The organism is Novipirellula galeiformis (genome assembly GCF_007860095.1).
Classification (GTDB): Bacteria; Planctomycetota; Planctomycetia; order Pirellulales; family Pirellulaceae; genus Novipirellula; species Novipirellula galeiformis.
On record NZ_SJPT01000008.1, the window covers coordinates 282,475 to 377,705 of the forward strand.

Annotated in this window: 65 protein-coding genes (1 of these 65 running past the window's edge); 27 read left to right on the top strand and 38 right to left on the bottom strand. The window is 55.7% G+C overall.

Features of this window, described 5'->3' with window-relative positions:
- The 4 genes from Pla52o_RS20770 to Pla52o_RS20785 all read left to right on the top strand — a co-directional run.
- Positions 1-379 carry the 3' portion of a DUF4332 domain-containing protein gene (locus Pla52o_RS20770; RefSeq protein ID WP_146596541.1) on the top strand. 1,205 nt of this gene lie to the left of the window's left edge, so only the last 379 of its 1,584 coding nucleotides appear in the window; its start codon lies off the left edge, out of view; the stop codon is at positions 377-379.
- 169 nt (positions 380-548) lie between these two features.
- Entirely contained in the window at positions 549-1,793 is a 1,245-nt protein-coding gene (locus Pla52o_RS20775; RefSeq protein WP_146596542.1) for a Glu/Leu/Phe/Val family dehydrogenase, read from the top strand.
- Between the two features lie 209 nt (positions 1,794-2,002).
- The gene (gene hisA / locus Pla52o_RS20780) at positions 2,003-2,731 is read left to right on the top strand and encodes a 1-(5-phosphoribosyl)-5-[(5-phosphoribosylamino)methylideneamino]imidazole-4-carboxamide isomerase (RefSeq protein WP_146596543.1); all 729 of its coding nucleotides are present in this window, start codon (positions 2,003-2,005) and stop codon (positions 2,729-2,731) included.
- Between the two features lie 38 nt (positions 2,732-2,769).
- On the top strand, positions 2,770-4,791 hold the full coding sequence (locus Pla52o_RS20785; RefSeq protein ID WP_146596544.1) for a prolyl oligopeptidase family serine peptidase: 2,022 nt from the start codon (positions 2,770-2,772) through the stop codon (positions 4,789-4,791).
- Positions 4,792-5,100: 309 nt separating this feature from the next.
- Here the strand turns inward: Pla52o_RS20785 and Pla52o_RS20790 are convergent, their stop codons facing one another.
- Complete coding sequence (locus tag Pla52o_RS20790; RefSeq protein WP_146596545.1) at positions 5,101-6,246, bottom strand: helix-turn-helix domain-containing protein; 1,146 nt, start codon at positions 6,244-6,246, stop codon at positions 5,101-5,103.
- A 319-nt stretch (positions 6,247-6,565) separates the two neighbouring features.
- Here Pla52o_RS20790 and Pla52o_RS20795 point away from each other — a divergent pair, with 319 nt between their 5' ends.
- Complete coding sequence (locus tag Pla52o_RS20795; protein ID WP_146596546.1) at positions 6,566-10,393, top strand: hypothetical protein; 3,828 nt, start codon at positions 6,566-6,568, stop codon at positions 10,391-10,393.
- Positions 10,394-10,449: 56 nt separating this feature from the next.
- On the opposite strand, the gene Pla52o_RS20800 is transcribed toward Pla52o_RS20795, so the two are convergent.
- The gene (locus tag Pla52o_RS20800; protein ID WP_146596547.1) at positions 10,450-11,562 is read right to left on the bottom strand and encodes an HD domain-containing protein; all 1,113 of its coding nucleotides are present in this window, start codon (positions 11,560-11,562) and stop codon (positions 10,450-10,452) included.
- Between the two features lie 326 nt (positions 11,563-11,888).
- Between Pla52o_RS20800 and Pla52o_RS20805 the strand changes: the two genes are divergently transcribed.
- From Pla52o_RS20805 to Pla52o_RS20815, 3 genes are all read left to right on the top strand, one after another.
- A complete protein-coding gene (locus tag Pla52o_RS20805) occupies positions 11,889-13,304 on the top strand; it encodes an autotransporter outer membrane beta-barrel domain-containing protein (protein WP_146596548.1) in 1,416 nt (471 codons plus the stop codon).
- A gap of 234 nt (positions 13,305-13,538) precedes the next feature.
- Positions 13,539-13,835 carry a hypothetical protein gene (locus tag Pla52o_RS20810; RefSeq protein ID WP_146596549.1) on the top strand — a complete coding sequence of 99 codons (297 nt, stop codon included), beginning with the start codon at positions 13,539-13,541 and terminating at the stop codon, positions 13,833-13,835.
- Positions 13,836-14,355: 520 nt separating this feature from the next.
- Positions 14,356-15,840: a tetratricopeptide repeat protein gene (locus tag Pla52o_RS20815; RefSeq protein WP_146596550.1), complete on the top strand. Its 1,485-nt coding sequence runs from the start codon at positions 14,356-14,358 to the stop codon at positions 15,838-15,840.
- A gap of 642 nt (positions 15,841-16,482) precedes the next feature.
- Here the strand turns inward: Pla52o_RS20815 and Pla52o_RS20820 are convergent.
- The 4 genes from Pla52o_RS20820 to treZ form a co-directional block, all read right to left on the bottom strand.
- Positions 16,483-17,901 carry a sensor histidine kinase gene (locus tag Pla52o_RS20820; RefSeq protein ID WP_146596551.1) on the bottom strand — a complete coding sequence of 473 codons (1,419 nt, stop codon included), beginning with the start codon at positions 17,899-17,901 and terminating at the stop codon, positions 16,483-16,485.
- 134 nt (positions 17,902-18,035) lie between these two features.
- Positions 18,036-18,716 (bottom strand): response regulator transcription factor, encoded by a 681-nt coding sequence (locus Pla52o_RS20825; RefSeq protein WP_146596552.1) that lies wholly within the window; start codon positions 18,714-18,716, stop codon positions 18,036-18,038.
- Positions 18,717-19,045: 329 nt separating this feature from the next.
- On the bottom strand, positions 19,046-19,264 hold the full coding sequence (locus Pla52o_RS20830; protein WP_146596553.1) for a hypothetical protein: 219 nt from the start codon (positions 19,262-19,264) through the stop codon (positions 19,046-19,048).
- 345 nt (positions 19,265-19,609) lie between these two features.
- On the bottom strand, positions 19,610-21,454 hold the full coding sequence (gene treZ / locus Pla52o_RS20835) for a malto-oligosyltrehalose trehalohydrolase (protein WP_197169399.1): 1,845 nt from the start codon (positions 21,452-21,454) through the stop codon (positions 19,610-19,612).
- Between the two features lie 83 nt (positions 21,455-21,537).
- On the opposite strand from treZ, the gene Pla52o_RS20840 reads away from it, so the two are divergent.
- Both Pla52o_RS20840 and Pla52o_RS20845 read left to right on the top strand, forming a co-directional pair.
- Positions 21,538-22,788: an endonuclease/exonuclease/phosphatase family protein gene (locus Pla52o_RS20840; RefSeq protein ID WP_231612520.1), complete on the top strand. Its 1,251-nt coding sequence runs from the start codon at positions 21,538-21,540 to the stop codon at positions 22,786-22,788.
- Entirely contained in the window at positions 22,785-23,927 is a 1,143-nt protein-coding gene (locus tag Pla52o_RS20845) for a glycosyltransferase (protein WP_146596555.1), read from the top strand. Before Pla52o_RS20840 ends, Pla52o_RS20845 begins: the two co-directional genes overlap by 4 nt.
- 7 nt (positions 23,928-23,934) lie before the next feature.
- Here Pla52o_RS20845 and Pla52o_RS20850 read toward each other — a convergent pair whose 3' ends face one another.
- Both Pla52o_RS20850 and Pla52o_RS20855 read right to left on the bottom strand, forming a co-directional pair.
- Positions 23,935-24,378, bottom strand: a complete 444-nt coding sequence (locus tag Pla52o_RS20850) for a PH domain-containing protein (protein ID WP_231612521.1) — start codon at positions 24,376-24,378, stop codon at positions 23,935-23,937.
- Positions 24,375-25,133 carry a TVP38/TMEM64 family protein gene (locus tag Pla52o_RS20855; RefSeq protein WP_146596556.1) on the bottom strand — a complete coding sequence of 253 codons (759 nt, stop codon included), beginning with the start codon at positions 25,131-25,133 and terminating at the stop codon, positions 24,375-24,377. The genes Pla52o_RS20850 and Pla52o_RS20855 overlap by 4 nt, the downstream gene beginning before the upstream one ends.
- Positions 25,134-25,259: 126 nt before the next feature.
- Here Pla52o_RS20855 and Pla52o_RS27090 point away from each other — a divergent pair, with 126 nt between their 5' ends.
- The 3 genes from Pla52o_RS27090 to Pla52o_RS20865 all read left to right on the top strand — a co-directional run bounded on the left by Pla52o_RS27090 (position 25,260) and on the right by Pla52o_RS20865 (position 28,736).
- Entirely contained in the window at positions 25,260-25,976 is a 717-nt protein-coding gene (locus Pla52o_RS27090; RefSeq protein ID WP_197169400.1) for a hypothetical protein, read from the top strand.
- A complete protein-coding gene (locus Pla52o_RS20860) occupies positions 25,921-27,315 on the top strand; it encodes a sporulation protein (protein WP_197169401.1) in 1,395 nt (464 codons plus the stop codon). The genes Pla52o_RS27090 and Pla52o_RS20860 overlap by 56 nt, the downstream gene beginning before the upstream one ends.
- 212 nt (positions 27,316-27,527) lie before the next feature.
- A complete protein-coding gene (locus Pla52o_RS20865) occupies positions 27,528-28,736 on the top strand; it encodes a vWA domain-containing protein (RefSeq protein WP_146596558.1) in 1,209 nt (402 codons plus the stop codon).
- Between the two features lie 261 nt (positions 28,737-28,997).
- On the opposite strand, the gene Pla52o_RS20870 is transcribed toward Pla52o_RS20865, so the two are convergent.
- The 4 genes from Pla52o_RS20870 to Pla52o_RS20885 form a co-directional block, all read right to left on the bottom strand.
- Positions 28,998-30,338, bottom strand: coding sequence for a hypothetical protein (locus Pla52o_RS20870; RefSeq protein ID WP_146596559.1), 1,341 nt, complete (start codon positions 30,336-30,338; stop codon positions 28,998-29,000).
- Positions 30,339-30,353: 15 nt separating this feature from the next.
- On the bottom strand, positions 30,354-30,770 hold the full coding sequence (locus Pla52o_RS20875; RefSeq protein WP_146596560.1) for a hypothetical protein: 417 nt from the start codon (positions 30,768-30,770) through the stop codon (positions 30,354-30,356).
- Positions 30,767-31,819 (bottom strand): DUF1559 family PulG-like putative transporter, encoded by a 1,053-nt coding sequence (locus tag Pla52o_RS20880; RefSeq protein WP_146596561.1) that lies wholly within the window; start codon positions 31,817-31,819, stop codon positions 30,767-30,769. Before Pla52o_RS20880 ends, Pla52o_RS20875 begins: the two co-directional genes overlap by 4 nt.
- Positions 31,820-33,221: 1,402 nt before the next feature.
- Positions 33,222-35,156 (bottom strand): OPT family oligopeptide transporter, encoded by a 1,935-nt coding sequence (locus Pla52o_RS20885; protein WP_146596562.1) that lies wholly within the window; start codon positions 35,154-35,156, stop codon positions 33,222-33,224.
- 588 nt (positions 35,157-35,744) lie between these two features.
- Here Pla52o_RS20885 and Pla52o_RS20890 point away from each other — a divergent pair.
- The 6 genes from Pla52o_RS20890 to aat all read left to right on the top strand — a co-directional run bounded on the left by Pla52o_RS20890 (position 35,745) and on the right by aat (position 45,284).
- A complete protein-coding gene (locus Pla52o_RS20890) occupies positions 35,745-37,319 on the top strand; it encodes a sulfatase-like hydrolase/transferase (RefSeq protein WP_231612522.1) in 1,575 nt (524 codons plus the stop codon).
- 215 nt (positions 37,320-37,534) lie between these two features.
- Positions 37,535-38,623 (top strand): lactonase family protein, encoded by a 1,089-nt coding sequence (locus tag Pla52o_RS20895; RefSeq protein WP_231612523.1) that lies wholly within the window; start codon positions 37,535-37,537, stop codon positions 38,621-38,623.
- Between the two features lie 231 nt (positions 38,624-38,854).
- Entirely contained in the window at positions 38,855-40,135 is a 1,281-nt protein-coding gene (locus Pla52o_RS20900; RefSeq protein WP_146596564.1) for a hypothetical protein, read from the top strand.
- Positions 40,136-40,145: 10 nt separating this feature from the next.
- The gene (locus tag Pla52o_RS20905; RefSeq protein ID WP_197169402.1) at positions 40,146-42,728 is read left to right on the top strand and encodes a DUF4838 domain-containing protein; all 2,583 of its coding nucleotides are present in this window, start codon (positions 40,146-40,148) and stop codon (positions 42,726-42,728) included.
- Positions 42,729-42,814: 86 nt separating this feature from the next.
- Complete coding sequence (locus Pla52o_RS20910; RefSeq protein WP_146596566.1) at positions 42,815-43,828, top strand: GxxExxY protein; 1,014 nt, start codon at positions 42,815-42,817, stop codon at positions 43,826-43,828.
- A 796-nt stretch (positions 43,829-44,624) separates the two neighbouring features.
- Positions 44,625-45,284, top strand: coding sequence for a leucyl/phenylalanyl-tRNA--protein transferase (gene aat, locus Pla52o_RS20915; protein ID WP_146596567.1), 660 nt, complete (start codon positions 44,625-44,627; stop codon positions 45,282-45,284).
- 22 nt (positions 45,285-45,306) lie between these two features.
- On the opposite strand, the gene Pla52o_RS20920 is transcribed toward aat, so the two are convergent.
- From Pla52o_RS20920 to Pla52o_RS20930, 3 genes are all read right to left on the bottom strand, one after another.
- Complete coding sequence (locus tag Pla52o_RS20920) at positions 45,307-46,704, bottom strand: DUF1501 domain-containing protein (RefSeq protein WP_231612524.1); 1,398 nt, start codon at positions 46,702-46,704, stop codon at positions 45,307-45,309.
- A gap of 135 nt (positions 46,705-46,839) precedes the next feature.
- A complete protein-coding gene (locus Pla52o_RS20925; protein ID WP_146596568.1) occupies positions 46,840-49,941 on the bottom strand; it encodes a PSD1 and planctomycete cytochrome C domain-containing protein in 3,102 nt (1,033 codons plus the stop codon).
- A 296-nt stretch (positions 49,942-50,237) separates the two neighbouring features.
- Positions 50,238-52,028 (bottom strand): PLP-dependent transferase, encoded by a 1,791-nt coding sequence (locus Pla52o_RS20930; RefSeq protein WP_197169403.1) that lies wholly within the window; start codon positions 52,026-52,028, stop codon positions 50,238-50,240.
- A 229-nt stretch (positions 52,029-52,257) separates the two neighbouring features.
- Here Pla52o_RS20930 and Pla52o_RS20935 point away from each other — a divergent pair, with 229 nt between their 5' ends.
- Positions 52,258-54,084: a 5'-nucleotidase C-terminal domain-containing protein gene (locus Pla52o_RS20935; protein WP_146596569.1), complete on the top strand. Its 1,827-nt coding sequence runs from the start codon at positions 52,258-52,260 to the stop codon at positions 54,082-54,084.
- Between the two features lie 254 nt (positions 54,085-54,338).
- Here Pla52o_RS20935 and Pla52o_RS20940 read toward each other — a convergent pair whose 3' ends face one another.
- From Pla52o_RS20940 to Pla52o_RS20950, 3 genes are all read right to left on the bottom strand, one after another.
- On the bottom strand, positions 54,339-55,385 hold the full coding sequence (locus Pla52o_RS20940; RefSeq protein WP_231612525.1) for a DUF1559 domain-containing protein: 1,047 nt from the start codon (positions 55,383-55,385) through the stop codon (positions 54,339-54,341).
- Positions 55,386-56,443: 1,058 nt separating this feature from the next.
- A complete protein-coding gene (locus Pla52o_RS20945; RefSeq protein ID WP_146596570.1) occupies positions 56,444-56,899 on the bottom strand; it encodes a carboxypeptidase-like regulatory domain-containing protein in 456 nt (151 codons plus the stop codon).
- Between the two features lie 119 nt (positions 56,900-57,018).
- Positions 57,019-58,068, bottom strand: a complete 1,050-nt coding sequence (locus Pla52o_RS20950; protein ID WP_146596571.1) for a DUF1559 domain-containing protein — start codon at positions 58,066-58,068, stop codon at positions 57,019-57,021.
- A gap of 653 nt (positions 58,069-58,721) precedes the next feature.
- Here Pla52o_RS20950 and Pla52o_RS20955 point away from each other — a divergent pair.
- Positions 58,722-58,901, top strand: a complete 180-nt coding sequence (locus tag Pla52o_RS20955) for a hypothetical protein (protein WP_146596572.1) — start codon at positions 58,722-58,724, stop codon at positions 58,899-58,901.
- A gap of 91 nt (positions 58,902-58,992) precedes the next feature.
- Here the strand turns inward: Pla52o_RS20955 and Pla52o_RS20960 are convergent, their stop codons facing one another.
- From Pla52o_RS20960 to Pla52o_RS21035, 16 genes are all read right to left on the bottom strand, one after another.
- Positions 58,993-59,811, bottom strand: coding sequence for a 3-keto-disaccharide hydrolase (locus tag Pla52o_RS20960; RefSeq protein WP_197169404.1), 819 nt, complete (start codon positions 59,809-59,811; stop codon positions 58,993-58,995).
- Between the two features lie 390 nt (positions 59,812-60,201).
- A complete protein-coding gene (locus Pla52o_RS20965; protein ID WP_231612526.1) occupies positions 60,202-61,617 on the bottom strand; it encodes a hypothetical protein in 1,416 nt (471 codons plus the stop codon).
- 364 nt (positions 61,618-61,981) lie between these two features.
- Complete coding sequence (locus Pla52o_RS20970; protein WP_146596570.1) at positions 61,982-62,437, bottom strand: carboxypeptidase-like regulatory domain-containing protein; 456 nt, start codon at positions 62,435-62,437, stop codon at positions 61,982-61,984.
- Positions 62,438-62,557: 120 nt separating this feature from the next.
- On the bottom strand, positions 62,558-63,592 hold the full coding sequence (locus tag Pla52o_RS20975) for a DUF1559 domain-containing protein (protein WP_146596575.1): 1,035 nt from the start codon (positions 63,590-63,592) through the stop codon (positions 62,558-62,560).
- Between the two features lie 613 nt (positions 63,593-64,205).
- The gene (locus Pla52o_RS20980; RefSeq protein WP_231612527.1) at positions 64,206-65,261 is read right to left on the bottom strand and encodes a DUF1559 domain-containing protein; all 1,056 of its coding nucleotides are present in this window, start codon (positions 65,259-65,261) and stop codon (positions 64,206-64,208) included.
- 694 nt (positions 65,262-65,955) lie between these two features.
- Positions 65,956-67,008 (bottom strand): DUF1559 domain-containing protein, encoded by a 1,053-nt coding sequence (locus tag Pla52o_RS20985; RefSeq protein WP_146596576.1) that lies wholly within the window; start codon positions 67,006-67,008, stop codon positions 65,956-65,958.
- A gap of 714 nt (positions 67,009-67,722) precedes the next feature.
- A complete protein-coding gene (locus Pla52o_RS20990) occupies positions 67,723-68,175 on the bottom strand; it encodes a DUF4198 domain-containing protein (RefSeq protein WP_146596577.1) in 453 nt (150 codons plus the stop codon).
- 76 nt (positions 68,176-68,251) lie between these two features.
- Positions 68,252-69,235, bottom strand: coding sequence for a DUF1559 domain-containing protein (locus Pla52o_RS20995; protein ID WP_146596578.1), 984 nt, complete (start codon positions 69,233-69,235; stop codon positions 68,252-68,254).
- Between the two features lie 887 nt (positions 69,236-70,122).
- The gene (locus tag Pla52o_RS21000; RefSeq protein ID WP_146596579.1) at positions 70,123-70,575 is read right to left on the bottom strand and encodes a hypothetical protein; all 453 of its coding nucleotides are present in this window, start codon (positions 70,573-70,575) and stop codon (positions 70,123-70,125) included.
- Positions 70,576-70,735: 160 nt separating this feature from the next.
- Positions 70,736-71,722, bottom strand: coding sequence for a DUF1559 domain-containing protein (locus Pla52o_RS21005; protein WP_146596580.1), 987 nt, complete (start codon positions 71,720-71,722; stop codon positions 70,736-70,738).
- A 700-nt stretch (positions 71,723-72,422) separates the two neighbouring features.
- On the bottom strand, positions 72,423-72,875 hold the full coding sequence (locus Pla52o_RS21010; RefSeq protein WP_146596581.1) for a DUF4198 domain-containing protein: 453 nt from the start codon (positions 72,873-72,875) through the stop codon (positions 72,423-72,425).
- Between the two features lie 76 nt (positions 72,876-72,951).
- Positions 72,952-73,941 (bottom strand): DUF1559 domain-containing protein, encoded by a 990-nt coding sequence (locus tag Pla52o_RS21015; RefSeq protein WP_197169410.1) that lies wholly within the window; start codon positions 73,939-73,941, stop codon positions 72,952-72,954.
- A gap of 548 nt (positions 73,942-74,489) precedes the next feature.
- Positions 74,490-74,942: a hypothetical protein gene (locus tag Pla52o_RS21020; RefSeq protein ID WP_146596583.1), complete on the bottom strand. Its 453-nt coding sequence runs from the start codon at positions 74,940-74,942 to the stop codon at positions 74,490-74,492.
- A 74-nt stretch (positions 74,943-75,016) separates the two neighbouring features.
- Positions 75,017-76,000: a DUF1559 domain-containing protein gene (locus Pla52o_RS21025; RefSeq protein WP_146596584.1), complete on the bottom strand. Its 984-nt coding sequence runs from the start codon at positions 75,998-76,000 to the stop codon at positions 75,017-75,019.
- Positions 76,001-76,521: 521 nt separating this feature from the next.
- Positions 76,522-77,745, bottom strand: coding sequence for an outer membrane protein assembly factor BamB family protein (locus Pla52o_RS21030; RefSeq protein ID WP_146596585.1), 1,224 nt, complete (start codon positions 77,743-77,745; stop codon positions 76,522-76,524).
- Between the two features lie 33 nt (positions 77,746-77,778).
- Positions 77,779-78,933 (bottom strand): DNA alkylation repair protein, encoded by a 1,155-nt coding sequence (locus tag Pla52o_RS21035; RefSeq protein ID WP_146596586.1) that lies wholly within the window; start codon positions 78,931-78,933, stop codon positions 77,779-77,781.
- A gap of 492 nt (positions 78,934-79,425) precedes the next feature.
- Here Pla52o_RS21035 and Pla52o_RS21040 point away from each other — a divergent pair, with 492 nt between their 5' ends.
- Complete coding sequence (locus tag Pla52o_RS21040; protein ID WP_146596587.1) at positions 79,426-80,226, top strand: phosphoribosylformylglycinamidine synthase subunit PurQ; 801 nt, start codon at positions 79,426-79,428, stop codon at positions 80,224-80,226.
- A gap of 71 nt (positions 80,227-80,297) precedes the next feature.
- On the opposite strand, the gene Pla52o_RS21045 is transcribed toward Pla52o_RS21040, so the two are convergent.
- A complete protein-coding gene (locus tag Pla52o_RS21045) occupies positions 80,298-80,732 on the bottom strand; it encodes a thiol-disulfide oxidoreductase DCC family protein (protein WP_146596588.1) in 435 nt (144 codons plus the stop codon).
- A 106-nt stretch (positions 80,733-80,838) separates the two neighbouring features.
- Here Pla52o_RS21045 and Pla52o_RS21050 point away from each other — a divergent pair, with 106 nt between their 5' ends.
- Positions 80,839-82,491 carry a hypothetical protein gene (locus Pla52o_RS21050; protein WP_146596589.1) on the top strand — a complete coding sequence of 551 codons (1,653 nt, stop codon included), beginning with the start codon at positions 80,839-80,841 and terminating at the stop codon, positions 82,489-82,491.
- Positions 82,492-82,913: 422 nt separating this feature from the next.
- On the opposite strand, the gene Pla52o_RS21055 is transcribed toward Pla52o_RS21050, so the two are convergent.
- A complete protein-coding gene (locus tag Pla52o_RS21055; RefSeq protein WP_146596590.1) occupies positions 82,914-85,712 on the bottom strand; it encodes a 2-oxoglutarate dehydrogenase E1 component in 2,799 nt (932 codons plus the stop codon).
- 359 nt (positions 85,713-86,071) lie between these two features.
- Here Pla52o_RS21055 and Pla52o_RS21060 point away from each other — a divergent pair, with 359 nt between their 5' ends.
- The 3 genes from Pla52o_RS21060 to dusB all read left to right on the top strand — a co-directional run bounded on the left by Pla52o_RS21060 (position 86,072) and on the right by dusB (position 90,527).
- The gene (locus Pla52o_RS21060) at positions 86,072-87,856 is read left to right on the top strand and encodes an ABC-F family ATP-binding cassette domain-containing protein (protein WP_146596591.1); all 1,785 of its coding nucleotides are present in this window, start codon (positions 86,072-86,074) and stop codon (positions 87,854-87,856) included.
- A gap of 407 nt (positions 87,857-88,263) precedes the next feature.
- Positions 88,264-89,310 carry a transporter gene (locus Pla52o_RS21065; RefSeq protein WP_231612528.1) on the top strand — a complete coding sequence of 349 codons (1,047 nt, stop codon included), beginning with the start codon at positions 88,264-88,266 and terminating at the stop codon, positions 89,308-89,310.
- 203 nt (positions 89,311-89,513) lie between these two features.
- Entirely contained in the window at positions 89,514-90,527 is a 1,014-nt protein-coding gene (gene dusB / locus Pla52o_RS21070; RefSeq protein WP_146596592.1) for a tRNA dihydrouridine synthase DusB, read from the top strand.
- A 161-nt stretch (positions 90,528-90,688) separates the two neighbouring features.
- On the opposite strand, the gene Pla52o_RS21075 is transcribed toward dusB, so the two are convergent.
- The gene (locus Pla52o_RS21075; protein ID WP_146596593.1) at positions 90,689-91,969 is read right to left on the bottom strand and encodes an alkaline phosphatase family protein; all 1,281 of its coding nucleotides are present in this window, start codon (positions 91,967-91,969) and stop codon (positions 90,689-90,691) included.
- Positions 91,970-91,991: 22 nt separating this feature from the next.
- The gene (locus Pla52o_RS21080) at positions 91,992-93,701 is read right to left on the bottom strand and encodes an alanine/glycine:cation symporter family protein (RefSeq protein ID WP_231612529.1); all 1,710 of its coding nucleotides are present in this window, start codon (positions 93,699-93,701) and stop codon (positions 91,992-91,994) included.
- A gap of 405 nt (positions 93,702-94,106) precedes the next feature.
- Between Pla52o_RS21080 and Pla52o_RS21085 the strand changes: the two genes are divergently transcribed.
- A complete protein-coding gene (locus Pla52o_RS21085) occupies positions 94,107-95,081 on the top strand; it encodes a glycosyltransferase family 2 protein (protein ID WP_146596594.1) in 975 nt (324 codons plus the stop codon).
- Positions 95,082-95,231: the final 150 nt, after the last annotated feature.

Below are 95,231 nucleotides of genomic sequence, written 5' to 3' on the forward strand. Positions count from 1 at the left end.
GCCGCAGGACGTGGCCGCTCGTTGGGGCTCCGATTCGATCTCAAGCGAAACCGTTGCCTTGTGGCAGACTCAAGCAACGCTGATGTGCGAAGTGCCTGGGTTGCGTCACTGCGACGCACAATTGTTAGCCGGAATTGGCTGCAGCGGGGCGGATGATTTGGCGGCGTTTGTCTCGGATCAAAATGGTTGGGATGAAAATCGTTTGCACGCGTTCTACGTCGCGCTTTTGCAATACGCGGAAAGTTCGGCCGGGCGTCGTTATTTGTGCGACGATCCGGTTCCGTCACCCGCCGCCTTGTTAGGCTGGGTGCAACGAGTCAGGGAACAACGGGCGTTGTCTCCGCGGGGGCGTCAGAGGCCACATCGGGCTGCGGCGTAAGGGGGGACACGGTTTCGCTCGTCCCCCACGGGAGGAGTCAGCCTCCGACGGGGTGGGGCTCCCCATCACGAAGTGCTTCGAACGTGGTATCCTGAGCGGCGGATGGAATTGTTGATCATTCATTTAGCGATTAGAGGTGCATCCTCTAACACGCGAAGGAGACAGGCGGATGCGAGCGTTCGAGGCGACGCAAATCTTTTTTAATGCTGCTGCGGATCATCTCAGTATCGAACCGTCGTTGCGTGAGACGTTGTTGATGCCCAGCCGCGAGGTCCAGGTTCAAGTGACGATTGAACGCGACGATGGTAGTTTGGGGAACTACGTCGGCTTTCGCGTCCAACACAACAACAGCCGGGGGCCGATGAAGGGCGGTTTGCGTTACCATCCGCAGGTCGATCTAGACGAGGTGCGGGCGTTGGCCAGTTTGATGACCTGGAAAACAGCGGTCGTCGATTTGCCCTACGGGGGCGCCAAAGGTGGCATCGGGGTCGACCCTTCGAAAATGTCCAAGCGTGAAATCGAGCGACTCACGCGCGCCTTTGTGGACCAGATCCATGACATCGTCGGACCGGATACCGATATCCCGGCACCCGACATGGGGACCGATCACCAAGTCATGTCATGGTTTCGTAACCAGTGGGAAAAGTACCACGGTTTCAACCCTGCCGTGATTACGGGAAAGCCGGTCGAAGAGTACGGCGCCCGTGGACGTGAAGAGGCAACCGGACGTGGGGTCGGAGCGTTAACGGTCAAGTTGACCAAGCGACTCGGGCTCAAACCGGAAGCGGCGAAAACCGCTATTCAAGGCTTCGGAAACGTCGGCACCCATGCAGCTAAATTTTTGCAGGAGGCTCAGTTTCCGATCATCGCGGTGAGCGATTTGACCGGCACCTATTACGATCCCAATGGATTGAATATTTCGGAAGTGCTGCGGCACAAGTTGAATCATCCCAAGGGGCTGCTCGAAGGCTATCCTCACTGCGATTGTTTGCCGGTGGATGCGCTGATGAGTTTGCCCGACGTGAAAGTCTTGATCCCCGCGGCGCTGGGCGGTGTGATCACCGCAAAGAACGTGGACGGCATTCAGGCTTCGATCATTGTCGAAGCGGCCAATGGGCCGATCGATCCCGAGGCTGATGCGGTGTTACAAAAGAAAGGCGTGACCATCCTGCCTGACATTTTGGCGAACGCAGGGGGAGTGACGGTCAGTTATTTCGAATGGGTCCAGAACCGCCAACACTACCGTTGGACGCTCGATCGTGTCCGCCAGGAACTCGATCACACCATGAGCGAAGCGTTCGAACACGTCTGGCAAACCGCACAGCAGAACAACGTCTCGTTGCGCATCGCGGCTTATATGATCGGGATCAAGCGTGTCCGCCGAGCGGCCGAGTTGGCCGGGCTGGCCTCGTAGCCTCAACGCGATCGAGCCGCTCCTAGCGGCTCGGAACCCCACTCAAACTTTGCAACTCGCTCCCGCCACACCAAGGCGAACCGGTCGATCGAATCATCCGGCCGACTCGCGTGCTTAAGTGGCGACGGGCCAAACGCTCCCTGCAAAATTAGCTTTCAAAACGCTTCGAGCGTGACTGATCATTTTTTTTTACTCATAAGGATTTAACGTTGGAAATTTGGCCTGCCATTGATCTCCGCCACGGCAAACCCGTTCGGCTCAAACAGGGTGATTACGATCGCCAAACCGTCTTCGGTGACGACCCCGTCGAGTTCGCAAAACGATGGCAAGATGCCGGGGCGAAACGATTGCACTTGGTGGACCTCGATGCCGCCCGGGGCGACGACCCCCAACCCAACCGCGAAGCGGCGAAGCGGATCGTTCAAGCCACCGGATTGCCGTGTCAGCTCGGGGGCGGCGTTCGTGATGAAGCGACCATTGAACTGTTGCTCTCCGTTGGGCTCGCTCGTTTGGTGGTCGGCTCTCAAGCTTTGAAGCAGCCCGAGTGGTTCGCCTCGATGTGCGATCGCTATCCCGGCAAATTGGCCGCGGGAATCGATGCCCGCGATGGCATGGTCGCGACCGATGGTTGGTTGGAAACCAGCACGACCCCCGCGATCGAGTTGGCCCAAGATCTGCGTGAGCGAACGAGCAATATTGCCGCGATCATTTACACGGACATCGCCCGTGATGGGATGATGAGTGGCCCGAACTTTGCGGGGCTTGCCGAAATGGCCTCGGCGACCGACATCCCGCTTGTCGCGAGCGGAGGCGTGACGACGCTCGAGGATGTACGTCAGCTTGTCGAGATGAAGATGCCCGCAGCGATCATCGGGCGGTCCTTGTACGACGGAGCCATGAAGTTAGAAGACGTGGTGGAAATCGCCAGCGATCATTAGCAACGATATGAGTTAGCAACGATAGGTAGGTGCGTCGGATGAGCCGTCTTGGTTTGAAGCTGCTGGTTCCCGTTTTTGTGTTGTTCTTCATCAGCCAGTGGCAGGCTGTGGCAGACGCACAAGGCTACAAGCAATTGCCTCCGGCTGGGATTGAAATCAATCCTGCTGTCAAACGCGAATTGGCGGCTCGAGTCGCTCAGTTAGAAAAGGAAGTCGAGGTATTCGCTGCGACCTCGACCGAGTCGTCGCGTTGGGTTCCCGATATTCTGGTGCTCACCCGCGCGGTGCGTCTGGCGATCAATCAAGATCGTTTTTACCGCAAATCCGAAACCGCCGACGCCGCCAAACTACTGGACGAAGCGAGTCGCCGGTTGACTGCCGTGAAAGCAGGAACTCAAGGCTTGCTGCTCTTGGGGTTGGCGGCAGAAAGCGTCGACAAGCCGCAATTGTTGGTCGGCGGATTTGTTTCCGAAATCGATGACTCCGTCCAACCTTATGGCTTGGTGATCCCTGCGGGGTTCCAGCTGAGGATGACCACGCCGTACCGCGTGGATGTGTGGTTACACGGTCGCGGCGATGCCAAGACGGAGATTGCGTTTTTGACCGAGCGAATGAGCAAGCTGGGCACCTACGCGCCTGACGATACGATCGTGCTGCACCCCTTCGGTCGGCATTGCAATGCGTTCAAGTTCGCCGGGGAAACGGACGTCTATGAAGCGATTAGCCACACCCAGCGGATTGTCCCCGTGGACCCCCAACGGATCGCCATTCGTGGCTTCTCGATGGGCGGTGCGGGGGCTTGGCACTTGGCCGTTCACGATCCGACTCGCTGGTTTGCCGCTAATCCGGGCGCGGGGTTTGTCGATTCGATCGTCTATCAAGGTTGGGACAAAAAGCCACCTTTTGAATTTGATCCCACGCGTCAAAAGCTGTTGCGTTGGTACGACGTCTTACCTTGGGTCACCAACTTGCAAAACACCCACACGATCGCGTACAGCGGGGAAGTCGATAAGCAAAGACAGGCCGCCGATCGTGTTGTCGCTGCGGCTCAGGAGGCTGGGTTTGAATTCCCTTACGTGATCGGTGCCAAGATGGGGCACAAGGTGGATGACAACTCGATCGTCGAAATCGATCGGCAACTAGCCGGCATTGCATCGGAACCCAAATCAGCGCCCCGTAAACAGATCGATTTTGTCACCTACACCACCAAGTATTCCACCGCGGATTGGTTGCGGGTCACCGGGTTGGTTGAGCATTGGACCGCGGGCCGAGTGAAAGCCCGAATCGTCGCCCAGGATCGCTTGGTGGTACACACCGAGGGAGTGACGCATTTAGAATTCGATTTTCGCCAATCGGCGTGGCCCACTGGATCACGTGATGTCGATTTGATCATCGATGGAGGGCGATTTTTGGTGCCGGACCTTAGTGATTCACCGGGGTGGCAATGCCAATTGGTGCGGACCCATGGCGAGTGGAACATCGATATTGCCGATCCCAAGCGGCTGAGGAAACGTCCTGGCATGCAAGGCCCGATCGATGATGCGTTCTGTGATCGATTTCTGTTTGTGTTGCCGACTCGCCCAGCGACGCACGGGGAAGTGCAACGTTGGGTCAATCGCGAGCAACTTTACGCTCAACGGCGATGGCGTGAATTGATGCGTGGCGACGTTCGCGTGGTCAAGGATGTCGATCTCAGCGAAGAGCAAATCAAGAATAACCATCTGATCTGCTTCGGCGATTTCGCGAGCAATCGGTACCTGCGTGAAATCCGAAGCGAGTTGCCGATCGAGTGGACCAAGGAAACATTGAAGGTTGGGGATCAGGTGTTTGATCCGGCGACCCACGCGGTCGCGTTCTGTTATCCCAATCCCAAAAACGCTGGCAAGTATGTGGTGGTCAATAGCGGGATGACGTTCCGAGAATTTTCCAACGTCAGCAATTCGCGTCAAATCGCGATGCTTCCCGATTGGGCGGTCATCGACGTGCAAGCCGAAGATGACAGTATCTTCCCAGGCAAAATCGCTGCCGAAGGATTCTTCGACGAGGCCTGGGGGCTCTAACTCTTGATCCAACACATCTCATGACGAATGGTTTTCGATCCTATCCCGATGGGGGTGGAGGAGATTCGAGCAATTTTAAAATTGACGTGGGATCCAAGCCGTAGCTGCGTTCGCAAGATCGTGGTCCACCGTCTGGCGACACGAGCTACATCAAAATTGATGTGGGATGATTGGCCGGTGGGAACCGGCCCTACGATTAAAATCCCTCTCGGGATTGAGCTAAAAAAATTGGATGCCAGAGTCGAAGTCTCTGCGCACAAAAAAAGCGACGCGATCGTGACATCGCGTCGCTTTGATTGCATTCGTGTTCTATCGCTTGGACAGACGTCGCTCGAGCGCTTTTCGCGACAGCGGCATGATCTGAGCCGCACCGCCTGGGTTGTACAGCAAATCGTCGCGGCTGGGTTTCGTATCGGTGTTCTCGTACTGAACCAAGTAGGCACCGACTTGCATCCCGCCGTGCTCGTAAACCGGTGGCCAAAATTCTTCGCCACGAATTGCCAAGGTCTTGGCAAGCAAGCGAGTCGCTCGGCCGGAGAATCCGCTTAATACCATGTCCAAGCGTCCCAGGGCTTCGCGGAAGATGTAGAACACCAATGCCGAGTCTTTGCCTTTGCCGCCCGCATAGGCCCACGTGCCATCGTCTTTTTCGTAGTAGAAGCCTGGTTCCGGAGCATCTTCGTTCTTGCTCAAGCGTACGCCCGCCGATGCAGCACCCGGCTTCGGATCGCTGTCGCGGTAGCGAAGAAAGAAGGGGCATGAGCGAGCCGAGACATCGTCGACATCGTCTTCGGTGACAAACGGAGTGCAGCCGAAGGCGTCCGAAAACATCAGTTCGACCACCGGGTTGCTCTTCACGCTGCCGATACATACCAGTCCCCGGTCGCCGGTAGCTTCGACGAAGCCTTCGAAGACTTCGGTTGCCCGTTCACGAGCGTCCTCGAGGGTGACTTGGCCGGGGCTCCAAACCAAGGTTTGTTGTAATCGATCCGGCATCGGCACTTCAGCCGGCTTGCCGTCTTCGCCTTCGACGTTCGTTTTATGCTTGGCGGCACCACCAAGGGTGGACACTCCATTGAGTAGTTCGCCGAACAAGACCGAATCGCTTGCCACCACGGTCGCATTCTCAGGAGAGTCGTCGCCATCGTTTTGGCGAACGCCAATCACGATCTCAATGTCGCCCCGGCGAGCGAGCAGCTCCCAAAAGTTCTCAGCGTTGATTTGGAACAAGGCGCCCGGCAATTGGTCGGCCGTGGCGTAACCATGGTCAATCAAGTAGTCGCATAACCGAGAAAGCGCGTCCAGCGGAATGTATTTTGCTTCGTTCTTTAACAGCGAAGCTACTTGATGTCGATCGAGTCCTGTGTGTTCAACAATGGACTTGATCGTTCCTGGGCGCTTGCGTCGGTCGGGGGTGTGTCCAAGTAATTCCGCAAGTCGGAATGCATATCTCATTAGGGAACGTCGAAAATGAGGAGTGAAGTGGAGGAGTGTCGATCGTCGATTCAGGTCTATAGTGTAGCAAGAATCGGCGTTAATCTCGCCTAGGGGTTACGGCGCGAATTTGCATCCTTGTCGAGGGAGCTGTCGAATGGAGTGGTTAGCGCGGTTGTGCCAACCGGGGCGGATTAGCCGGCGGGGGGGCTCTTGATCTAAAATAGAGAAATGACCGTGTCGTGGGCGCGTTCGCGTATCGAGCACGCGAATTCCATGCCCGCTGAGCTATACTGAAACAAAGCTAATATCCTCGTTCGAACGAGTCTCATCGAATTCAATGTCGCTCTCTACCACTGCATCACCGACGCCTCCGCCATCCACCCCACGCGAGCCAAATGCGTTTGATAGTGTGGCGGCGTTGGTCGAATCACGCATCGGCGAAGCGCAGAAGGCGTTGTGGTGGGCCGAGCTGATTCGCAGCCTGTTGCGGATCTTAATCGGAGCCGTCGTCGCGGTTCTCGTCTGGGTGGTTGTCGACCAGTGGCTCTACTCGCCAGGGCGGGGCGCCCGCATCGTCGGCTTTATCGCATTGCTATCATGGGTGGTTTCCCAGACGTTGCTTCGGGTGGTGCCCGTGCTGCGAGGAGCGATTCGTCCCGAGTACGCCGCTTACTCGCTGGAGCGTGACGTTCCGGAAATGCGGCAAGAGTTGACCAGCTACGTTACGCTGCGCGACCAGAAAGATGCTCCTGGGTTGCGAGGGAAGGTCATCCGTTCGATCGGGGCTCATGCGGCCAGCCGGTTGCGCACTCATGACGCGTTGCCGATCGAAGCAACCGGAATGATTCGTTGGTGGCTCGTCACCGCGGGGTTAATGGCAATCTTTTTCCTCTACGCTGCATTGTCGCCCAAGGACAGTTTCCAATCGGCAAGTCGATTGGTGATGCCGATCGCGTCGATCGATCCTGCGAAACGGGTGATGATTCGCGACGTGCTGCCGGGCAATGTCGAAACGCTCGCCGGACGAACCCTCGAGATCTCTGCGGTCGTCGAGGGGCTGCGTCAAGACGAGCCTGTGATTTGTCGTTGGCAGGCTCAGGATCGTGAAGTCGAGACCCCGTTGCAACGCGATGCGAGTTCAGGACGTTACCTTGGTGAGATCACGCTCGAACACGCTTCCTCGGGTCAGGTGCCTTACCAAATCGAAGCGGGCGATAATCTTGCAGGCCCGTTCTACTTGACCGTTCAAGACGTTCCGGTCGTTGCCGTTCAATCGATTCGTTATGTGCCGCCGTCCTACACTCAAAAGCAACCTCACACCAGCAGTAGTGCGGCGATCACGGCGCTTGACGGAACGCAGGTCACCGTTTCGGCGCGAACGAACCGTCCGATTGAAAAAGCAACGATCCAGTTCAACCCCAAGCCGCTCGGCGATACGGTGCATGCGACCGCAGGCAGTATGGAGATGCAAGTGGATGAGTCGGGGACGTTGATCACGTTTTCGTTTCCCGTTCGTTATGCGCGTGAGCGATCGTCGGCCGTGCAATTGGAAAGTTATCGCATCAAGGTTTGGGACAAGAGCGGCCAGACCAATCCAGCGCCGATCGTTTATCCGATTCGCGTGATCGCGGATCTGTCGCCCGAAGTCACGATCGTGATGCCGCAGCAATCGCCCAAAAGTATTCCGATTGATGCTCAGCAAATCATCGAAATTCATGCGGCCGATGCGGATTATGGACTGCAGCGAATCGAGCTAGAGATCCGTCGCGGGATTGAGGTGCTTGAGCGTGCCACGTTGTGGAAGGACGATGTCGGTCGGAAGGGGAACCAGATTGCCGAGTATCGTTTTCGACCTCACGAACACTTCCTGCGAGTCGGCGACGCGGTCCAAGTCACCGCGATCGCAACCGATAATCGCGGTGACGTAATGGATCCGTTAGTGGAACCCAATGTGGCTAAAACGGATCCTGTCGAACTTCGCATCACGATGAGCGAACCGGTGCCGAAAGAGCCAGTCGCCGGAGAGGGGCTGTCGGCTCCCGATAAAAAGCCGGCGGCAAGTCCCGATGCGGGGGAATCCGCGGGCCAAGGAGAGCAGGGCGGTGCAAGCGGTGGCGCATCTCAATCAGGTGGGAAATCGAAATCGGGAGAACAATCCGGCGGTTCGTCTGGCGGAACCGGGGGCGAGTCGGGCGAGCAACAGGACTCTGACCCCGAAAACCAGTCCGGTTCCTCGGGGGGATCCGGCACGCAGCCTCCATCCGATGCAGAGGATTCGCAAGGAGAGGGAGACAACAAGGATGCTTCCGGCGGTGGAGCCTCGTCGGGGGCCAGCCAAGATAGCGGCGAAAGCCGAGACGATTCCGGTGGCGAGATGAAGGACTCCCAACCGGGAGATTCCCAGCCCTCGGACTCGAAGTCAGGGAATTCCCAGCCCGGTGATTCTAAACAGGGGGATTCACCTCAAGGTGATTCGAAGCCAAACGACGCGAAGTCGGGCGATGCGAAGTCGAGTGATGCGAAGTCGAGTGATGCGAAGTCGGGTGATGCGAAGTCGGGTGAAGACGGGGCGGGAGGCAATTCTGCCGGAGCAGGCCAAGACGGAGGAGATCCGTCTGGAGGAGCCAAGCCGAAGGGGCGAGAAAACTCAAATTCCAAGCAAACGGATTCGGCAACCGGTTCGAAGCAGGGAGAGTCAGGCCCGAACGAAACAGGCCAGGGCGAAACAGGCCAGGGCGGGGCAGAGCAGGGGATGTCGGATCCGTCCCAGTCGACAGACGGAAGTCAGCAGGGATCCGAGCAAGGCCAGGGATCCGAGCAAAACCAAAGTGGATCGGCCGAACGCGAGCCCCCCAAGCATGATGGCGAAGCATTCGAGCGTATTCGTGACTACCTCGATCAGAAGAAACAGCAGCAATCAGGCCAGGGCTCACAAGGTGATTCCGCTGCGAAGCCGGATTCAAACTCCGATGCCGGAAGCGAACGCCAATCGAGCGCGGACGCCAACGATCCAAATCAAATGAATGAATCGGGATCGGGAGAGGACTCCACCGCGGACGCAACCAATTCCGCGAAACAATCTACGGGCCAGGACGCTCAGAATAACAAGCCCGCCGGCGCTGAATCCGGTGCAGGCAAATCAGGCGAGGAACAGCCCCAAACTCCCCCCAGCTCAAAGCCAGCGGATTCAAAGCAGGGAGATACAGAGAAGTCTGGCGATGGATCCGGTGAGAAATCGGGCGAGGGTGCGGCTAAAGATGGAGCGGCCAAAGACGAGACGTCTCCGCAGGGCGATGCGAAGGCCAATGAGCAAGGTTCGCAAAACGATGCCGAAAATGGTTCCAGTAGCGATTCGATGAATCCGCAAGATGGCGGCGAACAGGGTGCAGGCAAACAAGGTGCAGGCAAACAAGGTGCAGGCAACGAGGGGGCTGCAAACTCCAGCGATACGTCCGATGCGAGTGCGTCACCCCAGGGCAACAAGGACGCCAATCAAGCAGCACCCGACGCTTCGGAATCCCAAGACCAAGCTAATCAAGACCAAGCTAATCAAGACCAAGCTAATCAAGACCAAGCTAATCAAGGCGAAGCGAAATCCAGAGACGAAGCCAAGTCCAAAGGTAGCGATCCACAGAGCGGCCAACCGCGTGATTCGGCGTCCGAGCCGACGCCCTCCTCCGAGTCCGGAGAGCCACGTCGTCAGGCGCCGGATGGCTCGGGAGCGGGGAGTAATGGCTCGGGCTCGGGAGCGGATTCGGGTAATGCTGTCGATTCCTTGCCACCCACATCCGATCCCGTCGATCTCGATTACGCTAAAAAGTCGACCGACATGGTGCTGGACTATCTCAATGAAACGCGTGACAAGCCGGACCAAGATTTGCTTGAAAAACTAAACTGGACCGATGCGGATTTACAGCGTTTTGCGGAGCGATGGAAACAGGTTCGCGAGCTCGATCAAACCGGCGCGTCCGATCCCTCCAAACAGCAGGAGCTTCGCGAAGCACTCGAAAGTTTGGGGATGCGTCCACCGACCCAGGCGACAAGCCAACGCCGCGAACAAGCCGATGCGTTGCGAGGACTGCGTGACGCTGGGAATCGCACGCCGCCACCGGCCGCTTACCAAGATGCCTTTGACTCCTTCCGCCGAGCCATCGGCGGAAAGTAGTGGATCATTGCTAATGAGTCCTGAGTCCTGAGTCCGTAGGGCCGGTGGAACCGGCCTCACTCAAACATCTCGTCAAGCTGTTCGATGTAGTCCAATGCCGCTTCGGGAGTTTCCACTTCCATTCCCGGAACGCGTCCGGCGCGATCGCATTCCCCTAACAGACATAAGTCATCAAACCACGGGTGGGCAGCAAGCCGTTTGCGACGTCGCGCTCCAATCGTACGTTCATGGATTTTGTGAGCTTCCATGTGGTGCCTGATCAACCATGCGGTGCGCTCCGAAATGAACCCCTCGAGAGCTTCTAGGCTGCTGCAGACGTGGTTCTGCGGATCGATTGCTTTGCCGATGTCATGTAACAACGCCGCCAACAAAAACTCTTCATCATACGGCATCAAGTCTTTCGCTAATGCAAAGACTTGCATGCTGTGAAACAACGCATCCCCTTCCGGATGGTAATGCGGACTTTGCCGCACGTTTTCCAATGGAATCAACAGCGACAAGAAAACGTTTGCACGATCCGGACACAGATCCATTGCGGATAATTGCTCGACTTGAGCGTTTGCATCGACGTCGTGCTCCATTGCGATCATACGTTCCAATTCTGCAATCCCGACGCGTTCGATCGCTTTGCCGGTAATCGAACTGCGAAATCGAAATCCGAGTAATGAAGGGTGATAGACCGTTAGTTCGATCGGAAACGTGTCGCGCACATGTAAGTGGGTAAACACACGTTGCTCGCCATGTTTTTCGACCCGTTTACGCTGCATGTGATAGAAAACGCCCAGTTCATCGAGCGCGATTGCAATCGATTGAGGCGACGCGGCAAACACATGGATATCAATGTCCGAGCCTTCGCGAATGCTGCCGGTCAGCACGCTGCCGATCAATTTGGGGTGAAACGGCGTCAGTTTTCGCAGCCACCATGCGGCCCGCAATCGCATCTCCAGCAGCCGTTTGGAATAGCCCTGGTCGCCTTCGCTGATTCGGGCCAGCAATTGCACTTGTTCGCGAATTTCGGCGTTGGTGGGCAAGTCGGCTGGTTTGATCCAGCCTCGATAGATTCGGCGAGCGGCTTTTTGTTTGGCAGTGAAGTACTCGCTACATTCACGCGAGTACATCAAGCGTGCCGCTTCCCAAGCAATCTGGCGGCGAAGTTTTGGCGATGACATTCAAAAGGTTTGGCGATGCAAACCGAGAAAGATCGAGCAACGAAGGGTCAGGTCACCTCTTCAGTCTTCGTCGTTTGGCCCCGAATGTCAAACGTTTTTCTGCAGGGCCCACCGCCCCAGGCGGTCCGTACTCCATTCTTCCCGTGCATCCACACGACATTTGTCATCTTTTTTTATGTTCGATAGGGGGGGGGGCATTAGTAATGGCGTCGCGATGATTGTAGCGATTAAAGGTTGCAAACCCGTGCGGCTGTATTATTTGGCACATTTGGCACGATAGATGTAGAGTCCATTCGTCCACCTTTCGAGACCTCGGGTAACTTTGCATGTTCCGATTTTTGACCACGATGACGCTGATCGTCTGTGTGACAACAGCACAAGCGGCATCCCCCATCCTTATTAACTCGTCTAATACGACGCTGACGCAAGCTGACGGAGGTAATGGTTATGCAACCGTTACGGTGGGGGCTGGCGAGTCGATCTCGGCGATCAATGTGAGTACCAACAGTAGCTATTTTCATATGGGGATGAGTGGAGGCGGTGAAAATTGGCACCGAGATTGGAACAACGAGATTGGCAATCTGCTGGATTTTGGAACCGCATCCACAGCTGACCCTGGCTCCTACATCTTCGACTGGGATTTGTATTCTGGTGAATTCACCATCAACTTCATCTTTGAGCTGCCCTCGTTTGAAGCGGGCCAATTGCTCGGCAGCACCTCGCAGGCTCAGTTCCAGAACCAAAACTATCAGTTCCAATCGCTGAGCCGTCAAATCACCGGCATGGCAGGTAGCTTCGCTGGCGGTGCAGGCTCGATGGACCATGTCACGCTCACTGCTCCGCCACGTACCTCTAGCGGTGATTACGCACCGGTTAGTCTGGTCAGTTACGAGGAACCGGCCGTCCAGCAGATCAGCTACCGAAGTGCGCCGCTGACGCGAGGCGGTTGGGGTGGTTGGATGCAAGGCTACGGGATCGGCGGCAGCGCCGATGGCCATCTCGGAGTGGCGGGATTCGACTACGGTGCCGCAGGCACGCAACTGGGGCTCTTCCGCCACGTTGATGCTCATACGATGGTGGGCTTCTATGGCACGTACGGCTATCAAAACGTCAGCACGGACAACGGTTCCGAAGCGGACGTCAACAGCGGGATGATTGGCACATTCTTGCACCGCAACGATCACGATGGCAACTACTACACGTTGGCCGGCAACGCGGCGTACGACGACTACGACACATCCCGCATCGGTGGCATCACCGGCAACTTTGACGGCGTGCAAACTGGCACCTACCTGGAACGCGGTTGGAATCGCACCCTCGGTGGCGTGAAGGTTCAACCCAATGTTGCCCTGCAATACGTGTGGGTCCACCAAGACGACCATGTGGAGTCCGGTGGAGCATCGATCGACGATGTCGATGCCCATTCGCTCCGCAGCATGGTTGGCTCGAACTTTTATGGCAACCGTCACCTGAACGGCTATTACGGTTGGCGTTGGACACCCAATGCCCGGGCTTCGTGGATGCATGAGTATCTGGATCCATCGACCAGCGTCACCGGCACCCAGAGCGGATCGAGTTTTGCAACCAACGGCTTGGACCTGGGCCGCGACTGGGCATTGGTAGGCATCGGGTTGCAAGGCAATCGCAACGCGGCGCTAACGCTATACGGCAACTATGATCTGCAGGTCAACGACCGTAGCCAATTCCACACCGGCAGCGCCGGCGTGGTTTGGACGCGATAAGAGAGCGTCATTCGGGCCAGCAAATACAATGAAAAACCGAACGCCACGCCGACATCGTCGAATCGTTAGAGAAACGTTGTTCAAGCTGGCGCAGAATCGAGATCAAACTGGCTGGATCAGTCACGAAGTGACGACAGGCAATAGCCACGGACGCGAGTCCGTGGTTGACGGCCGACCCGGATTGGGACAGTCGCAACGCGACGACATGTGTCATTACCGAACGATTGCATTGCCTTGAACAGACAGAAAACATTCAGGCTGCACCTAGCGTCAAATTTGCTGGCGGGCACCAATCACCGGTCATTTTTTAATCTTCCATTTTTTAACCTCGCTTACCTGCCAATCGGCATCGGCACGATGCAAGCGACTGGCACGGCCGAGATCATTCTCGATCGTGAGCCAATGCAATACGACCTAGCGCGGAGTAACAGGAGGTTAAAAGATGGGGTGGTAAAAAAATCCGAGCGGCAAGCTTACCTCGTTGAATCCTTTGAGGAAACTTTGTTCAAGCTGGGGCAAGTACGAGATTGATCCGTCTGACGCGTTCGCCGAAGGATTTCGACCACTTACCACATTGTCTCTTTGGTGAGTTCTCACGCTAGCGATTTCAGTTGAAACCCGAGGTTGCCCCAGTCGCGAAGCGTCTCCAAAGTAAGTGCGATGTCCCCAGACGTTTTTTCTCCCTAGCGATTTGCTCTGTCTCCCGGTATTAGTCCCCAGGCATTAGGCATTAGGCATTAGGCATTAGGCATTAGGCATTTCCGTCCCCAGGCATTTCTGTGGGGGACGCCGGTAACTTCGGATTACAATTGCATGTGGCATCCCGTTTGTCTTTTTGGCATAGCAGCCGTAGAAGAGTTCGGTACTGAATCCGTGGATTGCAGATGGAGTGGTTCCAGCCATCGTCAGACCGAGTTGATTGGTCCTGTGCGGGGAAAAAATTGCATCTTTGGGTTGCCAAGTTAAAGAAATTGCAAAGGCCTGCGACTGGGGCTTTGTCTGTCGAAAGAGATCTCTGGAAAGTACACCTCGCTGAGCGAAAGATAAAATTATGACGAACCGTATGCAGTGTTGCCGGGTTTTCGGGTTGGTCGTTTTTATCGCGTGCGGGTTAGGGCTGCCTGCAGACACGTTGCAAAATTGCTGGGGGCAAGACGTACCCGAGGATGTCGCGACAGATGCTCAAGGACAGCAAACGGAGCCGACCAAGGCCCTATTGATTGAAACCTTGAACAAGGTCTTGAGCCTGCTGGAAAAGGAAGATTACGTTTCCGCATCGGCGCATTTTGTACTGCCACCGAATTTTCGCCCCGAGATGTTGGATGGATTTATCAAACGAAGCGAAATTTCGCGGGCGGGGATTGAGGTGTTAGCACAGGACGGGGTGTTTGGTAACGCCGAACAGACCTTCGGCGCCGAACGAGCGGCCAGCCATGCAGAACGTGCCAAAGTCGATCGCGAGCAGTGCTATGGTTTCTATCACACTACCGAAGATGCGACCGGCGAGGTGATGGCGTTTTGGGACGGTTCAGGATTCCGAATTGTGCGGCTAGATGACGTTGGGAAACTGTCCGCAACCAGCGGCGGCGCGGATCCTGAACCTGCTAGTCCCAGCACGAAAGCGTTGCCCAATATGGCTGCCAACCTAGCCACAAAGGATGCCGCCGCGGTACCCGTCGGGGATCTGGCAGCCATCGCGCAGCGGTTGCCGGAATTGGAGTCGGCCACGACCGAGAACCCGCTGGACGTCGCTGCTCGAGCGAACTACGCAATGGCGCTTTATCAAATCGGAAACTTCCCGCAAGCCTGGACTCAGTTGCGGGTTGCGGCAAAGCTTGATCCGAAGCATGCAGGAGTCGCTAAAGGGTTGGCGGCTCTGTTCAGCAAATTTGAATCGATGGCTGTTTTTACGGTGGGTGTCCAACCCGAAACCGTCACCGGGTTGTTGGGCGAGCCCGACCAGGTTGTCGATTTAGGGAACGATCGCGAACGTTATGTGTATGCGTTCTACGCGGTCGATTTCCGCGATGGACGCGTTCATGAAGTGATCGATTTGCGCAATGCAACCGAAGCGATGTTTCGCCCCACAGAAATCGTCTCGGTTGATTTGGATGGTCGTGGATGGATTTGTGGCATTCGCAATAAAGCCGATGGGCAAGTCACGGCTCGGTATTACTTGCCTGGAGAAATGATTTCCAACTGGACGGAACAGGTCGAAGTCCAACGGATTTTGGGGGCGGCCAGCATCGGAACGATCAAAGAGATTGCGGCAAAATTCATCGCCCAGGTCAAAGCGATCCAACCGAAAATGGAGTACCAGATCTTAGACGTCCAGGACGACTCCGTGATCGTTGCTCTCGAACTACCGGGCAGCCCTTCGTTTGCCAAACGTCATCAATTGGTCCGGCTGTTCAAGGCCAACGACGACGTGCACCGTCTGGCTTACTCGCTGAAGGTCGACCAGCCATCCGATGAAACCAAAAAGAAATGGTTTGCGATCATGAAGTCGGCATCGCTGGAAGCGGTAACGAAATAGACGATCGATTTTCAATCGAGTGGATTACATCACTGTACCTGAGTCCCAGAGAGACATCGCACTTCCCCGACGCACCAGGGTTTACCGCGATAGGACTGTGTTTGAAAACGAGGCGAACATTGGACGGTGGCCAAGCTCCATCGACTAGAGCTCGCGGCGACATCGAGAAACATGTGACATCGAGGGACATCGCATTTTTCTGGCGTGTCCTGGACGGGCAGAAAATTTCAAGGCTGCCCGACACCAATCCCGACACCAATCCCGCACCAATCCCGCACCAATCCCGGTCATTTTCTAATCTTCCATTCTTTAACCTTGCTTACCCGCTAATCGGCATCGGCACGATGCAAGCGACTGGCACGGTCGAGATCATTTTCGATCGTGAGCCAACGCAATACGATCTTGCGCGGAGTAAAAGGAGGTTAAAAGATGGGAGGATTAAAAAATCCGAGCAGCAGACTTACATTGTCGAATCCTTTGTAGCGATAGATTCTGGCTCCAGGCATTCCCGCTGGATGAAAAGGAGATCCGCGTTGCATGACGGCTATTGGAGGCTAGCGGAAGTCGTAGAGGATTTCGAGTTCCGCAGCGAGGGCACGAAACGCTGGATCCGTTCTGCTACGTCCGCAAACGAGAGTGGATCTACGCCTGCGGCAGTCGCAACGTAAAGGTGCTGCCCTTGCCCAACTTGCTTTCACACTCGAGCGATCCGCCCAGCGATTTTGCGATGCGGCTGGCAATCGCAAGTCCCAACCCGTTTCCAGTAATCCCCGCACCTCGGGCTTCGGCCGTTCGAAAGAAGGGATCAAAGATTGAAGCAAGATCACCTTGGGCGATGCCGGTTCCTGAATCCGAAACGCGAATCACAACTTGACCCTGCTCGCAGCTAGCCGCCACGGTAACACGCGTTCCCGACTGACTGTACTTCAACGCGTTGGAAACCAAATTGTCCAAAACACGCGACAACAACGACGCCGGAGCAGCGATTTGCGTGTCGTCATCGAGTTGGTTATCCAGCTCCAAATCGGCTTGACGAGGAACGTGCGGTCGCGAGTCCCAGTGCGAATCGAGCCACTCGGAAATGACCCATGATTCGCTTCGCGGCAGCACCCCATCCTCGTCGCTGCGGGCGAGAAACAACAACGACTCGACGATCTCTTGTAGCGAGATCGTTTGCTTTCGCAGCAACTGCAGGTTCGACGTGTATTCCGCTTCGGTTCGCGTTCGTCGCAAGGTGATATCAATGTGTCCAAGCAACACGGTCAGCGGCGTTCGCAGTTCGTGCGCCGCATCGCCCGCAAATCGTCGCTGCTGCTCAAACGCGATTTGTTGCCTATCGAGCAGTCGATTGAATACGGTTCCCAGGTTGGACAATTCGTCTTTCGACGGATGGACGGGAAGCCGTGTTTGAAAATCGGCACCAGCGATTTTTTGTGCTTCGCCTGACATCTTGGTTAGCGGTCGCAATGCCTGAGCTACAATCCAGCGTCCCAGTGCTGCGATGGTGAGCCACGCGGCGAGCGGAACGAGAACCACTAACCAGCCCAGACGGGCAACCGTTTGGTCACGCTGCATTGTGGGCCGACCGACCATCATCAACAGTTCATCAAATTCATCCAGTTGGCGATCGACACGCTGGGGGTTGGGAGCAATCAGACGCTGATAAAATAAGGTTTGGTGCGATGGGGGATCGTTCAACGTGAACGTCTTCTGTGGCTCGGGAGCTGAGCTCGCGATCTTCATTGCCCGAGCCGTAAACGGATCGTCGGCGTTGGTCGATTTTTCGACAACGAAGTTTCCATCGCCAATCACGATCCAGCGCAACGGGTCGGACGGTTCGCTGGAACCGAGTGCGATCGAATGCTCGAGCGGTTGCCATTTCACCTCGGTCTCTTCGACCTCGGCGGCTGCAACGAGCGAATCCAGCGAGGCACGCAACTGATGTTCAAACTGATAGTCAATGTGATTTCGGGCTAGCGAGTAGAACACCAACGAATAGATGCCCAGCGCGATTGCTAGAGTCGCCAGGAAGAAGGCGGAAACGCGTGTGGTCAATTTCATTTCGTGTCGCCTTGAGACGGCTGCGCCGCGATCTGAGATAGGCTTTTAGCGTGTCGTTTCGAGATAATGGTTGGTCGAAAGCCTATCGCAACTCAACTTCCGCTTCGGCCATCAAAACGCATCCACGGCTCGCGTCACAGATTGCCTGACTCCAAGATATACCCTTGTCCTCGGCGTGTTTGAATGACACGCGGTCCCCACTTTTCCAGCTTGCGACGCAAATCCTTGACATGCACTTCAAGCGTATTGGAAAGCCCATCAAAGCTTTCGTCCCAAACGGTCTCGTAGATTCGCGTTCGCGAGAGGACACGCCCGGGATGCCGCAGGAACATGGTCAACAAAGACAACTCTTTGGCCGTCAAGTCGAGTGGCACGTTTCGGCGAGTGGCCTTTTGCAGTGCCAAGTCGATGCTGATGTCCTGGTAATCTAAATGCAGTGAGTCGGATTGGTTGGGGCGCCGGAGCAATGCGCGCACGCGGGCCAGCAATTCCTCGAACGCGAATGGTTTGGTCAGATAATCGTCCGCTCCGGCGTCCAGCCCAGTTACTCGTTCGTTGACGCCATCGCGTGCGGTCAGAAACAGTACGGGGGTGGTCCGGTTTTTTTGCCGGAATCGTTGCAGAATTTGAATGCCGTCCTCACCTGGAAGCCACCAATCCAACAAAACCAAATCCCAGGTTTCGGACTGCAATCGCAGCCAAGCGTGCCGCCCATCCGCAACGTGCTCAGCGACGTAGCCCTCCTCCGTTAGGCCGCGAACCAAAAAATCCGCGATCCCAGGTTCGTCTTCAATCACTAATATGCGAATGCTCATTGTTCGGTTTTACCTATCCTCGATGTTTCGGCAACGGCATCATCCTCTTTGACCCCTTGGATGGGAAGCGGTTCCTTGGGCACCCGTCGAAGCCTGACATCAGCAATGATCGCTTATAGCGATAAGCGGCAGTTAAACCCTGGATAAAGAAAACTTTAGGTACAAGATAAAGTTGATTTTATCCACCATTCAACGTCCGTTTTCGGTGAACAGGAATGATCGGTTCGTGCTTGGTCGTTGCCAGGCAACGGCACCACCATTTCTCCCCCGGCCGACTCCGAACCGGATACCGCGTTCGAACCATGCCTTGCCGATCATCAGTCGCTCCTCTAAAGACCCATCAAGAGTCTCGCAACCATACCCTGATTCCACTTCATCTTTGTGGCGGGCGTTTCCACACGCTCGGCCGATCGAATCGTTTCGTTCGGTTGCTGCGGTTTGACCAGCCGAATGCAGTCGTGGAGTGTCATCGACATCGCGTCCTTATTTCGCGGGTCAGAGGTTTGGGCGAAGAAGTTTCGGATCGCGGTTTTGATCGAACGTTGCATGGTTTACTTCTTTCATCGGAGGGTTTGCAAAACCGCGTTGGTGCGGTTGACGCGGGCGTGGTGTCAGCGTCCGAAAGAAGTATCGTGTCGGCAGTTAAGAGCACCCTGAAGCAAAGATGAAATCGACTTCATCATACGGGAAATGTGAGGCGGCCGATGCTGCCGCGTCGCTTTACTCCATCGCATTCAATGTCTGATTGTCCACAAACGTCGGCCAAGCCGACATCGTCGAACCGTTTATCGACAAATGGTTCAAGCCGGGGCGAGATCGAGATTGAGCTGGCTGGCAAAATCGCATTGCGGTTGGTTTTCGACGTCGCTCGCATTCCTGTTTCCCTGGGCCGTCTACGATTTGCTTGAATGAAATATCTTGGCTTGGTTGGGTAACAATTGATTGACGGTGACTTGCTCGACCGAGGACTCCGGTAGCGAGTCGAGCAGCAAATTGCCTATGGGCTCGATGGTGATCGGCGCGGCACCCGTTTCGTCGGAGGTGAGTCGCGAGTAGACCGTCGCGGTCTCGCTTCCGTGCTGATAACGGATCACGTGTAAACTCGATTCACTGTCGTAATGCGTTTCAATGTTCGCATCGCTCAATAGTCCCGTCGCTCGCCACTGTTTCCTCAGTTTGATCAGCGATTGGTACCAGTGCCACATACTCAGGTTTCCGTCCTCTCGGGATTCCAGTTTCGAGGATCGGAAGGCAGCCTCTTCGGTTGGCAGCAAGCCTTCGGACCAATCGTGTTGTGGGTATTCTAGCCGTCGTCCCTCGACCACCGCTTGTTGAAGTTCCGCATCCGTAAAATCGACGAAGAACAAAAAAGGACGCGTCGAGGCAAACTCTTCGCCCATAAACAGCATCGGAATCGCGGGCGTTAGGCACAGTAGCGCCGCCGCCGACTTCTGTGCCGCAGGTGAAGTCAATTGATCCAGTCGTTTCGCTAATGGATGGTTGCCGATGAAGTCGTGGTTCTGGATTGAATAAACCAAACCATGGGTTTCGGTTCTCGTTTCCGGCGTCTTTCGGCTTCGTTCCTTTCGCATCGTTCCTTCAAACACGAATCCTTTGGACAGCGATTGAGCCAAATCGGTTCCCGAACGATAGATGCGATTGGAAAGTTGCTCGCCAGGTCGCACGACCGCAAACACGCTGTGCAAGAAATCGTCACACCATTGGGCGTCGAATCCGATTCCCCCCTCCGCATGCGGTCGGTTCATATCAGGGTCATGCACGTTGGATTCGGCGATCAACAATGCGTTTCGATTTGCTGCTTCGGACCATCGTCGCACCGCCGCGCTCATTTCGGCGACAATATGGGGATCGGTGTCATCGCGGGTGCAGTGAATCGCGTCAACACGTAGCCCGTCGATATGAAATTCGTCGAGCCAGTAGATGGCGTTGGCGATCACATAGCGGCGGACTTCGCTGCCCCATTTTGGATCATCAAAACTCGGCGCGTCGCCCCACGGCGTGCCATGTTTTGCAGAAAAGTAGGGTGCAAACTCGCCAAGATAATTGCCCTCCGGGCCAAGGTGGTTGTAGACCACATCGACGATCACCCCCAAGCCTTTGCGGTGCGCCGCGTTGACGAACTGTTTTAGTTCCGCGGGCGTTCCGTAGTTATGGTTCGGGGCGAACCAGTTTACGCCGTCGTAACCCCAGTTCCAGCGGCCCGCCGCGTCGGCCAGCGGCATCAATTCGATTGCCGTCACGCCGAGTTCAACCAATTCATCAAGTCGTTCGATCGCGGAGAGAAACGTGCCCGATGGCGTGAAGGCGCCGACATGCATTTCATAGAGGATCAAATCGTCTCGCTCGACCGATTGCCATTGCGAATCGGTCCAATCGAACGCGGAGTCGACCACTTCGCTGGGGCCGTGCACGCCAAGCGGTTGATAACGTGACACGGGATCGGGCCGCGGCGGACCGCCGTCACAGCGATAGAAATAACGCTGGGATGGGCCACAGTCGTGCACGACGCCGCGATGGTATCCGTCGGCATTTTTATGCAACGTGACGTTGCGGTCTTGCCCGACCAATTCGACTTCGACCTGGTCTCGCTCGGGGGCCCAGACGACAAAACGCGTCTGGTCTTTTCCGACCAACATCGCCCCAAGCGATTGGTGGGGGGCGACGTTTGCGGAGTTGAGAGTTGAAGAATCAAATTGCGAAGATAGCGAACGTTTCATGGTCACCATGGATCAAGCTTAAAAGAAAAACGGTTACACTGCGTACCAACTTGGATAGTCTATTCCCGCGGTGCAATCCCCTCATGTTTACAACTTCGGTTCACGGCTTGCTTTTCAGTAGCCTGCTCGTTTTGCTGGCGGTTGGTGCCCCCGGAGGTTCTGCCGCGGAGCGTAGCAGCCCTGTACCCGTCAGCCCTGTACCTGTCAGCCCTGTGCCCGCCACCCCCGTGCCCCCCACGCCTGTGAAAATCCGCATCGCGACCTTTAACGTTTCTCTGTTTGGCAAACAGGCCGGCGAGGTTTACCAGCGGTTGATTGATGGGCGAGATCAAAAGGCCATCCAACTCGCTGCGATCGTGCAAACGGTGCGCCCGGATCTGCTGTTGGTGAACGAAATTGATTACGAACCCAACGCCGCGACCGCTCGATTGCTAGCGGAAGAGTATTTTTCGATTCCCAAGTCCAACCGTAGCCCGATCGAGTATCCCTACATCTACTCAGCGGCGAGCAACACGGGAATCGATTCGGGATTGGATTTGAACGGGAACGCAGCAAACGGCGAAGCCAACGACGCTTGGGGTTACGGCGACTACCCAGGTCAGTATTCGATGGCGATTTTTAGTCGCTTTCCCATCGAGCAGGAAAACATTCGCACCTTCCAGAACTATTTGTGGTCCGAATTGCCCGAGGCGAATCAGCCTCGCGATCCGGATACACAAAAACCGTATTACGAGGATCGAGTATGGGCGAAGTTGCGGTTATCGAGCAAGAATCATCTTGATGTTCCGGTTCAAATTGGCAACACCACGATTCATCTTTTGGCTAGCCATCCGACGCCGCCGGTGTTTGATGGTGCCGAGGACCGCAATGGTTGCCGCAACCATGATGAGATCCGTTTTTGGGGCGACTATCTCGACGGTCCTGAGGCGACTTATTTGCGAGACGATGCAGGGCGCGCCGGAGGATTGGATCGAGACGCATCGTTTGTCATTCTCGGCGATTTGAACGCAGATCCTGCTGACGGCGACGCTAAAACGGACGCGATCAAGCAATTGCTCTGCCACCACCGTGTTCAAGATCCCAGACCAAGCTCAGAAGGTGCAGCAGAGGGAAACGCAAAAGGTAAGGTGAATGTTAAACACGCGGGCGACCCCGAGCTAGACACCGCTGATTTTGGCAGCAGCGGTCATTTTCGCGTCGACTATGTGTTGCCGAGCAAGCAATTAAACGTGGTTGACGCTGGCGTGTTTTGGCCGAAACGCCAGGGACCACTTCGCGACTTGATTTCGGCGAGTGACCACCGATTGGTGTGGGTGGATGTCGAGGTGCAATGATGCGAAAACGTGTACTGTTGATGATCAGCTCGATGCGTGGTGGTGGCAGCGAGCGACAAACCCTGCTGCTGCTGCGGCATTTGGATCGAGCTCGGTTCGAGCCGCATTTGTATGTGATCGAGCGAGCGGGGGACTTGATGTCGGAGATTCCCGGCGATGTGTCGGTGCACGCGTTTGCAGATGTTCAGCAGCCCAACCAACTTTATTTTCCCGGACGAATTTTGCGTCAACAGATCGCTCATCTGCGTGAACTGTTGATCGAGGAAAAGATCGCCGTGGTTTACGATCGCACGTTTGCAATGAGTTTGATCGCAGCGCCGGCGTGTCAACGGCTTGGGATCCCGCGAGTTTCAACGATTGTCAGTCCGCCTGAGCGTGCGCTGCCGTTGGTCGAGAAGCGTTTTGTTCGCTGGAAACGATGGCGATTAGCGACCGCGTATCGTCAAGCTCGAACGGTCGTCGCGGTCAGTAAGATTGCGGCTCGATCGGCCGAAACGTTTTACAAACTGTTTCCGGATTCAGTCATCGTGATTCCCAATCCGGTCGACCGCGATGATCTGCTTTTGAAGTCGGGGACGTCCATGCCGCGTGATCCCGATCACATCACGATGGTTTGCGTGGGACGCATGACGAGTGAGAAAGGGCACGCGGATTTGATTCGCGCGGTGGCGATGACCGAGTCGGATTGGCCGGCGGGGGCTCCGCCGCTGAAGTTGGTGATGGTGGGGGATGGACCACTCAGGTCGCAATTGCAGCAATTGGCATCCGAGCAAGTCAAACGCCACGTGATCGAGTTTGTTGGAGTGGAGCCGAATCCGGCAGTTCGAATCGCCTCGGCGGATGTACTGGTGTTGCCTTCGCTTTTCGAGGGGATGCCCAATGTGGTTTTAGAGGCGATGGCGTTGGGGACTGCGGTGATCGCAACGCGAGCCGGAGGCACGATCGAGTTGGTGGATCAAGAGCCGACGGTCTTGTGGGCGGATCCTGGCAAGCCGTTGTCGTTAGCCAGTGCGATTCGCGAATTTGTCAGCGATCGTGATGCGGCGATTCTGCGTGCCGAGGCGGCATTGCGTTATGTTCGTGATTTTCATGACGTGAATCAAACCACGCGGCGAATCGAAGCGTGGTTGTCGTCGTGATGCCGAATTAGTCGAGCTTCGCCATTTGCTTGAGCGTGGCAATAAAGCCATCGCGATCTTTGGGCGAGACCAGGTATTCTCGCTTTGCGGTTTCAATTCGGACGCGGCGAAGGGAGAGCGCCGGAGCACTTTTTAGGCTCGATGACGTTTCGATCTTTTGAATGTCCGCGATCGGAATTTGATAACAAAGGATGCCGCATCGCACCGAGACGGCATCCTCGAGGATCGTGTAGCGACAGGGGACGACGAAGATGCCTTGGACAACGAGGGTTACTACGCCGGCCAGAAACAACAGCGATGCATCGCCAGGCCGATCGTTTACCATCAGGTAACTGCCAATCACGACCGCCACTACGGGCGACAACATCAGCAGCATCAGTAGCCAAAGATCGAACGCAGATTCGTATCGGATCGGCGTTTTCACGGCAGAGTCGGGGGCAGCTTCGTTCATGGCAATCGAGGTTCGGTGGTGGGCTGGCTCGGCGTAGGTTGGCTCGGCGATCGTGGATGGCTCGGGGCTCGCGAATGGCTCGTTCGATTGCGTATTCGCTTCATCGCTTCGCGTGGGCCCAGGATGCTCATCGTCGCGGCCACACCAATCGAAACCAGGGTGCTCAGCCACGCTAGGTTACTTTCATAAGGGGTGCCCAGCAGTATTGCCGAAGATCCGCTGTGTACCCAGACGGCTTGAGGGAATACCGCCAGCATCGCGGCGGCGAGGTAGGGTTTGGGTTTGGCCTGAAACGCCCCCATGCTGTAGCCAATCACCATCGTTGGAATGGGGGATAGGCGAACCAGCAAGTGAACGCCGATGTTGGCATCTGCCGCCATTTCGCGAAGCGCGGTATGCCAGGAATCATGATCGTTGACTGGATCTTCCGAGGTGCGTTTGCAGAGCAAACGACGCCCGACCCAGTAATTGATCCACGCCGCAGTCGTCGCGATCACCAAGATTAAGAGCGTGCCCCAAAGCGTTCCGTACATTGCCCCGGCGGAAACGGAGATGGCGGTCTTGGGGGTCACGGTCGAGATCATCAGAATGCTAATGAGCGTGAAGACAAGCATGCCAATCGCTCCTTGGGATTGCACCCAATCGCGTGCTGTGTGGGGATCGAAATCGTTGGCGATTCGTATCACCGCGACGACCGCGAGCGATGCCGCCACGGCGAAACCGATCCCGCGTTTCTTTTTCTGGGTTTTAATCATGGAGGGTGCCAGCCTTGTGTCGCTCCCGTGCAACTTGTGAGAGGATGGGGGGCGGCTTGGCGTGTCCGAGTCGATGTCAATTTGTGAAGCAAATTCTGTACGCTCAAGGATTTTTCGGCAAGCGTGATGAACTCAACCCCTTCGGTCGATCGTCCCATTCCTCCTCTTGAGAGTCGCCATGGCCACCGGGGCGGATTGCCATGGGCGTGGTGTAATCTGTGGCGGAATCCGTTTGGCGAATTAACGCGTGAAGAGCGAGCCGAGTTGGCGGTGGTCGACGTCGCAGAGCTCGCCGCGGGAGTGCAGGGCGAGAAAGCCGCAGTACAACTGATCGGCGATTGTGGGCGCGGCAAGACGACACGGATGTTGGCGTTGTGGCGTCATTTTCCTGATGCCTCGTACGTTTATCTCGACGAAGATTTGCCTTGTGGTGCGATTGCCGAGGGAAACCCGTTATTGATTGACGAGGCGCAGCGGTTGCCGCGAAAGGTCATGCATCGGATCTTCGCGGTCGGTTTGCCCTTGGTGTTGGCGACCCATCGTGATTTGACGCGGGCGTTAAAAAAAGCAGGCTACCGTGTCACGACGTACCACTTAGGTGATACAAATGATGCACGATTGGTGCTCGAGTCTGCAAACCGTAGAATCGAAGCCTCTCGCTTGGGCCCAGGTTCGGTTCCGAATTTGTCGCTGCAAGATGCAAACGAGTTGGTATCGCGTTTTGGCAGCGATATCCGTGGGATCGAAGGTTACCTCTACGAGCAAGTTCAAAATCAGGCTTATAGCGATGGCGAAATGCGATTTGTCGATTGTGTTAGAAAAGGACGCGGACTTTATCTATGACGGCGGAGGGACGATCCGTGGAAAGGTGCGTGTCGATGTCGACCAAAACGTAAAATGCAATGGCTTGGAGGTTGAGTCCGGTTGGAAAACGCATGGGCGTGGAAACGTCGCCACCGGCAACTTCACCAGTGTGACGTTGTTCGAAGGCGAATGGGTTGGCGGGCAAGTGGTGGAATATCCGTTCGAATTACCGGTGGGCGATTGGCCGCCAAGCTATCACGGACACTACTTGAACATCGATCACTGCATTGACGCTCGTGTGAAAATTCCCTGGGGCTTCGACCCTAAGGCTTCCGTCCCCTTCTTGATGCGTCCGACCTGTGGGCCCGAAGCGGCGGTGTCCGAGAAATCAACCAAGGCAGGTGCGTTTGTCGCGACGTTTGTCGGCGTCTTTATGCTGATTTGGTGTTCGGGGTTTTTGTTTTTTATGGCCCAGAACCCCTTGTCGCTGGTCTGTGTGGGAATCTTTCCATTGCTGTTCCTCGGTGGTTATGCGGTCAAGGTTTGGTTGCCCAAGTATTTGTTGGGCGAGGTGACCTGTGAACTCTCGCAAACGGTGGTGACTCCGGGCGATTCCGTCAGCGGCGAGCTCGTCGTTCGGCCGCGTAAAAACGTGAACGTGAATGCGATCACGATCGATTTTCAAGCTCGCGAGGTTTGTGTTAGCGGCAGTGGCAGCAACAAGACGACGCACAAACACGTGTTTTTTGAGCAAGCGATCGAGCTTGAAAAGGCGACCACGTTGCAGGCGGGGCAAGAGCGACGCTTTCCAATCTCCTTCGCCTTGCCTAGCGATGCTCCCTATTCAATCGAGTTGCCAAGCAATCGATTGGTTTGGGCGACAACGATGCGAATCGACATTCCGCGTTGGCCCGACTGGACCAAAGAGATTGCCTTGCAAGTGTTGCCATCGGGAGAGCCGCTGGACCCCTCGGCTCGGCCGCAAGCGACATTGCGAGGCACCGATGCCCCATCGTCGTTGGCATCGGAGGGCGAGATCACGTTCGCCGAAACCGCAAATTATTTGTGGAGTGCGCGTGAGAATCCAGATCAATTGGAGGCGCTCGTTGACGCCGTCACGGGGCTTTCGTTTCGGCTTGAAGCATTTATCGAGCGGCGTTTGCTCTATGCTGGCACCGAAGATCCTCATTTGTTTAAGGGAGGCTATGCGGTTTGGGCGCATTTCGGCGAGCCCCCTTTGCCGCTGGTTTTGTATGTGCCACAAGAACTGGGCGACGAGTTCGAGCAACTGGGACGCGATCGCTGGATAGGCCAGGGGACCGTTGTTGGTTGGGACCGCCGCCATCAGCGGTTGCAAATCAAGTTAGAGACGCGATGACGTCCGCGCTATCAAATGGCTTGAACGACGGAGGATTTTCTCGCATTTCCGTTGCGGGATCATCACGACAAAGATCGGTAACGGGTACAATACAGGCAATCGAGTCATGCAACATCGGTGAATTTCTTGAGTGAGAGAAGCGATCGGGAACCTCTCTCGCTCGCAGATCATCTAACACGTAGATGACCCCCTTCTTTTCATGGAAAATTCCGATGCAAACTATTCTGAAGTTCGTTGTCACGCTGGCGTTGGTGATCGGTTTCGTCCCCCGTTTTCTACCGACGGTCAGTGCTCAAGACATCACGATCACGATCGAAAAAGGGGACGAAAAAACGTCGAGCTCCACCAAGAAATCGCCGTTTTCGGGGAAACGTCCCTCGGTCGATGTGGCGATCTTGCTCGACACCTCTAATTCCATGGACGGCTTGATCGACCAAGCCAAGAGCCAGCTTTGGAATATCGTGCAGGATTTTGCCAAAGCGAAGAAGAAAGGCAAAACGCCGCTGCTTCGCGTGTCGGTCTTTGAGTATGGCAATTCAGGCTTGCCCGCCAGCGAAGGCTATATCCGCCAAGTTGTGCAGCTTACCGATGATTTGGACAAGGTTTCTGAAGCTCTCTTTGCGCTTCGCACCAACGGCGGTGATGAATACTGTGGCGCGGTGATCCAAGAGGCGATCAAGCGGTTGGATTGGAGCAAGGAGCCGAACGCTTACAAAGCGATCTTCATCGCTGGCAACGAGCCCTTCACTCAAGGCTCCGTCGATTACCGCAAAGCGTGCAAAAAGGCAATCGGAGCCGGGGTCGTCGTGAACACCATTCACTGCGGTGATTATCAACAAGGGGTCGACGGAAAGTGGAAAGAGGGAGCCGAGTTGGCCGAAGGCGAATATTTGAACATCGATCAAGATGAAAAGGTGGTCCACATCAAATGCCCGCAAGATAAAATCATCATCAAACTCAATCGTGAGCTGAACCAAACCTACCTGTGGTACGGTTCCAAGGATCGTCGAATGAGCTATGCCGAAAATCAAGCGGTGCAAGATTCCAACGCCAGCGGCTTAGGCGGACTGAGCGTTCGCGCGGCGACCAAGTCGAGTTCGGTTTATCGCAATGTCGGTCGCGATCTAGTTGACACCTACGAAGAGGACAAGGACGCGGTCCTGAAGATCAAGGCTGATGAGTTGCCCGAGGCGCTGCAGAAACTCGCTCCCGCCGAACGGCTCAAACACGTCGAGTCGATGGCGCAGCGTCGTGCCGAGATCAAAGCGGAATTGGCAGCGGTTAGCAAAGAGCGGCAAGCCTATCTCGATGCCGAGCGATCTAAGATCGCCAACGAATCGGATGCGGTTACCTTGGGGGATGCGATCTCGGCTGCGGTTAAGCAGCAACTCAAAGCATCCGGCTTCCAGTTCGAGAAATAGCGGTCGCGGGCCGCTGCGTGCTTCTTTTCCATAGCGAAACTCGCCAATCGTTTCAGCCACCCCCAACCGCATGGCATCATCGTTCCCTGGCCGGCGTGTCCGGTAGGAGCGAGTTTGGGCGAGTTGAGCTTGACGAAAAAAACGTGGTGGATTGGACGAAATGGATGGTCAAAAATCCCACCGCGTGAGAGACGCCAACCGGGGGTGGTCGGACCGTTGGTTGACGACGCTGCACGCGGCGGAAAATACGGGGGGCGAGGGTCAGTCCCCGATCGCAACGAGGCGTGTCGGGGTACCGCCGACGGTGAATGTTTCCAAAACGCGTAACTCGGTTAGCGAGATCAGCGAAACGGTTCCATCAGCCGGGTTGCTGATCAGCAATTCTCGGGCGTTTGGCAGAACCACCGCCTCGTGATGGCCCGAGTGGCCTTCGATTTGGTTGCCTCCGATCGAGAGATCTGCTCGCACGGCAGCATCGGAGTGATCCCCATCGGAGTTCGGATCCAGGTCCACGATTAAAAGTGAATCATCCGAGGGCGACGTTTTGTTTTCGCGAAACATTGTGGCCATTTGCTTGCCGCCGCGAGCTCTCACCGCCAAGGGGGTCGTCAAGGATTCGCCTTCGGCTAGTTCGATCGGCAACGTTGTTACCGCGGGGGAGTCGATCGTCGCATCGATCCAGCAAAGCTGAGCATCGTCGCCTTTGCCAGCCGTAAACAGAACAAGTCGGTCGAGGTTCGCAAAGGCTCCGGTGCGAAGCGGAGTGTCGTCGGCGTCTTTGCCGAGCGAAAGGTAGTTTACTTCGACCGACTCTGGCGCAGAATCGAGATCCAAGTCCGCGTGAACCCAGCACACGCCATCGCTTGGTGCCAGGAAGATTTTGCCTGAGTTAGCCGTCGCTCCATGAAGACCACCGGTTGGGCAGTGGATGGAGTACTGTTTGCCCTGGTTTTCACCGAGCCCGACGACGTCGACGCGGCCGGCATTTTCACCGTCGCGATCGATCCAGGTAGCATAAGCGACGTGGTCTTCGATGACCGCCAGCGTGATGTGGCCGTTGCCGCCCTCGTGAAAGGACGTTGCGGATTCCGGGCTCTTCGACGTCCGTAAGCGTGACGCACTCGTGATCGTAAACCCATTGTGCTTGTCGATGGCAAATGCAAACGATTTTCCATACTTGTAAACGTGTGCCGGGTTGCCTTGATCGGTATCAATTTGGCGATGCAGAATGCTTGGCACGTGTTTGAACCGCAGATGTGAATGATCACCGTGGGATTCCTCGACCACGCCCGAATCGATCGCAACCCAGCCGCTGCCGATGGTGCCGGCTGCGTGGTCGTGGATCCCTAGCACGACGATGCCTGCATCCGTTTGCATCTGCACCAGCGTTTGCTCGGCAGTGTCGAGCGAAGGGAAACCGGGGACGGGTTCAGGTTCAAGTGACCATCCTGCTGTGGACTTTTTTAGGTCGCCGTAACGCACGGTTGCGTCGTGGTTGTCTTGCCAAAACAGTCGGGCGACGGTTCGGCCTTGCGCGTGTGCGGTTGCCGTCGCCATCATCGTGATCAAGACAGCGGCGGTCAAAGGGAATAGGGGTTTCATTGTGGGGTATCTCATTTAGTGGTGGTGAGTTGGGGTGAGCGGGCGAACGGCGCCGCGGGGAAGTTTGATTTGTTGTGGATCGTCCGTTGCAAGCGACTTTAATTTCAGTCCGCTGTCGGTTGGTTTCAGGTACTTGGCATCGAGAATCCAGCCGCCATCGCCGAGCGAGGAGAGCGAGACGAAGTATTCATCGGGTTGCGGGAGCGGCGTTTCAGCAAAGCGAGCGATTCCATCGGTCGATGAAACCGCTTCTGCCAAAATCGGACCTGTTGCCGAGCCATGCAAGCGAACATGCACGTCGGTGAGTGGATCGGAACGGTAGCTCACGGCAACGCCAAGGCCATCGGTCACCGTTGGATTGGAGTCCCATCCACCGCAACCGGTGAACGTTACTGTTGATGAAACCAATAAAATCGAGACGAGCGTTTTCACTGCGGCACCTCCGCCACTTCGCGTCCATCGCGTGAGAACAGGGCATGGTACAAGTCGCGATCGACTGAATCGGTGATGAAATGAACGCTGCCGTCCACCATCGCGTGCATGCTTCCACCGGAGTGGTAAGAGCGCGACGCAAAGAAGCCACGCCCGTGGATTCCAATGTCGGGAATGCGGTGGTTGGGGGTCATGTAGCCATTGATCACCGTTGCATACGGCACACCCCGAATCCACGATTGGCCTCGATTGCCACTGTAGGACGAAATGCGAGCGGGAAAGATGGTTTCCAAGTCCGGATTTTCGATTAGCGTTCCACCGTCAAGAAACCCGGGATTCGGTGCAGTGTTTGCGGTGGTGCCACCCCAGTTCGCGATACGACGATGCGGACCCTGCGGCGTTGGTTCACTCAAACCGCTGGTTTGGTCTCCCAGCACCGTCTCGGCCATCAGCACCGTGTTGGATGTTCCATCGAGACAGTCACGAAATCCCGCCCACGAATCAGTCCAAACCATTCCGTCGGTCCGGTAACGATCGTCATAGTGCGTGTGAGTGCCGCTACCGTAGCTGAACATATAGCTCAAGCCACCACACGTTCCGGTGCTTCCGTCGGCGAACACCGTGGCAAAGTTCGGGTCTCCGGCGTCGCTAGGACAGAGAAAGGTTGGCACGACGGTTGTGATGGCGTCGCGTTGCTCGGGATTAAAACGAGCCATCCAGGCAGGACCCACGAGCAGAGGTTCTGCAAAATTAATCAGCTCGCTCAGTCCGGCCTGTTCGACGTACGGCAGCACGCGGGCCTGCGCTGAAAAACTGCTCGAACCGGTCATTCCGGGAATGACTTTGAAGGTGCTTTCGTAGTTGTGAACTGCCAGCGCGATCTGCTTGATGTTGTTGCTGCAAGACATTCTTCGGGCGGCTTCGCGAGCGGCTTGGACGGCGGGCAGCAACAAGCCCACCAGAACGCCGATGATCGCAATGACGACAAGCAGTTCGATGAGGGTAAAGGCCTCGCGGTGCTGGCCGCGATTTGGAGGTGGATGTTTCATCTCGACTATATTTTTTTGCAAAGGATTGGTTTGGTTAAAGGTTGCGTGCAGTCGGCGCGCAATTTCAGCATGCGTCTCGCCGGGGCAAACAAAGCAGCTTGACGCTGCATCGAGCCGACGCGCGACGGTTGATTGAACAAGTGGCCAACAAGGTTTCACGCTAGGTGGCAACGCAATCTCGGATTGGCGGCACAAAGACCGCTAGGGAGATGCGCAGCGCACACCGTGGCGTGTGTTAGCTGGACCTAATGCAAGGGCAAAAGAAGTTCGCAAGCCAAATGGCTCACGCGAAGATGGGAGGGCCGCGAGGGGCGGCGACAACGAGAAACGCCGAAGCGGGGATGAAGCTGCAGTGGTTTTCCGCTGGCTCGATGTAAACGTCGCTGAGAACAGCAGCTTCGAGCTCCCATGTGAAGCCACAGGGAGTGCTCAGTGATTGACAAATCGGGCAGCGGTCGTGGTCGTGATGCTCAAGTGGCTGCGGGGCCGAAGAATCCGTCTCCGCAACCGGTTCGTCATCGTGATGATGGCAACCGTGCGAGCAGCTAACGCGGGTGGATCCTGGTTCGCTGCTGGGGGGTAAACTCACGCACTGGAGTTTGTCTTCCTCTGCCGCTCCACCGACGCAAGTTAAATCACCATGGCACGATACGTCACCATGGCACGTCGAAACATGCAGCCATGCAGGGGCATGTCCCAGAGCGACAACGCTGCACAAAACAGCGGCAACATACGGTCGGATTAGCGAAAGCACGGCGGCATTCGTGGCGAGAGTTCAGGAAGAAAAAAGTGGTCCGACCAAGGACAGTTTCGTTACGTTAGTGCGAGGCATTCGGTTCGTCAAGTCAACCAAATTGTCGGGCAGCGATCAAAGTCATGGTTCAAATCATCGGTTCACGCACGATCGTGCAATTGCACAAAAGACAGATGCCTCTTGTTTGTCCCTGATGGCTGCTGCGCTGCGCTGATGCCGCCAGGCTTGTTGAACGCCACAGGGAGATAGCATCGAACTCGCTTTAGAGCGTGCGATTGAAATCGGCGAGCAAATCTCATCGTGAGCTTGATCGTTAAATTGGAGCGAAAGAGTTGCGGAGATTAAAGTTGCGAGGGTTTCAGTGGCATGGGTCGCCGGAGCGGTTTTGATAGTCGGTTGCGGCGAACCGCGTCCCGAGGGCATGCCAGAACGGTGTCGAGCAATCGTGACGGTAACGCAATACGGCAACGCGTTTTCCGCTGCGACGGTAACCTTGTATTCGGATGATGCGTCGCAGCGGCGTGTTTAGGTGCGTGTTTAGGTGCGTGTGATGGCGGGAGGTGCCGGGCAAGTGGGCGTTGGGCAAGTCGGCGTTGCCGTAGCAGCGTGGTTTCTCGATGCGCCGTTCACACGCCCGCCACCGCTGGCTCAAGATTTGGAGGGGCGGGTCATTATCACAAACGCGGTAACGATCCCCACCGCCACCACCAACGTTGTTGTGGTGAGGATGGTTCCGGAGAGTTCGAGGTCCATTGCGGCGATCCCGAATGCGGCCAGACCGGCGAGTCCGACTGCGGTCAGCGCTTCGCCAGCGATCACGCCCGAGGAGAACAGGATGCCTCGATGCAAGACGCCGTCATGCTCGTCGCGCGCGGTGTCACGCGTGCAGAAATAGGCAATGATGCCGCCGATTAGAATCGGGGTGGCCAATCCGAACGGCAAGTACATGCCGACTGCGATCGGCATCAGGTGGGCGCGGTGGCGGGTTCGCCGCTTGAGGACTTCGTCGATGATCAAGACCACCACGCCAATCACAGCTCCGATGCCGATTAAATCCCACGGTAACTCGCCTTCGCCGGCAAAGCCTCTCGCTAAGCTGGCAAACAAACTCGCTTGCGGTGCCGATAACTTTTCGCCGCCAATCCCGCCCGGCGTGTTGTTATGCAATAGCGTCAGCACGGGCGCCATCACAAAGGATGCGACGCCAACACCGGCAATCTGCATGATTTGTTGCCGAAACGGCGACGCGCCGACGATCGAACCCGTTTTCAAGTCGTTGCAAACATCGCCGCTAGTACAGGCGACACAGCACACGACCGCGGCGATCCCCAGCGTAGCCACCATCCCTTGGGTGCCCGAATAGCTGAACAACCATAGCAAACCACCCGCGGCCAATACGGCGGTGATCGTCATGCCCGAAACCGGGCTGTTGGAATTGCCGACCAACCCGACGATGTAGCTGGCCACGGCGCTGAAGAAGAAGCCCATCGCCAACATGATTGCCGTCGAGAGTGCGGTGACACCCACATCCGCGGTGAAACGATAATTCAAAATCGCCAGCATCACGGTGCACACCACGCCTAGCGTCAGGATCAACCAGGAAGGGATGTCTCGCTCGGAGTTCTGGTGTTGTACGGCGTTGTTACGGATTCCTTGTGACAATTCTCGAACCGCGGCTAACAGCCCCGCACGTACGGCAAACAAGGATCCCATTCCACCGACGACCATGGCACCGACACCGATGTAGCGGATTTCGCTGCTCCAGATCGCCCAAGCCCCGGCGATGGGATCTTCATACTGGCTTGCGCCTCCGAGCAATGGGATGCCGATCAGCCACCCCAGTGTTCCGCCGATGAAGATCAAAATCGCGACGTGCAAACGCACGATGAAGCCGACCGCAACGAGCATGGGTGACAAGTCGCCACCAAAGTAAAAGATTCGCTCACCCGAGGTTTTAGCAACTTGCAGCGTGTCTTGGACGATGCCCATGAAACCAGCGGCGACCTTGAACACGGCACCAAGAATGCCACCGATGATCAAGCTTTGGGCTGCGTTGTTTTGGTGCTCGTCGCTTTCACCCGCTTTGAGTACTGCGGCGCAGGCGACACCTTCGGGAAAGGGGAGGTCCTCGTTGTTGACCACAAAGACGCGTCGCATCGGAATCATAAACAAGATGCCGAGCAGTCCGCCGGTCAGGGCCACCATCGAGACGGTCCAGAAATCAAAGGATTGCCAATAACCGATCAGAATCATCGCGGGCATCGTAAAGATGATGCCCGCGGCTAACGATTCACCCGCCGAAGCACAGGTTTGGACTTGGTTGGCCTCGAGTACCGTGGATCGACGAAAGAGCAGGCGAAAGAGCAGCATTGCCATCACCGCCGCAGGGATCGAAGCTGAAACGGTCATGCCCGCCTTCAGTCCGACATAAACGTTCGCTGCCCCCATCACGACCGACAGGATCAGCCCCAGCACGATCACACGCAGGGTCAATTCACCACCGCCGAACTTGTCGTTTTCTGCGTTGCCGCCATCGTGCGGCGGAGATGCCAAGTCGGAATTCGAAGGAGCGGAATCGTTCATCAATTTAATGTTCCTTTGGGAAGCCCGCGAGAGAGGCTGTGGTTTGCCCCGTGGCTTAGGGGCGGGCTCTGCTTGTCGCAGGCCGACTCCTCGAGCAGCCCTTTCGTGTTGTCTCGTCGCTAGAGAGATCGCAGGTTAACAAAAAGTAGGGGCGGCAACGATCACCCGCAGGCGTTTGGCGGGCATGAATTGAGTTTTACTGCTCGGTTGACGCAGGACGCAGGTTTTGAATTCGTTACCGTGATATTTCCTCGCGGACGCAGCGGGTTATGAAAAGCACCCCGGCGTCCCCACGCAGGAAACCGCTGAAATCGGTGTCGCGGAGAGCCATTCTGGATCTCCGCGTGGGAATAAAACGATAGCGGAACCTCGTTTTTCAATCGCTCGGTGCCCACGTCGCGGACCGAAGCAATTAAGATGGGGCACATCGACCTTATCCGCCATTCCACGTGTTACCTGCTATCCTTCGAGGTTGCCCGCGATGCATGAAACGGGTGCATCGGATGAATCGCGGCGGTTTGCGAAATTTTGGGGGGCGGCCGTATCGTGACGCGCCGAAGATGATCGTTTGAAGGGCATCGATGGAATATGATGAAGCACTTACTCACTCTATTGCTCTTGTGCGTTACGGTTTTCTTTTCGTCTGGGGTTTCTGTAGCCCAGTCGGAAGTCCCGTCGGCTGGCGATTCGCGTCCGAACGTGATGGTGTTTCTGGTCGATGACATGGGGATCATGGACACGTCGGTTCCGTTTTTGACGGACGCCGATGGGAAACTCAGACGCTATCCATTGAATGATTTCTACCGCACTCCCGCGATGGAGCGGTTGGCCAAGCAAGGGATTCGGTTCAACCAGTTTTGTGCCATGAGTGTTTGTTCGCCCACGCGAAATTCGATCATGACGGGGCAAAACGCGGCTCGGCATCGCGCGACCAATTGGATCAATCCGCAGCGCAATAATGCCGGCCCGCACGGCGCACCCGATTGGAACTGGGCAGGGTTGACAAAGGCGGATCTGACGCTGCCCGGCGTCCTCCACGCCAGTGGTTACCAGACGATCCATGTGGGCAAGGGCCACTTTGGTCCTGAGCAACATGAGGGCGCTGAGCCATTGAATGTGGGCTTTGACGTCAATATCGCTGGAGCCGCGTTTGGTGCTCCGGGAAGTTACTTTGGCGAACAGAACTATGGGCTCGGAACCAAGCGTGCCCATCATGCCGTTCCGCACTTGGAAAAATACCATGGCACTAAAACGTTTCTCAGCGAAGCGTTGACCCTCGAGGCCAAGAAACAGGTGACTGAAACGGTCGAGCGTGGGGAGCCGTTTTATCTTTACTTTTCTCATTATGCCGTTCATGCACCCTTCGAGTCGGATCCGCGTTTCGCGGCACATTACAAGGACTCGGGAAAACCAGCGAACGCACAGGCGTTTGCCACTTTGATCGAAGGCATGGACAAGTCGCTCGGCGATATGCTGGATCATTTCGATGAACTCGGCATCGCAGAGAACACGCTGGTCTTTTTCCTCGGCGACAACGGAACCGACGCGCCCCTGGGCCATCAGCACAAAGTCGCATGTGCGGCACCGCTGCGTGGGAAAAAAGGGGCGCATTACGAAGGCGGCATGCGAGTTCCCTTCATCGCCGCCTGGGCCAAGCCTGATCCGAACAACGCATTTCAACATCAGGTGCCGATTCCTGCTGGTGCGATTCAAAGTCAGATAGCGGCGGTACAGGACCTGTTTCCCACGATCGTTGAGGTTACTCAAGCGAGGGTGCCCAAGGATCATGTCGTCGATGGTCTCCGTTTGCAAACGCTGCTGAGCGGAAAGCGTGATCCCGGTCGCCCGCAAACGTTCTTGATGCACTACCCGCATGGCCCGCATCGGAGCAACTATTTCACGACTTGGCGCGATGGCGATTGGAAGGTGATCTACCACACCTTGCCTGAGGAACCGACCACGGGCGGGCACATTCAATTTGCCGGCGGGCATTACGAATTGTTTAACCTTGCCAACGATCCATTTGAATCGACCAACCTTGCCGTGACCAATCCGCTACAGTTAGTGCGGATGATGGACGGATTGATCGCGGCACTCGAAAAGCACGATGCACTTTACCCTGTCGACGAGTCGGGAAAGGAGCTGCGTCCCCGATTGCCGTAAACAATCCGCGCTCGGAAATGGAGTGAACGCGGCCACGCGTGTCCCCTGGCGAATGATGATTTGCCATGATTCTTGGACTCGTGGCCCCGTTCACTTCCAGAGTGTTGTATGTAAAACCGAGAGTCTGTCATTCCCACCTTTATCATCGTCCAAGTAACTTAGGAAACGAGATGCGTCGTTTGGTCCTTTCCCTCTTCAGTCTGCTATTTATCTCTATGACGTGCACTGCTAGCGAACCGATAATTTTTGTCTCCGCGTTCAAGCCGGGCGACGAAGGCGCTATTCATGCCTTTCGGTTTGATACTCAAACGGGCACATTAAAGCCGTTAAATCAAACCACCGGCATTGGGCATCCGTTCTTCATGGCGCTCTCGCCCAATGGGCGATTCTTGTATGCGATTGATGCCGAGCATTTCGGTGGCGAGGAGGATGAATTCATCGCGGCGTACGCCATCGCAGGCGAGACAGGAAAGCTAACGCGGTTGAACCGACAATCGACGCGTGGAACGGCGTCGTGCTATCTCGACGTGGACGCCAGCGGGAAATCGGTGGTGGTCGCGAACTATACGTCCGGCAACGTTGCTGCATTGCCGGTACGCGAGGATGGATCGCTCGAGGAAGCTGCCTCGTTTATCCAACACGAAGGATCTAGTGTCGATCCTAAGCGTCAAAAGGGACCGAACGCACACAGTATCGTGATCAGTCCCGATAACCGCTTTGCATTGGCGGCCGATTTGGGGATCGACAAGGTGTTGATTTATCGACTCGATGCGGACAACGGCAAACTGGTCGCAAGCGACGTGCAACCGTTCGCGAAATTGCCACCTGGCTCGGGACCTCGCCACTTGACCTTCGATCCGAGCGGTCAACGGGTGTATGTCATTAACGAGTTGACGAACACGGTGACCTACTTCACCTATGGCACGGAATCGGGCACGTTAACGCCTCAGCAAACGATTTCCACGTTGCCCGAGGGTTTCTCCGGTACGAGCAATTGCGCAGACTTGAAAATCACGCCGGATGGCCAGTTCTTGTACGGCACCAATCGTGGGCACGACAGTATCGCGATCTATCGCATCGGTTCGGATGGCCGGTTGAGTCTGGTCGGTATTGAACCCAGCTTGGGTGGCGGCCCACAGAATTTGTTGATCACTCCCGACGGTCGCTGGTTAATTTGTGCGAACATGGTCGGGAACAACGTGAGGGTGTTTCGAATCGATTCAAAGACCGGTGGGTTGACCGCTAGCGGAGATCCGATTTCGGTCTCCATGCCAGCCTGTGTGCGTTGGTTGTCGTCAAATTAAACAATTCAACACGTAATGAAATGTGATCGATAATCACAACCCGACGCGTAAGTTTTGAAGTTGCGTTATTGCCGTTTTCCAGCAAATCACAACCCGAAGCGTGAGCGAGGGACCGAATCAGAAACGATAGTCCCTCGCTGACGCGTTGGGTTATCTGAACCGTGAATCATACGTTTACCGAATGGCACGTCTGTGCGGGCTTAACGACCTTTAAAGATGAGTATCCAAGCAATGAAGTCTAAAACAATCGCAAACTCGCTTTCTTCTTCGACGCGGCGGCAATTTCTCGCCACCGCCACCGCCGTGACCGCTGGCGGTTTGGTTCTGCCTAGCAGCGAGTTGCACGCGGCAGCGTCCGACATTCGTTCCACGGATCACTTTTGGTATCGGCTTGCCCCGGAAGGGCCGTACATCGATTCCCAGCGTGGGAACAAGGCGTTTGGCTTCGGGCTCGGCAAGATTTATCTGTCCGAGGACAATGGAAAAACGTGGCCGCATGAGGCGGTGTTTCGCAATGCGGATAACATCACGTTCAGTTGCATTCTTAGTAGCGGAAACATCGTCTTTGCCACGCGAACGAAGCTTTATCTGAGCACCGATAATCTGAAGACACACAAGCAGATCATCGTCAAGGATCTTGATGGCAGCGATTACATTCCGCACACGCCATTGGATCCGAACGCTCCAGGATGGTATTTCCATCCGCTCGATGGCGAGCACACGTGGGACGTCGACGGGACGGAAATGTTGGTGTGGGGCAATTACTGCAACGTGCTTGGCGGCGCGGTTCCCGTCAACATTTATTACTCGACCGACCAAGGTGAAACGGTCAAAATTGCTTACGCGTTTGGAAAAAATCCAACGTTCCAACAACCGGGATCCAAGGAACAAGATCGGTTGGGCAACGCCGACAATCCGGTGGTGGCTCGGCACATTCACTCGGTTGCCTATAACCCGGTTGAGAATGCATTTTACGCCTGCACCGGTGACCACGATCGTGGCGACGTGCACGAGTGTCATTGGTTGCGTGGCACCTATGACGCGGCAAATGATTCTTGGGATTGGAAGGTTCTTGTCTCGGTCAATTCCAATTCGCGTTTCAAGTCGGGCGGCATCAACTTCGTTGATGGACGGCTTTATTGGGCCGCTGATGCGAATGGCAACAACGGTACGATGCCTCATGACCGTGGCCTTTTTCACTGTGATCCCGCCGACATTGCCAATGTGGAAAAGCACACGATGATGTTCAATCCGAAATATGAGTCGGCGAACATGATCATCGAAGACGATGTGATTTTGTCAGCACATTACGCGCCGGCTTCGCCTTATAACACCGGGTTCATCGTTTCAACGGACATGGGCAAGTCTTGGGCTCAGTACGACTTGAAGGAATTCGGGAAACGCTCGCCCACACGTTTTCATAAAAAGAACAGTGACGGATGGTTCCGAGTCGATCTGCGAAAGGTCTGGATCGAGCGTGGCGAAGTGTTATTCATCAAACCTAAACCGTAAGTGAATGTTTATGCCGAATGTGAAACGTCGTTACCGTCGCGCGGGAGTGTTGATTGCCTTCGTTGCATGGTGGATCGTCCCGCTGAGTTCGTTGCCGGCTCAGACGCCGCCGGAAGTCATCTTGGCATCGGAGGGGCAATCGCGGATGCCGGTTTTGGTCCATCGCGAAGCCGCTACGGAGGTGCGTGAGGTTGCCACGGAGCTCGCCGATTATCTCGGCCGTATTAGCGGGACGGCGTTTCCCGTTGAAGAGGCTGTCGCGGGGGCGGGAATCGCCGCCGGGAAACGAGGGGTCGTGGTCGGATTGGTCTCGAGTTTCACGGACCTTCCTTTTGCGATCGACTTTCCATCGGGCACCGCGGTGCGTGATCAAATCGTACTGCGAACGACGAACGAGGGGCTCTATGTGCTCGGCACAACCCCGGCGGCGGTCCAATCCGCCGTGTGGGACTTTCTGCATCGGCAAGGGTATCGGCTCTTTTTTCTCACCGATACTTGGGAGGTTGTGCCAAAACGTCCGCATTTGACCGCGGCAATCAATGTCGTCGAGCAGCCTGATTATGTCACGCGGGATGCACCTCGCGGTGCGCCGTGGTCGGACCGGGACTTGTGGAATCGGTGGCAGCGACGCAATCGCATGAATTCGTCCTTTGCGTTAAGCACGGGACATGCCTATGGCGGCATTGTCCGCCGCAACGCGAAAACGTTTGCGGAGCATCCTGAGTACTTTGCTTTGGTCGCCGGAGAACGCCCCCGCGGTGGGAATGCCAAATTCTGTGTTAGCAATGCCGGGCTGCGGCAAGTCGTTGTCGCGGATGCCATCAAGCAGATCAACGATCGTCCCGAGAGTGACAGTGTTTCGCTCGACCCGTCCGACGGTGGCGGTTGGTGCGAGTGTGAAGCGTGTCGCGAAATGGGCAGTGTCAGCGACCGAGCATTAACGCTTGCGAACGATGCCGCCGCCGCGATCAACGACCTCGGGCTGGGAGAAAAGTATGTGGGCATGTATGGCTACAACGAACATAGTCCGCCGCCCAGCATCAAGGTGCACCCCAACGTCGTGATCAGCGTCGCGACCGCGTTCATCCGAGGTGGACACTCGATCGAAGAGCTCGTCACGGGATGGCAAACTCAAGGTGCCGTCCTCGGGATTCGCGATTATCACGACGTCTTTGCATGGAGTCATGATCTACCTCGCAGCGCACGCGGTGGCAACCTTGACTATCTCACACGCACGATTCCTTGGTTTCATGAACACGGTGCACGGTTCATGAATTCTGAGAATATGGATAGCTGGGGTGCCAATGGCTTGGGGTACTGGATCACCCCGCAATTGCTCTGGGATGTGGACAATGCTGAGCGAGTGGATGCGATTGTCGAGGACTTTCTCGACCATGCGTTTGCCAAGGCGAAAGAGCCGATGCGTACTTTCTATGCATTGATCAACCGCGATCACGACTCGGTTCGTTCGCACGAGGACGTGGTCGCGCGGATGTATCGCGCTCTGGATCAAGCCCGGATGTTGGCGAAGGATCCGCAGGTGCACGCCCGGCTTGACGATCTGGTGCTCTACACTCGTTATCTCGATCTTTATGGCAAGTACCGAAGCGCCGAAGGCAAGGCGAGACAACAGGGGTTCGAGCGGGTGTGGCGACATGCCTATCGAATGCGCGACCGGATGATGCTCTCGACCGTCGCCCTTTGTCACCGGGATCGATTTCGTGATCGCAGCGTGCAAGTCCCCGACGAGGCAAAGTGGAGCGTGGCCGAGCCGACGAACCCCTGGAAGAGCAGCCAGCCGTTTGATGAAGCGGAGATTGCCGAATTGTTGGCTGCGGGTATCGCGGCGAACCAACCGACGGAGCTCGACTTTACGGCAAAAAAATTCAGCGGTGATCTCGTGCCCGCTACACAATTGAATCTGCCGCATGTGCCGCCGGGGCGTTACGACCAACGTGGTCGCGGTCGACAGCAAGTCTATACGTGGCTTCCCGAAAATCATCGTCAGATCGAATTGGACGTCACCGGCGGGATGATCAAGCACTACCGCGATCGCGGCAACGTCAAGTTTTCGCTTTATTCATCCAAAGAAGCGACACTCGATGCCGTCGACCAAAACGACAGCGTGCCTCCAGACGGCGAGCCGCGGCAGATCGTGCTGACCAGCCCTTTTGATGGGCTGCATCGAATCGAGTGGAGCGATGGTAGTGATATGACAAGGGTTGTTTTGCCAGCGGAATTGCCGTTGACGATTCGCTCGACGCTGGAAGATCCAATGCGGCTGGGCGGACGATGGGATCTTTATTTCTACGTCCCACGCGGCACCGCGGTGGTCGGCGGTTACAGCAACGCAACTCGAGGGAAGATGCTCGACGCAGACAGCAATGTTATCTTTGACTTCGGTACGATGGATGCGGCCGGGTACTTCAGCGTGCCGGTGCCGGAGGGACAGGACGGCAGGTTTTGGAAGTTCTCGGATTCTCGCGGCAGCCGGATGTTGATGACCGTTCCACCTTACTTGGCGACGAGCGTCGAGACGTTGTTGTTGCCACGCGAAGTGGTCGAGGCCGACAAGAGGCCGTCGCCACGTTAATGGGTTCTCTTTCTATTTTCTAACCCTCCATTTTCTAACCATCTCCGGATTCGCCCCGCGTGATCCGGCAATACGTTTTACGCTGAATGTTTGATTTTCGGATTCATTTGGAGCGAAAGCGCCGTACGGCTGGCCTGAAGATGTTTCACTGGATCAACGTCAGCGACCGTCGGGTACGACTGGAGTCGGTCGGATGGAGGTTAGAAAATAACGGGGTTAAAAAATGGGATGCCTGCGTAGACTCGATTCATGAACGGTCTGTCTGTTTTTTATTTTCTAACCCTTTATTTTTTAACCATCTCCCGATCAACCTCGTGCGATTAGGCAATGCGATGCCGGTTGAATGCCCGATCCCGATACCACGATTGACCAGCGAGCAGTTTGGCACTCTCGATTACAGAGTGATGCCCATCGCATTTGATGTCCACGATCAATTGGGTTGCCATTGGAAGGAACATGCTTATCAATCGGAAATGCATGTTAAGGTTTTGGAAAGGTTTGACAGTTCCGCATGCGAAGTCCCGCTAAGAATCTCATTCGGAAATTTTCGTAAGACTTATCGGCTTGACCTGATCGTTGATTCGATCGGACTTTATGAACTCAAGGCCGTCGCGGCCATTGAGAAAAATCACATTGGTCAGGTTCTGAATTATCTTCGTTTGCTCGATGCTACTCGGGCCAAAATTATCAATTTCCGTCCGCACCGCGTCGAGTCCAAGTTCGTCAACTGTTCGGACAGATTAGTACAGCGCCGAGCATTTGATGTTGAGTTAGGGGAGTATCGTGGTCCAAAGGTCTTGCCTGAGACATCGATTGCAATGTTCCGGGATCTCGGCACCAAGCTGTCTAATGCGCTTTACACTGAATGTTTGATTTCAAATGTTGGGCGAACCGAGCCACGGCAAATTTGGCGAGACCGAAGCATTTACCAGAATTTTGATCTGGTTGAGCAAGATGAGGCGTTCGTAGTCACGTCGCTGGAGGCAACGAACTTTGATTTCCGGATTCATTTGGAGCGAATGCGCCGTACGGCTGGCCTGAAGATGTTTCACTGGATCAACGTCAGCGACCGTCTGGTACGGCTGGAGTCGGTTGGATAGAGGTTAGAAAATAGCACGGTTAAAAAATGAGATGCCAGCGTAGACTCGATTCATGAATGGTCTGTCTGTTTTTTAATTTTCTAACCCTCCATTTTCTAACCATCTCCGGATTCGCCCCGCATGATCCGGCAATACGCTTTACGCTGAATGTTTGATTTTCGGATTCATTTGGCACGAATACGCCGTCCTGCTGGCCTTAAAATGTTTCACCGGATCAACGTCAGCAACCGTCTACTACGACTGGAGTCGGTTGGATAGAGGTTAGAAAATAGCACGGTTAAAAAATGAGATGCCAGCGTAGACTCGATTCATGAATGGTCTGTCTGTTTTTTTAATTTTCTAACCCTCCATTTTTTAACCATCTCCCCGATTCCCCCATGCAATCCGGCAATACGCTTTGTGCCGAAAGTTTGATTTTCGGATTCATTTGGAGCGAATGCGCCGTACGGCTGGCCTGAAGATGTTTCACTGGATCAACGTCAGCAACCGTCGGGTACGGCTGGAGTCGGTCGGATGGAGGTTAGAAAATAACGGGGTTAAAAAATGGGATGCCAGCGTAGACTCGATTCATGAATGGTCTATCTGTTTTTTTAATTTTCTAACCCTCCATCTTCTAACCAACTCTTCGCATTTCACCAGTCGCTTGGAATGATGACGAAACCGTTAACGCGACTGATGCGGGAACAATCGAGGTTAAAAAATCGAAGGATAAAAAACCTGGGGCCGACGTGGGCGTTGTGGAAGAACGTTGATCAGACGGTTGATCATGGGGTGTTTGCTGGGATAGCATGGGCGGATGGAAATTGCACGCCTGCGAAACGATGACCCGACCTGGTTTCCGCCCTTGGATGCTGCGATTTGCACTGACGAGATCGATGGGTTGCTGGCCGTTGGCGGCGATCTAAGTAGCGAGCGTTTGCTCGCCGCGTATCGCAACGCCATCTTTCCTTGGTATGACGAAGATGGGCCGATTTTGTGGTGGTCGCCTGATCCCCGCGCTGTCATCTTTTGCGACACGATCCACGTCTCCAAAAGCATGACGCGTCTGATCCGTCGCCGAACGTTTCACGTGACTTGGAACCAGGCGTTTGAGCAAGTCATGCGCCAGTGTGCGATGCCCCGCGATGGCAATCCCGGTACTTGGATCTTGCCCGAGATGATCGAGGCCTATCGTCAACTGCACCATCGTGGACATGCCCAGTCGTGTGAGGTGTGGAGCGGCGAAGAGCTCGTCGGAGGCATCTATGGCGTCACGATTGGCAATGTGTTTTGCGGCGAATCGATGTTCCATCGGCAACCCAATGCGTCCAAGTTGGCACTCATCTCAGTCGCGCAATGCGAACGCTTTGATGTGATCGATTGCCAATTCCCCAGCGAGCATCTGTTGTCGATGGGAGCCGAGATGATTTCTCGCGATGCGTTTGTTCGTTTGGTGAAGTCAGCGCTGGGCAAGTGAGCCGTGACTCGGATTTCACCCTTCACGCTAGAATTTCTTGAGGGACGCTGCCGTGCACGTCGGTCAAGCGAAAGTCGCGGCCTGCGTAACGGTAGGTCAGACGCTCGTGGTCGATGCCGAGCAGATGCAAGATCGTGGCGTGCAAATCATGGGTATGGACTGCTCCTTCGGCTGTCATGATGCCGTGTTCATCCGACGCCCCATGCACGAATCCTCCTTTCACCCCGCCTCCAGCCATCCAGGACGAGAAGCAATGGTTGTGGTGCTCGCGGCCAGCGTGGTCTACCTGTTTATGAAACGGAGTGCGACCAAATTCCGTTGTCCACACCACCAGCGTACGCTCCAGCATGCCTCGTTGTTTTAGATCGGCTAGTAACCCGGCAATCGGTTGATCGATCGCTTTGGCCAACCGCTCGTGGTCGCCCATGTTTCCGTGAGAATCCCAGTTGGAACTTGAGCCGACATCGATCAGCTCGAGAAAACGCACTCCGCGTTCGGCCAATCGACGCGCAACAAGGCATTGCCAACCAAACCCACTGGTGGCACCACGTTGTAAGCCATACATCTTCATCGTCGCGTCGGTTTCACCTGAAAGATCGAATGCCTCGGGAGCTTCACGCTGCATCCCAAACGCCGTTTCAAACGAGCGGATACGTGCATCGAGTGCTTGGTCGGCATCGCGTTGTTGCAGATGAGCACGATTCAATTGATCCAACATCGCGAGCTCCATTTGCTGCAGCTCGGCGGGGACTTTGGCGTGGATGTTCGGTAGCGGTTGCGCGCCGGGCATGACGTGCGTTCCCTGGTGACAGGCGGGCAGAAAATCGCTGCCCCAGGTTTGCGCACCTGCGTACGGAGCCGCCGGGGCGAGCACCATGAAGGACGGCAAGTTTTGGTTTTCCGTTCCCAAACCGTAGCTGACCCAAGCACCGGCACTCGGTCGAGCGAACTGGGCCGATCCCGTGTGAGCGGCCAACGTCGCCTTATCATGACCGTCACTTTCACAGTGCATGGCATTGAGCACGCACACGTCGTCGATTACCGAGCCCAAGTGTGGGAATAGATCGCTGACCCACGTGCCGCTCTCCCCATACTGTTTGAATCCCCATCGCGGCTTGATCAGGAACCTTTCAAATTGGCCCGATTTATTGAGCCAACGGGATGCGGTGATCGATTTGCCATGGTCGGCGGTGAGCCGAGGTTTGTGATCAAACGTGTCGACATGTGAGACACCGCCAGTCGAAAAAATGAAGATCACGCGATCCGCGGTAGCGGGGAAATGACCTGGTTTGGCAACCAGCGGATCGGTCGATGCGGCTTGAATCTCGTTCCACATTCCCGCCAATGCCAACGCACCAAAGCCACCCGAGGCGCGGTGCAAGAATTCGCGGCGGTTCGTTTGCAAAGGAATGTTCATCATTGATGCTCGGGAAAAAAGGATGTCGGTTGACGTCATTTCACGTACACGAAATCACCGGACTATCGTCGTTGATCGCTCCGCGGTCCAAACGTGAGTTCGCGGCGCGAACAACGATAATCATAAATTGGGGCCTACTCAGTCCACGTACAAGAATTCATTGCTCGATAACAACACGCGTGCGATCGCGGCCCAGGCGTCCGTTGTCGGAGTCTCCGTCGAGGTTTCCACGCTGGCAAGCTTGTGCTCGTAGGCAGAGAGGAATGTCAACGTCTGGTTCACTTCGGCGTCGGTAGCGACACGCCCCAGGATGCGTTCGTACGTCAAGCGAACACGCGACGCATCATCCTCCGACGATGCCAGTATCTGATTCGCAAACGCCTCGGATTGCTGATGCACGAAGGGAGAATTCATTAGAAACAACGACTGAGTCGGAGTGGTCGTCGGTAGCCGTTTGGGAACGCTCACGTTCGGGTCCGCCGCATCAAACATCGCTAAAAAAGGATGTCGACGGTTCCGCTGGAGCATCAGATAAATGCTGCGGTGATTGGAGTCGTAAACCGCGTGAAAGGGCCTGTGAATCGAAAAGGACCAAGTTTCGACCGCTGGAAAGGGATGCGGTGGTGGAATCGTACGATCGAGTTGACCGCTGACGGCGAGCATCGCGTCGCGAATCGATTCCGCATCGAGCGGTCGTCGCGCGTAATGCCACAGCCAACGGTTGCTTGGGTCGGCAGTCAGGTTCTTGGCGTGATGCTTGCTCGCCAGGGTGTAGGTTTGGGAGTTCATCATCATGCGATGAAGCGATTTGATTGACCAACCCGAGGCGATGAATTCCGAGGTCAACCATTCGAGCAATTCCGGGTGACTTGGTAACTCACCCCTGGCTCCAAAATCGCTTGGCGTTGAAACCAAGCCCTGACCAAAATGCCATTGCCATACTCGGTTCACAATCACGCGAGCGGTTAAGGGATTGGAGGGTCGGGTCAGCCAATCGGCTAATTCGAGTCGCCCGCTGCCCGTGGATTCGGGATCCAGCGTGTCGCCGCCGAGGACTTCCAAGAAACGCCGTGGAACTTCGTCGCCGAGTCGCTCGGGTTCACCGCGTCGTTGCAGTCGTGTGTTTGTCGGCTTGCCTTCGCTGACACCGTAGGCGACCGGGTAAGCCGGCGTCGCGAGTGTCTCGTCGCGTTGTTTCGTCAGTGCCGCTAGTTGTGCGTTCAATTCCGCTAAGCGTTGTTGCGACGCGAGCTCCGGTTCTGGGACGACGACCGGCCCGCTGCCCGGAATCCCAAACGAGATATCTTGGAGTCCAAGGTTGTCGAGGTCACGCGTCGGAGCCGGTCCTTCGACATGTCCGATCCCGTCGCAGATAAACGTGTCGGCAATGCCATCCCAATTTGGATTGAGTGGTTTGTCATTGAATTCGCTGAGGTCGTCGATCGTGCCCACAATGCCTGAGTAGGTTTGCTTGGCTTGGTCGAGCGTCACTCGCAGCGTGTACCAAGTTCCGGGTTCAAGCTTGCGAATGATTTCCCATTCTCCGCCGCTGCGAATCGCGAACTCGGTAGCAGTCACACTGCACTCGATGGCCAACGATTGGACCACTCCACGGCCGAGATAGAAACGATACGCCCCCTGCGGTGTCGATGCGGCACCGGTGCGGAAGTCGATGGTAAAGTGGATTTGCTTTCCCGGAACCGAATGCAAGGCTTGTTCAAAACTGTAGCGGATCCCGTCGTGCGGTTTGGGGGCTGCCACGCGGACACCCCGTGTTCCCGCGGGATGAATGTGGGTGTAGGGGCTCTGTGCGTCGGCGAGAACCACGTTGGGGCCACCGCTGAACCACGGCTTGGACGGTGGTTTGTCGAGCGTTTGGGCTTCCCAGCCCAGGTCGACTCCGCCAGCGAACGATTTGCCATCCAATTTCGATTGCTCTCGCGTTAGACGTGCAATGTCACCATTCAAGCGAGCCAGTTCGTCCGCTTTCACTTTGTCAAGCCGAACGGCGTCCGCAGCTGGCACCAAGGCGGGGAAGTGAGCGGGCCGCTTGTGCTCTTCGCCCCCAGGAAATGCCCACTTTGTGCTTTCAAAAATGCCATACAGTGCGTAGTAATCGGCAGCTGACACGGGATCGAATTTGTGGTCGTGACAGCGAGCACATCCCAGCGACAGCCCCAGGATCGAGCGACCCACCGAATCGATCACATCGGCGAAGTCAAGGTATTGATAAGTCGTATTGGGGGCGTAACCGTATCGTTTTCCAATGGCGAGGAAACCGGTCGCGGTCACCCGCTCGGCGTACAGATCCGCAGGGCCGTCCTGGGCTAAAATGTCGCCCGCGATCTGTTCGCGGACAAATTCGTCAAACGGCTGGTCGCGATTGAACGCATTCACAACCCAGTCGCGATACTGGCCTGCTTCGGGGACGGGATAGTCGGATCCATCACCGGCCGTGTCCGCGTAACGCGCAACGTCTAACCAGTGGCGTCCCCAACGTTCTCCGTAAGCCGGCGATTGCAGCAAACGATCCACCAGCGATGCGAACGCATTCGGCGATGAATCATTTAGAAACTCGTGAACCTCTGCTGGAGTCGGTGGCAACCCCGTCAAGTCGAACGTCGCGCGGCGGATCAAAGTGCGTTTGTCTGCCTCGCCAACCGGGGTTAACTCGTTTTGTTTCAGTTTCGCGCGAACAAAGGCGTCCACCGGATTTGCCGCCCAACGAGCGTCCTTGACTTCGGGAGGGGAGACCTTTGACAACGGTTGAAACGACCAGAACTGTTTTGCCGCTTCGAGATCCATGGGGCCCGATGCCGATGCGCTCTCCATCGCCTCGACTCGCGGGTCAATCGCACCTTGCTTGACCCAAGTGACGAGGTGGGCGATTTCATCCGGGGTCAGCTTTCCATCGGGCGGCATCTGCGCCGCGTCATCGGAGCCGTTTACAGCCTTGATCAACAAACTGCTCTCGGGATCCCCCGGCACAATCGCCGCGCCACTATCGCCTCCGTGCAACCACCCCTCGCGTGAATCGAGTCGCAATCCCGATTCCTGTTTCTTCGCTCCATGGCACTCGATGCAGTGGGTGATCAGCAGCGGACGAATCTGGGATTCAAAGAAATCGTCCGCACAACTCTCAGCGGGGGCCGCGACGCAGAGGATCGATAGGCCAAAAAGCCCGCACGCGAATCGAGAAAACATTCGGTTGCGTTGGCGGCGTCGATGGATCGATTGCATTTCTATCCACTTTCTTCGGAACGGCTAGGTGGGACTCGGGGAGGGAGCTCGATCGATGTCGCGGTGGCACTTGGCGCGCGTCCTGCCGATCGAGAGCCAAGTCAGTGCGGCGAAACCGGATGGCCAAGTACCGCGAAAGGTTTATCCTACCCCCTCTGTAACGGGAGTGTTGTATACAATGTACAGTAGGGTAGGGGGGGATTGCAACTTTTTTCCGAGAAACGAACGAACGTTCCCCGAGAAACGAACGGAAATGAAGCTGGGACGACACACCCTGCGAGCGTTGTCGCGACGGATTAACCGAGATGCTCGGCCATCGAGGCCTTGGATTCGATGTACCGGCGGTGGGTGCCCAGATAGCAATCGTGAACTAATTGGTCGATCTCCGCTGGCGATAAAAACAGGGCCGTGAATCCGGGAACGTGCGGCTCGATGGCCAACTTCGCCGCTTGGATGAAATGAGCGATCAAGTCCTTGGGATCCTCGTTGCCGATCGCCATTCGCATCGTCGTGGGGCCAATCCCGCTGGCGGCCAACGCCGCTTCGTCCAATTCCGAATGGGTCGTCAGGGCAGGGCAGCTGACGATCGTGTTGGATTGGCCCAGGCTGATCATGTGGGCAAACATCGGTTCGAGCGAATCAAAGAAACGCTGGAAAACCTCTGCCGGAACCCCCTCGACATCGATTGTAAACAGGGGAGCGGGTAGGCCGATAAAGGACAGTTTTTCTCGAAGCGGCGAATTTTCGTCGTCCGTCAACGCATTGCAGTGGACGATGATATGGGGATGGGCGTCAAAGAAACGGGCCAGAATCTCGGTGTTAATGCATTTGTTCAGCATGCGAACGCCCAGCGTTCGCATGCCTTGGATCACTTCGAAAGCGGTGTCAGCATTCAGGAACGCGCCTTTCACATAATAGACGTTCCAAAACATCGTCTCATTCCAGGCCACGCCATCTGCGGTCTCGCCTTTGGGGATGAACATGTCATGGTTGCGGCCAATCACCACACCAGCAATCGTCGAACCCGCTCCCGATAGGTCCTTGGTATAGCTGTGGATCACGAAATCGGGGCGTTCGCGGGGGTCGACGCGCTGTAAAGGTTGCATCAGAAAGGGGGTGCCGACGGTGGCGTCGAGAATCACACGTAGTCCCGCGTCATGGGCTGCGCGACAGATCGCGGGGACGTCGAGCGTGTAGCCGTGCGGATTGCAGGGGGATTCGAGGTAAACGTAAGCGTTGCGGCCCGCAGCCAGACGATCGGCATACTTGGTCTTCGTTTGCTCCCAGCACTGTTGGAAGTCATCGGCGCCGTATCCAGAGAATGTTTCCACGCCGATACTCAGATTTGATGGTTTGGCGTACCAATCGTGAATCAATTGATGGGCGCCTCCGTAGATGTTGCGGCTGCTAATCAAAATATCGTCGCGGCCTAGAACATGCGAAAGGACGCTGTCGATAGCGGCCATCCCGCTGTTGAAATTCCAGGCAAAGTATTCGGTCGCGTACGGACCGGCTTCAATGTCGACGATAAAATTGGCCAGCGACACGGAGGTCGGGTTGAGTAGGCGCGAGTAGATTTCCAACAGCAGTTCTTTGCCCTTGAAAGCGTCTTCGATCCATTCGGCACAGGCGTAGATGTAGGTCGCGGTACGCGCGATTACAGGGGTCGCCGAAAAGACGGCGGTGACGTTATCAAAAATGGCGTACGGCCCCTTGGCCGTCTGAGTCGAGTCATCGAGCTGGAGCGATTGATAGCTGCGGCGAAAGGGAGATTGCAGCGAATCGAGCAGTTTGGCCGTTTGAAAAGAGAGGAACTTCTTAGCGTTGAAATATGCGATCCGGTCCGAGCGATCGAGATTGTGAATCGACTGCTGTGTCAATCGCCACAGGGCGTCCATATCGGCGCCGGCTTCATACAAACGCCCGGCAAGGCTAGCCAGCGTACGTCCGTGCTGCGTGGCGGGGTCGATTCCGAAATGCACGAGTTGCTCGGTTACCAGTTCATCGACGGTTTCGGCGCTTGTCGTATTGCGCCGCGGAGAAAGGTTCCGCATCGCCGCTAGCGATGGGGTGTTCGTTTCGGACATCGGTATCGCCCTGACGTAACAAAGAATGGAGGTGCTCGAACCTTCGAATTGTAACACAATCGCCGATCCACAGGCTGGAAATCAGACGTGTGAATCAAGGCTTCCCATCCGCGTCACACGAAGGATTAGAATCGAGGAAGGAAAATCAACGGCGATGCACTCGGCGTCCAAACGATTGCCGAATCGTTCCGTAGCCAGTTCGATCAAGTTTTAAGGGGAAAACGACACCATGCATTTGACCGCGATGCGACTTTTAATCGTGACCATGATCGGAACGTTGCTGATCAGTGGTACCACGCTGTGTGCGGAAACGCCCGTTGCCGAAGCGCCCGTCACCAAAGCGCCCGTCACCAAAGCGCCCGTCACCAAAACGCCCGTTGCCGAAGCCCATGGCGGCGAAGCACGGACCCGCGAAGCAAAGGTGGTCGGCCCTCGTGATTTGCAATTGAGCTACGTGTCGGATGTTGACGGTACCACTCAACCCTATCGCGTGTTTCTGCCGTCATCCTACGATGGCACGACGCCGCTGCCGATGCTTGTTGCACTGCACGGAACCGGAGGTAGCCAAGACACCTACGCAACCACATACCATGACGGAATCTATGTTCGCGAAGCGGACAAGCGTGGCATCGTCCTGGTTTGTCCGCATGGCCGGGGCACAACGGAGTATCGTGGCATCGGCGAGAACGATGTGTTGACGGTGATCGAAAAGGTGTGCCAAGACTTTGCGATCGATCGAGACCGGATTGTGTGTAGCGGACAATCGATGGGGGGCACCGGCACGACGTATTTGTGTTGTCGATATCCTGACTTGTTTGCCGCGGGGATTCCGCTCGCATCGACCTATGGTCACCTGTCACTCGTCGCGAATCTGATGCATGTCCCGATGCTGTACGTGCAAGGCGAAAAGGACTGGCCTGTGTATGCGAAGAATGGGCCGATTCCGATTACTCGCCGGCTAAAAGAGTTGGGCTACAACGGGCGGTTGTGGATGGTGCCTGGTGCGAAGCACAACACGATGGACATCACGACGGCCGAGGTGCTCGATTGGGCGCTCGCACAGAAACGCGTGACGCATCCCCGCCGTGTGTTGTTTCGTGCCTACTTGCCGTTTCAAGGTCGTGCTTATTGGACCGAGATCGTCGAGATTCGTGAGCCAGGACTCTACGCTGAGATCGATGCAACGATTCAAGGCGACAACACGATTGCGGTCTCGCTAAAAAATGCAAACCGCGTGACACTGCGGCCTGATCCTGAGCTGTTGGATTTGGCAAAACCGATTCAGGTCGTTGTCGATGGCAAGTCGTCATTCACAGGGAGCTGTGCGGCCGATCAACAGATTCAACTCGCTTGGGACGGTGCACAATGGAGGGGCAGTGTTGCCGAGCGACAATTGACGCCCTACACCGCCTATCGTACGCATGTCATTGGCGTTGTCGCGGAACCTCCTTCGCAACCGTTGCGCTGGGACACCTCAGGGGCAAACCAAGTCGCGGTCCGTCAATCACGAACGTTTCCCGCGGAAACCACGATGGGAAGTTGGATGGCCGATGCGATGCGCTCGGCGACCGGTGCCGATGTCGCTGTTTACAACCGACGTTACTATCGTGGCGTGCCGTTGGAAAAGGACCAGCAACTGTTTGCGGTTGATTTGTTCAATTGGCTGCGACCCACCAACAGCAATCTGGGCACCTTTGAAGTTACCGGAAAGGACCTGCTTGAGATCATTGAAGACAACATTCGCGACGCCGAAGGCGAAGATGAATTCTTGTTACAGGTCTCCGGTTGTCGCTATGCGTTTGACCGTAATCGAGCCAAGGGAGAGCGAATCGTGTCGAGCGATATCGATTCCGAACGTCGCTACACGGTGGTGTGTGAAACGCACATGCTCGCTCGTGGCGACACCTGTTTTTTGGCCGGGCACACTGAAAAACTGCAATATACCGACACCGATATCTCGAATGTTTCAGCGGCTTGGCGCTACATTGTTGCAAAGGATGGTGTCGTCGAGGGCATGCGTGACGGCCGCGTTCGTGATCTCACGGGGAAACGCTAATCGATGCGTGCTGCGGAAGGGGGCGCGACTTGCCAACGGAAATGGCACCCGCACTGAGTCGTTTTCAAAGAATCGCAGAGCACCGCGGGGTTGCACTGTCATTATTTCAAAATGACCCAGCGTCTTCGAGATTCGTTGCTCTCATCACGATTTTGAACCGGAGCAAACAACAGCCAGAGCGAGGTGATGGCGTCGCTCCGGCTCGATTGAATGCGGTGGCTAGGATGGCGTTATCGCGTGATTGCGATCGGCAATTAGGGCAGTTCGACGGTCTCGCTGCCGTCCTTGGAACCTAACGCACCCCACACGCCGTAGGGCGACGGGCCTTGCAAAACGCTACCACTCGAAAGGTCGCCCGTGTCGATGGAATCGGTAATGAACGAGACCGATCCGTCACACTTCAATACCGTGATGCCACCGGGATGGTAGCTGCTAGCCGTCGCGTAACTGCGATGAGCAGGATCGGTAATAAGACCACAACTGGGGCCGTTGGGAGGTAAAATCGTGTTGATCGACGACCATCCGGTGAACCCCCAGGACCAAGCGATACCGGACGAGCCATACGTAGCAAGTCCGGTTTTATACAAGCCGTGGTCTCCGACGGTTGAAAGGCATGTAATTGGATTGTTCGCCGTCGGAGTAGAGCCAACCGAAGAATGGGTTTGGACCATTCCTCCTTTAACAATTCTGCCCCCCGGACCTTCGCCGATGCCGCGTTCGCCCATCGCAATCGTGTTGCTTAGGCCATCGAGGATTGCGGAAAAGTTGAACGCCTTCGATCTCGCAAAAGGACCACGAGTCGTCGCGTCGCCATAAAAGGGCGTCCAGTCGCCCGTGCTAAAGTTGTAACTAATGCGACCTCGGTCGGTGCTTTGTTTGCTGCTAGAGCGGGGGTCAGAAGGGCAGACAAAACCAGGGATTTGTGTGTACCAAGGCGCGTACCCAATACCACTTTCCGGGTATTTGTCGTAAGGATCGTAGGTGACTCCGTTGATCGTCGTGGTCGAGGTGATTTGATCATACAGCGCCTGTTGCTCGACGAATGGCAAGATCGCAATGGAACCACTGTGGTAGTTATGTCGATGGCTTCCAATGGACCAGAAGGGCAACGAGTCGTTGCTGTCGTGATAGTTGTGCAGTGCCAGCCCCAACTGTTTCATGTTGTTGCTGCACGACATTCGGCGGGCCGCTTCGCGGGCAGCCTGTACCGCCGGTAGGAGCAATCCGACCAGCACTCCGATGATGGCGATCACCACCAATAATTCAACGAGTGTAAAACCCATTTTTGACCGATGACTCATGATAACTCTCTCCAGACGGGTAGATAAGAAGACAAACGAGTGATGATGGGAGTCTGCAATTAAATAATCGCTGAGCAGTTCGTCGGAACGCTGACGAGCTGTAGGCGGTTTTTTCAGAGTGTGAGTGTTGAGAGACGTACTGCGCGGGAAGCGGTGTCGGGTGGGGGTGGCTTAGTTCCGGGCAAGGGGGTGGCGCAATATAGTGGGATTGAAATCAAGAAGCAACAAAAAGAGCTTCTGATTCACTGGGGGCTGGTGGTCGTAACCGCGAGGCTGCACGCAGGAATGCGCAGACGGGCACCATGGCTAAGCAGCGAGGCAGGAATGATCGGGTGAAATCCCATTAGCCGCTTGCGCGTTAGCCTCGGTTGAACGTGCGAACCGTGGCTAACGCCAAAACGGCTAATCTACCGAAAGACTCCTGCCGAGCTGCTTAGCGTTTAGCCAATCCAGAAGTGGGACATGCTTTGGTGCTGAGAGTCTTGTTTTCAGCACTGGTATCCCCGCTTTTCAGCCACTCTCACGTCAGCAGCGATTCAAAAAACACACTTGATTTGTGGAGGAAGCGAGATTGGTTCCCAACGCCATTCGCCAACGCGAGCATTCATCTGAAATCCGAGTTCTTAAACGCAAGGAGACCGGGGATGTTTTGCCTTGTAGGCTGTTTGCGACGTCTTGGCAATCAATGCTTGGGAAGCAAACAATTCGTCACGACGCATTTCAAAATTGCCGCATCGAATCGCAGGCTCGGTGGCCCTAGCGATGAGAATGATTAGGGATCAGGCAACGTTTTTGTATGGCAAAGCAGGCAGGTCACGGATTCAGAGTGCCAAAGATTGCATCCGAGATCGATTGCTCTCATCTCGATTTTGAACCGAGGCAAACCAGAGCCAGAGCGAGGTGACGTCGTTGCTCCGGCTCGAATGATTGCGCTGTTCAAGTCGGTGGTGAATGGCAGAAGGGACCATCGCTCGTCGAGGGAGGGTCGTTCGCAAGATTTAGCGCAAGCAAGATTTCACGCTACGTATCGTTCACATTCAAAACGCGATTGGGTTTGCTTAATCAGCTAGGTCGAACGTGAAATCGTTCTCTCCGCCCTCGGTCACGTCGGCGGTCAAGTCGGACGACTTTGCCGTTTTGTATTTGACCGGCAGCGATTCCTTGATGGAAATCGTGGGTTCCTTGCCATTCTTTTCCATGTAGGCGATCGATTCTTCGTGCGACAGGGCGCCCACGACTTCGGATTTCGAGATCAGGACTTTGTATTTCCCCGGCATTGCCCCATCGTTGGGTTGCAGTGTCGTCATCTCGAAGTGGCCGTTCTCGTCGGTAAAACCACTCGATGCACGTCCCGATCCATCGGGCGCAAATGTCACGGTCGCCCCGGCGACCGGTTGGCCTTGGTAATTCACCGTGCCTTTTGTCGGCACGACACCGTCGACGCTGGCAGGGCTGTTACAGCCAAGGAAAAAACTGGCTTGGGCAAGCACCAGCAAGCAAACTAAATTTCTCATTGAAAATCGAATCCTCAAATCACGTTTTTACACGGGGGTAAACGAGAGCCGGAGCGAGTTTGTATGATCGCTCCGGCTTTAAAAAATGGATGGTGTTATCGCGAGATTGCGATCGGCTATTAGGGCAGGCTGACGGTCTCGTTGCCGTCCTTGGAACCTAACGCACCCCAGATGCCGTAGGGCGATGGGCCTTGTGCAACGCTGCCACTCGAAAGGTCTCCGGTGTCGATCGAATCGGTAATGAACGAGACCGCTCCGTCACACTTCAGTGTCATGACTCCGCCGGGATGGTAGCTGCTAGGCGTCGCAAACATGCGGTGAGCTGTATCGCCGGTGTGGACGCAGCTGGGGCCGTTTGGAGGCAAAATCGTGTTGATCGAGGTGTAACCGGTGAACCCATACGACCAGGAGTTGCCCCCGGTGCCTCGCGCCGAGAACGTCGATTTGTACATGCCGTTGGTTCCCACGGTCGCCAGGCACGCGATCGGATTGTTTGCTGTCGGAGAGGCGCCAACCGAAGGGTGGGTTTGGATTGCTCCACCCTTGACTCTGCCTCCGAGGACAATCGCTCCATCGCCAATCGAGCGTTCGCCCATCGCGATCGTGTTGCTAAGTCCATCGAGGATTGCGGAAAAGTTGAATGCCTTCATTCGCGCAAAGGGACTGCGTGTGGACGTGTCGCTGTAGTAGGGGGTCCAATCGCCCAGGCTAAAACAGTAGTTATTACGGCCAAGGTCTCCGCTTTGGTTGTTGCTGGCTCGGGGATCCGAGGGACAGACAAAGCCAGGGATCTGAGTGTACCACGGCGTATAGCCACTACTGACTCCGTATTGGTCATAGGGCGGGTAGGTCACGCCGTTGATCGTGGTGGTCGAGGTGATTTGTTCGTACAACGCGTTCTGCTCAATAAATGGCAAGATCGCAATGAAACCACTGTAATGGGAATGCCTATGGCTTGCGTAAGACCAGAAGGGCAACGATCGGTAGGTGTCGTGGTAGTTATGTAGTGCCAACCCCAGCTGTTTCATGTTGTTGCTGCACGACATTCGCCGGGCCGCTTCACGGGCGGCTTGTACCGCCGGTAAGAGCAATCCGACCAAGACTCCGATGATGGCGATCACCACCAATAATTCAACGAGCGTAAAACCTTTTTCTGAACGACGACGCATAAAAACTTTCTCCAGAGAGGTAGCAAAAGAAACGAACAATGAGGGAAATTTGATATCGGATAATTACGGTGAAGCTCGTCAGAAAGCGGGGCAAGCAAGCGTTGAGTGAAACACTGAGCACCGCAGGGAGGACAAGGTTGGTTCGGTGTGTCTAAGTTGCAATGTTGTAGGACTGAAGTTGAGCAGCAGCGAAGGAGCTTAAGAACTCAAAGCAGCGAGCGGTGGTGGGTGTCTCGCTGCAATGGACGCCGCGGGTGGCGGTTCGCCAATCTCAAGAAAGGGGGTTTCTAGTGGCGATCAGGGCCTTGTCTTCAACAATGGAATCCAAGTATTTCGGTCATGTTCACGTCAGCAACGATTCGAAAATCAAACTCGATTCGTTGAGGAAGCAAGAACTGTTCCCAATTGCATGCGCAACGCGAGCGTTCATCCGATCGCTGATCATGTATCCTCGACCGAGGGGCGTCAAGGGCGGTTTGTATGCCACCATGGCTTATTTGCGGTGAGAAGGTTTGTGATCGATCGGCAAGGAATTCTTGCAAAATCGGACGATTCGTCACGATGCAATTTAAGATTGCCATAATGGATTGCAGGCTCGGTGCTCCCGGGCCACAACAATGCCTAGGAATCAGGCAGCTTGCTTGCGTAATAGGATGTTTCAGGAAGTCGAGTTGATGGACCAAGGGGCGCATCCGAAATCCATTGCTCGAATCGATCATTCCATGGGATCAAGCAAGAGCAAGAGCGAGGTGTCGCTCGGTTCGATTTGGATTGGCGCCTATTCCAGCACCGATGGGCTTGCCATCGGGATGGATTGGCTCATCAAGGGATGAGCTTTGAGATGGTTGTGTAGGCATAGGTCATGCCTACAGCGACTCCTGGCCGATGGGCCAGGAGTCAGCGATTGATAACGAAGCCTAGGGCTTATTTGGAAGCTGGCAATTCTTTGATTTCAATGTTGCGGTAACGCACTTCGGCGCCTTCAACTTGGAATAGGATTTTGCCTGATTTCAAAGGGATCCAATCTTCGCCGTTGCTATCCAATTCACGGATGTCGCTGCCGCGATTGTTGACCACTCCATTGACGATGTGAGTAAATTCATCGGAACCTCGGACGATGATTTCGACTGTGTTCCAGCCTTCTTTTTCCTCGGTGGTGCTTTTGACGATCCGAGTGACGCCCTTGCTTCCCTGAGTCAGGGGAACGCCTCCATCTTTCGCTTCCATGAATTGGGGGCTGGAGCCTTTGCGTTTGGGGTCGACCGTGGTGGTGACCTGGGTGCCATAGACGGTGAAAATATCGCCCGTGTCCTTTTCTTGGACCTGGCATTCTACGCCTCGTGGCCAAACCTTATTGGGGCCAACCATGTGGAAAATGACCCCCGAATCACGGACGACATTGGTTCGTGGAGCGAACTTCTTTTCTCCCCAACGGTATTCAAATCGAAGGTGGTAATGTGAGTATTCTTTTTGCGTCACAAAGTAACCAAACGGAGCCTCCGCTCCCTGTTCGGTATCCTTGTAAATATGAATCTCACCATTTTGGACCGAAACGATGTTTTGGGGGTCATCATTGAGTCGGTCTGGTCCATACCTTCCTAGAAAGGTGTCGAAGCCGTCGAGATTTTTGCCGTTGAATAGGGACGTCCACTCCGAGGACGACTTGGCCGTTTCGGCTTGAGCGACGGAAGCATTGACGACGGTCAACGCAGATAGGAAGAAACAGAGAGTTGCAATTTTCATGGAACGTGATTCCTTGGGTATCGTGAAATGCGAAGTTGTAAAGTACTGAAACGAGGAGGGAAGGCGACCGCGTAGGACGCCACAGGGTTGAGGGAGGGGATGGGGTGAGGGGGGACGATGGAGAATTGAGGGGGGACGATGGAGGCTCCGGCCCGCCACTCCACAGTCTCCGTTACGAGACGCAGAGCTGCATTGCCCACGCTCCACGGTCATTTAGGACCGTGGTGCGAACGGATGGAGGATCCGTTCGATGCCCGCCTGTGAACACACTAGCCGATGCGAGGGCAAGTATATACGTATATACGGAGCTGAGGATTACGGAGCTGAGGATTACGGAGCTGAGGATTACGGAGCTGAGGATTACGGAGCTGAGGATTACGGAGCTGAGGATTACGGAGCTGAGGATTCGGGGGTGGCCCACAGCAAGTTGAGTGATTCGATGGTTTGCTCGACCAACACTTGTCCGCCTTCGGGGCCGACCTCGTTGCTTTCCACGATCGCGCTGTAACCGCCTCCGCGTGCGGCTCGCTCGCTGGGCAGGTAAGTGCCGGAACCGGCCAATTGAATAACGAAGGTTTGCAGCGCAGGGCTCCGTGCTTTCATTTGGATTCCATAGTCGGTGTAGAGCTCGAAATCGTTTGTGGCGATGGCGATGTCGCCCAAGCGAATGGTGTGCAGTTCCATTTTGTAAGGCTTCGATTCGCCAGCCTGTTGGCGCTCAAATCGATCCACCGCTTCTTGGTGCCATAGCATGCGTCGTTTCTGTTTGGGATCGGTGGATAGATCGCTGACTTTCGCTTGCAGCGCAAAGGCTTCTTCTCGAGTGACAATGCGTTCGGGCAATTCGATCGTCTTTACTTTGTGAACCAGCGGCACATCGGCGTGCCGCTCTTGGCTGGCGCCGGCGTAGGCCTCTTCCCAGCCAGCGACAATGCGTTGGGACAGCTCTTCGAGCCGTGTCAGTCCACGCAGTTTTCGCATCCGTTCTTCCGCCGGCTTGCTGTACATCAAGTGAGGCGATTGGTCGCCTGCGGCGCCGGTCCAAGCGAGGACGTGTAGATCCTTGCCGTACTTCTCTCGCAACGCTTCACGAACCGGGTGCCAAAAGTCGGCATTGACCGCCATGCCCGACTCGACTTCTTGCGATGGACAGGCGACGTTGATCGCGGTGGCGATTAGGTTTTCTTGGTCATCCCAAAAACAAAGGACTTCAACTCCGTGGTCTTCGTAGCCTTCGATGCCGCGGAAGTTTGGATTGTTAGTGTTACCGTACATCGCCGCGGTTCCGTTGGCGTAGGTGGTACGCCGATTCTGAGCCACCACGGCGTGACCGAGTCCCCAGCCGACGTTGCCAGCGCGTCGCGTTTGCCATGCATTGACCGCGGCGTCCGCGACACGATCGGCCAAAAACTCGATGTATTCCTTCGGTTGCATAATGCCTTCGGTGGGCAATTCGTAAAGACCTTCTCGCGTGACGGGAGCGGTGTGCGTGTGGGTGGCATTCATTACCAACTTGCTGGCGTCAAAGTCGGGCAGTCGATCTTTGAGCCGTTGACGGACCTTCTCGGGAATCCCTTTGTTAATCAAGACCAAATCGCACGATACCATGATCGCTTGGTCGAGCACTTTGTCGCCCTCACGCGATTCCAGGGCGAGTGCGGTCGCCATCGCAGCGCTCTCGACCGTGCGGGCAATCCGTGTGGCAAATTGGCCTGAAATCGCAACGGGCTCATCGGGCGTGATGCTGATCGTCGCTCCGCCGATGTGCAGCTCGGATGCCGTCAGTGGACGTGCCGGCGAGGTCATAAGGACAACGGCACTAACGATGGCAAAGCAGGAGCACCATCGTGGTATACAGTGAGGCAAGGTGTTCTCTCCGAGGTAGGGAAGCGGTCCGATTCCGAACGCGTTGGATGCAGATGCAACCGCAGTCGATTAAGTGCAAGGCGGGATTCACAAGCGATGCGTTTGGACCCCTTGGTTTCTTTGAGGTCGAGACGCGTCGTGGTGAAGGGGTTAGGGACGCTCACTTGTCCAGTGAGGGGCGTGAACAGGACTTGGCAACGCTGGCGCAACGAGTGACGGTTTAACCGTAATTGATCCGGCGTTTGGAGCGCGAGCAAAAGCTCACGCTAAGTATAGTCCAAATTCAAACGGCGATTGGGTTTGCTTAATCAGCTAGGTCGAACGTGAAATCGTTCTCTCCGCCCTCGGTCACGTCGGCGGTCAAGTCGGACGACTTTGCCGTTTTGTATTTGACCGGCAGCGATTCCTTGATGGAAATCGTGGGTTCCTTGCCATTCTTTTCCATGTAGGCGATCGATTCTTCGTGCGACAGGGCGCCCACGACTTCGGATTTCGAGATCAGGACTTTGTATTTCCCCGGCATTGCCCCATCGTTGGGTTGCAGTGTCGTCATCTCGAAGTGGCCGTTCTCGTCGGTAAAACCACTCGATGCACGCCCCGATCCATCGGGCGCAAATGTCACGGTCGCTCCGGCGACCGGTTGGCCTTGGTAATTCACCGTACCTTTTGTCGGCACGACACCATCGACGCTGGCAGGGCTGTTACAGCCAAGGAAAAAGCTGGCTTGGGCAAGCACCAGCAAACAGACTAAATTTCTCATTGAAAATCAAATCCTCAAATCACGTTTTTAAACGGGGGTAAACGAGAGCCGGAGCGAGTTTGTGTGATCGCTCCGGCTTTAAAAAATGGATGGCGTTATGCTCGCGATTGCAATCGGAGATTAGGGCAGCTCGACGCTCTCGCTGCCTTCCTTGGAACCTAGGGCACCCCACACGCCGTAGGGCGACGGGCCCTGCAAAACGCTGGGACTCGAAAGGTCTCCGGTGTCGATCGAATCGGTAATGAACGAGACCGATCCGTCACACTTTAGTACCGTGATGCCGCCAGGATGGTAGCTGCTAGGCGTCGCAAGCATGCGGTGAGCTGAATCGGTGATGTGGGCACAACTGGGACCGTTTGGTGGCAAGATGGTGTTCATCGCCGTCCATCCGGTGAATCCATAGGACCAAGCGTTGCCTCCGGTGCCTCGGGCCGTGAACGTCGATTTGTACAGGCCATTGGGGCCCACTGTTGCTAGACAAGCGATTGGATTGTTCGCTGTCGGAGAGGAGGCAACCGAAGGGTGAGACACGACAAATCCACCTTTGACTTTCGATCCATCTCCGATACCGCGTTCGCCCATGGCAATCGTGTTGCTCAATCCATCGACGATCGCAGAAAAGTTGAAGGCTCTCATTCGCCCAAATGGACTGCGAGTGGCCGTGTCGCCGTAGAAGGGTGTCCAGTCGCCCAGGCTAAAGCAATAGCTGTTGCGGCCAAGGTCGGTGCTTTGTTTGCTGCTCGATCGGGGATCCGAAGGACAGACCAAACCAGGAATCTGTGCGTACCACGGTGTATAGCCACTACTGACCGGGTATCTGTCATAGGGCGGGTAGGTCGTTCCGTTGATCGTGGTGGTCGAGGTGATTTGATCATACAACGCCTGTTGCTCAACAAAAGGCAACAGCGCAATGAATCCACCGTAATGAGAGTTGTTGTGGCTTGCGTAAGCCCAGAAGGGCAACGAATCGTTGGTGTCGTGATAGTTGTGCAGCGCTAGGCCCAACTGCTTCATGTTATTGCTGCACGACATTCTGCGGGCCGCTTCACGGGCGGCTTGTACCGCTGGTAACAGCAATCCGACCAAGACTCCGATGATGGCGATCACCACCAATAATTCAACGAGCGTAAAACCCGTTCTCGAACGACGACTCATAATATCTTTCTCCAGACGAGGTAGCGAAAAGAAACGGACAATAATGGAATGCTGAGAATCGATTTAATGTGGTGAACATTGCCGGAAATTCGACAGTGTTTACCGCGATATTTTGAGAGGTAGAGAGGGGGAGTAAGAGCACAAGCAGGGATGGGATGCAAGAGCCTCTGCAGGGGTGCAAAATTGCAATGTAATGGTTCCAGTGCCAACATGCAACAAATTGTACACAATAATCATGTCGGTTTAGTGGAGGGCTGTGGTTCGCTATCGGGTATGTGGGGTAGCGAATGCTCCGTTAGTGAATCGCGGTCCTGTTCAACAGAAGGGGGGCGTGATGAGAGCGTTGTCTTCATCACTGAGATTCAAGTTCTTCCGTCGCGCTCACGTCGGCAGCGATTCGAGAACCACGCTCGATTTTTTGAGGAAGCAAGCGCGGTTCCTGAGGCCATGCGCCAGCGCGAGCACTCATCCGATCCCCATTCCTCAAATCTCGCTTTTGAAATGAGGGGAACAAGAGCCGCAGCGAGGTGGTGTGGTCACTCCGGCTGTAACGAAATTGATGGCCTGAGGTGGCGTTGTCACCCCATTGCAGTCGCGTGACCGCGATCAGCAATTACGGCAGCTCGACGGTCTCGCTGCCGTCCTTGGTGCCAAGCGCACCCCACACACCGTAGGGCGACGGGCCTTGTGCAACGCTGCCACTGGAAAGGTTGCCGGTGTCGATCGAATCGGTAATAAACGAGACCGATCCGTCACACTTCAATGCCATGACTCCGCCGGGATGGTAGCTGCTAGCCGTGGCGAACGAGCGGTTGCCCCAGTCGTTTGTGAGCCCACAACTGGGGCCGTTTGGAGGCAGGATCGTGTTGACCATGGTCTCTCCAACAAACCCATGCGACCATGCGATGCCTGCGGAGCTTTTGACCGAAAAAGTCGATTTGTACATGCCGTTTGCCCCCAGCGTTGCAAGGCAAGCAATCGGATTATTTGCATCCGGAGTGGCGCCAACCGAAGGGTGGGTTAAGGCAACTCCACCCTTGACCCTGCCTCCGCTGACCACCGTTCCGTCTCCCATGCCGCGTTCGGCCATCGCAATCGTGTTGCTCAATCCGTCGAGGATCGCGGAGAAGTTAAAGGCCTTCAGTCGCGCAAAAGGACCGCGAGTGTTACTGTCGCTCCAGAACGGTGTCCAGTCGCCTACGCTAAAGTTGTAGCTATTTCTACCTCGATCGGAGGCTTGCTTGTTGCCGGCTCTTGGGTCGGAGGGACAAACGAGTCCTGGGATCTGAGTGAAATACGGCGTATAGCCAGTCCTCGCGCTATCGGGATACAAGTCGTAGGGCTGGTAGGTTACCCCATTGATCGTGGTCGTCGTGGTGATTTGATCATACAACGCCTGTTGCTCAACAAAGGGCAAGATCGCGATGAAGCCACTGTAATGGGCATGGCCATGGCTGCCATGGGACCAGAAGGGCAACGAGTTGTTTGTGTCGTGATAATTGTGCAGCGCCAGCCCCAGTTGTTTCATGTTGTTGCTGCACGACATTCGTCGGGCCGCTTCGCGGGCAGCCTGTACCGCCGGTAAGAGCAACCCCACAAGCACTCCGATGATGGCGATCACAACTAACAATTCAACGAGGGTAAAACCCATTTTTGAACGACGACTCATGAGAACTTTCTCCGGGCTGGGTAGCAAAAGAAATGAACATATGGAAAGCGGATGGTGGATTGACGGCGGTGAAGTTCGTCGAAGCGTCGACGATGTTCCCGCGGTCTTCTGAAGGTTTGTGGGGGGTAGGTGGAGGGCGTCCAGGAGGCTGGCGGGTTAGTTCTCTCTGGGGGGGCGAGGTTGCAGTGTAGTGGCTCCGATTCCGAGATGCAACGAATTGCGATCAATAATCCTTCTGACCTAACGGAGGGTCGTGTACCGCTCTCGTTTTTCTTGGGGTGCAGGTGTTCCGCTAGCGGATCGCAAACCCGATTGAAAGAAAGGGGGGCCGGTGGTGGTGGTGATTAGAGTCCTGTCTTCATCACTGAAGTCCAGGCTTTTGGGGCACGTTCGCGCTAGCGAAGAGACGAACGCCCAGTAGAGAGACGAACGCCCAGTAGAGAGTCGGGCGCCCAGTAGAGAGTCGAAGACCCAAGGAGAGTCAAAAGCCCAGCGAGAGTCGTTGGGGAAGCAAGAGCGATTCGTCGCGGTCGGCGCTAACGCGAGCGCTTATCCGGGGTCGTTGCTCGACTCGCTGTTTTGAAGGGGGAAAAGAAAAGCCGGAGCGAGGTGTGAGGTCGCTCCGGCTTCAATGAAAATGGGGGGGCCAAGGTGGCGCTATCGCGCACCGGCAATGGGGGATCGCGATCGGCGATTACGGAAGGGTCACGACCTCGCTGCCGTCCTTGGAACCTAAAGCACCCCAAATGCCGTAGGGCGACGGGCCTTGTGCAACGCTGGGGCTTGATAGGTCTCCGGTGTCGATCGAATCGGTGATGAAAGTAACCGATCCGTCACACTTCAAAGCCATGACTCCGCCGGGATGGTAGCTGCTAGCCGTCGTAAGTATACGCATGCCAAAATCGCTTTCGCGGTTACAACTTGGGCCGTTTGGAGGCAAGATGGTGTTGATCGAGGTCACCCCGGTGCTCCCATTTCTCCAAGCGATGCCGCCTGGGCCTCGGGTCTGGAAAGTCGTTTTGTACATGCCGCTTGTGCCTACCGTTGCGAGGCAGGTAATCGGATTGTTCGCTGTGGGAGAGGAGCCAACGGACGTGTGAGATACGACAAACCTACCTTTAATCCTGCCTCCTGAGATCGTCGACGTCGAGTCTCCGATACCGCGTTCGCCCATGGCAATCGTGTTGCTCAGTCCGTCGAGGATCGCGGAAAAGTTAAAGGCCTTCCTTCTCGCAAAAGGACCGCGAGTGGATGTATCGTGGCGGTCGGGTGTCCAGTCGCCCAGGCTAAAGCAATAGCTGTTGCGGCCCTGGTCTGCGCCTTGGTTGTTGCCGCTTCCTGGATCGGAGGGACAGACATAACCAGGGATGTGCGTGTACCACGGCGTATAGTCAGAATCAAAGGTGTATATGCCATAGGGCGGGTAAGTCACCCCATTGATCGTGGTGGCCGAGGTGATCTGGTCATACAACGCCTGTTGCTCAATGAAGGGCAAGATCGCGATGAAACTGCTGTAAACGATATTGTCAGGACTTTGGTAAGACCAGAAAGGCAACGAGTTATGGGTGTCGTGATAATTATGCAGCGCTAGGCCCAACTGCTTCATGTTGTTGCTGCACGACATTCTGCGGGCCGCTTCGCGGGCGGCTTGTACCGCTGGTAACAGCAAACCGACCAGCACTCCGATGATGGCGATCACCACCAATAATTCAACGAGCGTAAAACCCGTTTTTGAACGATGACTCATGAGATCTTTCTCCTAATAAGAAACAGCAAGAAGCAAATGCCTATCGATACCGTCGAAAAATGCGAAGGCATTCAGCGTTTGATTGAGATCGCGAGCGCGGAAGAGGGCACTCGTCTTGGCGGGGCTGGTCTGGGGTGGGGTGGGGTATTAGTTCTGTGTACTTAGGGGCCAGTGTAGTAAATGTCGATTGAGGATCAAGAAGTAATAAAGTACCGCACCGTGCTCGGTGTCTAATGGTGCTTATCGTCACGCTAGCGGTGATCGGTGCTGCTGTATAGTACCGCTAAGCGGCGAGCGGAATCGCGGCGAACGGTGCGGCGAACGGTGCCACCCATAGGACGAACGAGCTAACCAACCGGCAAACGGTGCCAACTCGAGGGGCGAACGGTGCCACCCATCAAAAAAAGGGGCGAACGGTGCCACCCACCAAGGGGCTTCACCAAGGGGCTTCACCAAGGGGCTTCACCAAGGGGCTGCCTGGCGGCTAACTACTTTGGTGAGGACACGATGTTTGAGGCGTCGTTCAATTTGAGAGGAGCCCTGGCATGCTTCGCTCTGAGCGCGATGACGGAGCGATGCGTCAATCAGCCGGTAAACGCAATCAGCCGAAGAACGCTAACGTCCGGTAGTGGTTAACCGTGAGCCAGTGTTCTTCGGCTGATCAAACCGAAAATGGAGTGCTTATCCCCAAGCGGATCTGCCGAGCAGATGCGATTACTTGAGCTTCAAATCGAAGCTCAAGTTGTCGGCGCCGTCCGCGGCAATCGTAACCGTTTCGGGGGAAGTGCTTGGGTCAGTATAGCGCTGCGGGATTTGGTTGACCGCACCGGAATCGGCCGGCGTCTGGCCCTCCGGGATCGGAGAACCATCGGGCAGTGTCCACCGTTCAAACAGCGCAGTGTATTGTCCCACTGGCGCTCCGCTCTCGGTCTCAGACACCTTGAGCGTGAACTTACCCTCGGCATCGCTTTTGCCATACGGAAAGTGCTGCTTGCCCTCACCGGATTGCCGCAGCAAGGTCACGGTGATGCCCTCGGTCGGCTTACCTGCGACCGTGACGGTTCCCGAAACAGGCACCAATTCAACATCGGTACCTCTACTGCATCCCGTCAAAGCGACGGTGAACGCCGCCAGCGCGAGGGAGCTTAAACAGAAAAACTTTGACATGAAAAATCGATGGAGGGTAGTTGAGTGAGAGGGGAAATGAATCGCCAACGAGAGCGGCGGTGTTGGAAGGATGAGCTCAATACTCCGGAATGACCTGGCCATCGGAGATGTAGGTCAGCCGTTGTAGCGTGGTTAGATCGATCGAATCGGTTAGAAAGTGAACCGAACCATCGCCAAAGGTAAACTGCGCGCCTCCGGTGTGCAGGCTGCCCGACGTCATGTACGTCCCCAGTCGGTAGGGAACCAGCGGATTGGTTGAGTATCTTCGGTAATTGATCCCGTATGTGTAGGCCGGATCCACTCCGTTGCCGACCCACTTGGCATAGCCCCAGGTTGGTGCCACGCCATCCCAGACGTTTCGAATCGTCTCGGCAATCGCGATCGAATTGCTGGTGCCGTCCAAGACGTCTCGCATTCGTGACTGATCATCCATCCCGAACATGCGGCGGGTTGACTGAGTCGTGCCGCTCCAGACGTTACTGATGGAACTGAGTCTCGTCGCACTGAAATCGTAATTGGTGTAGGCACCTTGCAGCGTCGTTGCGCTCGAAATGCGGTACGCGTCGTGGGTCGAGGTGGAATTAGTGGGGTTGGGGTCTGACGGGCAGAGGAAAGCGGGCACGACGGTGCTGACGACAACGTCGTTTGCATTGCCCGCCGCACCAGGCTGAGGGCCACTAATGGTATTACCAGCACCGCCATAGGTGCAGCCGCTCGCCGCCAGACTGAAGTCAAATGCATCGTAGAGCGCAGCCTGTTCGATGAATGGCAACAGCATCGTCCAACCGCGATGATTGCGAGCTTTTAGCGGACCTGGGACAGCCGTTCCCGATGCCATCGAGCCAGAAGCGGACACTGACGGCGGAAACTTTTGGTGCGTGTCGTGGTAGTTATGTAACGCCAACCCCAGTTGTTTCATGTTGTTGCTGCATGACATTCGGCGGGCCGCTTCACGGGCGGCCTGTACCGCCGGCAAGAGCAATCCGACCAGCACTCCGATGATGGCGATCACCACCAATAATTCAACGAGTGTAAAGCCTTTTTCTGAACGACGGCGCATGAAAACTTTCTCCAGGATAGGTAGCAAAAAAATGAACAATGAGGGAAATCTAATATCGAATATCTACGGTGAAGCTCGTCACAAAGCTGAAACAGCAAGCGTTCTGAGAAACACTGAACATCGAAGGGCGAACGCGGTGCGTTCGGTCTGTCGTTGGTTGCAATTGAGTGGGGTGAAATTCGAGAAGTAGCAAGCGATCTTTTGAATCACAAGGAGCTAGCGACGGTGTGTGTCTCGCTGCAATGGAGGCGTGCGGGACGGGTTCTCGTTTATGGCTGTGGTCCAATCCCAAGGAGGGAGACTTTCAGCGGTGATGAGCACCTTGTCTTCAGCACTTAGCGTCCAAGGTTTTCTGTCACGTTCACGTCGACAGTGATTCGAGAACCAAGCTGAAGTCGTTCAGAAAGCAAGAACTGTTCCCAATCGCATGCGCAACGCGAGCACTTATCTCGAATCTCATGCTGTGTTTCGAACGCGAGCCGGTAAGGATGGGGTTTTGGCCGCTAGCGTTCGTTTGCGGTGGGTGGAGGTGCGATGGATCGGCAACGAATTTTTGCAAAATCGAGCGATTCATGACGATCCATTCCAAGGTTGCTGCAACGGATAGCAGTTGCGGTGCCCCCTAACAACGAGAATGCTTAGGAATTAGGCAGCTGACTAGCAGGGAACGACGTTTCAGAAAGTTGGTTTGATGGACCAACGAATGCAGCCGAAATCGATTGCGCGAATCCATTAATCAAGGGGACCAAGCAAACGCGAGAGCGAGGTCATGGCGTCGCTCCGGTTCGATTAAATTCGGTACCCATCTAGGGCACCGATGGCCGGTAAACACAATCAGCCGAAACAGGGGGAGCTTATCCCCAAATGGAGTTGCCGATTAGATGCGATTACTGAAGCTTCAAGTCGAAGCTCAAGTTGTCGGTGCCGCCCGCAGGAACGGTGACCGATTCGGGGGAAGTGCCGGGGTCACTGTAAGTTTGGGGGAGTTGGTTGACCGCACCAACATTCGCTGGCATCTGGCCCTCCGGGACCGGGGAGCCGTCAGGCAGCGTCCATCGTTCAAACAGCACCGCGTATTGGCCCACAGGCGCACCGCTCACCGACTGCGACACCTTGACGGTGAACTTACCCTCGGCGTCGGTTTGACCCTGCGGTATGAGTCGTTTCCCTTCACCGGAATGTCGAAATAAGGTCACGGTGATGCCCTCGGTCGGCTTGCCCGCGATGGTAACCGTTCCAGAAACAGGCACCAATCCAATCGTCTCTCCGCTGCATCCCGCAAAGGAGACGATGATGAAAGCCGTCAGTCCGAGCGAGCCAAGGCAAAAGAACTTCGACATGAAAGCCTCATGGGTTAAGGGAGGAGAAGGGGAAGGATTTCGCACACTCCAAGGTGCCGCGTTTACTGGTTCCCAGACGCGAGCCAAGGAACCAGAACGAAACGCAAATCAACCCGTGGAAGGTAACCACAGAAAACGAGCGAGATTGCCTTGAATCAGCTCAGAACTCCGGGACGACCTGGCCATCGGAGATATAGGCGAGTCGCTGTTGCGTGACGAGATCGATCGAATCGGTCAGGAAGTGAACCGAGCCGTCGCCAAAGGTAAACTGGGCTCCTGCGGGATGCAGGCTGCCCGGCGTCGACCAGTCGGCTAGCTTATAGGGAACCGGCGGGGTGGTAGACCAGAGGTTGTCATTGATGCCTTGATAGTAAGCCGCATCGACTCCCTGGCCGACCCACTTGGAATAGCCCCAGGTGGTTCCCGTGCCATTGACGACGTTTCGAATCGTCTCACAAATTGCGATCGAATTGCTGGTGCCGTCTAAGATGTCCCGCATCCGGGATTGATCCATGTGTCCGAACATGCGGCGGGTTGATTGAGCCGTGCCGCTCCAGGTGTTGGCACTGTTGTACGTTCTCTCCGCGTTGAAATCGTAATTCGTGAAGGCGCCTAGTAACGTCGTCGTTCCGGGCGAAATGGAGTAATGAACACTACTGTTGGACGAGTAGTGGGTCGGATTGGGGTCCGAAGGGCAGAGGAAAGCGGGAATGGAGGTACTCACGACAACGTCGTTGGCATTGCCAGCCTCGCCTGGCTTGGGACCACCAAGGGTGTTCGTCGAACTGACTGTGCAGCTACTCGACGCCAGACTGAAGTCAAATGCTTCGTAGAGCGCAGCCTGCTCGATGAATGGCAACAACATCTGCCAACCGCGATGATTGCGAACGTTGCCCACACCTGGCTTGGCCGATCCCGATTCAATCGGGCCACTGGCAACCACCGAGGGTGGAAACTTTTGGTGCGTGTCGTGGTAGTTATGGAGCGCCAAACCCAGCTGTTTCATGTTGTTGCTGCACGACATTCGGCGGGCTGCTTCGCGGGCGGCCTGTACCGCTGGTAACAGCAATCCGACCAAGACTCCGATGATGGCGATCACCACCAATAATTCAACGAGCGTAAAGCCCATTTTTGAACGACGACTCATGAGATCTTTCTCTGAAGTAAGAAAAATGGAAAAAAGCGAACGGGTATGAAAGCCCTCGGATAGCCGAAAGATTGGGGCCTTTGGTTGAGGTCGTGAGTGTGAAAAAAAACACTCGAGCTGGGTGGGGCTTTGGTTTAGCTCTGTAGGTGCAGGAGTGCAATGTAGTGGGGCGGGAATCAAGAAGCAACAAAAGACAGCATCATTTTCGAGACCCAATGGTGATTTGTAGCACCCTAGGGTGATCTCATGCCGCCTAAGTTCCCGTACCCTTCGGATGCAGCTCTGCAATCGAGCGTGGACGAAAAGGGGAGCGATAAGCCGGTCGGCACCCGCAGCGTGCAGGCGGTCTAGAGCATTTTGACAAACGTCGTGGGGTTGAATCTGTAGCTACGTTCGCCAGAACGTGGGCCAACGTCTAGGACGAATCGACGCATGACGCCACCCACCAAGACGTCTAGCATCTTTGGTGAGAGCGTGATCTTTGCATTGTCGATCCCATGCCAACGGAGTCCATGCATGCTTCGCCCTCAACGCATCGAAGCAGTGATGCATCAATCAGCTGGCAAAACCTAAACCGGTAAACACAATCAGCCGAAGAACGCTAACGTCCGGTAGTGGTTAACCGTGAGCCAGTGTTCTTCGGCTGATCAAACCGAAAATGGAGTGCTTATCCCCAAGCGGATCTGCCGAGCCGATGCGATTACTTGAGCTTCAAATCGAAGCTCAAGTTGTCGGCGCCGTCCGCCGCAATCGTAACCGTTTCGGGGGAAGTGCTTGGGTCAGTGTAGCGCTGTGGGATTTGGTTGACCGCACCGGAATCGGCCGGCGTCTGGCCCTCCGGGATCGGAGAACCATCGGGCAGTGTCCACCGTTCAAACAGCGCAGTGTATTGTCCTACTGGCGCTCCGCTCTCGGTCTCAGAGACCTTGAGCGTGAACTTACCCTCGGCATCGCTTTTGCCATACGGAAAGTGCTGCTTGCCCTCACCGGATTGCCGCAGCAAGGTCACGGTGATGCCCTCGGTCGGCTTACCTGCGACCGTGACGGTTCCCGAAACAGGCACCAATTCAACATCGGTACCTCCACTGCATCCCGTCAAAGCGACGGTGAACGCCGCCAGCGCGAGGGAGCCTAAACAGAAAAACTTTGACATGAAAAATCGATGGAGGGTAGTTGAGTGAGAGGGGAAATGAATCGCCAACGAGAGCGGCGGTCTTGAAAGGATGAACTTAATACTCCGGGATGACCTGGCCATCGGAGATGTAAGTCAGCCGTTGTAGCGTGGTTAGATCGATCGAATCGGTTAGAAAGTGAACCGAACCATCGCCAAAGGTAAACTGCGCGCCTCCGGTGTGCAGGCTGCCCGACGTCTCATACGACCCTAGCTTGTAGGGAAGCAGCGGATTGGTTGAGTATCTTAGGTAGTTGATCCCGTACGTGTAGCTCGGATCCACTCCGTTGCCGACCCACTTGGCATAGCCCCAGGTTTGAGGGATGCCATCCCATTGGTTTCGAATCGTTTCGGCAATCGCGATCGAATTGCTTGTGCCGTCCAAGACGTCTCGCATCTTGGATTGACTATCCATTCCAAACATGCGGCGGGTTGACTGAGCAGTGCCGCTCCACACATCGCTGGAGGCAAGTACTCTTGCACTACTGAAATCGTAATTTGTGTAGGCACCTTGCAGCGTTGTTGCGCTCGAAATGCGATACGCAGCGTGAGTCGAGGTGGTGTTAGTTGGGTTGGGGTCCGACGGGCACAGGAAAGCGGGCACGACGGTGCTGACGACAATGTGGTTAGCATTGCCAGCCGCGCCAGGCTCAGGACCACTAATGGAATTAGAATTAGCTGGAGAGCTATAGGTGCAGCCGCTCGCCGCCAGACTGAAGTCAAATGCTTCGTAAAGCGCAGCCTGTTCGATGAATGGCAACAGCATCGTCCAACCGCGATGATTGCGAGCTTTTAGCGGGCCTGGGACTGCCGTTCCCGATGCCATCGATCCAGAAGCGGACACTGACGGCGGAAACTTTTGGTGCGTATCGTGGTAGTTATGTAGCGCCAACCCCAACTGTTTCATGTTGTTGCTGCACGACATTCGGCGGGCTGCTTCACGGGCGGCCTGTACCGCCGGCAACAGCAACCCGACCAAGACTCCGATGATGGCGATCACCACCAATAATTCAACGAGCGTAAAGCCCATTTTCGAACGACGACTCATGAGATCTTTCTCTAAATGAGGTAACTGAAAGAAAGGAAATGAACACTTATGGAAACCGTCAGAAATCCGAAGGTATTTAGCGTTTGATTGAGATCGCCAGTGCGGAAGAGGGCACTGGCAGAGAAGAAGGGAGGAGGGGGGCAGTATGGCTCTGTGGCGCCAGAGAGGCGATGATAGAGAGTGGGTAGTCAAAAAGCAATAAATTTCCCTGCAAATTTTAGATTTGACTGCGGGAAACGGCACATTGAGGTGAAGGACGAGCGGCGAATGGTGAATGGTGAATAACGCCACCTGCCAAGCGTCTAGCATCTTTGGTGAGAGCGTGATCTTTGCATTGTCGATCCCTCGACAACGGAGTCCATGCATGCTTCGCCCTCAACGCATCGAAGCAGTGATGCATCAATCAGCTGGCAAAACCTAAACCGGTAAACACAATCAGCCGAAGAACGCTAACGTCCGGCAGTGGTTAACCGTGAGCCAGTGTTCTTCGGCTGATCAAACCGAAAATGGAGTGCTTATCCCCAAGCGGATCTACCGAGTAGGTGCGATTATTTGAGCTTCAGGTCGAAGCTCAAGTTGTCGGCGCCGTCCGCCGCAATCGTAACCGTTTCGGGGGAAGTGCTCGGGTCAGTGTAGCGCTGCGGGATTTGGTTGACCGCACCGGAATCGGCCGGCGTCTGGCCCTCCGGGATCGGAGAACCATCGGGCAGTGTCCACCGTTCAAACAGCACCGCGTATTGACCCACAGGCGCGCCGCTCTCGGTTGGCGACACTTTGGTGGTGAACTTTCCCTCGGCGTCGGTTTGACCCTGCGGTATAAGTCGTTTCCCCTCTCCGGATTGTCGAAATAAGGTCACGGTGATGCCCTCGGTCGGCTTGCCATCGACGGTGACGGTGCCCGAAACAGGCACCAATTCAACATCGGTGCCTCCGCTGCACCCGGCAAAAGAGACGATGAAAGCCGCCAGCGTGAGCGAGCCTAAACAGATGAACTTTGGCATGAAAAACTGATGGGGTTGAGTTGAGTGAGAGGGGATGAATCGCCAACGAAAACGACGGCTTTGGATAACGGAGCTCAATACTCCGGGACAACCTGTCCGTCGGCGATGTAGTCGAGTCGGCGGAGCGTGACGATGTCGATCGAATCGGTCAGAAAGTGAACCGAACCATCGCCAAAGGTATATTGAGCACCTCCGGGATGCAGACTGCCCGACGTCATGTACGTCGCTAATCTGTAAGGGAGTAGCGGAGTGCTTGCGTCTGTTTTGTGATTGATTCCGAAGTAAGACACACTCACTCCGTGGCCGACCCACTTGTTGTAGCCCCAGGTTGCCGATTCGCCATTTCTAGTATTTCGAAGCGTCTCCGCAATCGCGATTGAATTGCTGGTGCCATCTAAGACGTCTCGCATTCGGGATTGATCATTCATCCCGAACATACTTCGGGTGCTCAGCGATAGGTCGCTCCATTTGCCGGTAGAGCTGTAGAAATAGTTAACGCTGAAGTCGTAATTCGTGAAGGCGCCTTGCCGCGTCGTCGTCCCGTCCGAGATGGAGTACGCTGAGTGGCCTGCTGTGTAGTGGGTCGGATTGGGGTCCGACGGGCACAGGAAAGCGGGAACCGAGGTGCTCACGGCAATGTCGTTGGCATTGCCAGCCTCACCAGGCTTGGGACCATCGATGGTATTACCACCACCACCATAAACACAGCCGCTCGATGCCACGCTGAAGTCAAATGACTCGTAGAGCGCTGCTTGCTCGATGAATGGCAACAACATCGTCCAACCGCGATGGTTACGAGTTTGCCCGAGAGCTGGTTTGGCCGTTCCCCCGGTCATCGATCCACTTGCGACCCCCGAAGGCGGAAACTTTTGGTGCGTGTCGTGGTAATTGTGCAGTGCCAGTCCCAGCTGTTTCATGTTGTTGCTGCACGACATTCGGCGGGCTGCTTCACGGGCGGCTTGTACCGCCGGCAACAGCAATCCGACCAAGACTCCGATGATGGCGATCACCACTAATAATTCAACGAGTGTAAAACCCGTTTTCGAACGACGACTCATGAGATCTTTCTCCGAATGAGGTAATAGAAAAAAAGAAAAAGCGAGCAGGTATGGAAACCGTCGGAAAACCGAAAAAATCAGGCGTCTTGATTAAGAGCGGTGAGCGTAGGGATTGGAGGGGGTGGTTGGTTAGTTCTTCAGGTGTAGGGTGGCGATTTTAAGGGATCGCGGATCCAGAAGCAACAAATTACGGCACAATTCCGAGGCAATCATGGTGCTTGGTGCCACACGATGGCGGTTAGATGAGGTTTGGATTTCCGTAGTTAGTCTTTGCTTTTGCCGATCGAGGCGGTGGCAGAGGGACGCCAAGTCGGTTGAAAACCGCAGGGGACGGGCGGTCCAGAGCAATTTGAAAAACGACGTGGGATTCAGACGTGGGATTCAAGTGGTAGCTGCGTTCGCCAGCGCGTACGCCACCGCGAACACGACGGTAGCGACATCAGAAATGAAAATGCTCTAATGCCGCTGGCGAAACGTCGATTCGAGGTATCGGTCGGTTGCGGTCCATGTCGTTCAGCGTGTCATTTTTGCGGCAGTTTTACCGAGACGAGCCGGCCTCGGGCGTTGCGAGCATAGACGTGACCATCAAGCAGCACCGGGACGGTCCAGCAGCGACCTTGGAGGATTTCGGCTCGCGCGAGTTCTCGATAGGCGTCGCCCGTTGCCTCGGCGATCACGAGTTGGCCATCCTCACTGAGCAGGATCAGTTTGCCATCGGCAATCATCAGCGAACCGCAGCCGAGCCCACGCTGCTGCCACAGTACCTCTCCGGTCTTGTGATCCATACAAACCAGTTGCACGACGCGGCCGAGATTCGAGTTGCCATCGAATCCATACAGCTTTCCTTGATACAAGATGCTGTTGTTGAAGTGGTTTCGCATCTCGCGGTTGTCATAGATCAGTTCAAGTTTCCCGTCGCTGAGTCGAAACAAACCGCAACCGACCCCGTAGCCCGTCGAGACAAAGATGGTGTCATCCTTGACGATTGGGGTGGTTGAGTTGGTGCGAAACGGAGACGGCCAAGGGAACGCATCGACTTGTTTGCCGTCGCTGGCATTCGTGACGCGCAAGCCATCGGAGTCGAGTGTGGCCAGCAGCGGTTTGTCGTCGGCGTGAATCACCGCAGCGGCACCGTAACCCGCCGTGTGCTTGGGCGACTTCCAATTCAATTCACCGTTGAGTTTGTTGTAAGAAACGATCCGTCCGCCTTGCAGGATGAGTTGGTCACCCAGGATCGTCGCCGAGCTATTGAAACCCCATTCGGGCAGGTCAACATCAAGGTCCTCTTGCAAGTTGCGTTGCCAGACGATCTCGCCGGTGGCGGTACGGAAACAATACAGTTGTCCCTCTTTGCCAAGCGAAAAAACATGCTCGCCATCAATCATGGGTGTGGATCCCGGTCCGCCTTCGTACAGATTATCGACCAACTCCGAGGGATAGGTGTGGCTCCAAATCGTTTTGCCGGTGTTTTGGTTCAAACAGAACACCGTTTCCTTGCCGTCTTGGTGCCCCATCGTGAATAGTCGTCCGTCGGCGATCGAAACGCTGCTAAAGCCGATGCCAATTTCACGTTCCCAAGCGAGCGACAGTCCCGCTTCGGGCCAATCGGTGGACCAACCGGATTCGTTCGAGATTCCGCTGCGGTCATTGCCCAGCCACTGAGTCCACGAACGGTCTGCGGCAGTCGCGGTGAGGGCAGCGCCGCTCAACAAAATCAGTGCAATGGCAAAGGGAATGCGAAACATCGTGGCTCTACGGAACAAGGGGTGAAGGGAACGCTAAAAGTTACGCTGCAGCAATTGGAACGACTCAGTGCCGAAGGGGTTTCCGTTGATCTGCAATGTGACGTGGTGCACGCCCGGATAAAGGGTGTAAGTGGTGGCGCCATCTCGCAGAGGGTGACGCTTCTTGATTGTAATCGTTTCCCCCTTCCGAACACGCAGCTGTTTGAGTTTGTGAACTTTGGGCGATCGTGTGCCATTGGCTTTCACGAAATCGATCACATAGTCAATCAGGAGCGGTTCGTTTTGCAGCCCTGAAACTTCAAAAGAAAATTCAATGGTTTGACCGGGGCGAACTTCGGCCGTGTGGATCCGAAAGTCGGAAACCGTGACCTTGGGATTGGGTTGGAAACCGAGTAACGCGAGGGCACCACGGTGGCCTTGTTTGACAAGCGTTCGCAACGCGTGCTTGCACATCCACTGCAGCTCGGATGGGTCTTGCTGGGCAAGCTGACGCCATTGTTTCAGCGTGTCGAGGACGAGATCGGGGTGCGTCTTGGCAATGTCGTTGAGGTGATTGGAAACCGAGCGAGTGACATAGCGGGTGGGGTCCGTGTGCAGTGTGTTCAATAGCGGAATCGCCGTTGCGGTGTCGAGCGACAAGCGACCCGACCAAGGCAAACGCGGGCGTGTTCCTTCGCTAACTAGGCGTCGAACATGATAGTTTCGATCGGTGGACCATTTTTCGAGAGTGCTTAGCGTCGCGCTGGGATGGGTGTTCAGAAAGGCACGAATCGCATCCTCCATCGAGAAACGCTGGGTGATCGCCTTGAGCGTCCTCAGCGATAACGCGAGGTGGCGTTTTTCGAGTCCATTGCGAACGACATATTCTCCCAGAGGAGCGAAAATGAAGTCGCCAAAGTCATCGTCACGCTTCGTCGGATCCAACGGGGGTGGCAGTGCTTGGACCATTTGTTTTGCAGCAACTTTGTAGTCCGCGGCAAGGTAGTTCTCCAGCGTGCTAGCGATATGAACGATTCGTTCTTTGAGCCCCAGTGGTTGGAGTCGGAACATCGTTGCTGCGACAAAGCCCGACGCGTCAAAGGAAGGGTCTGCAGCGGAAAAACAGGAGGCGAGGTACTGAACGCGATCTTCGTTGAAGAGTTGATCCTTCAGACTGAAGCCTGTGCTTTTCTGCGGTGGCGTTGTCATCGGCGGGGCTTTGGGTGGCTGGATTCTTGTTGGGCCCACTGGATTCTTGTTGAGCCCAGTCGATTTTTGTTGGGCCCAGTCGAATTTTTGTTGGGCCCAGTGAAGCGGCGCTGAAAGCGGCATTTTAACAGCTCCGCCGGCACAGGGTTCCGTCCGTTGTCTGCGTGACGCTCGGCAATCGCACGAGACGGATCGAAGGAAGGTGTCGTGGTTGGTGGGGCGATCGCGTTTGGGTTGTTGGGTTCAGGTGTCAGCCAATCAGGCATCTCCTGCTCACTGTCAGGCCCTCGTCTGCTCAAACGCGGGCTCTTTTTTGAACGAGCGTGACGAAGACGGGGAAAGGCCGCGAAGTTCGGGGGGCGGTAGCGAACTCGCGAGGCTCCGTAATCTGCGTTCGTTGACGTGGTTCTCAAGTTCGGTCTGGGTGTCTAAACTTCGCACTAGACGTTCGTCATTTGGCTGTTTTTTCGCCGTTTTACCCCTGAATTGATCATGCCTCAACCTCGTGTTTTGGTCCTCCGCGCTCCCGGCACCAACTGTGATGAAGAAACCGCGTTTGCGTTTGAGCAGGCCGGTGCCATCGCCGAACGCGTGCATGTCAACCGCTTGATCGAGAATCCTGCGTTGAAGGATCGGTACCAGGTGTTGTGTTTGCCGGGGGGGTTCAGTTACGGCGACGATATTGCCGCCGGCCGAATTTTAGCGACGAAGCTGCGTCAGCATTTATCGGATCTCGTTGACACCTTTGTGCATGGCAATGGGGATCGTTTGGTGCTGGGGATTTGCAATGGCATGCAAGTCTTGATGCGTTTAGGCGTTTTGACCGAGGGGCTGCCGTCGCCCGTCGACGCCCCGGCAACGCTGAGCTGGAACGACCACGGCCGCTTTGAAGATCGCTGGGTCCATTTGGCTGTCGATAAAACCCCCTGCGTTTTCTTGAAAGGGATCGAGCGAATGTACTTGCCAATGGCACATGCCGAGGGCAAGTTTGTCGCCGCCAGCGCGGAGGTCTTGGAAACGATGCAAGGAGAGGGACGATTGGCGCTCCGTTATGCCGATGGTGAGCAGGGAGCGATCGATAACAACGTGCTGCCGTTTCCCCTGAATCCAAACGGAGCGGATGCCAACATTGCGGGCGTTTGCGATGCGACGGGGCGTGTGTTTGGTTTAATGCCGCATCCCGAACGGCATATCGAAGCGACTCAGCATCCGTTTTGGACGCGTCGTAGCGAGCAGCCTGAGTTTGGTGACGGAATGGCGATGTTTAAAAACGCCGTCGATTGGTTTGCGTAAGGCGAGTCTTTTCACCAGTTTTTACCAGGGCGGGCCGTTGCACCGAGTCGGGCCTCAGGCTTGGCTCGCTGTTACGGCTTGAAGTGAATCTCGCAGGCATCGTTCTCGCACGATTTTCCAGCTAGCTTGTAACGTCGTTTTGCGACCTCGTTATACATCCATCGCCACAGCGTTGCCGTGCCGGGAATGTGAAGGATCGGGGCAGCGAGCCACAGCATCGGTAGCCGCCGGGTGAGATAACGCACCGCGTCGGCACCCCCGTGGCGTCGGTCGTGCGAGTCGATCACGTACATTTGCTTCATCAGATCGTCGTGCTTCAGATCGGGATACCGCTCGGCGACCCGTTGATCGTGGAGGGAGAGGAACGCCAAGCGGGGTCCCCCCACGTCGAGTCGACGCAGGTTCGACACTTGCGCTGTACAGAAGTTACAGTGCCCGTCGTAGATGACGACGTCCGCCCCAGGGGTCTCGTCCGGGTCCGGCAATTTTGGCGTGTTTTTAGGCATTCGGGACTCGAGTGGAGTGCGGAAAGCGGCGTTTCGCTCTCATTTTAGGCTGCCCGATGCGCTATACTATGGGGCAGTGCATCATCCAAGGCAGGGAATAACGATTATGAGCGAAATCCAAACGCGTGTCTCTAGTGCCCGTCGGCGGCTGGTCCTAGCCCAATTTGGTCATAATCTTTGCTGGACGCTGTTCGTTGCAATCTTGGTTGCCATCGTCGCGATTGCGCTGCCAGCGATCTGGGTGATGGAAGTCGATTTTGATGTTTGGGCCAATGCGTGGTTGATCGGCGCAGGCGTGATGGCGGTTTTGGCTGCGGCGGTGCATGCGGTCGCGACCGCGCCGTCAGTTCAATCGGTTGCCGCCGAAGTCGATCGTCGATTTGGGCTTCGCGAGCGTTTGAGCAGTTCGATCAGCTTGGATGCCGTCTCACGTGAAAGCGATTTTGGATTGGCGTTGGTCCGTGATGCCGAAAAGCAAGCGGCCAAGATCGCGGTGGCTCAGCGGTTTTCGCTTCAGCCGACCCGATTGGGATGGTTGCCGATTTCGCTGGTGCCGGTTTTGGCAATCGTTTTGCTGTTGGTCGAGCCTGCCGAGAGTGTTAGCGCCACCGCTGCGAAGACGGATATCGCCGAGATCACGCAAGTGAAAACGGCAACAACTCAATTGAAAAAGCGAATTCAGCAGCAAAAACGCAAGGCCGTGGCCGAGGGGTTAAAGGAAGCCGAGGCGTTGTTTGAAAAGATGGAGGTCGATCTCGATAAGATTTCCAAACGCGAAAGCATGGATCGTAAAGAGGCGATGATCGCGTTAAATGACTTGAAAAAGCAGCTCGAAGAGCGTCGCGAGCAACTCGGGTCGCCTGATCAAATGCGTCGTGCAATGTCGCAAATGAAGGGGCTCGAGTCAGGGCCTGCGGACAAGGTCGCCAAGTCAATTGAGAAGGGCGAGTTCGGTAACGCCAAGGATCTGGTCAAGCAGCTCGCCGAGAAGATGCGCGATGGCAAGTTGTCCGAGCAGGAGAAGTCGCAGCTGAAAAAACAAGTAGAGCAAATGAAGCAGCAGCTCGAGAAGGCGGTCCAGGATCATCAAAAGAAAAAGCAGGAGATGGAGCAAAAGATTGAGCAGGCTCGGAAAGAGGGGCGAGGCGAGGAGGCGGCGAAGATGCAGCAAAAACTAAATGAAATGAGCCAAAAAGACGGTCAAATGCAGCAGATGCAAAAGATGGCCGAGGCGATGGCTCAGGCACAGCAGGCGATGCAGCAGGGAGACGCCGGCCAGGCCGCCGATGCAATGCAGCAGATGGCGGACCAGCTGGGTGAGATGCAGCAAGAGATGTCGGAGCTAGAGGATTTGCAGTCGGCGCTCGATGATCTTTCGCAATCGAAGAACCAGATGCGTTGTGAAGGATGTGGCGGTGCGGGCTGCGGAAAATGCCAGGGCATGGGCATGGGTATGGGAGACGGGGCAGGGCAGGGCAATGGTCTCGGCAAGGGCAGCGGATTTGGCGATCGGCCCGAAGCGGAGGAGGACACCAATACCTACGAATCGCAGGTTCGCGGCCAGGTCAAAAAGGGCAAGGCCATTATCGCTGGGTTTGCCGATGGCCCAAACCGGAAAGGGGTCACCCAGGAGGACGTCAAGCAGTCGATCGAGGCGGCGATTTCCAAGGAAAGCGATCCTGCGGAAAATCAGACGCTACCGCGCGCCGAACGTGAGCATGCTCAGCAGTACTTTGACCGCTTGCGTGACGGCCGTTAACTCGATGCCATCTAATTTGACACGAGGGCATTTTGGAAAATGACGTGGGGTGCAAACCGTAGCTGCGTTCGCAAGAACGCGGTCCACCGTTGGGCGACACGTGTTACATCAAAATCAAAAATGCTCTAGCCGTTTTTTGTAGCGGCGCGGAGCCACGCCCGGTTGCTGCCGAGTAAAACGTTCGGGAAACGCTGGGCGAAGCCCCACGCTGTAGCGTTATGCAGGCAGGAGTCTTCGGTAGTTAGCCACGGTTCAACCGGTTCAAGCGGGGCTAACGTCCAAGCGGCTAATGGGATTTCACCCAATCCTTCCTGCCTCCCTGCTTAGAAGGGGCACCCAGTTAGTTCCTGCAAACGAACGGCATTGGACTTTTCCCGTTCGCTTGCAGAGGGTTGGGTGGCAGTGGCCTATCGAGCAGCGGCCTATCGAGCAGCGAACGCGGCGTCGAGCAATTCCGCTTGTTCGATCTTGTGAGCCGCCATGCTGCCGGTGCTCGGGCTGGCTGACTCGTCTCGCGAGACGACCGAAAACTTGTACTTCTCGGCCAGCATGTCCCCGAAGTTCAGTTTGATGTAGGGCCAAGCGCCCATGTTCGTCGGCTCGTCTTGGACCCAGCGAATGTCGGTGCCGGGAGCGAGACCGTCGATTGCCAACGTCAGTTCGTCCGAAGAAAGCGGGTAGAGTTGTTCAACCCGGATGATCGCAACGTCTTGAAGCTCGCGTTTTTCGCGTGCTTCGAGAAGATCGTAGTAGATCTTTCCGGTGCACATCAGCAATTGCTTGCAGCTTGCCAGCGGCGTTTTCTCGTCGGTGAGGATTTTATGAAATTGGCCACTGGCCACTTCTTCCAACGGGCTGACGACGAGCGGGTGACGAAGGAGGCTTTTGGGTGACAACAGGATCAACGGCTTGCGCCACTTGCGAAGCACTTGCCGACGCAGCAGGTGAAAGAGTTGCGCCGGAGTCGTTGGTTGGCAAACTTGGATGTTGTGCTCCGCGCTCATGGCAAGGAAGCGTTCGATTCGCGCGCTGCAATGCTCGGGCCCTTGCCCTTCGAAGCCGTGCGGGAGCAGCATCACCAGACCGCTGAGCCGATTCCATTTGTCCTCGGCACTGGCGATGAATTGGTCGACGATGACTTGGGCACAGTTCCAGAAGTCACCGAACTGTGCTTCCCATGCACACAATCCATCGGGGCGATCGAGGGAGTAGCCGTATTCGAACCCTAGTACGCCGGCTTCGCTAAGCGGGCTGTTGTAGAGTTCAACGCTAGCTTGATCGGCGCTGAGGTGTTCCAGTGGCGTGTACGTTTCGCCCGTCTTGGTGTCGTGAAGAACGGCGTGCCGATGGCTAAAGGTTCCTCGCTGGACATCTTGGCCGGTCATGCGGATCGGGTGCCCTTCGACCAAGAGGGTGGCAAACGCGGCGGCTTCGGCACTCGCCCAATCGAGCGGTTTTTTGCCTTGCGCCATCTCGCGGCGCAAGGCCATCGGGCGTTTCAGCTTCTTGTTTGCCGCAAATCCTTCGGGAAGGCGGGTTAGCGAGTCAAGGATTTCGCTTAGCCGCGCTTGATCGAAGCGGGTGTCGGTGGTTTCGGCTGGTTCGACGCCACCAAAGTACTCGGACCAATTCGCGGCGAGCGTTTGGGTGTCCGGAACAAAGGGTTCGTTCTTGCTCGCTTCGAACTCGCTTTCGAGTTTCTCGGTTCGCTTTTGTTGAATCTCTTTGCCCTCTTCCTCGCTGATCTCACCAATTTCGATCAAACGATTGAGGTATTGTTCGCGGACGCTCGCGCGGCGATCAATTTCGGTGTACATCCGCGGTTGAGTGAACCGGGGTTCGTCCCCTTCGTTGTGTCCCCAGCGACGGTAGGCATACAGATCGATCACGACATCGCGGTGGAATTCTTTGCGGAAATCCATCGCGAGTGAGACCACTTGGGCAACCGCTTCGGGGTCTTCGCCGTTAACGTGGAAGATCGGGATTTGCAGCATCTTTGCGATATCGGTCGCGTAGGTGGTGCTGCGTCCTTGGCGAGGTTCGGTGGTAAAGCCGACTTGGTTGTTGATGACGATGTGAAGCGTTCCGCCGGTGCGGTAGCCCTCGAGTTCGCTGAGGTTGAGGGTTTCCTGGACAATGCCTTCGCCCGCAAACGCAGCATCGCCGTGGATCAGGATCGTCATGACCTCTTGGCGTTTGGTGTCTTTGCGATGGTCTTGTTTACATCGGCATCGTCCCAGGGCGACGGTGTTGACGTATTCGAGATGGCTAGGGTTGAAGCACAGCGAGATGTGGATTTTCTCGCCCGTGGCGGTGACCCAATCGCTGCTGTATCCAAGGTGATAGCGAACGTCCCCTCCGCCGCGGCTGAGTTCGGGATCAGGGTCGTCGAACGACCAGAAAATGTTCATCGCACGTTTTTTCAGGATGTTCGCCATCACGTTCAAACGGCCGCGATGAGCCATTCCCATGACGACTTCCTTGACCTGATGCTGGCCAGCTTTTTCAAGCGCCAAATCGAGCATCGGGATCAAGCTTTCGGCGCCTTCGAGCGAGAACGTTTTCGCACCGACGAATTTCCGCCGCACGAATTCCTCGAAAATCGATGCATCGGCGAGTCGAGCGTAGATTCGACGCTGGACTTGATGAGACAATTCGAGGTGATTTTCAGTCGACTCCATCCGTTTCTGCAGCCAATCGCGAATGTTGCGATTGTCGATGTGCATGAATTGGGCACCGATGCTGCGGCAATAGGTGTTTTGCAGCTTCGCTAGGATCGCATGCAACGTGCCGCCGCTGACATTCTCCAACGCACTGCTATCGAGCGGACGCTGTAGGTCTTGGTCCGAAATGCCGTAGAGCTCAGGGCTCAGTTCTGGAGAGTCGGATTTCAAGATCCCCAACGGGTCGAGTTTCGCGACCAAGTGACCGCGGACGCGGTATTCGCGGACGAGTTGATTGACCCGGTCTTGGATCCGCGACATCCAAATGGATTGATCGGTCGCTTCATCCCCGGTCGACCCACGACGATCGCGAGGTTCAGCCACGCGGTCCGCGGTGCTCTCGCCCGAAGTGAGGTCTCCGTTCTTTTTGAACGAACTCTTGTTCGTGACAACAAGAAATTGTTCAAAATATTGACGCCAAGTATCCGAGACGCTGGAAGGGTCCCGAACGTACTGGACATACAAGTCGTCGATGTAGTCCAAGCTATAGCTGTTCATAGCGGCAAGTTCGCCGTTTGGTTGCGGAAGGGCAGGGGAGGGCAGGGGAGTGCGATTCTGCGGCTCGCATCCTACCAAAATCGATGGTTGTCTTTAACCTTCAGAATTTAGAATATCGTCCGCTAGGTTCCTAGTGGTTGTAAATGAGTTGTTGGGAATGTTGATCCCAGGCAGGGTTCTCTCCCCAGACGGGATTGATCACGCTACGCTCCTACTTTGGAATTTGCCGTCGGACTGATAAATTCCCAATCTTGCGGCCGTTATCGGGTCGCAAATTTTTGTGACGCAAGCAAATTGGGAAAATGGTTCGGTTTGCTCGCAATCGTAATGTCGTTGTTGCCCCAAATTATTTTTTGAACATGGCTGTACTGCTCCAACTCCGTGAAGCTCACAAACGATTTGGCGATCAAATCGTCCTTGAGGGGGCCGATGTCTCCTTGGTGGATGATGTGAAGGTCGGTTTTATCGGCAGAAATGGGGCGGGGAAATCGACCCTGATGCGAGTTTTGCTTGGCGAAGAAGAGCTCGAGCGAGGTGAGATTATCACCCACCCCACGCTCCGGATCGGCTACCTCCGCCAACATGATCCTTTTCAAGCCGGTGAATCCGCTCTCGATTTCTTAATGCGAGACAGCGGTCAGCCCGAGTGGCGGTGTGGCGAAGTCGCGGGCGAGTTTGAGCTCAAAGGAGCTTATCTGGAGGGGCCCGTGAAAGCGTTGTCGGGGGGGTGGCAAACCCGAGTGAAGTTGGCGGCCCTGCTGCTACATGATCCGAATTTGTTGATGCTCGATGAGCCGACGAACTTCTTGGATCTTCGCACCCAGATTCTGCTTGAGCACTTTTTGCGTGCGTTTAATAAGGCGGCTTTGATCGTCAGCCACGATCGCGAATTCCTGAAAGCCACCTGCTCGCAAACCCTCGAGCTTTCGCGTGGCAAGTTGACGATGTACACCGGCAAAATTGACGCCTACCTCGAGTATCGCGAGGAGCGTCGCGAGCACGACCGCCGCGTCAATGCCACCGTGATCGCAAAACAAAAGCAATTGCAACGCTTTATTGAGAAGAACCGTGCCAATGCGTCGACCGCCAGCCAAGCAAAGAGCAAGGCGAAGCAACTCGAACGGTTGCAGACCACCGAGATCGAACGCGATGAACCCACCGTGCACATGCGAGCCCCTCGGGTCGATCCCAAGCAAGGTACCGTGTTCCGCTGCACCGAGTTGGCGATCGGGTATCCCGATCACACCGTTGCGGACGGCATCACACTCGAAATCGAGCATGGGCAACGTGCGGCGATCGTTGGGGATAACGGGCAAGGCAAAACGACGCTGCTGCGTACCCTCGTGAACTCGCTCGATCCTGTGGCAGGGCAGATGAAGTGGGGGCATGGCGTCGAGATTGGTACCTACGCGCAACACGTTTACACGAGTTTAGACGAGCGGATGACCGTCATCGAGCATCTCGAATACAACTCGCTTCCGGGCACCACGCGACAAGAATTGTTGGCGATGGCCGGCGCGCTGTTGTTCCGCGATGATCAGATTCAAAAGAAGGTCAAAGTGCTCAGCGGGGGCGAGCGTGCGAGGCTCTGTATGGCCGGATTGCTGCTTAGTAACTCGAACGTTCTGGTGCTCGATGAGCCGGGGAACCACTTGGACGTGGAGACCGTCGAGGCGCTGGCCGGCGCGCTCGAGCTCTATCAAGGAACGGTTGTTTTCACCAGCCATGATCGTCACTTCATGCGACGCGTGGCGACTTGTGTGATCGAAGTGCGAGACGGCAGTGTGAAGAATCACTTTGGTGACTACGACAGCTACCTTGCTGCGATCGAAAAGGAGGTCGACGACAGTGAAGTGGCTCGTGGTAAAACTCCCGCGGCAAAGTCCGATAAGCCAGGAAAGGTCTCCGGCGAGAGTCAACGCCAAGGCCAACGCGATCAACGCAAAGCCGAGAAGGAACGGAAGAACGTCGAGAAGAAGATCGCTAAGTTGGATGACGAAAAGCGAGCGCTTAACGCCGACCTGTTGACCGAAACGGACCCCGATACCGCCGTCAAGCTGCATGCTCAGATCCAGGCGCTCGAGGTCGAGCTTTCCGAAGCCGAAGAACGCTGGGTCGAGCTCAGCGCCGATCAAGAGTGGTAGGTCGTCAGCGTCAACCGCTTCGTTAGCGCCCGCAGCTATCTGACTTTGCTAGCGGTACAGCGCAAGCCGTCCGGTTGCAGCGAGCAAAACGTTCGCAAAAGCAGCGGGCGGCCCCACGCCGGCCCCCTCGTGGAAGTAGCTGAAACCGCGTTGTTTCACGGCAGCGTTGTCGCTTTGGAATCGTTGTCGCGTCGGAATCGTTGTCGCGTCGGGTGCGTTGTCCAGCGCAAGGGGGGGGCTTTGGCCTTTGTCGTGGTCGGAAGCACGCGTGGTTTTGTAGCGGTGTTGTCGATTGTGGTAGCCAATGGCTTAATGCCGCACAAGGATGCTTGTAGGTACCGATTGAACCATTACCAGCCATAAGGATTGGTTCTCAATATGGTGTCACTTGCTAGGATGCGCTTCTGATGTTGCTGCGATTCGCTCTCGTTTGTTGTTCGTTGGCTAGCTCCGCTTGCTTGGCGACCGCTGACAATTTTGACCGTCGTGCGCTTGCTGATAAACATGCTCCGGCGGGCATCATGGGGGACCATCTCCATGGCAAGGGCGAATGGATGGTTGAGTACAAGTACATGAATATGTACATGGAAGACAACCGAATTGGTGAAAATACCGTTTCGGATGCGACGTCCCTCGGGACCGCGGTGCCCGTCGGACCGCCTGGGCCTGGGATCACGATTGATGGAGTGACCACCAATCGGGGCGCGACTCCGACCCAAATGACGATGGAAATGCACATGGCGCACATCATGTACGGGGCATCGGATGATGTCACGCTGTACACGATGGCGATGTTGCCGAGTATGACGATGGATCACACGCGGGCAAACGGTACCGATTTTACCACTCATAACAGTGGCTTTGGCGACATGGGCTTCGGAGCCCTGCTTCGGCTGTACAGTGATGAAAATGAAGATTGGATCTTCAACCTCGGGTGCTCGGTTCCGACAGGAGACATTTACCGCGAAACCTCCACGCCGACGGGATCCCCGACCGCGTTTCCCTACCCCATGCGGTTAGGGAGCGGGACGTTCAATGCTCGTCCTGGATTGACCTACAAACGCTACAGTGATTGGTACAGCTGGGGAGCCCAGTTTCAAACCGACCTGCCGATTGGAAAGAATTATCGCGGCTACAGCGTGGGGGATGAGTTCCGTTTCAATAGTTGGACGAGTGTGTTGTTGACCGACAACATTTCGGTTTCCTTGCGTGGTGAGCATCTTTGGCGTACCGAGTACGACGGTCATGACCCCGCCGCCAATGGCACTCTGATCAGCACCAATGTGGAACAGTTCCGTGGTGGCTATTGGTACAACCTCGGTTTGGGGGCTCAGTACCTCCGCAACGGTCATTACTTCAACACTGAAATCGTGCCCACCATTGGCCAGGACCTCAACGGCATCCAATTGGAAACCGACTTCGCCTTCATCGCAAGTTGGTCCAAGTCGTTCTAGCCTGTGTCGTTGATCGCAGTTTGTCGTTGATCGCTCCGCGATCATGACGTAATCCCATGGACGGTGGCGGCAAAGAATTTGTCGAGTTCATCATTCAGGCGATTCGCCTTGAGCACTTCTCTTTGTAAAGTGATAGGGATCGAGTCTGGACGGTGTGTCCAGGCGCTTTCGCCTCGATTCACTTTCAACTTCGCGCTGCGTCCATGATTTCTCCGCTAAAAATCGGCGACCTTGTCATCGATCCGCCGATCCTGCAGGCTCCGATGGCGGGGTTTACCAACGCCGCCTTTCGCCAAATCGTGCGTGATTTTGGTGGGGCGGGGTTGCTGGCCACCGAGATGGTCAACGCCCGTGGCTTCGTTTGGATGGATGAAAACGAGGCGGAGCACCCTGACCGATTGTGGGGAGTGGCCGAGGAGCCACGTCCCTTGGCGGTCCAGATCTGGGACAACGATCCGGCCACGATGGCGAAGGTGGGCAAGCGGTTGGTCGAAGAGTACCAGGTCAGTATCGTCGACATCAACTTCGGCTGTCCGGTTCGCCAGGTAACTCAAAAGGCCCACAGCGGAAGTTATCTGCTGCGTGACCCTCGCCGAATGTTTGACATCATCAGCCAATTGGTCGAGGCTTGTAGCCCTACTCCCGTTACTGCCAAGATTCGTCTCGGATGCACTCGCGACAACGTGAACTGTAACGAGGTGGCAAAGGTGGTCGAGGAAGCGGGGGCCGCGGCGCTGACGGTCCATGGTCGCACCGCTCAAGACATGTTTCGTGGCAACGCCGATTGGGAGACGATCAGCGAAATCAAAAGTCGTCTGAAGTCGATTCCGCTAATCGGCAACGGTGATCTTGATTCGGCTGAAAAGGTGGTCGCCGCCTTTGAAAAATACAACGTGGATGGCGTGATGATCGCCCGCGCTTGCCTCGGACGACCATGGTTGTTTGCGCAAGCCGCTGCGGCGCTGCGTGGCGAACCGATTCCCGCCGAACCGACGATGTCCGAGCAACGCGAGGTGATGCTGAAGCACTACCGCTTGGTGGTCAGCCGGTTTGGCGAAGAGAAAGGCACGGTGCTGATGCGCAAGTACGCTTGTTGCTATGCCCAAGGTAAACCGGGGGCGCGTCATTTCCGCTCGGGCGTTGCCCGCGTTGCTACGACGGAAGAATTCTACCAAATCGTCGATGAGCACTTTCCGATCGAGGCCGCGACGAATTAGAGCATTTTGAAGAATGTCGTGGGATTCAAGCCGTAGCTGCGTTGGCAAGAATGCGGCACACCGTCTGGCGACACTAGCGACCCCAGTTTTTTGCGTTGGCAAGCACTAGGCCGCCGCGAAGCGAAGCTCCGGCATGCGTCCGTGTGGAGCCCGCTTCGAAGCTATCCCCGTCGCAGTTGATTGACGTAGCTCGAGAACATTCGCATGTCGCTGGGCAATTCACCAGGACCCACGATCAGCGGTCCTTTTTCAGGCGAAGGATGCAGTCCGTGACTGCCGCGTACCAGCGTCGGGTCGAGTGGGATTACGTCCATCGAGTAGCGAAAGCCGAGCTTCTTGCGAACAAGTTTTCGGATCGCGCGAAACTTGCTGGTCATGAACAATTCACAGGGGTCGTAGCCTGGTTTGCGATGGATATCGACGGTGCGCGCAAAGTCGGGCGCCCGGTCGTCATCGAACCAATAGTAGTAGGCAAACCACGCATTGGGCTTAGCCAGTGCAATCAATTCGCCGCTGCGTGGGTGGTCGAGCTCGAGTTCTTCGGGGGCAACCACGCGATCGATTCCCGCGACCGATTCTAGTTTGGCTTTGACCTCGGGAATCAACTCGTGACGGTTGACATAGACGTGGGCGAGTTGGTGGTCGCAAACCGCAAATGCATCGCATTCGCCTGGAATCAACGTTTCGCCAAACGGCCCGTTGCGAACGCCGAGCCAACCCTCGGAGCGTAATTCGCGATTGATCATTACCGGTTGGTCTACGGGGACCAATCCATATTCGGACACCACCACCACCTGGGCGCCAATGGATTCCGCAGCATCGATCACGGTCTTGGCGCATTGGTCGACTTCGCGAACCCTTTGGAGATCAGGTTGCGAGTACCGCTGGAAGTCGTAATCCAGGTGCGGCAAGTAGACCATCGTCAACTCAGGTCGCTTCTCTCGCAATACCAACGCCGAAGCAGCGGCGATCCACTGGGAGCACGGTAGCCCTGCATTGGGCCCCCAGAATGTGAAGAACGGAAACGGGCCCAGCTTTGCCGTGAGGTCGCAATCGGTGTGGTCCAGGATGTCAAAGACCTTGGAGCCATCGCAACCGTAGTGCGGTTTTGGGGTCGCGCTATAGCGAACCCCCGAGGACTGGTTGAACCACCAGAACATCTTTGCCGTCTCGACGCCATCGTAAAACTTGGGGCCCTGGATCAGCGAATTGGCTTGTTGCCAAAAACGGATTTCTTGGGTGTCCCGGTAATACCAACCGTTGCCAACGATCCCGTGCTCACGCGGAGCGAGTCCCGTCAACATGGTCGCTTGCGACGTGGCGGTAACCGCCGGCAGCGGGCTTTTCCAAGCCGCTGATTTGCCAACCGCAGCGATGTTCGGCGCGTGCGTTAGCAGTTCGGGCGTCAATCCGACGACATTGATGATACAAACGCGATTCACAGTGGTTTTTCCCTTCGGGGGCCTATTTCATTCTCGGGAATTCGCCGTTTTGGTACTTCGTCCAATACGAATCGAGTTGTCGTTTGACAATCCCACTGAGCAGGAACACGCCGAGCAGATTAGGGAAGCTCATCCCTAGAATCATCAGATCGCTGAAAGCGAGAATGTTGCCTCGCGTGACGATCGAGCCGAGGACCGTGAACGATAGAAAGAGCAGTTTGTAGATGATCGACGTGCGAACGCCAAACAGTTGGACCCAGCAGCGTTCGCCATAGTACGACCAACTGATACAGGTGGAATAGGCAAACAGCACGACCGCTGCGAACAACACGTAGCGAAACCAATCGTGGCCACCGACGACAAACGCTTCGAGCGTGAGTCGGGCTCCCTGGTCGCTCGCGATCACCTCTTGCATGTTTGGCGCTTCGTAGACGCCTGTGACGACCACCACGAGTGCCGTGATGGTGCAGACCATGACGGTGTCGATAAAGGGTTCCAGGAGTGCCACGATTCCTTCGCTGACCGGTTCATCGGTCTTGGCGGCGGAGTGAGCGATGGCGGCCGATCCGATTCCTGCTTCATTACTGAATACAGCTCGTTTGATACCGATGACAAGGACGCCGAGGAAAGCACCGTAACCCGCTTGAAGTGAAAATGCCTCGCCGATAATCGTGCCGATCGCCGCAGGGACTTCCGTTGCGTTGACCGCCAAAATGTAGAGGGCGGCGATGACGTAGGCGGTACACATCAGCGGCACGATCTTGCCCGCGACCGCAGCGATACTTTTGATCCCGCCGATGATCACGACGCCCACGGCGACCGCCATGATCACGCCATAAATCCAAGGATGGGTTTGTAAGATATCTACATCCTCACGAATCACCTCGAGGGATTGGCCGACTTGAAAGGAGTTTCCGCCTCCGAAACTCGCTCCGATGCATAGCACTGCGAAAACCACCGCCAACACGCGGCCGAGCTTAGGCAATCCAATGTCTTTGAGGCCGTAGCGTAGGTAACGCATGGGGCCGCCCAGCACATGGCCATCTTCGTCGGTGACGCGATAGAGTTGACCGAGCGAACATTCGGTAAACTTGGCGGTCATTCCCAGCAGGCCTACCAGGACGATCCAGACGGTTGCACCGGGACCGCCGGTTCCAATCGCGATCGCCACACCCGCGATATTGCCTAGTCCCACCGTGGCTGAAAGCGCCGCAGCGAGGGCTTGGAAGTGGGTCACTTCGCCCGGTTCATCGGGTTTGTCATAGATGCCGCGAATCAGGTCGATCGCGTGTCGAAAGGCTCGGAAGTTGATGAAACGCATTCGCAGCGTCAAAAAGATACCGCCGGCGAATAGCCAAACCACGACAAAAGGAATGCTGACGCCCAGTCGCTCCTTTGTGCCAAAGTCATAAAAAATGACCATCTCCGCGTTAGCCACCACGTACTTGCCAAACGTCGCGTCGACTTGCTCCATCCATGTCAGTTCCGATTCGGCAGTCGTTTCCTCGCTGGGGGGGGCCTGTTCGGCAACCGATGCCTCGTTCGCGGGATCCGCGTTTTCGGTGACAGGATCCAGCGTTGCTGGAACTGCTTCCGAGGCCGTGTCTTGCCCCGTCACACGGGTCGGAGTGCCAAGGGTGCTCAGGGCAATGACCGCCCAGGCAAGGAGTGTGAATGACCGGATGGAAGGAGTCAGGCGGGCGAGGGGAGGGACAATAGCTGTTTTTGGCATCGCTGAGGACTCGTGGGAAAAACGTTCGCGTTCAGACCGACGGGCATGGATCAAAGCGCGAGGAAAGCGTAAGGCAGGCCTCGATGTGCCACGTCGCGAGCGATATCGTACCAAATTTCTCCGCCACGCGATTCCGCAATTCTCGGAGTCCAAGGCGATCAATCAAATCGAGTCCGCAGTATGTCAATTCGCGGGGCTCGGTTTATGGTGTCGGGAATGTCCGCTGCACTCCGGAAGGCCAGGCAGAGTAATCGAGAGGGCGGTCTGATTTCCGGCGACATTGTTTCTGGTGTCAAATTCTCTGCAACGCTTTTCCCGTTTCTATGTTTCCCATAGCATGAGTGGGTGGTGCACGCCAAATGCACGTGCTCTTTGTTTTGCCATTCCGACGGAGTCCTCTCGTTTATGCATCGCGATGATCAGCCTGAAGTCTCCGTGGTGATACCCGTCTATAATGCGTCAGCATATCTTGCTGAGGCAGTGGAAAGCGTCTTGAGGCAAACCTTTACCGATTGGGAGCTGGTCGCGGTCGACGATGGATCGTCCGACAATTCGCTGGAAATATTGCGGGGGTTTGAGTCGCAAGATTCACGCATCAAAGTACTGCCATTGACGCATCGTGGGATCGCAGGGACCCGCAACGCAGGGATTCATGCCGCGCAAGGTGAGTATCTCGCTGCCTTGGACAACGATGACATCATGTGTCCGCGGCGGCTGGAGGTCCAAGTGGATTTCATGCGAAAGCATCCTGATTTTGTTGCGGTGGGAGCAGCGGGACTACTCGTGGACGCCGATGGCGATCCGATCGCCGAGCGTTCATTCCCCAGCTCCAGTGAAGAAGTTGAATCGGAATTGCTCAAGGGACGCAACCCGTTGATGCAATCGGGCATGATGTTCCGCCGCGAAGCCATGCTTCGCGTAGGTGCCTATCAAGATGATCGCAACTTTGCCGAAGACTATGATCTGTTTTTGCGGTTGACTGAGATCGGGCGTATCGGAAATCTCAATGAAGTCTTAATGCGCCAGCGGCAGCATATCTCAAGAGCCAGCGCTGCGCATTATGCCGACCAGAACCGTGTCGTGATGTTGGCGCTACGGGACGCTTACGCTAGACGCGGTCTCACGCAATCGCTGCCCACCATCGAAGGTTCTTGGCATCCGACCACCGCCAGGGATTATCACATTCGTTGTGCCAGCGACGCTTGGGATGCCGGGAACATCACAACCGTGCGTAAGCACGCCGGGGCGCTTGTGCGTGAGCAAGCGTTTTCGCCGCGTGGTTGGGAGCTCTATGCCCGAACGATAATGGGACGAAATCTTTATCGTGGCGTAGCCCAATTTAAATCCTTCTTTCGACCGCTGAAAAAACTTTGCCGATAAGCGTGAGAGGCACTTGGCTTGGCTGGAATTGCCCACGAAAAGTTGACAGTGGGCCGGTCTTAACGGGAAGGTAAATGGTGCCTCCTGTGGATCAGGATTCACCGACGAATAACGGTTCTTCGATGGATTGCTCAAAGTCGATCGGACTCT

Bases quoted from the DNA above. Each gene is read 5' to 3' on its own strand.
- Pla52o_RS20775 (WP_146596542.1), top strand. From the start codon at position 549: ATGCGAGCGTTCGAGGCGACGCAAATCTTTTTTAATGCTGCTGCGGAT.
- Pla52o_RS20785 (WP_146596544.1), top strand. From the start codon at position 2,770: ATGAGCCGTCTTGGTTTGAAGCTGCTGGTTCCCGTTTTTGTGTTGTTC.
- Pla52o_RS20790 (WP_146596545.1), bottom strand. From the start codon at position 6,246: ATGAGATATGCATTCCGACTTGCGGAATTACTTGGACACACCCCCGAC.
- Pla52o_RS20795 (WP_146596546.1), top strand. From the start codon at position 6,566: ATGTCGCTCTCTACCACTGCATCACCGACGCCTCCGCCATCCACCCCA.
- Pla52o_RS20800 (WP_146596547.1), bottom strand. From the start codon at position 11,562: ATGTCATCGCCAAAACTTCGCCGCCAGATTGCTTGGGAAGCGGCACGC.
- Pla52o_RS20805 (WP_146596548.1), top strand. From the start codon at position 11,889: ATGTTCCGATTTTTGACCACGATGACGCTGATCGTCTGTGTGACAACA.
- Pla52o_RS20815 (WP_146596550.1), top strand. From the start codon at position 14,356: ATGACGAACCGTATGCAGTGTTGCCGGGTTTTCGGGTTGGTCGTTTTT.
- Pla52o_RS20820 (WP_146596551.1), bottom strand. From the start codon at position 17,901: ATGAAATTGACCACACGCGTTTCCGCCTTCTTCCTGGCGACTCTAGCA.
- Pla52o_RS20825 (WP_146596552.1), bottom strand. From the start codon at position 18,716: ATGAGCATTCGCATATTAGTGATTGAAGACGAACCTGGGATCGCGGAT.
- Pla52o_RS20830 (WP_146596553.1), bottom strand. From the start codon at position 19,264: ATGCAACGTTCGATCAAAACCGCGATCCGAAACTTCTTCGCCCAAACC.
- treZ (WP_197169399.1), bottom strand. From the start codon at position 21,454: ATGAAACGTTCGCTATCTTCGCAATTTGATTCTTCAACTCTCAACTCC.
- Pla52o_RS20840 (WP_231612520.1), top strand. From the start codon at position 21,538: ATGTTTACAACTTCGGTTCACGGCTTGCTTTTCAGTAGCCTGCTCGTT.
- Pla52o_RS20845 (WP_146596555.1), top strand. From the start codon at position 22,785: ATGATGCGAAAACGTGTACTGTTGATGATCAGCTCGATGCGTGGTGGT.
- Pla52o_RS20850 (WP_231612521.1), bottom strand. From the start codon at position 24,378: ATGAACGAAGCTGCCCCCGACTCTGCCGTGAAAACGCCGATCCGATAC.
- Pla52o_RS20855 (WP_146596556.1), bottom strand. From the start codon at position 25,133: ATGATTAAAACCCAGAAAAAGAAACGCGGGATCGGTTTCGCCGTGGCG.
- Pla52o_RS27090 (WP_197169400.1), top strand. From the start codon at position 25,260: ATGAACTCAACCCCTTCGGTCGATCGTCCCATTCCTCCTCTTGAGAGT.
- Pla52o_RS20860 (WP_197169401.1), top strand. From the start codon at position 25,921: ATGGCGAAATGCGATTTGTCGATTGTGTTAGAAAAGGACGCGGACTTT.
- Pla52o_RS20865 (WP_146596558.1), top strand. From the start codon at position 27,528: ATGCAAACTATTCTGAAGTTCGTTGTCACGCTGGCGTTGGTGATCGGT.
- Pla52o_RS20870 (WP_146596559.1), bottom strand. From the start codon at position 30,338: ATGAAACCCCTATTCCCTTTGACCGCCGCTGTCTTGATCACGATGATG.
- Pla52o_RS20880 (WP_146596561.1), bottom strand. From the start codon at position 31,819: ATGAAACATCCACCTCCAAATCGCGGCCAGCACCGCGAGGCCTTTACC.
- Pla52o_RS20885 (WP_146596562.1), bottom strand. From the start codon at position 35,156: ATGAACGATTCCGCTCCTTCGAATTCCGACTTGGCATCTCCGCCGCAC.
- Pla52o_RS20890 (WP_231612522.1), top strand. From the start codon at position 35,745: ATGATGAAGCACTTACTCACTCTATTGCTCTTGTGCGTTACGGTTTTC.
- Pla52o_RS20895 (WP_231612523.1), top strand. From the start codon at position 37,535: ATGACGTGCACTGCTAGCGAACCGATAATTTTTGTCTCCGCGTTCAAG.
- Pla52o_RS20900 (WP_146596564.1), top strand. From the start codon at position 38,855: ATGAAGTCTAAAACAATCGCAAACTCGCTTTCTTCTTCGACGCGGCGG.
- Pla52o_RS20905 (WP_197169402.1), top strand. From the start codon at position 40,146: ATGCCGAATGTGAAACGTCGTTACCGTCGCGCGGGAGTGTTGATTGCC.
- Pla52o_RS20910 (WP_146596566.1), top strand. From the start codon at position 42,815: ATGTTTGATTTTCGGATTCATTTGGAGCGAAAGCGCCGTACGGCTGGC.
- aat (WP_146596567.1), top strand. From the start codon at position 44,625: ATGGAAATTGCACGCCTGCGAAACGATGACCCGACCTGGTTTCCGCCC.
- Pla52o_RS20920 (WP_231612524.1), bottom strand. From the start codon at position 46,704: ATGATGAACATTCCTTTGCAAACGAACCGCCGCGAATTCTTGCACCGC.
- Pla52o_RS20925 (WP_146596568.1), bottom strand. From the start codon at position 49,941: ATGCAATCGATCCATCGACGCCGCCAACGCAACCGAATGTTTTCTCGA.
- Pla52o_RS20930 (WP_197169403.1), bottom strand. From the start codon at position 52,028: ATGTCCGAAACGAACACCCCATCGCTAGCGGCGATGCGGAACCTTTCT.
- Pla52o_RS20935 (WP_146596569.1), top strand. From the start codon at position 52,258: ATGCATTTGACCGCGATGCGACTTTTAATCGTGACCATGATCGGAACG.
- Pla52o_RS20940 (WP_231612525.1), bottom strand. From the start codon at position 55,385: ATGAGTCATCGGTCAAAAATGGGTTTTACACTCGTTGAATTATTGGTG.
- Pla52o_RS20945 (WP_146596570.1), bottom strand. From the start codon at position 56,899: ATGAGAAATTTAGTTTGCTTGCTGGTGCTTGCCCAAGCCAGTTTTTTC.
- Pla52o_RS20950 (WP_146596571.1), bottom strand. From the start codon at position 58,068: ATGCGTCGTCGTTCAGAAAAAGGTTTTACGCTCGTTGAATTATTGGTG.
- Pla52o_RS20955 (WP_146596572.1), top strand. From the start codon at position 58,722: ATGTTTCAGGAAGTCGAGTTGATGGACCAAGGGGCGCATCCGAAATCC.
- Pla52o_RS20960 (WP_197169404.1), bottom strand. From the start codon at position 59,811: ATGAAAATTGCAACTCTCTGTTTCTTCCTATCTGCGTTGACCGTCGTC.
- Pla52o_RS20965 (WP_231612526.1), bottom strand. From the start codon at position 61,617: ATGACCTCGCCGGCACGTCCACTGACGGCATCCGAGCTGCACATCGGC.
- Pla52o_RS20970 (WP_146596570.1), bottom strand. From the start codon at position 62,437: ATGAGAAATTTAGTCTGTTTGCTGGTGCTTGCCCAAGCCAGCTTTTTC.
- Pla52o_RS20975 (WP_146596575.1), bottom strand. From the start codon at position 63,592: ATGAGTCGTCGTTCGAGAACGGGTTTTACGCTCGTTGAATTATTGGTG.
- Pla52o_RS20980 (WP_231612527.1), bottom strand. From the start codon at position 65,261: ATGAGTCGTCGTTCAAAAATGGGTTTTACCCTCGTTGAATTGTTAGTT.
- Pla52o_RS20985 (WP_146596576.1), bottom strand. From the start codon at position 67,008: ATGAGTCATCGTTCAAAAACGGGTTTTACGCTCGTTGAATTATTGGTG.
- Pla52o_RS20990 (WP_146596577.1), bottom strand. From the start codon at position 68,175: ATGTCAAAGTTTTTCTGTTTAAGCTCCCTCGCGCTGGCGGCGTTCACC.
- Pla52o_RS20995 (WP_146596578.1), bottom strand. From the start codon at position 69,235: ATGCGCCGTCGTTCAGAAAAAGGCTTTACACTCGTTGAATTATTGGTG.
- Pla52o_RS21000 (WP_146596579.1), bottom strand. From the start codon at position 70,575: ATGTCGAAGTTCTTTTGCCTTGGCTCGCTCGGACTGACGGCTTTCATC.
- Pla52o_RS21005 (WP_146596580.1), bottom strand. From the start codon at position 71,722: ATGAGTCGTCGTTCAAAAATGGGCTTTACGCTCGTTGAATTATTGGTG.
- Pla52o_RS21010 (WP_146596581.1), bottom strand. From the start codon at position 72,875: ATGTCAAAGTTTTTCTGTTTAGGCTCCCTCGCGCTGGCGGCGTTCACC.
- Pla52o_RS21015 (WP_197169410.1), bottom strand. From the start codon at position 73,941: ATGAGTCGTCGTTCGAAAATGGGCTTTACGCTCGTTGAATTATTGGTG.
- Pla52o_RS21020 (WP_146596583.1), bottom strand. From the start codon at position 74,942: ATGCCAAAGTTCATCTGTTTAGGCTCGCTCACGCTGGCGGCTTTCATC.
- Pla52o_RS21025 (WP_146596584.1), bottom strand. From the start codon at position 76,000: ATGAGTCGTCGTTCGAAAACGGGTTTTACACTCGTTGAATTATTAGTG.
- Pla52o_RS21030 (WP_146596585.1), bottom strand. From the start codon at position 77,745: ATGTTTCGCATTCCCTTTGCCATTGCACTGATTTTGTTGAGCGGCGCT.
- Pla52o_RS21035 (WP_146596586.1), bottom strand. From the start codon at position 78,933: ATGACAACGCCACCGCAGAAAAGCACAGGCTTCAGTCTGAAGGATCAA.
- Pla52o_RS21040 (WP_146596587.1), top strand. From the start codon at position 79,426: ATGCCTCAACCTCGTGTTTTGGTCCTCCGCGCTCCCGGCACCAACTGT.
- Pla52o_RS21045 (WP_146596588.1), bottom strand. From the start codon at position 80,732: ATGCCTAAAAACACGCCAAAATTGCCGGACCCGGACGAGACCCCTGGG.
- Pla52o_RS21050 (WP_146596589.1), top strand. From the start codon at position 80,839: ATGAGCGAAATCCAAACGCGTGTCTCTAGTGCCCGTCGGCGGCTGGTC.
- Pla52o_RS21055 (WP_146596590.1), bottom strand. From the start codon at position 85,712: ATGAACAGCTATAGCTTGGACTACATCGACGACTTGTATGTCCAGTAC.
- Pla52o_RS21060 (WP_146596591.1), top strand. From the start codon at position 86,072: ATGGCTGTACTGCTCCAACTCCGTGAAGCTCACAAACGATTTGGCGAT.
- Pla52o_RS21065 (WP_231612528.1), top strand. From the start codon at position 88,264: ATGTTGCTGCGATTCGCTCTCGTTTGTTGTTCGTTGGCTAGCTCCGCT.
- dusB (WP_146596592.1), top strand. From the start codon at position 89,514: ATGATTTCTCCGCTAAAAATCGGCGACCTTGTCATCGATCCGCCGATC.
- Pla52o_RS21080 (WP_231612529.1), bottom strand. From the start codon at position 93,701: ATGCCAAAAACAGCTATTGTCCCTCCCCTCGCCCGCCTGACTCCTTCC.
- Pla52o_RS21085 (WP_146596594.1), top strand. From the start codon at position 94,107: ATGCATCGCGATGATCAGCCTGAAGTCTCCGTGGTGATACCCGTCTAT.